This is a genomic window from Lysinibacillus sp. FSL W7-1291 (genome assembly GCF_038593415.1).
Taxonomy (GTDB): Bacteria; Bacillota; Bacilli; order Bacillales_A; family Planococcaceae; genus Lysinibacillus; species Lysinibacillus fusiformis_D.
The window spans coordinates 3,862,550-3,957,500 of the sequence record NZ_CP151994.1; the positions used below are offsets into that span (position 1 = coordinate 3,862,550).

The following is a 94,951-nucleotide window of genomic DNA, read 5'->3' on the forward strand; positions in this document are numbered from 1 at the left end:
CACTTCTATTTTAGAACAAACGTTCTATTAAATCAACCCCTTCTCACAAATACTATGAAAACAAGCTTTAATTTAGGGCTCTCAGATAAGGACTCTTTTTTTCATTAGTTGAAAAGAGTATAATGTAACGTGGAAATAATCAATTTTTCTATGGGGGGCAATACCAATGAATCTACAAACTTTGGAGAAAAGTCTTTATGATTTAATTACTGAAACATCTACGAATTTACCTAAGGATGTACGTCGTGCTATTAAAAAAGCAAAAGAAGCTGAGAATGCTGGTACACGTGCTGCAATGAGCTTAGACACAATTGCAAATAATATTATTATGGCAGAAGATAATGTGTCACCAATTTGTCAGGATACAGGGCTACCAACTTTCAAAATCTATACACCTGTTGGCGTAAACCAATTAGAAATTAAAGCTGCAATCAAAAAAGCAATCAATGATACAACAGCAGATGCTAAATTACGTCCAAACGCGGTAGATTCTTTAACTGGTGCAAACAGTGGGAATAACCTTGGTGATGGTTTACCAGTTATGAAATTCGAACAATGGGAAAAAGATTACATTACAATTAAATTAATTCTAAAAGGCGGCGGCTGTGAAAATAAAAACATTCAGTACAGCTTACCATGCGAATTAGAAGGTCTTGGTCGTGCAGGTCGTGACTTAGACGGTATTCGTAAATGTATTTTACACTCTGTGTACCAAGCACAAGGTCAGGGCTGTTCAGCTGGTTTCATCGGTGTAGGCATTGGTGGAGATCGTTCTTCTGGCTACGATTTAGCAAAAGAACAATTATTCCGCCATGTTGAAGATACAAACCCAAATTCAGATCTTGCAAAATTAGAAGAGTATGTTGTCAAAACAGCTAATACATTCGGTATTGGTACAATGGGCTTCGGTGGTGAAGCAACATTACTAGGCTGTAAAATTGGGGTGATGCACCGTATCCCTGCTTCCTTCTATGTATCAGTAGCTTATAACTGCTGGGCTTACCGTCGTATGGCTGTGGACATCGATCCACAAACAGGCGAAATTATGAATTGGCACTACCAAGAAGGTGAAAAAATCACGTTCAAAGAAGATGAAGTAGCTGCTACAACAGAAGATACAACTACAAATCTAGTAGAGCTTACTGCACCAATTACGGAAGAACAAATTCGCTCACTAAAAGTGGGAGATGTCGTTTCTATTACTGGTCGTATGTATACTGGCCGTGACGCTATCCACCACCATTTAATGAGCCACGATGCACCAGTGGACTTAAATGGACAAGTTATTTATCACTGCGGACCTGTAATGGCAAAAGATGAGGAAGGCCACTGGACAGTAAAAGCAGCTGGACCAACTACTTCTATTCGTGAGGAGCCTTACCAAGGTGATATCATGAAAAAATTCGGTATCCGTGCTGTGATTGGTAAAGGTGGAATGGGACCAAAAACATTAAAAGCTCTAAATGAACATGGTGGCGTTTACTTAAATGCAATCGGTGGAGCAGCCCAATACTATGCAGACTGCATTAAAGGTGTTGACGGCGTTGATTTAATGGAATTTGGTATTCCAGAAGCTATGTGGCACTTAAATGTAGAAAACTTTACAGCAGTTGTAACAATGGACTCACATGGTAACTCTCTACATGCAGATGTCGATAAATCATCATTAGATAAACTTGCTTTGCATGCAGAAAGAGTTTTCTAATTAAATAAACGGTGTAGTCATCCATTTGATTGCACCATTTTGTAAGGCACAGAATATTCCTAGTGAATAGACTGTGCTTTTTTTATTTAAAATCCCCTATCATCATCACCCTATGGTCAAAGTAAATATCCTTCAAACTTCCTACTTTATTTTTATAAATTCCTTTGTTATAATAATTCTAAATAAAAGAGATGGTAATTGAAATCCATTTTCAATTAAAAACTTTAATAAATATTAATTTATAAAGGTTTTGATATTGATTTTCATTATCAGGAGGGATATAGATGGAATACTCTAATCGAGAAAATATAAATTTAATTGAGAAAACAAAAGAACATGCTGAATTGATCGCTGCATTGATGGCGGGCATTTTCATCTTACTTGCATGGCGTTTAGATACGAGCGGACAAACAACTGCTTCAGTTCTACTATATTTAATTGCATTTTTTGTAGGTGGATTCGCAAAAGCAAAAGAGGGCATTGAAGAAACGATTGAAGATCGAAAATTAAATGTAGAGCTATTGATGGTATTAGCCGCCATTGGTTCTGCAGCAATCGGCTATTGGACAGAGGGAGCTATTCTTATTTTCATTTTCGCAGTAAGTGGTGCACTTGAAACATATGCAATGAATAAAAGTCATCGTGAAATATCAGCACTTATGAATTTACAGCCAGAAGAAGCTTGGTTAGTGCGTGGCGGATTTGAACCTATGAAAGTGTCCGTGTCCACGTTAAATATCGGCGATCATTTATTAATTAAACCAGGTGAACGCATTCCAGCAGATGGTATTATTTTCAAAGGACAGTCTTCTATTGATGAATCGGCTATTAGTGGAGAGCCGCTGCCTGTCTCAAAAATCGAAGGTGACGAAGTATTTGCAGGCACAGTAAATTTAAATGGTGCTATTACGATGGAAATGACCAAAGCAAATTCAGAAACACTTTTCCAAAAAATTATACAACTTGTCCAAAGTGCGCAAAGTGAAAAATCTCCCTCACAACAATTCATCGAAAAATTTGAGGGGTCTTATGTAAAATTTGTGTTATTAGGTGTTGCCTTAATGATGTTCCTTCCCCACTTTTTACTCGGCTGGGATTGGACAACGACATTTTACCGAGCAATGGTGTTATTGGTGGTTGCATCCCCTTGTGCACTCGTAGCATCAATTATGCCTGCAACACTAGCAGCCATCTCAAATGGTGCAAAAAATGGTGTGCTTTTTAAAGGCGGCTTACATTTAGAGCATCTCAGTGTTTTACGTGCTTTAGCTGTCGATAAAACAGGTACTTTAACACAGGGGAAACCAGTTGTTACAGATTTTATTGTCCGAGAAGGCGTAGATCGTAATCTAGCTTTAGCAAAGCTTGCAGGGATTGAATCGCAATCCAATCACCCACTAGCTCAAGCCATTACCACATACGCTAAAGCAGAAGGAATTAACACATTACCACAGGCAACAATCGAGGATATTCCTGGTTGGGGTATAAAAGGGACGATCCACAATGAGGAGTATCAAGTAGGGAAACCTGAGTTTGTTGGTACTCAGCTTGCCAATGACTTTGCAAATAGTGCAGCTACAAAACTTGCCGCAGAAGGGAAAACAGTTATTTTTATTCGGGATCAGCATGGTATTGTTGCCTTAACAGCTCTAAAAGATACTGTACGCAGCGAAGCTAAAAAGGCTGTAGCTCTATTAAAAGATCTCGGTATTCAAGTAGTAATGCTCACAGGTGACAATGAAAAAACAGCCAAAGTCATTGCAAAGGAAGCTGGCGTTACCGAATATGTAGCAGAATGTCTACCTGAAACAAAAGTTACTGAAATGAAACGCCTACTTACACAACATCAATTTGTTGGAATGGTCGGCGACGGTATTAACGATGCCCCTGCATTAGCTACGGCAACTACTGGCATTGCGATGGGTGAAGGAACAGACGTTGCATTAGAAACAGCGGATGTTGTGTTAATGAAAAATGATTTATCCAAAATTGCTTATGCTGTGCGCTTATCTCGTAAAATGCAGCGTATTGTAAAACAAAATATCTTCTTCTCTATCGGTGTTATTGTTTTATTAATCGCCTCTAACTTTTTACAAGTAGTCGACCTACCTTTAGGTGTAATCGGACATGAAGGTAGTACAATTCTAGTTATTTTAAACGGTTTACGCATGCTCAATAAAAATATCTAATGACAAAGCCTCGCCTTTCTCATAAAGAAAAGCGAGGCTCATTTTGTTTTATTGTTATTTCCTTACTCATGAAGTTCTTTTTGTAGTGCCCTTTTTTGCATGGTAGCATTTAATACCCCACCAAAGATGATAATAATCCCCGTAAAGTATAACCAGAGCATTAAAATAATGACACCACCGATACTACCATATGTAGCAGAATAATTTGCAAAATTATTAATATAGAAAGAGAAACCATATGTGACTGCTAACCAGGCAAGTGTCGCAAACATCGCCCCTGGCCATACACCCATTATTTTTAAACGCGGGCTTGTATTTGGAACGACCCAGTAGATTCCCATTAAAACGATAAAAATAAGTAAAGGTGGTATTGACCATCTTAATTTGTGCCAAATAGATTCAAATTGCTCCTCAATTCCAACGATTGAAAATAGGAAATGCCCTATTTGCTGACCAAAAACTGGTAGTAAGAGAGCGACAGCCATCACAATTACAAGAGCGATTGTAAAAACCAGTGACAACCCTCTATCCAATATGCCAGCTCTCCCCTCTGTATCATAGGCTTTATTTAAAGCTCGAATAAGCGCATTAATACCTTTCGATGCAGACCAAATTGTACCGAGAACCCCGATGGACAATAAACTACTATTTCGATTTGTTAAAATCTCATTCAGCGTATTTTCAATCAGCTTATACACTTCATCTGGTAAGATATTCACTAAAAATGAATAGACCTGTGTCGTTTCTAAATTTAGATACGGTAATAGCGTCACTAAGAAAATAAGTAAGGGGAAGAACGATAGTAAAAAGAAATAAGCCAATTGTGCAGCAAGCGCAGATATTTCAACTCGCTTTAGCCGACTTATTAAATCTTGAACAAAGCCTTTGGATGTCATCACGTCAATCGATTCCTCCTCAGGAGAGACAAACGACTTTACGAACCCAAAAGCATTTTGCATTGTTGCTTTTTTTCCTTCCATATAATTCCTCCTAAAGCTTCCTTTACTCTTTTTCAGGTAAAGTAAAGGCTGATTTCGTGTCCTCAATCATCCCTTGTATTGTGGAAGGTAATTCTTTAAATTCATCAACCTTCTCAGCAATCGTGTTAACATTATCAGACACGCTTTCACAAAGCACTTTTGCTGCCAGCACTTTTTCCTCCACTAGCACCTGTAGTTCTTCACGATTTGATGCATAATATGTGATGGCTTCCTTCATTTTTTTAGTTGTAGCAATTGTTGTTTCACGCGTTGTACGATCGAGCATACTTAATGCAGCACCAACTGCTGCTCCTGCTACGATTGAAGCTAATAATTTACTCTGACCCATATTTATAACCCCCTGCTTGTGTATTTGCATATTCCCTATTATTTCATAAATAAACAGCTTCCTGCACTTATTCTACCCAATAACAGTCTATTTTTAAAGCAATGCTCAAATACGGAGTTGACATTTTTTTTATTCAATGAAATGATATGTGCGAGGATTATGAAAGGTAGGGTAAAAAATGGATTTATCAGTTCCGTCTAAGGAAAACGTAGTGTATATGGTGGATCAAATGAAGGACAAGCTACGCATGGTGAATGTTGATGCAATGAAATCAGAACATTTCGATGAAGCTAATTATGAAGATTTAGTGTATTTATATGAGATGGTGATGAAAAGAGAAACATTTAGCCCAAGTGAAATGCAAGCGATTGTTGCTGAATTGGGGTCTTTACGTAAGTAAAGTAAATAAAAGCTATTAGCATATGACGATTGGTCAGCCGCTAATAGCTTTTTATTATTGTGTATTTTTTGCTTCTGAACCATCTTCGGTAACCAATGGCTGAATAAGCACTTCTACACGTCGGTTCTGTGCACGACCTTCTGCTGTATCGTTTGGAGCAATCGCTCGGTTTTCACCATAGCCTTTCGCACTAAAGTTCTCAGACTTTAATTGTGAATTACTATCTAATAATACCATGTAAAAATTAGACGCACGCATTAATGATAACTCCAAGTTTGATGAGAAGTTAGGGCCAGCTGGCACATTATCTGTATGACCTGTAATAACAATATTACGAGGTGGATTAGACACTAATACATCCGCAAGCTCTTTTGCAATTGGAATATATTCTGGTTTAATCGTTGCTTTACCAGGATCAAATAAAATACTATCACGGATAGTTACAAGCAATCCCTCATCTGTCATTTCAGTTGCAAATTGACCTTCCATCTCATTAACTGCAATAAAGTTGTCCACACTATCTTTAATAGCTGCTAGCTCTTGTTGATCCTTTAAATAGGCCGAATTTTGCTGTGGCGTTTGGTCGCTATCTGCATTCGGGCTTGGTACTGGTGCAGGCTGCTCTAGAAAGCTTGTTCCCCCGTCAAATACTTGACTAAATACCGCCGACATTCTCTCTAACTTTTCTTGATCAACTGAACTTGAGGCAAATAAAATAATAAACACAGCTAAGAGCAAAGTTAAAATATCTGCGTATGGAACTAACCAAGATTCATCAATATGTTCATCATGCTTTTTTTTCTTAGCTTTCTTTGCCAAGGCCACCCGCCCCGCTTTCACCAGAAATTTGACGACGTTCTTCCATCGTTAAGTATGATGATAGTTTCTGTTCAATTACACGTGGAGCCTCCCCTTCTAATACTGAAAGGATACCCTCAATCATCATTCTCTTTTGTTTTACTTCTAAAGCAGACTTACGCTTTAACTTGTTCGCAAATGGGTGCCATAAAACATAACCTGTAAAGATACCGAGTAATGTAGCCATGAAAGCAGCCGAAATAGCATGTCCAAGCTTTTCGATATCGTTCATATCAGCCAATGCGGCGATTAACCCTACTACTGCACCAAGAACCCCTAAAGTTGGTGCATATGTACCTGCTTGCGTAAAAATAGCAGACCCACTAGCATGACGCTCTTCCATTGCTTCCACTTCTTCCGTTAGTACATCACGGATGTAGTCAGCATTTTGACCATCAATTGCTAATGTAAGACCATTTTTTAAAAATGGATCTTCAATTTCAGAAGCCTTGCTTTCAAGTGCTAATAGTCCTTCACGACGAGCTAAGTCAGCCCATTGTGAAAACATTTTAATAATTTCTATATCATTCGCTAATTTCGTTTCTTTAAAAAGAATTTTAAATAGCTTCGGTACGCGCTTTAACTCTTGCATTGGAAAGGCAATTGTTACTGCTGAAATAGTACCAAAAATGATAATTAGAATGGCTGCAGGGTTATAAAATGCACTTAAGCTTACACCCTTCATCACCATCCCCGTTAATAGTGCTACTAAGGCAAGTATTAACCCTATAATCGACGATTTATCCATCCTAGAACCTCCAAATCTACTATTACTGTTATTTTCGTCTGTTTTTCCATATTTTAAATATATATATTCCTAGTATAAATGTATTTCACTTATTTTTCGATGTAATTAATGCTTTTTATTCACATTTCGACCATTTTTGATTATATTGAATTAAGAATATTACACTAAACTGTCTTATATCGAAAGGGGATATGAATTTGTTATTATCATTTAACACAAAATTACTAAAATATGCCGAATTAGCTGTGAAAGTAGGAGTAAATATCCAAAAAGGTCAGTATCTTTATATAAGCTGTTCGACTGATAACCTAAAATTGGCGCAAATAATTACCAAAATAGCTTATAAAAATGGTGCAAAACAGGTATTTGTCGATTTATCGGATGACGAGCTTGTACGTGCTCGTTATGAGGGAGCACCAAAAGACTCATTTGATTTCTTCCCGCCATGGAAAGTGCAAGAGCGTGAATGGTTGGTTGAACACGGAGCCGCTTTCTTAAGCATTAGCTCACAAAATCCAGATTTACTAAAAGGTATAGAGCGTGACAGAATCATGGCCTTCCAAAAAGCATCTGGTAAAGCATTAGCAAACTATTATCAATCGCTACAGTCTGATAAATTTAGTTGGTCAGTTATCGCTGCTCCATCTAAAGCCTGGGCAGCAAAAGTATTCCCTCACTTACAAGAGGAACAACAAATGGATGCATTATGGGAAGCCATCTTTGCAGCGACACGTATTGACGTTGAACATTCTATAGAAGCTTGGCATGCTCACGATCAGGAATTACATAGCAAAGCTGATTATTTAAATGGGAAGCAATATAAGTCGCTCCACTATACTGCTCCAGGCACTGACCTAACTATTGAGTTACCTACACATCATGTGTGGACAGGTGGCAGTAGTATTAATACACAGGGCCAAGCATTTATGGCCAATATGCCTACAGAAGAAATTTTTACAGCCCCTTTAAAAACAGGTGTTAATGGGTATGTTTCCAGTACTAAGCCATTAAGCTACGGAGGCAATATTATCGATCATTTCACTTTAACATTTAAGGATGGTCGTATCATTGACGTGAAGGCAGAGCAAGGACAAGAAATTTTAGCTTCCCTTATTGAAACAGATGAGGGTGCTCATTATCTTGGTGAAATAGCATTAGTTCCACATCAATCACCTATTTCACAATCTAATTTATTATTTTACAATACATTATTCGATGAAAATGCCTCGAATCATTTAGCCATTGGCAGTGCCTACGCATTTTGCATTGAGGGTGGTAAAGAAATGACTTCTGAGGAATTAAGTGCACATGGTCTTAACCAAAGCTTGACACATGTAGACTTTATGATTGGATCGGATAAGATGAATATAGATGGAATTACTCATGATGATCAAATAGACCCAATATTCCGCGATGGAAATTGGGCAATCTAAATAATCCATTCCTACTAATAGTATTCTAGGCTAAGTATGTTAAGGTTGTCATAAATTATCCTTAGATTTTCCTAGTAACCTATTGTATAATTGTTTTAGGGAAGTTTAGTAGATCATTTAAGTAGAGAGGAGCTCTAATAATGTTCATTACAACTGTTCTTGGCTTTTCAGCAGTTTTATTAATTTCAACGGGATTCTTCATCCACTACCTACAAGTTGGTTTAGATAGCAAGTCTTCAGTAACTGTAGATCCAAAGCCAAACGAAGAATATTAATGTATAAAAAAACAGCTACTGCAATGGTAGCTGTTTTTTTATCACTTACAAGTTATTTTCATCTATTAAAGCGTAGGAAACTGCTTCTTTATTGTAAAAATTATCTGAAAAAAGTCTTTATTGTTTGCATATTGAACGTTTTGCTCTAAAATATTTTTTGTAAGGAAGGGAGCAATATTCATGACAATGTTACAAGATATTTTAGAGTTTAATAAAGAGTTTGTACAAGAAAAGAAATATGAACCATTCATCACTACAAAATATCCTGATAAACGTATTGTTGTTTTATCTTGTATGGATACTCGTCTTGTAGAGCTTTTACCAAAAGCTATGAATTTGCGGAATGGCGATGTAAAAATAGTGAAAAGTGCTGGCGCATTAGTGAGCCATCCTTTCGGTGCAGTTATGCGTAGTTTATTAGTGGCTGTCTATGGCCTACAAGCTGATGAAGTGTATGTCGTTGGACATTATGACTGCGGAATGAGTGCAGTTGACCCTGATGCTATGCTTAGTGAAATGGTGACAAGGGGTATTGATCCAGAAACAATCAAAATGTTGGAATATTCTGGTTTTGATTTAAAAGAATTTTTACGTGGTTTCGGTGACGTAGCAACAAGTGTTAAGAAAAGTGTCGATACGATTCGTAATCACCCATTAATGGTGAAAGACGTTCCTGTTCATGGTTTAATCATTGATCCGAATACAGGTCATCTTGATTTAATTGAAGACGGTAGCAAATAATAGCTAATAAAAAACAAGTGCCCATCTCTCGTGAAGGATAGGCACTTGTTTTTCTATTCATCCTCTAAACGTGCATACATATAGTGATCTACCCATCGGCCATTAATATACAGTAGCCTCCTTAGCAGACCCTCTTGTTGAAATCCAGCCTTCTCTAATACGCGCATAGAGGGGTTATTTTGTGTAGAGACATATGCCTCTACACGGTGTAAACCAATTTGATCGAATGCGAATCTCACCACCATATTTACAGCCTCTGTGACGATTCCCTTGCCTACATAGATTTCATCCATCGCATAGCCAACAAATGCACTTGAGTACGGTAAGCGTTTTACAGCATAAAGTGCAATATGCCCTATTAGATTATTTGTTCCATGCTCAAAAATACCAAAAGTAAATTCTCGTTTTGACTCCATTAAATAGAGACTCTCTTGAATTTTTTTATATTGAGCATCAACTGTATAATATTCAGGTTTTTGTAGTGGCTCGTATACAGACCAAAAGTATTTATTGCGGCTTACGAGACCCGATAAACTTCGTGCATCTTTTTCTTGGAATGTGCGGATGTAGCATTTTTCCCCCTTTATCGTTACCACATTCCCACCCTTTTTTCTTAATAAATTCCAAATTTTAAGCACCATTTCTCCACACTAGCCTTCCAATAAATATCAGTACATTTCTCATTCTCTGTTCACATTGGCTACAATCTAATGATTGTAAACCCTAGTTTTATTTCATTGTATGTAAAAAAAGATGCTGCTACAACTAAAACAGCTCATGTCTTATTGTTACAGCAGCACCATTTTATTATTTTGTTTTTTGTTCTTGCTTTTTCTCATTTATTATTTCTAAACTGGATGAATCAGCATCCTCTAGCTGTCCATTAGCTAATACATTTGTTAGATGAAGACCACGTTTTTGAGCCTCACGTTCAATATGTGCAATTGTTTCTTGAAGCACCTGAACACGCGCATGTTTTTTATCGTCTCCAGCAACTAAAATCCATGGAGCATCCTTTTTATCTGTCTTGTCAAACATTGCATTCGCCGCTTCAATATATTGTGGTGATTTTTCTCGATTCCGCCAATCCTCGTCTGTTAGCTTCCAAGATTTATAAGGGTTTTCTTCACGTTCTTTAAAGCGTTTTAATTGCTCTTCATCTGAAACATGTAGCCAGAACTTAATAATTATGTAATCTCCCGCAGTTAAAATTTTCTCGAAATTATTAATTTCTTCATACGCACGAGACCATTCATCCTTTGTTGCAAAGCCTTCGATACGCTCTACTAGTACACGTCCATACCATGAGCGGTCGAAAATAGCGATTTGTCCATGCTGCGGTAATTTTCTCCAGAATCTTTGTAAATAGTTATAGCGTAATTCATGTGGCTGTGGAGCTGAGATAGGGTGTACCACATAACCGCGCGGATCTACACGTTCAATCAATCGTTTGATCGCGCCACCTTTACCAGCAGCATCCATTCCTTCAAATACTAAGATTAAACCTATTTTGTTTTTTAGTAAAAACTGCTGTGCATTTAACATTTCATATTGGAGTACTTTTAATTTCTTTTTATACATCTTTTTATCTAGTTCAATGGATAGGTCTAGGTTTTTCAAATTTTGTGCCATGAAACTTCACTCCTTTTGGTTGGATATTCTTATTGTACTAAAGAAATATATGGATGCCTATTGAGATGGTAAATTGTAGATATTACGAGCAAAACAACACGATACATTGTTGAAAGTTTCCGTTATAATAAAAATAGTGACAGCACTATACTTATTTGTCTTTTCCCTATAAAATCTAACACGAAGGGAGAGGAAAACATGCCTCGGTTTATCTTGATGACAATTTCTTATCTTGTCTCACTCATCCTAACCTTTTCATCCTTTTTCGTGAATATCAACGGTCAATCTATGCTAGAAATCGCTAATCGCTTTTCTGTAGTATTTGCACCAGTTAGTGTAAGTCATGTAATTTGGATTCTTATTTATTTTTTACTCGGTTATTGGTTAGTTATGAATATCAAAAAGACAACTATGAAACAGTCTGCGCTTTTTAGCTGCATAAATATATTGCAAGCATTGATGATATACGTATGGCATCATGAGTTATTTATTGTTTCACTTGGCATTACATTACTCTTAGTCTTGTATTTATTTATGTTGTATAATACGTACCCTCTTCATGACAAAGCAATGTCGGGTCGTATTCCTTTCTCCATTTATTTTGCATGGATGACATTTATTTTTATTACGAATATCAGTTTTACGTTAACGGCTTATGGTTGGAACGGCTTTGGTCTTAGTACGCCTCTTTGGGCAGTAATTTTGCTGACATTAGGTGGAGCACTTGCGCTACATATCCGTTTCCATCACTTTGATATTTTGTTTCCTAGTGTTTTTATTTGGGCTTATATAGGAATCGCCTTACATAATGGTTTTGATGAGCTACTTGTCACTACCGCCGCCTTCTTTTTATGTGGTGTTCTCTTTGTTGGTATTTTATTTATTAAAAAAAATCCTGCCTACCAAAAATAAATTGGTAAGCAGGATTTTTCATTTCATTGCATTCTATTCTTCGTCTAATGATGTTAGGATAATCGGTTTATCTTTTGTTACAATGACTGAATGTTCAATTTGAGCTACAAGTGATTTATCAGGTGTAATGAATGTCCAACCATCACCAGCTTCTACAATATGCTCTGCCTTCGCTGAGATAAACGGCTCAACCGCAAGCACCATACCTTCTTTCATAATTGTAGAATCCCATGCATCATAGTAATTTAAAATGTGATTCGGCTCATCATGTAAAGATTGACCTAAACCATGACCAGTTAAATTCATAATAACAGTTAAGCCATTAGCATTCGCCTCACGTTCAACTGCCTTACCAATTTGATTTAATTTAGACCCAGCCTTTACCTTTGTCATTGCTCGATCAAAGGCGCTTTTGGCAACGCGACATAGCTTTTCTTTGTCCTCATAGCCATCACCAACCACAAATGAAATACCAGTGTCAGCAAAGTAGCCATTTAATGAACCAGAAACATCGATATTTACAATATCCCCTTCTTGAATAACACGTTTTCCGGGGATACCATGCGCCACTTCTTCATTGACACTAATACATGTATACCCAGGGAAATCATATTCTCCCTTTGGACCAGATATCGCGCCAGCCTCTGCAAACATACGGCCAGCAATTTCATCTAGCTCCAATGTTGTAACACCTGGTTTTGTGGCAGCTTTCATCGCTTCACGAATTTCAGCACAAATGCGTCCTATTTTTTTAAAAGCTTCAATCTCTTCTTGCGTTTTTACAATCATGTATAACGTCCCTTTCATCTAATATCTATACTTTAATATAACATAACTTGTTATGCGTATAACGATAAACGCTTTAAATATTGTATGCTTCCTTACTTTGCGAAGTGCGCAAAGAGTTATTTGCGACAAAAAAGCCCCTTCACAAATGTGAGGGGCATGTTTTATGCTTTTCTTTGCATTAATTGTGGAGCAGCTGTGAATAAAAGAACGCCTACAATTGCCGTTAAAATAGTTGCTGGTAGCATATATGTACCATTATAGATGATGGAATAGATCCATGCATTTTGATCGCCAGCATATTCTGCAAAAAATACAGCGCCAGCCATCGTGTGGGCTGCATATCGTAAAAAGCCCGCAAGTACCGTACCTAATATAATGTAAAGTGCCATTTTTGTTTTGTTGGCATTTTTGGCAGCCGCCAACACGGGTCCACGCACAACCGCCGCTAATCCTACAACTGTGAAAGCAACACCATAATCAAGGAATCCTTGTAGCCAGTGCACAATCGTAGCACCAAACATGGTTTGCATTACACCCACGAGTAATCCAGTTGTTAGCCCTGCTACTAAGCCCCAGCGAAATGCTATTAACATAATAGGTACCATGACTAGACTAACAGAGCCACCTTGTGCCCATACTTTAAAGGAAACCTGATCAAGCACAAGACCGATTGCTGCAAATATCGCAATCTCCACAAGCATTAATAGTCTTTTTTTGTCCATATATATTCTCTCCTTTGTTCCGATGTAGGATACAAGAGCAGGAATAGAAATGCGCTGATATGTCTCTTTCTGACACCTTTTTATTCCCTCAAGAATGAAAAAACGATGCCAGGACAGAGCCTCACATCGTACTAGTGTCGGTTTCTATCCACATCCCTACGCAAGCGTTAACTTACAGGTTCAAAGAGTCAAGGCATTACGTGCCCAGTCTCAGCTGACATCATCAGCTCCCCTTGTGGTCGTTACATCTGAATTTATTTGAACATTCTCATTGTACGCAAAGGATAGAAGGATTACAACCTCTTCCATATATTATTTTTTTGAAACTTTGCTGTTTTTCATGCGTAAATATTACAAAAGGAGGTACAACTATGGAGAACCAAAAAATTTTATCTGCCTTTAGTTATTTAAGTATTTTCTTCGCCCCTTTTATCGTCCCATTAATTGTGTACATTATTACGAAAGATAGTGACGTAAAAAGACATTCAATTCGTGCACTTATCTCTCATTTAATTCCTTTTGTTTTCGGCATTCTGTTCTTTATTGTCTTTGTTTTTTCTACATTTAATTTGGATCCAACGTCCGGCAATAATACGATGTTGATTATTTGGTTCGTTTCGTTTGCCATTTATGCCATCGTCTCACTAGGAATTGTAATATGGAATATTATTCAAGCTGTTCGTGTTATTCGTTAATGTTTCATTTTTAAGCGAAACAGGTAGTAGTAATTGTAAAAGGAGCTGTTTTTGAATGAAAGTATCAAATGTTGTGAAAACCGCCGTAAAATTAGCACCTATTGTTATTCCTATCGTGAAAAAAGTAATGGCTGCAAAAAAAGGGACAACACCTACAGCCACCCCTCGAAAAAAATAAACAGCAGGCGTATTCCCTTGTTTTGGAAATACGCCTTTTATTTATTTCACTTCAAAGTGGGTTTGACTATGTCCATTCAATGTTTTTTCTACATGTAAGACCGCTGGCATCGCTGATTTTAATTCAGGCACATGAGAAATCACGCCAATCATACGACCAGAATCCTGTAAAGCAATTAATGTATCAATTGCTTTATTCAAAGATTCCTCATCAAGCGAGCCAAAGCCCTCATCAATAAACATGGTTTCAATATGAATATTCCCTTGGAAGCTTTGAATGACATCTGCCATTCCTAAAGCAAGACTTAAGGAAGCATTAAATTTTTCGCCACCGGATAATGTTTTCACATCACGTAATTGATCCGTATAGGCATCATATACATCAAGCCCAAGCCCACTTTGCTTCGCATGCTTTTCTAGTCTATCAGAACGTCTAAGCTCAAATTGACCATTTGATAAGTGATAAAGACGAATATTAGCGGCATCGGTAATTTGGTCTAAGTAATTAATTTGAATGTATCGCTCAAAGGACAGCTTTTTCGAATTTTGTCCGTTTAATAATCCATAGAGTTCCTTTACTCGACCAGCTTCTTGTTCAAGTAACTGAAGCTCTCTCGCTGTTTCTTCCACTTTTTTTATAAAGCCCTGGCATGCTTGTGCAAAACCATTCATCTGTTGCAAACGTTTAAATGCTTCCTCATACGCTGTACGAAGTTGTTCTACTTTTGCTTCCATCATCACTAAATCTTGCTTCTCTTTCCCTTGAAGATACATAGCCCCTTCAGTTATTTGGATTTTCAGGGTATGTACCTGTAAAGCATAGTCACTGCATACTTTGCGAAGTGCCTCCAATTGGCTCGCACTCCGTTTGGCAGCTGCGTATTCCTCATAGCTGTCAAAGCCGATTTCCTGCATGCTTGCTGAAAATTGCTGCCGCTTTTCATTCATTTTGAGCTGCAATTCCTCAAAAGATTGTTTGGCGATTTCTACAGTTAGTTTTGCATTACTTGTCGCTTCTTTTACGACATGCAAATTTTCTTGACTCTCTTGCCATGTTTTTTGCAAATCCATTTTCTGTTTACTAACATCCGTAAGTTGTTGCTTTAATTGCTGTAATGTTGGTAAATTGGCTGGCATCTGCTTGAGCTGTTCTTCTACAACCGCTTGTAATCTTGTCCATTCTTTCATGTGCTCAGCTAAATATTGCTCTAATTCCATCTGTTTATTTCTAAGCTGCTCTATTCTATCACGTTGATGCTTTAGCTTTAATCGCATATCTGCTAGTTGATGATGGACAACTTTTAAGCTCGCAATCTCTTGCTCCGTCTTGTGTAAAGTAGCGATGAGCTGTGCTTGGTCTTCTTGTTTAATATGCTGTGCTTCTAGCTGCTGATATGTATCTTGAAGAAGCTGTTGCGTAGATGACAAAAGTGCTGCCTTCTCTAGATACATACGCTCGTCTGAAGAAGCCTTCACTCTTAACGTTTCCACTTGAGCAAGTTCAATAACTTCCAGTTGCTCTTTATGTGTTTTCTCGTGAGTCATACTGCCACAAACAGGGCAAGGCTCCCCTTCCTTTAGCTGTTCCGCTAAAATACTAGCCTGACTTGTCAGCCACCGTTGCTGCAATAATAGAAGGGCCTTTTTACTTTCTTGATAGTGAATGTCTGAGGCAGCTACGTCCTGCTGTGCTAACTCTACGGCACTTTTATATTTCTCAGCTTGTTTGACTAAAGCTACCTGTTCACGTAGTTTCGGTAACTGTTCTAAGTAGCTTTCATATGGCTCAACCTGTTTTTCATAGCCTTCCATCGTTTGAGAAAATTGCTGCAATTGCTCTTGTTCTTTTTCCAATAACGTCAGGTTATCAGCCACCGCCATTTTTGCTGTTTCAACATACTGCTCAGCTATTTGCAGCTGCTGCACGTTGTTTTCATAGGCCTCGCATTTAGGCAATGACGCTAATAATTGCAATTCCTGCTGCAAAATTTGTTGACGCTCAGGCTCTTTCGCCTCTTCTACCCTATATTTTTCTTGGGCTCGCTGCAGTTGCTCTTCTGTTTGCTGATGCTTAACTTGTGCTTGCTGAAAAGCTTGTTCCTTTACATTAAGTTCAGCACGTAAATCAATGCATTGTTGTTCAAGTAGCACAAGTCGCTCTGCTTGTTCTGCTAAAACAATCTCCTGCTCCTTCGCGCTATATGCGTCCTGCTCTTGTAACAGCATTTGTAGTCGCTGCTGTCGATTCGCTTGCTCATCAAATTGCTCATTCAGTGTTTTAGCTAATCGATAATATTCTTGTTCTTTTTGATGAAGGCTATAAGCTTCTTCATATTGTAGCTGTTCATCCTCAATACATTTTGTATAGTAAATAATCTCCTCATCAAGTGCCTGCTTTAGTTGATGTAAATTTTCCGTTTTGTCAGCAATTAATGTGAATAACGCTGATGAACGTTGTGGTAAGACACCGTCAATTTGACCAAGTAAATGTTCTTTTAATTGTTTGGCACGTTGTAGATCACTCTCTGCCTCTTTTCGTTTAGCATCAAGCTTTTTCGTCATGACACCAAAGCGGTCTGTTTTAAAGATTTTCCGCAAAATAACTTCTTTGTTTGTAGAATCTGAGGTTAATAGCTTGCGAAATTCACCTTGAGGTAGCATCACAATTTGGCTAAATTGATCTTTTGTGAGACCTATTATTTCCTGCAATTTTTTATCGACTTCAAGCGTTTGCTGCTTCTCTACAATGCTATAATCAAGCTTTCCCTCTTTTACTTCAGCTAACTCTATTTTCTTCCCAGTAATCGTTTTATTTTTTTCTTTAATATGACCGGGCTGTCGTATTATTTGATAGACCCTTCCATGCATTTCAAACATGAGCTCTACAGCTGTATAAATATCATCATGAGCAAAGCCACTTCGCAGTAAAGCCGTATCCTGACGATCCTCACCACTGCCTGATCCGTAAAGGGCATAACAAATGGCATCAAAAATGGTTGTTTTTCCAGCACCGGTTTTACCAGAAATAGCAAACAATCGATGTTCCCCTAGTTCTTGAAAATCAATTACTTCAGTGTCTTTATAGGGACCAAATGCAGTAATCGTTAACTTTAATGGCTTCATTTTACTGTCTCTCGCTCCTCATCTAATAATTCCTGTAACATCTCTGTGAAAAGGCGTTCCGTATCTTCATCTGGCTGAATACCGATAATATCGGTAAAGAAAGAACGGAATAAATCAATATCCTCTAGTTTTTCCGTTTCTACAACTTGTAGCTCACGCGACACCTCTTGTCGTAATACCTTACGTTCCACATGCATAGCGTGCGGAAACACACTGCGAATGCGTTCCATCGGCGAAGACACCGAAGTTGTATCCGTCAATCTGACAAATACATAATCATCACTTGGTGTGAGCTTTAATAAATCCTCTAATTGACCTTCTACTACTCGTAAATCTCTTCTTGGCACAAGCTTTCTTTTGGTTACTGTGCTATTACCATGCTCATCTAAATCAATGATTAAAAAGCCTTTTTCATGTAAATGCTCAGATAACGAATATTTTAATGGAGAGCCTGCATAGCGAATGGTTTCATTTAAGACAAAATGTGCCTTATGTAGATGCCCAAGTGCTGTATAATGAAAGGGTTTAAATAAAGCTGCACTCACACAATCTGAGCCTCCTATGGAAAGCGGTCGCTCTGAATCACTTGTATTCGCTTCTTCCTCACCATACTTCGTTACAAAAGCATGTCCAACAAAAACATGACGTTTGCTTGAATCCATGTCTGGCGTGATATACTCAATTATTTTTTGCATGGCATCTTGATGAGAGCGGATTGCCTCTTCTTCAAAGATGCTGCGAATAGAAGCCGGCTCTGCATACGGTACAAGATGGAAATGCACTTCGCCATGCTCATCATTCAAAACAATAGGTGCATGATTTTTTGTAAATTGACCCTTGATATATAAACCGCTATCACTCATTAAACGACTACCGAAATTCAGTCGACCTGCACTATCATGATTTCCCGCCACCGCTAAAACAGGAATCTTCTTCTCTAATACAACTTTTGCTACTACATCATTTAGTAAATTGACTGCCTCTATAGGAGGCATCGAACGGTCATATAGATCACCTGCTATGACAATTACATCTGGTTTTTCCTCATCTATCGCTTGTATAAATTGTTCGAGAATATACTGTTGATCTTCTGTCATATAGACACCTTGAACAAGTTTTCCTAAGTGCCAATCTGCTGTATGAAATATTTTCATTGTTGTACCTCCTAGTCTTCTTTCTATTTTAGCATGACTATTGCCTCTCTAGTGCTCTCTAGCAGTTTAGTAGTTCTATCCAATATTGGCTTTCATAGAAAAAAAGCATCTTATTGGGTAAGATGCCTTTGCTAACGATTATTTAGATGTTTTTGATAAAAGCTTGATAACCTGGGAATCCCTGAATAACGTAAGCAACACGAGCAGGCTGTTGTTGTGTCACTTTCTCTTTCCGGGGCTTCGCTGATGATTGTTGCTTGACAATTTCCTCAAATGACAAAGGATTTGCCTTAGGTAATTCTGATGAAGAAATCTGTAAAGCATCACTACCACTATAAGCCTGTAAAAATGAGTTAGCCATTTGACGATAGCCTTCAGCATTCGGGTGGACGTCAGCACTATTTGGTAAATAGCTTGTTCCATTCAATCCAAAGGCATCATAGACATCTACATAAACTGCTCCTGCATGCTCTGCCTGTTGCTGTAAAATCGCATTTAATTTAACTAGCTGTGCATTGGTTCCTTCTTTTTGCGACGGATGGACAGTTGGATAGGCAAAATAATAGCCCATGACATATACCTTTGCTTTTGGTGCACGTTCTACTAACTCATCTAAAATCGTTGTCATATTTTTTCTCGCCAAGTTTAAAGCGTAATCTGTCTGCAACTGTGAAAAAGCTAAAGTTCCAGCACTTGGGTTCACCTGAACAAGACGCAATAAATCATTGGCACCTGCTGACACCGTAATCAGTGTGGCGTTTGCTAATAAATGTTGCGCTTCCTCCGATTGAATTCGGTCTAACACATTCGCTGTTGTAAAGCCTGGAAAAGCGAGCTCTTTTGTATAAAACGATAATTGTCCAATCGAACTTAATTTCATGGCAATTAAATCACTATACCCTACATCAATTTCTTGATAAGGTGTTTGACCTGCAGCTAATGAATCTCCAATCGCCACGTAGCTTTCCGTTTGAGCAAAAGCAGATGAAGTCCAATATGTCATGGATAATATCGTCACACCGATTAAGCTCCATAATCGTCTCATCTGCTCTCCTCCTTTTCTTTTTGACTAAAGATTAAAAAGCCCAGCTACCCTTACGGAAAATAGGCTCTACCGTACCATCTGGTAAAATACCATCAATGTCCATTTCTCCGCTGCCAATCATAAAATCTTCGTGTGTCACAGAAATATTAGCTCCTAATGCTTCAAGCTGACCATTTTCTAAGTCTCTACCACCTTCTAAGCAAGTCGGATATGCTTCACCAATAGCTAAATGGTTTGAAGCATTTTCATCGAATAATGTATTGAAATATAAAATCTCTGACGCTGAAATAGGTGATTCGTGAGGGACAAGTGCTACTTCACCTAAATAGCTTGAGCCTTCATCCACTTGAATTAGTTCTTGTAATAAATCATGACCAACTTCAGCCTCTGCCTTAATAATTTTGCCCTCTTCAAATGTTAATTTAAAGCCATCAATCATATTGCCTTGATAAACTAATGGCTTTGAATTACTGACATAACCGTTTACACCTTGCTTCATTGGAAGAGTATACACTTCTTCAGTTGGCATATTGGCAACAAAGACATTATCCTCTGGCGTTTTACTGCCACCCGTAACCCATTTATGTTGTGGTGCTAAAGCAATTGTTAAATCTGTACCCGGTGCTGTATAGTGAAGCTTTGCATACTTTTTATTATTTAGAAGCTGTGCACGCGATTCTAAATTGGCTATATGCTGACGCCAATTGTCCACTGCATTGCCTTCCCCAATATGCACTGTTTTAAAGATTGCCTCCCATAAGGCAGGTACTTGCTGCTCTTCTGTTAAATGGGGGAATACCTTTGCTGCCCATTTAGGTGAAGGGACCGCAACAATGGACCAAGCAATTAAATCCTTCATGACGGCATTACGATAATTTTTCAATGCTGCACCAGATACTTTTTGGTGGGTTGCTAATCTGTCTGCTGGAATGCCTGTCAAATTATCAGGATCTGCTGCATCAATCCATAATAGAGCCCCTTTACGTTCAATAAGCTCATCACGCATTTTTACGACCCATTCAGGGAAGCGACTAAACTCCTCGTCAGAAGCATGTTCAAAATAGGCACGATCCATTTCGTCATCTGAAAAATTCACATGTACACGTCCTGCGCCAGCCTTATAAGCCTCTTTAACAACTAAACGAACAAAATCCAAAGCATCTACCGATGTATTGACTAATAGGTACTGACCTGGTTGGATGTTGACACCCACTTTTACCGCAAGCTCTGCATATGCCTGTAATTTTTCTTCAAACGTCATATTAATTCCCTCGCTTTTGTCCAATTGTTTTAGAATTACCTTCCATCAGCTTGCCATCATGCCATATTTTTTGCACAGGCTTGCCTGGTACTTCCCTTGTCCACTTTTTATACGTTTTTTCATCATGATACGATAATAACGTTAATACTTCACCATCTGCGCCCGCACGACCTGTACGACCTGAACGATGTAAATACTGCTCAATTGTTCGTGGTACATCAACATGAATAACATGTGTTAAACCGGCAATATCTAAACCACGAGCCGCAATATCTGTGGCAATTAAAATACGGGCATCTCCTTTACGGAATGCATCTAACGCTTTTTTTCGTTCTTCTTTTTTCATGTCGGAATGAAGAGTGACAATTGGTGCTGAGCGGTACTGCAATTTTGTTTCCTTCATTAATAATTGATCGATATTATTGACAAAAGCCAGTGCCCTTAAGCCTTCTGTATGTGAGAGTCGACGTAGGAAATCTGTTTTATCACGTTCTTCTACTTTCACAAAAGAATGTACTACTTTACCGACCTTTAACATATCCTCGGGTTTAATTTTAAAACGTAAAGGTTCAAACATCATACGACTTGCTACTAATTCAATTTCCTCCGTTATCGTAGCCGAAACAACAACGACTTGTCGGCCAAAAGCCGAGCCTTCGATAAAGGATTTGACGACAACACGGTATTCACGACTCAGTAATTGATCGCACTCATCTAAAATAACCGTTTCAATTTCTTTTAGTTTTAATTTCCCTGCCCGTGCTAATTCATTTAAACGACCAGGTGTGCCAACGACAATCGTTGGTTTTTTCTTTAGCTTTTCAATTTGACGAGCAGAATTGGCACCACCAATCAGTTGTTGAACTGTAATATCTGTGCCTGCCGTCCATTCACGGATAACTTCTACAATCTGCATCGCAAGCTCTTGTGAAGGAGCTACAATCAGTCCTTGTGTTTGCTTTTTTGCCCCATTCACTTTATTCAATAATGGTAAAACATACGCTAATGTTTTACCTGATCCTGTTGGCGATTCCGCTACAATATCTTTGCCTTCAAGCATAGCTGGTATCATTTCATCTTGAATTTTCATGGGTGTTTCAAAATTCCATTTTGCTTGTATTTCTTCTTTTAATAAATTAATGACTGACATGTTATTTCCCACCTTCTATCTACTTGACACTAGTTTAACACACTCCGCCGTTTCCTACTTTATATGTACGAAGCTATTGTCCAATCGTTTCAGGAAACCATTGATTCCTTCCATAAAAAATCTGCCTAACCCAACACGGAAAAAAGTAAGCTTGACCACAACTCTTTAAAGACTTGTAGCTTACCCGTGAAAAGCAAGCAGATCCTTTTCAATTTATTTAACGACTAATCGACTAGCTCATAGCCACAAGCCAAAATGGCACATTCAGCTAAAACGATTAATGAATCAATATAAATTTCATTTAATTTCAAATCCCTATTAACAATAGATAGCTCTGTACAGCCTAAGACAATGCGGTCACAATTTAATGCTAGCATCGCCTCTTCTATTGGTTGCCAATCCTCCAACGTAACATCCTTGCCAGCCTTGACATAATTATAAATGATGGTCATCACATAGGCTCTCATCTCATTATCTGGAACAACTGGTGTAATGCCATATTCCTCTAAGGCTTCCTGGTACATACGTGATGTTAATGTTCCTGTTGTTGCCAAAATTCCAACACGCTCTGCTCCTAAATCAGCAGCACGCTTCGCCGTTTCACGAATCATATTCAATACAGGAATGGGAGAGCCCTCATCAATTTCATGATAGAACGTATGGGCTGTATTGCATGGGATTGCAATCATATTTGCCCCTACAGAAGCTAACTTTTTAGCATCCTCAATGATGACTGGAACTGGATTATCCTTTTTATTATCTAAAATAAAAGCCGTACGGTCAGGAATATTTGTATCATTATCAATGATCGTATGCAAATGCTCCTGATCCTTTTGTGCCTTCGTACGTCTTACAATCATTTCTCCAATAAACATTGTTGCAAGTGGCCCTACGCCACCGATAATACCTAAAGTTTGTTTTTTCATATATTTGACAGACCTTTGTTATTAAAATATTTCTTATATTTGCGATAAAAGCTTAAATTATCAAGCGTAACGTTCAACCAACGTTTCGCATTCATATCCTTATAACTAAAAATAGAATCTGTAGCCATCCCTTGGCGAATCAAACTTTTCGCTTCAATGACTAACTGTTCATTTTGTACGTATTTGAAAAGTACACCATTTGGTACAATGGTCCAAAGATGCTTGTTTTGCACGTATGTTAGCGACTGTTTACTACCTCGAACATAATCATCCGCCACATACTGCATGAAGTTATAGCCACTGGCTGTCACATAATAATTGGAAAGTTCATTATGTAATTCAATACTCAACAATTTATATTGACCATCACGATCATCATATTTCATATCAAATGTAGCATAGCCTTGGAATTGTATGGCTTCAAGGAACGTCTTTACATTGTCCATTAATTCCTGATGATAGGTTGTCATGATGGCTACATAACGACCAATCCCTTCTGGAGAATGCTCTTCTAAAATGGGATTACCCACCGCAAGAAGTTTTGCCTTGCCATCCTGCCCTATATAGGCATTAACAACAAGCATATTCGCATCTTCACCTGGAATATATTGTTGAATCATAAGATCATCTCGATAGGCCGATTCCTTATAAATAGCATGGAATATACTGTCCTTTTCATCCTTATCATACGCAATATATACTTTTTTCTTACCAGGAAAAATACATGTAGCATATTTTGTCATATTCATGGGCTTTATGACAATTGGATACTCAAATGGCATGTCGTAGTCCTCGTAATCATTCACCGTGCAGACATGCATGGCAGGAAATTGAAAACCATATTGTGCACAAAGCTCATACATCTTTTCACGAGTTAATAACTGCTGAGCAAGTGTGGCATCTACATAAGGAATAATGAAATCCTCTGCTAATTCCGCTTTATGTTCTATTATTTTTTTGACATAAAATTCATCACAGGCTAGTAGCAGTAATTTTTTATCAACGAATTCCTCCGCAATAGCCTGAAGTGCCGTAACAAATCGTTCGTCTATATGAAGTCTCGGTACCTCACGAAAAGTCAGTAAATCACTTTGATGAATTTTTTCCATATTCGTATGGTTTAATGCAAGTGGCTTCACACCATAGGCTTCGTAAAATGCTCTGGCCATGCCATAAGCATTCATCTCATCCCCAAGTAAAACCGGTAAAAAAGCGTGCTCAATGGCCATTCTACTCAACTCACTTCTGCTTTTTTATTAGTGTAACATACTAAAGATTTATGGCTAATTTATTTATGAATAGCTACGGCTTGCTGATCTAATTCCCGATAACTTTTGAAAAATTGATCGACATTGTATGTAACATAACCTTTTAATGGATCCATTACTACTACTTTATCCCCTAAATGCCCTGTCAAGACAACTGCATGTAAGTTCATATAGGCTTCATGTGATGTTGTCTCACCTTCAAAAATCCAGCCTCTATTTGCATTTCGTTTAGGTGACGATAAATCAAGCGTCACCCATGTTACAACAGGAACTCCCTCGCGAACAAGCTGTAAAATCTCGTCCTGTGAGGCATTACTCATATTTGACACGCGTAAATCAGCTTGTTTATCTGCAATGACTGCCTCTGCCGCCTTAACAATAGGTTCAGCAAAAACATACATACCATGAGCTTTATCACGCGGATTCCCTGCAAAAGCCTCATGTGGATTTGGCCCAAAACGTTGGTTGTTTACAGTACGTATATTTTGCTTTGGTAAATAGTTATCAGCCATTTCAAGCTTTGAAACATTCATTCCAAAATAATTTAAGACAGCTGTGAGTGATGTTATTTCACAGCCATGTGGAAGCTCTGGCTTTTGCATGACAACAGGTACATCTAATTCCTGCTCGTCTCTAGAGAAGTGTGTTTGCAATCGATAGTATGGCTTCGTTGTATCATACGTAAAATTCTCGATTGTTGTATATCCATCGTTTGTTGTACTATTTTCCAGTGTTGTTGCTGCAATGGTATATTCTCGCCCTGCCTTGAGCTTCGCGAATACGGCTTCTCCCTCTTCTGAACCAATCGCTTCCTCTACTACATCACCTGTTTGTACATCTGTTACTGTGACATAGAGATTGGGGATAGGTGCCCCGCTATTAAATTCTACCGTTAAAACAGTTAATGGATTTTTTTGTTCTGCTTCTTGCTGTGAAAATGGCTGACAGCTCGAAAGTAACATAATAATCAAAATGCCTATAAGTAAAAGGCGTTTATACCCCGTCCACAAGACAAATTCCGCTCCTATTCTAATTGGAAGAGTAATCCCTTCGCCATTCTATTTATTCAATTTGTCGTAGACTCTATTATACGATACTTTTATAATCGTTCCTATTTTATCTTATTTCAGGACATAATTTTTTGTATGGAAAGCGAAGCGGCAGGTACACAGAAACTTGCGAGTAAGCTTGAAAAAACTGGCTAACAATTATGCCTATGCATCGTGGATAGTACTTAAATCGTCGTCACTTTAGGTCGTAATGTATGCTTTAACACCTTACCTGAAGCATTGCGCGGCAGTTCTACTAAAAATGCAATTTCATACGGTACTTTATATTTGGCAAGTCTTGTTTGGCAGTAAGATAATATTGCCTTTTCATCGAGTGACTGCCCTTCCTTTAATACAATAAATGCTTTTGGCACCTCTCCATATACTTCATGTGGTAATCCTATCACTGCTGCCTCTAAAATTTCTGGCATTTGATATAGCACTTCTTCCACTTCAATCGGGTAAATATTTTCCCCTCCACGGATGATCATATCTTTTTTCCGATCTACAATATATAAATAACCTTCCTCATCAAAGCGTCCTAAATCTCCTGAATAGAGCCAGCCATCTCTTATCGTTCTAGCTGTTTCCTCTGGATTGCGCAAATAACCTTTCATTACTTGTGGCCCTTTAACACAAATTTCGCCAACCTCGCCAGCTGGTACTGACTTTCCTTCACTATCAACCACGCATACCTCCGTCTGAGCTAATGGCTTCCCAACAGAGCCAATTTTCGTTAATGCATCCCTATCTAATAAAGAGGTAGCTGCAGGTGAATTTTCGGTTTGACCATAGAGATTTTGAACCTTTACATTTGAAAATGCCTCTTTCACTTGCTTTACGAGCTCATAAGGCATTGGAGCAGCCCCGTAACATAATAAACGTAAATGATGAAAGCTATGTTCCTTAAATCCAGGCGTATTTAAAATGATGGTATACATGGATGGAACACCAAAGAAAATAGTCGCTTCAGTTGCGGCAATTTGCGCTAACGTTTTTGTTGGTGAAAATGCTTCTTCGATAACAACTGTTCCTCCTTGATAGAACATTGGCATAGCAAAGACGTGCAGGCCAGCACAATGGAATAAAGGTGTACAAATAAACATCTTGTCCTTGCTAGACATTTTCATTGAAGAAGACCAAATATCGGCAGTAGCCAAGATATTTTGATGTGTTAGCATGACGCCCTTTGGTTTACCTGTTGTCCCAGAAGTATACATGACCACTGCTGTATCATGGGCCTCTAATTGTACAAGCTTTCTTTCACATCCCTCATTTTCAAAAATGTTTCTCATTTCTTTAAATCCAATCGTATGTTGGAATGTATAGGCAACATCCTCCAATGCTTCTGCTAGCCTTTCATCATAAATGAGACCCTTTGCTTGTGAATGATTAAAAATAAAATCAACCTCAGGTGCTGCTAATTTAGTGTTAATAGGCATCACAATAAAACCTGCTAGTTGGACACCTAAATAAGCGATTAAAAACAAATCTGAATTGAGCGTATATAATGCAATCACATCATCTTTTTCAAAATCCTGTTCTTGTAGGTATGCTGCAAATCTTTCTACACGTTGATAAAAATCGCGATAGCTCAACTTTTTTCCATCATACAAGGTTGCAATTGCATTCGGTTGTTGCACAGCATAGTTTTCAAGAATATCTGTCATGTACATCGTCATTATAAACCCTCCAAAAATTCATTTTTTAATGCTGGATAGTGTCTGAAACTATGAAACTACTAAAAATTCAGAAAATTATGATTATATTTTAACAAGCAATGCGTTTCATGGCAATTTTTCTACACATTCAAAATATGAAGTAGAAGTAACGAAATATTCTTAGACGTTTTACTTTTCTATCAATTTCTATTGGGTGTATGATATTTGTACGATTATTTTTAGGAAAGGCCGGATTGACATGCTTTATGCACTTTTAGGAGATTTACATTCTAATATAGAAGATACTAAAGCTGTTCTAGCTCATATTCAACAAACAGCAGAGGAAGCAAAAATCATTGGTTTAGGTGATTTATATGAATGCACCGTCAGTAAGAAAAAAGCGCAAACCTTATCTGGCTTACCTTTACAAAAGGCAGCCATAGTAGAAAGCGAATTTGAAGAATTACTAACCTTCCCCTCTATAAGAGGTAATCAAGAGGAACGCATTACGCAGGTCACTGGCATCGAACGTTTTCAGGCTTTACCTGAGACGATAGAGATAGATGGTGCGACACTAATACACGGACATCAATTTAAATGGAGTGTAAGCTGGCAGCCAACATTCCTTCCTTTTCATAAGCCACTGTTTTTCTTTGGTCATAGTCATGAATCAGGCCTTTATCATCAGCAAAAGAAACTACCCATTCGTATTCGCTATGGCCAACCAATTGCCTTACAAAATAAACAGTATGGTGTCAATGTTGGTTCTGTTGTCGACCACCGTGAATGGTGTCTTTATGATAGCACACAGCGCACCGTAACATTTATGTGTGTCCCATCTATTGATTCGTCAATAGAAATATAAAAAAAGAGCAAGCTAATCCCAGCATTAGCTTGCTCTCAAATTTTTAGTGAATATATTGTTTTTTCCCGTTCAATAAAATTTCCTTTAAGGCCTTTAGTTTTTCAATTACAATATATGACTCTTCTGTAATTTCCTTCAGATATTTTTCAGCCTCCCTTTTATTGCCTATATTATATTCTCGTACCGCCTTTTTAGCTATATCATGGACATGAATAAATGGTTGTTCTAACTCTACATAGACACGCTCTTCACCTAGTAGCTTTTTCCCTGTACCATAATACCATTCACCAAGGCGCGACTCCTGTGGTGAGCCAACATCCTGCTCTGTCATTGTTTCAAAGCCAAGCAGTAGATTATAGATTTTCCAGCGCCATAATAAATGGTCTGTAATAGCTAATTCAATAATATCCTCCTGACTAATAATAAAATTTTTAGAAATTGTTGTTGATCGGTATCCGTCAATCATTTTACTTAACTTGTAGATAGCCGAGCCCATATCAAAAACGATGATCTTACTTTTTTGCATACTCTCCGTGATAGTATGGTTACGTTCAGAAATAGTTGTAGCAGATTGTGCTTGTACCTTTGTCGTTGTGGCAATTTCCTCAAAGCGAGCTCCTTGCTGCTGTAAACTTTTATTTATCTCTGCAAGCGTCTGTGAAATATGTAAGGTATCCGTGACGCCTTGATGTAAATCCTGTGAAAATTGAGTTGTTAGTGAACTAATATTATGCGTAATATGTAGTAGCTCCTGTATATCTGTATGTATAGATTTGACAGATGTACTTGTATCATCAGCAAGCTTTCGAACTTCCTCCGCAACAACTGCAAAGCCTTTACCCGCTTCTCCAGCACGAGCCGCCTCAATAGAAGCATTTAAAGCCAATAAATTTGTTTGATCTGCAATTCGCTTAATTAATTCCATCAGCTTCGCTACACTATTGACACGTTCCACTAAACGCTTTATATCCTCCTGCATGGATTTATGACCTTCATCGGTTGTTTGTAAAATGGATGATACTTGTTGTAACGATTCTAAATCCTGATTTAATTTTTTAAAGGCATGCTTTGTTTGGGCTGAAATATCACCAACAGATGCGGCGATTTCTTCAATACTCTCATCTAGCTCGTGCATCAATCGATCTGCTGCAACAATCTCCTGTTGCTGAATATCTTGAAATTCAATCAATTCCTTAATCGTATCTAACTGGGTATTATAAGTAATAATTTCACCTAAACCATTTACAACAGAGCCAGCCTGAATTTCAATATAGGTTTCTAAAATGATCTGTTGGTCGATCGTTACTAGACTATCATAAGACAATAGGACATCCAGCATTTTTTCTTGATCGCGTGATAGCTCTTTGACAATCAGCGGTATGATTAATTGGTTAATGAGCGTATAGGCAGAAATCATCCAGTTCGGCAGTACACCGATTCGGGCATGTACATAAGCGATTTTACGTCGTTTAAATACATAATCTAAATCTAATTCATCATCAAATAGGCTTATAAAATGTGAATCAAAAAGCCCTTTTAAACGCTCTACTGATGAATGCGTATTGATAACTTGGTTAAATTCTGGAATTTCCAATAAACGATCATAAAAATTGTCGAGTATTTGTTGGCGATTATTTTCATAGATTTTGCGTAAAAATCCAACAGATTCTCTTCTAATTCTAGATAAAGCAAGAAAATCTAGCTTTTCTTTAAAGCGTTCATTAGCCTCAATATCTGAATTTTTCGCAGCTGAGAAATAATCATAATTTTGATTTATTTTCTTCCTTTTGAACATTGTTACCACTCCTTTTGTAATAAAGTAAATAAAAATTACCAATATTTTAAAACGAATTATAGATCTTTCTTCATTACCTTCAACTAATAAAACATATATATTTTACCAACAACACTAATACAAAAATAGATTTTCAAAAAATTCTTTACACCGTCTTATTCTTTTGTCCACTTTATTGACAATTTCTCATTTTCCCTGTTAAACACTATTTTTACACAGAAAAAACGCTAAAATCATGTCTGACTTTAGCGTTTCACATAAAGTGTTAGCATTCGCAATCACAATTTTGTAAGCTATCCAGTAACTTTTCCATAACTTCTAGTTGCTCACAAAGTGTTTGAATCATACAACGTAAAATAGGGATTAATTCTTGGCAAATACAGAATCTCAGCACATTTTGTGCCAGACGGATACCACCCTGATGATGGACAATCATTTCTCGTAGATAATTGATATTAATGCTATTCGATACTGGTGGTGCACACATTGCATTGAACATAGCTTCTGTAATTTCTTTATAAGCACACATATACTCGTATAATTCATACTCTGAATTTTGCACGACACAACATCGATTTTGTATCGCTTCAAGACTCTCAACCATTTCTGTGTGAGTTCGAATAATTTCTAATGCAAGATTTTGTACAGGGATATTCGTTGTATAGCGTAAAACGTTTTCGGACATTTGAATTGCTGCAACTTGATGAGGGATAATTTGCTTAATAAAATTTTCAGAAATACTACAAGTAATCGTTACATAGGTCATGCCCTGCATCATTTTTTTGAGGATTCGCTGATATTCCTCTAAATATGCCTTTGTTACATTACTGAGTTCAATTGGTTTAGCCATAAGACACACTCCTTTCAGAGTAATGTATGCCCGCTAGGTTGTTGTGCGATAGACAATTGTACCAATGACTCCATATTTACAGCCTCATTCATCGTAAAAATTATCCTTGTTCTTTCCTATATGTATCTAAGCATATTGGACAAATACATGTCCTTTGCTCCGTTTGCACTGCATTTAATAGCTTTTCTGGAAAGTGCACCGTCATACACCAGCACCCTTTTTCACCTTTTGCTACTCCACAATGATTTTCTCCCCCACATAATGGACAGCTCTCTTCTCCAGTTGACATGTTCCTGCACCTCCTTTACCTACCATTGTAAAATAAAAAAAGGAAGAGCATTCAATACTTACTCCTCCCACTACGCTTATTGTTGGTGCTTGTGTATATCTTGCTTTACTTCTTCTATATCTGTGTCACTATAAATGGCCGTTCCCTGCCCTCCACTTTTAGCTAACAATGCCTTTACCTCATTATAGGATAATCCTGCATCTGCATTTTTTTGCTTTACTTCATTAATATTCGTGCCCGCAGATGTAAAATGGGCTTCTTTTTCATGATTCATAGCGTTTTACCTCCTACAATTCATCTGGCTGCATTTCAATTAATTCATCGCCTTCTCTTTTTACTCGTTTATTGAGCTCCTCTACTGGAATGGCGTCGACAGTTTGCATATCTTCATGCAAATCGAAAAGACTAATTGTATCTGATTCAACCATGTCAGGTTTGTCCTTGCTATTTAAATTCATAAACATTTTCTTTTCATGTGGTACTTTACTCATGTCCATTTCTGTCACACTCCTTTCTCTATAATGTGTGTAAAGCTGGACAGATTATGTGTCACTCCCTTTTGCACCTTTATCCATTCGATGATATTCAGCTATTTGAATCACTCGTACATGCTTTGTGTGCAATTCAAGGTAGATGCCCCTACTATCCGTAAAGGAGATATATTGATCGCGTTCACTTTTCACTAATTTCTCTGCTTCTTGTTGTGATTCAATATCAAATCTTTTGAAGCATATAGTAAAATCATAAACCTTTGCAGAGGAGGGAATAATGATTGATTCATACAGTTAAAGCTGGAGAAACACTGACTCAAATTGCTCAGGACTATCGTACTCCGTTGGCATCCATTATTGCTGCTAACCCAGGAATCCAGCCTGATCATCTTTTTATTGGTCAACAAATTGTCATCCCGGGCTTGCCAAATCCCGATACAATTCCTTACCGTATCGAAATATCTACCAATAATCGCTGGCTACGTTTATATAGAAATAATATCCTTCAAAAACAATACCCTATCGCAGTCGGACGCATGCTTCATGAAACACCAGTAGGCAGTTTTATTATCATCAATAAAGCTCCAAACCCTGGTGGTCCTTTTGGAACGATGTGGATGAGTCTCTCTAAAGAACATTATGGAATTCATGGCACAAATGATCCTAGCTCTATTGGGCATGCTGTTTCACATGGTTGTATACGAATGCAAAATCAAGATGTTGAAGAGCTTGCCAGCATCGTCCCTATTGGTACAGAAGTAGTGATTCATCCCTAACGAAAGAGACTATCTATAGTTGTAAACCAAAATAGATAGCCTCTTGTTATGTTTAATCCTGTTCGCTTGTCTGGGCAAATTGCATATCACCTTTTTTTGAGGGATAAAGTGCATCATGAATAAATTGAGCATGATTTCTAACCAATCCCTATGTATATGCCACAAAATTAGACAATGATTTACCCCATTTCGTGAAATACAATTAGTAGCATTATTGTTTTCGTATAGGATGAAATGCTAAAAGCTATACTACCTATAGTTAAAGGAGAGCTATAGGAGGGAATACGTTGTCCACAAGTAAACAGTTATTATCCATATTTGCCTTAGGAGGCATTAATGAAATTGGAAAAAATATGTATGTAGTACAATATGCAGATGACATCATCATTATTGATTGCGGAGCAAAATTTCCAGATGAAACCTTACTTGGTATTGATTTAATTATTCCTGATATTACTTATTTACTGGAAAATAAAGAAAAAGTGAAGGCTCTAATTGTTACGCATGGTCATGAAGATCACATCGGTGGTATCCCCTATTTATTAAAAAAATTGAATGTGCCTGTGTATGCTACTCGTTTTACTCTAGGGCTTATCGAATTAAAGCTCAAAGAACATAAGCTGTTAAGAGAAACCGATTTAATTGAAATTCACGCTGACTCCGCTCTACATTTAGGACAAATGGATATTAGTTTCTTTAGAACTAATCATAGTATACCTGATTGTTTAGGAATCGTAATGGGCACTCCTGAAGGGAACGTAGTCCATACTGGCGATTTTAAATTTGATTTAACACCCGTTAATAATCAATTTGCCGATATTCATAAAATGGCTGAAATTGGTTCAAAAGGAGTGCTCGTTCTTATCTCGGAAAGTACGAATGCAGAGAGGCCAGGTTTGACACCTTCTGAACAGCTTGTTGGTCACCATATTGAGGATGCTTTTTTACATGCTGAACGGAAAGTAATCATTTCGACCTTTGCTTCAAACGTTAATCGTATCCAACAAATCGTACATGCAGCTATTGCTACCAATAGAAAGTTAGCTTTATTGGGACGCAGCATGGTCAATGTTGTTGATGTAGCGATAGAACGGGGCTATTTATTTGTTCCAGAAGATATGTTAATTGATGCACGAGAAGTGAAATACCTTCCACCAGAGGAGGTCGTGGTACTTTGCACAGGTAGCCAAGGCGAGCCACTAGCTGCGCTTGCCCGTTTAGCAAATGGCAACCATCGTGAAGTGAAAATTCTACCAGATGATACGGTTATTTTAGCGGCCTCCCCAATTCCAGGCAATGAGAAGGGTGTATCGCGGATTGTGGATAATTTGTTTCAGCTTGGTGCAAAAGTTATTTATGGATCTTCCAGCCATACAGGCATGCATGTTTCAGGACATGGTCATCAAGAAGATCTGAAGCTTATGCTAACATTTATGAAGCCACAATTTTTCATACCTATTCATGGTGAATTCCGCATGCTACACCAGCATCGCTTATTAGCAGAAGCGGTTGGTGTCCAAAAAGGGAATACCTTTATTATGAAAAACGGCGATGTCGTTGATATTGAAAACTCGAAGGCACGACAAACTCGTAAAATTCCAGCAGGTGATACGTATGTTGATGGAATCGGCATAGGTGAAGTTGAAGGCATTGTCCTTCGTGATCGCAAGCAGCTTTCAGAAGACGGAATGCTTGTCATCGTCCTAACACTCAATAAAGTAGATGGTGCTTTTATTTCAGAACCTGATACCATATCCCGTGGTTTTGTTTATGCGAAGGATTTCGAGGAGCTGTTGAATAAGGTCAATGTGCTTACCAAAGAAATCGTTGTAGAACTACAAGAAGAAAACAGACAGCAAATCCATGTTCTACGACGTGAAATCAAAAGAGCAGTAGGACAATATTTATTTAACCAAACTAAACGAAAGCCTATGGTTTTACCAATTATTATTGAAATATAACTGATCGGTGCAAGGATTGAACAATCCATCTTGCACCGATTTCTGTTTTGTTCAATCACTTAACACTAAAAGGATCATTCAAAAAATCACCATTAAAAAATATATGTAACATATCAATATATTGCCGTTGGAGCTGTTCAAAGCCATAATGTATGTCATTTGAATGCTGTTTTACTTGCTTTGAAATATCATTAAAATACTGTGGGAGTCCCTCTATCGCCGTTACTAAAGAATCTTTATTAACTAATAAATATTGGATAGCGTTTAATAGCTGTGCTATGTGAAGCTGAATAGCAATCGGTGGTAATTCAATCATTAAATGATAGACATTACACACGTCATTATTTACTTGATACCATTTTAAAAAGTGCAATAAATAATCACTGACAATTATCGATTCATTAGGGATGATGGCAATAATATCCTGACCAATACATACAGCCTTTTTACACTGATAAATTGAGGATTCTTTCAAATTGATTTTGTTAAGAAGGATACTTTTAGCAGGCACTTGTGACATAGTCAGCGAATCCATTGTATGATCAACTCTCGGTACTTGACTAAAATCATCTTCTATTATTAATTTCATTAGCGTTTTTTCGGTTATGAAAGGAGTGCCTTCTCTCGCAAAACTTGTATCATTCATCATGCTATTACCCATTTGGATTTTTGCTACTTCTTCTATAAAAAACTGCTTCACCATGTTTGATCCTCCAATCCCCTGTCCCATTTTATACCCTTAAAGCAACCTTCACTAACGCCTTTTACCTAGTAACTTATTTAGGCTATTTGTCTAATAAAAGATTTCTCATTAAACATTGTACCATTTTAACGGTACATTTTCTCTATTATACCACTATAATAGTATAGTCATTTCCACTATTTTTCACTAGCTTTTAACATAGAGGTGAATCATATGTCAGATTTTTTAAAGCTAGTAGGTGAACAACTCCGTATTATTAGATTATCCAAAGGGCTAAGCCAAGAAGAAGTGGCTGAAAGAACAGGGAAGTTAGGTTTCAGTAAAGGACGCGTTTCCAATATCGAACATGGACAATCTAATATTACCCTTAGTACATTGGAAACAATTATGAAGGCATTGGATATTACCCCTGAGGAGCTTTTTAATTTTCAAAAATTATCTGGCGTTACTGATATTGAGGAAAAGAACCTCATGCTAGACATTCATCGATCATTATTAAGAGAACGTAACTTAGACGAGGTAAAATACGTAGTTCGTATTACGAAGGATTTTTTAGATACGATTGATTCCCAATCGAAGAAAAACAGCTCCAATGGTCAATGACACATCGGAGCTGCTTCTTTTCAATAATAGCTACATACCAAACTTTTGACGATAGCCACATTTTCTGCATAGTTCCTCAACAGCCTCTCTTCGTGAGAAGCCATCTACAATCTTATTGGCACGTTCTCCCTCCACAATTTCTGAGAAGGATTTCTCATGAACATTTCCTAAATTAATGACACCTTCACCATCTAAGCAGCAAGGTACAACTGTTCCATCCACAAGAATAGCTGCTTGACTACGCAATGCATGACAAAAACCTTTACCCTCGTCCTCTTGTTCAAGCAAGCTCGGCCATTTAAATTCATGATCCTGATTCAAATAAACATGAGGAGCAATTTTTACCCCTTTACCAGGCTCTACTCTTTCTTCAATGTGATAATCAAGATTATACTCGTTTTCTAATATTTCTAATGTCTCACGATTTCGACGTGCTGCAACATCCGAAACATGATCCTGTTGTAAATTCCATAAACGATAGGAAATGATGGTCTTATATTCTCTAGCATCCCGCACAAAATCCAAAATATCCCCCAAATACTTTTCACGGTTTTCAGAACCTTCATGCCCATCAAAACTATGCAATGAGAAATTAATTTGACGTAATGCCGGTTTTCCTAATATTTTTTCCCGATTCTTTTTGATAAGTGTCCCATTTGTTGTGATATTGACTTTAAATCCCTTTGCATGGGCGGCATCTAATAGCTGGTCGATCCTTGGGTGTAAAAGTGGCTCTCCTTTGACATGCAAATAAATATATTTGGTATGTGGGCGAATTTCGTCTAATATTTTATTAAATTGTTCGACTTTTATAAGTCCTTTTGCACGAGCTGTAGGAGGACAAAAACTACATGCTAAATTACAAACACTCGTTATTTCTATATAAACCTTTTTAAATGTTCTCAACGTTGCTTCTCCGTTCCCATTCACTAAATAATCAAATCTCATTCATTTTAACAAATTTATTGGATAGATAGCAAAAATCGTTGAGTTTACCTCTGGACACTCCTACCTTTTCTCTAGATAACATGGCTACACGTACAAGTGGGTTTACGAAGCGCTAATATGTTAATAGTATATTAAACGAAAGGAGGAGAAATAATGTCTGGTTTTAGTTCTAAAAATTTTTTTGGACCTGACGAACCTGAGCGGGAATCCTCTAATAAGCAAGGGAAAAATCATATAACTATTAATTTTACATTCAATATAGGAAATACAGACTTTCACTTTGAACAGCGAGCAGAAGGTGGAGGTCAAATCAATCATGATGTAGGTACAAATGCCAACCAAGGTGGACAAAATGCTAGTAACGGTAGTCATACACGCAATGTTCATTCTCAATTTGCTGATGGAAATGGCAGAAGTGGTATAGCTGGTAATCATAATGACGAGGCAGGTGGCCAGCAAGGAATAAAAGTACGGGATAGCTTAGTAATTGATAGCGATATCCATTCATCTTCAAATCATAGTGAAAGTAATGAAGAGGACATGGATGTGTTAACTGAAGATAGTGAGCAGTAGGATCTAAAAAACTTCTATCTGTTTGAGCAAGCTGTCAACAGATAGAAGTTTTTATTAGACATTACGTTTATAATTTTTTGTACCATCATATGAATAGAGCATTGGCTTATTATCCACGTATGTTTCTAAATGTACCGGGCGACCCCATAGTTGATAAATATAAGGTAATACATTTTCTAAATACTGCGGATCTAACTCCATCCCTTCGTAACCATGTACTAAGTAGAGCTCACCATTACGTAAATAATCGCCATTTTTCACCACAATATATGGGAAGCCGCCGTTTACACGCATCGATACAAGCTGATCTCGTACCATCTCATGATCTTTATCAGTGATACGATATTCATTCCCTTTCTTTTGGAACAAATATAAATCTTCTCGCTTTGCCAAATCTTTGGTTAGGTAGTTTCGAATAAAGGAAATATCTGATTCTATCTCTCTTACCTCAAAGATTTTTTCACGTCCGGTGTTTGGCTGCACGCCTAACCGCTTCATTTCCTCTGTAGGGTTATTATAGCGATTTTCAATATCCTCAAAAATCTTTATCCCAAGGTAATATGGATTAATTGATGTTTTGGACGGCTGGACAACCCCTGCATTTAACTTGGCGAATTCGATTGTCTCAGCGGTTGTTAATTTTAATTCTCGCATGATTCGTTGATGCCAGAAGGAAGCCCATCCCTCATTCATTATTTTCGTTTCCAATTGTGGCCAAAAATAAAGCATTTCCTCTCGCATCATTGTTAATATATCTCGTTGCCAGTCTTCCAACTCACGGCTATACTCCTCTAGGAATAACAGGATATCCTTTTCTGGCTTTGGTGGAAATTGCTTTAATCTTCGTCTAATAGGTTTATACACTTTTTCTTTTTCTTCGATGCTCCACAAATCATCGTATGGTGATTTTGCTGGTGTTTTTTCATCTTCAAGCTCCTCATCCTCACTCCAAGATAGCTTAGGACGTATAATGGAGGGATCAATATGCTCTTGAATAGCTAACACTGCATCTAAAAACTGCTCAACCTCATCCTTGCCATATTCTCTTTCATAGCCAGCTATTCGTTCAGCCGTTGCCGTCATGCTCTCTACCATGTCTTTTCTAGTGTTGGAAAAACGCACATTATTTTTAAAGAAATCACAGTGTGCTAATACGTGAGCGATAATCAATTTATTTTGAGTTAACGTATTGGTATCCAATAAAAATGCATAGCATGGATTAGAATTGATCACAAGCTCATAAATCTGACTAAGCCCTAAGTCATATTGAAGCTTCATTTTATGAAATTGTTTTCCAAAGCTCCAATGGGAAAAACGCGTAGGCATACCATAGGCGCCAAATGTATAAATAATATCTGCTGGACAAATTTCATAACGCATTGGATAGAAATCTAAGCCAAAGCTTGAGGCAATTTCGGTAATTTCATCTATTGCTCGGTGAAGCTCTTTCGTGTCCATTTTACGCCGCCTCCTTTGAACGTGGTGCTGAGCTCACTCTTCATTTTTTTTGAAAAAGCTCTTTAAGGCATCGTATACATCGCCCTTTTTTCTCAAAACATGGTATCTAAATTTGGGATCATCAATTTTCTTGTAAGTATACATAAGTGTTGAAAAACGGTTATGTTGGTTCACCTCACCATAGCCAAACATACTGGAGACATCCATTAACTCTCCCACCAGTTTCAAACACTTTTCATTATCCATTGAAATATTTTCACCATCTGAGAAATGTACAGGATAAATATTATAGCGAGAAGGATGATATTTACCTTCAATCAATTCCAGTGCCTTTTTATAAGCTGACGAACAAATAGTTCCTCCACTTTCTCCCTTTGTGAAAAATTCCTCCTCCGTGACCACCTTCGCCTCTGTATGATGGGCAATAAATTCTATTTCCACTGTTTCATACTTGGAGCGTAAAAACTTCGTCATCCAAAAGAAGAAGCTCCGTGCACAATATTTTTCAAAAGCTCCCATCGAACCACTCGTATCCATCATGGCAAGTACTACTGCTTTGGATTCGGGCTTTTCAATCTCATCCCACGTCTTGAAACGTAAATCATCATTATGGATTGGCGTAATTTCAGCTTTCCCTTTCATGGCATTGCGCTTTATTGCATTTAGAATCGTACGTTTTTTATCAACATTGCCCATTAGCCCTTTTTTTCGAATATCATTAAACTCTATTTTTTCGGTTTTAATATCTGCTTTTTCTTTTTGTTGTAAATTAGGTAACTCAAGTTCATGAAATAAGACGTTCTGAATTTCCTCAATACTGACTTCCGCTTCATAATAATCTTGGCCAGGCTTGTCACCCGCCTCTTTTCCTTTACCTTGAGCCTGATTTGCTTTACTGCCATCTCGAGCTACTACATCTCCAACACTACTATCCCCTTGTCCTTGCCCTACATGCTTAGAGTTATCATAGTTATATCGAATTTTATATTCATCAAGTGAACGAATCGGTATTTTAATAACCTCGCGACCATTAGACATCACAATACTCTCTTCACTAACTAAATCGGGTAAATTATTTTTAATCGCATCCTTCACTTTTTCCATATGGCGTTGCTGGTCCTGGTGCCCTTTACGATGGAGAGACCAATTTTCCTGAGAGATGACAAAGCGTTTATTTTCGTGTTCAGTCATTTTTATCCTCACCCATCTATCAAATTCGCTTTTTCTATACTATGCTTGTGAGCCAAATTCTTGAACTTTTTTCGTAAAATGAATTGTGCATCTATATTAATCCCTTGTCCTGATAGTAAAAGGAGTGCCCTAAAATTGGGACACTCCTATCTGACTTGTAACAATCCAAATCAAGGTGAAAATTAATTACCGATTGAGTAGACTTCCTACATATTGCAGCAGCTCATTTGCCGATGTTGTGTTATAGCCATGTTCATCAACTAGTCTTGCAACAACCTCATTAATTTTCTTCAGTTGAGATTCATCTGGCATTTTAGAAGAAGTAGTAATTTTCACAACATCTTTCAAGTCCGCAAATAATTTCTTTTGAATCGCTTCTCGCAATCTTTCATGAGAGTTGTAGTCAAATCGTTTACCTTTTCGTGCATAAGCAGAAATACGAATGAGAATTTCCTCACGAAATGCCTTTTTAGCATTTTCTGAAATACCAATTTGCTCCTCAATCGAGCGCATTAATTTTTCGTCAGGATTCATTTCCTCACCAGTTAGTCGATCGTATAGCTTATTTTTATTACAAAATGCCTCTACATTATCAAGGTAATTGTTCATCAATGATTTTGCCGATTCTTCATAGGAGTACACAAAAGCCTTTTGTACTTCATTTTTAGCAATTTCATCATATTCCTTACGTGCAACCGCAATGTAATTCATATATTTTTCGCGATCCTCTTGAGAAATAGAAGCATGCTGATCTAATCCATCCTTCAGTGCCCGTAAAACATCTAATGCATTAATCGATGGCACCTCTTTACGAATAATAGCAGAAGAAATACGGTTAATGATATAGCGTGGATCAATACCGTTCATCCCTTCGCTCGGAAACTCTTTTTTCAGCTCCTCCAAGTCAACGGAATTAAATCCCTCCACATTTTCTCCGTCGTACAAGCGCATTTTCTTAATCAGATCCACACCTTGTTTTTTCGGCACTTCTAATCTAGTGAGAACCGAAAAGATTGCTGCGGCCTTTAAAGCATGCGGTGCAATATGGACGTGGGACATATCACTCTCTTTTATCATCTTTTGATATATATGCTCTTCCTGACTAACTTTTAAGTTATACGGTATCGGCATAACGATAATTCGAGAATGTAAAGCCTCATTCTTCTTGTTCGAAATAAAGGATCGATACTCCGTTTCGTTTGTATGAGCAACGATTAATTCATCTGCACTAATTAAAGCGAATCTCCCCGCTTTGAAATTTCCTTCCTGTGTTAGAGATAATAAGTTCCACAAGAATTTCTCATCGAGTTTCAGCATCTCCTGGAATTCCATCATACCTCTATTGGCTTTATTGAGTTCCCCATCGAAGCGATATGCTCGTGGATCTGATTCTGAACCAAACTCACCAATAGTAGAAAAATCAATACTTCCTGTTAAATCAGCAATATCCTGTGATTTAGGATCTGATGGTGTAAATGTTCCGATGCCCACACGTTTATCTTCCGAAAAGGTAATACGTTCAATCATCACGTTTTCAATACGCCCATCGTATTCCTTTTCAAGACGCATCGTATTTAAAGGCGATAAACTTCCTTCAATTCTTATACCATACTCTTCAAAAAATTCATTACGCAAATGATGTGGAATTAAATGTAATGGATCTTCATGCATAGGACATCCCTTAATTGCGTAAACCGCACCCTCATCTGTGCGCGAATATTGTTCTAATCCACGCTTCAGTAAAGTAACGATTGTTGATTTACCACCACTAACAGGTCCCATTAATAATAAAATACGTTTTCTAACATCTAACCTGCGCGCTGCTGGATGGAAATATTCCTCCACCAGTCTTTCAATTGCTGTTTCAAGCCCAAAAATTTCTTGTCCGAAAAATTTGTACATTTTTTGCCCATCGCGTTCCTCTACACCAGAACTTTTTATCATATTGTAGACGCGTGAATGGGCTGTTTGAGCAACTTCAGGTCTTTCCCTAATGATGTTTAAATAATCTGCAAATGTCCCTTCCCACTTCAGCCTATTTTCTTCTTCGCGATAGTTTTTCACTTTATCTAAAATGTTAATAGCCTTCCCTCCATTCAGGGCTTGATTTATAACATAGTATGAAGTTAATGGCATGATGATACCCATTACTTTTTCTTTGACGACGTTTCTTCTTATTATTTCTTTTTTAGGGATAAAAAGATTGCGGATTTATTGGCTGTTTAAGCTTACTGAATGAAGATAAAAATTTCGGTTATTCTAACGTTAGAAAGGAGGTCCATCATTGCATCGCCATTTTATTTTTCTTTTCACATTTTTATTTTTAGGAATGATGCTGTACCCTACTGCCTCTTTTGCAAAAGAGGAGCTAACAGAAGAAGAAGCTTTACAACAGCGTATGTCCTATTATGTACAATTTGATGAATTACTCATTCCTTGGCATTTTTTAGCGGCTATCGATCAGTATGAAAGAAATCTCCAATCTGTTCGTAAAGATATCCCTAAACGAGAAGGCTATTTGGCTATCCAATTTTCTGATGAATATTGGTCAGGCGCATTAAATCCTGTAAAGGAAGATACCTCACCTGAGACGATTAGCTATTTCGGTGGTATGGGCCTTGATGGGAATCATGATGGAATCGCTAGTCCAAAGGATGATGAGGATGTCATTTTTTCAATGGCTAGTTATTTAGGAAAATTCGGCACGACTGATGAGGATTTTAAATTAGCATTATGGGAATATTATGGAAGTGAAGAAGCAGTCAATCAAATTTTTACGATTTCCACACTGTACAGACATTTTAAAACAATTGAACTGGATGCACATACCTTCCCTCTCAATATTCGCTCGAATTACAGTTACAGGGGTACTTGGGGTGCCAATAGAGGCTGGGGTGGACGTCGGATTCATGAAGGAACCGATATTTTTGCAAGTTATGGAACCCCTGTCTTATCTACCTCCTATGGAATTGTTGAGGTAAAAGGCTGGAATCAATTTGGTGGCTGGCGTATTGGTATTCGTGATAATCATAACTCCTATCACTATTATGCCCACCTTGGTAGCTATCATAAGGACATTGAGGTAGGCTCTGTTGTAGAGCCTGGCACGGTGCTTGGCTATGTGGGAAGCTCTGGATATGGGAAAGAAGGTACATCAGGAAAATTCCCTCCTCATCTTCATTATGGTATTTACAAATTTAATGGAAGAACCGAATGGGCTTTTGATCCATACCCTTCATTATTGCAATGGGAGCGGCAAGCAAAAAAACAAAAACAATAGATCTTTTATAATACATGGCACTTGAAGCATTTTGCTACAGGTGCTTTTTTCTTATTATATAGGAAAATTATACGCAAATATATTCATTAGTCGTTAGACATCTATATATATTTAACTACAGGCAACCCAGAACCCATTATACGGTTGTACTAAAAAACTATTTTTAACTATTTTTACCGAAAGCCTTATTAATCTACACAAATAGTTATAAAATAATAATTATGATTGAATAAAATTCTCAATGAGATAGTAAAGGGATGGGGAAATGAAAGGCATTTTACAGTTTAAAACACTTAAAGCTCGAATTTTAAGTGCATTTATTTTTTTGTTAGTTTTAGTAGTGAGCTTTACAACCTATACTTACAATTCCAATACAAATATGGAGAGACAGGCAAAAGGTTTAGTAAAGGAAGATCTAGTTGTTTTAAATGCCAGTAAAAATTTAGCATTATCTATGAGTGTGCGACTATCAGCAGCTTTAAACTATGTAATGACTGGTGATGAAAAATATAAGGAAACGTTTAATGAATATCGTCAAATGGCTGAGGAAAACAATGCTATTCTAGACGAATATGAAACATCAGATGAACGTACTCTGCTAGTAGAAATAGCACGTGATTGGAGTAATCTTGTCAACACTGAGGTGTTTGATATCTACGAAAAGGGCAATGAAGAGTTAGCTTTAGAAAATTTAATGGATACACATGCCCTCGTGACCAAAGTACGCAATGGTTATGAGGAACTTGCGGATGAACGTGCCGATGCGATTACGTCCGTTGGTAATGATGTTGTTTCAACAAGCTCTCAAAATCGAACAATCGGGATTGCTTTCAGTTTAATTTTAACTATAGCTGGTATTCTAATTGCTATTATTACAGCTAGTACCATTTCCAGACCGGTTAAAGTTGTAGCGAATCGTATGAAAGAATTAGCAGATGGTAATTTGCAACTGGAGCCATTAGCAGTGAAAACACGAGATGAAATCGGCACGTTAATGCTTGCTGCTAATGAAATGAACAATAAATTAAAACAAACGATTCATTCCATCTACAGCGTTTCAGAAACAGTGGCCGCAAGTAGTGAAGAGCTGGCTCAATCATCGAATGAAGTACAAGCAGGGACAGAGCAAATTACAGTAACCATGCAAGAGCTTGCTTCAGGTACAGAAACACAAGCGTCCACAACGGGTGATTTAGCAGAAACAATGACAGCCTTTAAGCGCAGTATTCACGACACAACACAAGAAGGCATTGAATTAAAAGAACATTCTAGCCATGTCCAAAATTTAACGGTTTCTGGTAAAGGCTTAATGGTTCAATCGACTAAACAAATGGCTGCGATTAATGACATTATGCTAGAATCCGTGAAAAAGGTTGAAAGTTTGAATGAACAGTCCGCCGAAATTTCCAAGCTTGTGTCAGTTATAGACGAGATTTCAAATCAAACAAATTTACTCGCACTCAATGCAGCGATTGAAGCAGCACGAGCAGGTGAACACGGAAAAGGCTTTGCCGTTGTCGCAGATGAAGTCCGCAAGCTCGCTGAACAAGTGCAATTCTCTGTCACGGATATTTCAACAATCGTCCATCGTATTCAAGGTGAGACAGGCAATGTCACTTCTGCCCTACAATCAGGCTATGAAGAAGTTAAAAGAGGAACCGCACAGCTTGATCAAACAAACGAAACATTTGATCAAATATCAAATGCAGTAGAGGATATGATCGAGAATATTACGACCATTTCTACTAATTTACATCATCTTACTCAAAATTCAGAAACCATTAATGTCTCTATAGATGACATGGCTTCTATTTCACAGGAATCCGCCGCCGGTGTTGAACAAACAACAGCAACTGTAGAGGAAACCGCCGCTACAATGGATGAAATCGCTAGAAGTGCAAATCAACTCGCAGGAATGGCTGAAGAACTAAACACCCAACTACAGCAATTTAAAATTTAACGAACTACACAACAAAAGCTATCTCAAATTTTTCTAATTCGAGATAGCTTTTTCGATTATTGCCAATGATTGATCGGAATTCTTTCCAATTCATGACGTTTGATAATTACGCTTATCTTTTGAAACCATTTCTCACAAAGCTCCATAGCTTCCTTGTAGTCCTCTTCCTCTTTTGAAATTGGCTCTTCACCATTATCCATAAACATATATTCTTGAATTGGCTCTGATAAATGATCCACCACTAATTTTAAAGAAAGCTGTGAAATTGTATCTTCCTCCACCTCCACTTCCTCTATTTCATCCGCTTCCCCAAGTAAAGACCCACTCATAAGGTGATTCTTTGTTCTAATCATAAACTCTTCGTCTTCCATGATGGCCACTTCATATATTTTGTTAAATGGAATCTCTATTATTGTCAACTCTTCATCTAGCGATTCTCTTCGTGCAAAAATAAGCGTATTTGTCTGTTCATTTAACAATAAAGCATTTAAAGCATCATTGGATAATGTACATTGGGTATGAGGAATAGCCATTATCTCTTCTTCACTAGCTTCCGTCATTTGTACCAAAGTTTGTGCAGCAATATAACGTTCTTTTATATATCGAATGCTACCAATACTGACTAAAGCAAGTCCTATTAAAAAAAATAATGGCTTAATGATGGCTAATTCAATTGCATTTGCTAGAAAAAGATAGACAATCCCTAATAAAATGAAGAAAATATTTTTCATTCAGACCCCGCCTTTATCAAGATAATTGCTAGAAAAAATAGGTTGATGTACTAGCAATTTTATTCTCGACTCTAGCTTTTCATTCTAATAAAAAACACGAATCCATTGAAATTCAATGACCTCGTGCTCTCCATAGTTTAATTTTTCTTTACTGCTTGCACCAAGGACATGTTGTGATGGTAGTACAAGTAAGCTCACCACGACAATCGTGATACCCGTTATAAATTGACTTGAAAGCTTCCCCTAACATTCCCGGAATCCGGCTAATCCCAATAACAATAATACCAGCAATAATCATACTGCGTATTTTAGACTATTGAATGCATCTTTAATTAGTGTTTATTTACTTGAGAATATATCATTGTGAAGTTTTCATTCACCATGTCATTTATTGAACCTTTCCATTTCGGTATAAAATCATTTTGTCATATCAACATAAAAAAACAGCTACAACCTCAATGCGAGTTGTAGCTGCCTATTTCATTCCACTTACCCCTAAGTGTTTGATTGCATTATACGTTTTGTGTGACAAGTAAAACGGATGGTATAAACGATAGTGCAAACATAGCGATATACCATAATGAAGTACGACGTAATGAAAAACGAACTTTTTTTCGTTCTGCATAAAAAATATCTAGCATAACTGCAACAATAAAAGGCATTGTAACGCATGCAATAGCTACTAATAAGATGTCAAAATAAATCATACAAGCACCCCTTTGTTTGTGAACATTTTTCATCTTTTTTGTGAACAATTTGTGATAAATTTATTGTACACAATTTCGTCACAAATTGTCAACGAATTTTAAAGAAAAAAATGGTACTTTATGATTTAAAACATCTGTCTGTTACCCTCTATATTTATATGTTAAGCCCCTTAAAAAATTACGTACGAACGAATCACCGCACTCTTTATAATTACGGTGACTTGGATTTCTTAAAATGGCACCTAATTCACCTTTTGTCACCTTAATTCCACCATCATATAAAATTTCAACCATCTCCTCAGTTGTTAAGGATAAGGCAATTTTCACTTTCTTTAATAGCATATTGTTCGGACTTTCTTTTCCAGACACAGGTAGTGGTCCCTCAGCCTGTCCTTCCTTTGGCTTCTGTGGCCCACGTTTAAAGGTAATGAGTCCATTTAAAAAAGCTTCCAACATTTTATTATTACAACTAATGTATGTTTCTGGTGCTTCTTCCTCATCATTAATCTTAATGAGCATATTTAATACTTCTTCTTTCGTATAGTTCATACCACCTAGCTTAAAAATTTCCACCATATCTACATTTTTTATATCGAATGCATAGCGTAAACGAATTAAAATATCATTATTCGTCATTCTGTTGTTCCTCCTTTAATCAACCTTCTATAGTAAAGAGCCAGGCTTAATTATAACAGAGAGTTTGCTGATTATTGCTGGCTTTCCACAAGTTGTTGTTATTAGCATTTAGCGTGTGCGTTTCCTTCTTTTTAAATGTATGAAAAGTTGGTAAGCAACCATTCTAAGCTCAAGGAGGTGAGAACAATGGCTAACAATAACCGTAGTTCAAATAAGCTTCTAGTACCTGGCGTACACGAAGCTGTCAATCAAATGAAATATGAAATTGCACAAGAATTTGGCGTTCAGCTTGGGCCAGAAGCATCTTCTCGCGCAAATGGTTCCGTTGGAGGAGAAATTACAAAACGCCTTGTTGAAATCGCTGAGAAACGTTCAAAAGGTTTATTATAATTAAATAAAAACTAATAAGAAAAGAACGAATCCCATTTGAAGAAGTGGAATTCGTTCTTTCGTGATGTATAGGATTAAGCCGTTTGCAAACCCTTGCCTGTTCCCTGAAGTGTCAGCATGACGATAAAGGAAATGCAATACAATGCTGCTAAGTAAATCATAACGACTGTCATATCATAACTTTGTAAAATATAGCCGACAAAGATTGGTGAAAATCCTCCTATTGCTCGACCAAAGTTAAAAATAGTATTTGTTGCTGTACTGCGAATTTGGACTGGATAGAAGCTACTAATTAATGCACCATACCCTGCAAACATTCCGTTAGAGAAAAATCCTACAACTGCACCGCCTAATAATATGGCTACTGCACCTGTTGCAAAGGAATAAAGGAATACTGCACAGGCTGAGGCTAATAAAAAGATACCGAATGTACGCTTTGCACCAAAACGATCCATAAATCTACCAAATGTCAGCATTCCAATAATCATGCCGACAGCGGTACTAATTGTCCACAAGGCTGAGCTGGAAACTGATAATCCTTGCGATTTTTGTAGCATAGATGGTAGCCAGATCATGAGGCCATTATAGCCTGCGATTTGAACAGTAGCCATTAAAATCAGCGAAAGAGTCGTCATCGTGATTCGTGGTGAAGCAAATAACTGGGCCAGTTTCCCTTTCTCTTGCTTATTGTTTTGTTTATTCTGTGACGCCACCCATTCTGGTGATTCATCAAGATTTTTACGTACGATAAAGGCAAAAATGACTGGTAATAAACCGACGAAGAATAAAGCTCTCCATCCTAAAGTTGGTAAAATGATGGCACTTAGTAATGCCGCTAAGATCACCCCATACTGTGCCCCTACACTTACATACGAAGAAGCTCTTCCTTGTTTATTCTTCGGCCAAGCCTCCGCCACAAGTGCCATACCAATACCATATTCCCCACCAGCTCCTAAGCCAGCGATAAATCTATAAACATAAACTTGCTCAATACTTGTTGCTACGCCTGTTAAGGCTGTTCCGATGGCAAATAATATGACGGTATACGTAAACACTTTTACGCGACCATATTTGTCGGCCAACACACCAAAAATAATACCACCCATTAGCATTCCAATATTTGTGATGGATGAAATCAATCCACCAGTTGCAAGATCAATATTAAATTCTGCAATAATCATTGTCATAGCAAAAGAAATAAACATAATGTCCATTCCCTCTAGCGTTAACCCTGCCACTGAAGCGACCACGGTTTTTTTACGATAATCCATTCTTTGTAGCCTCCAATTTTCTAGTTGTCGATCTCTTTTAGTGAATGGATTATAGCTGTCTTGTCCATTCTCTTTTGAAGCCTCACGGGACTTCCTTTAAAAGAGGAGTATGGAACAATAATAAAAGCCCTTCCGTCACAGAGGACAAAAGGGCATGACAAAGCAAAGATATTAGCTTAAAAATATCACATAGCCCTTTTCAGCCTCTCTGGACCGTATTAAAGGATTTATATATCGTTCATTTATACCGTTCTACATTCTATAAGATTACGAATGAAAAAGCAATGGTTGAATAGTGGAAATTAGCCTGATACTTCAATAAAGTTTTGGGCAAATTGATAAATCAAATGAGCTGGTACAGCTAAGTTCAGATTCTGACCATCATCAAAGCCTGCTGTTATCAAACCGACCAATCGTCCATGCATATCCAATAAAGCACCACCAGAACTGCCATTGGAAATAGCAGCCGTAAATTGAATCATAGACATTTTTCGAAGATCTCGAAAGCCTGAAACAATTCCATCAGAAACCGAATTAAATAATCCTAAAGGACTGCCAATCGCCACAATTTTTTGCCCGCGAACTAATTGACCCTCTATTTTAACGGGCAAAGGTAGACTTGTTCTGTCTACCTTCAAAATAGCCAAATCATGCATGTCATGATATTTCACAAATTGATGGGTAATATACTCGTTTGGATCATTTTCATATAGCACTGAATAATAGTTCCCACCACCTACAACATGCAAGTTCGTCAAAATATAGCCATCGCGATGGAGAACAACTCCAGAACCAAAACATAACACCTTACCATCTGCACCAAATGTCTTTATCATCACAACAGACGTCGCTAAAGAAGCCAACTGTTCATAACTACACTCTTCTGTAGTAACCATACTAGTACTAAGGGCTGGGAGAATCGTCGGTTGTTGTGGTGGTATGCTTTTCATCGAGAGCATTTTAGGGATTATGAATTCTTTTTCATAGCAATTACGACAACTCTGCAAAGTAGATGATGCTGCTATGATAGGATACAAATTAGGGATATCCCCTTTAGGGTTCATATAGCATATATCGCAGCCAAGTGTCGATAAAAAATATAAGAATAATGATTCATGCTGCGTAATGTCTCCTATAAAAACAATTTTAAAGGATGCTTGATTTTCCTTAGAAAAAATTTGTGGTAAATAATAATCCATCCAATATAAAAATTTAACTGCAAAGTTTTTTAGTAACGTGTCATTAGCATGCGGCTGATGTTCTTTAAAAAGATGGAGAATTTTTTTAAAGCTAAGCTTTTTTGTCCATTCAAGTTGATCATTCGCTAATTTACCGCATAAAGATGTCTCATACAGTAACTGCATACTATCAGCAGCAGCCTGCCAATCTCCCCAAAGCTCCGACAGTCTATCTGCATCTTTCTTATTATTGATGACCTCAAGCCTATGTAGTCGTAAATAAAATACGCTTTGCTTTGTGAAATACTCATCCATTTTTAAAATATTTTCTTTATAAAGATCTACAGAATCAGGTATACCAATATAACGTAGAAAGACCACTTCCTTCGTAAGGGCATTATTGTGAGGATTGATCTGCATAAACTCCTGAAAAGGATTAGCTAACTTTTTATACTTAATTTTTAACGGTCTCGTTGTCACAACCATCTTCATACAACTCCTATAAAACGTCATTACATATAATGGTACTTATATACAATTCTCTGATTTCTCTCTAAATCCTCTATTCCTTACGAACAAAAAAGCCCAACTCTATAAAGAATTGGACGTTTTCTTCACCTTTCTTAAATAAAAACAGACAAAAATACTTATCAGAAGTAATAGCTAATGCAAATGGCAAAACAGCTATACGAAGAGCTGCTTGAAAAAGAAATCATACCAGAAGAAAATGAAAAGGAATTAGCATTGAAAGTCCTCGCTCAAATGATCGAAAATTTGAGGACTCATTGGACATTCGTTACGAGCTATCTGGAGACAACATAAAAAATAGAGAAATCCGAATTCGGATTTCTCATTAATTGAAGCTAGTTATACCCCAGCCTCTCAAATGGTTTGCTTACTTAAATACTTGCGCTGCGGCAACAGCCTTTTTCCAGCCTGCATAAATATTGTCACGATACTCGTCACTCATATTTGGTGTAAATTGACGATCTAAATTCCAATACTTACCGATCTCCTCTGTTGAATGCCAATAGCCAACTGCTAAGCCTGCTAAATAGGCAGCACCTAAAGCTGTTGTTTCATTGATAACTGGGCGATCAACAGGGACATTTAATAAATCTGCTTGGAATTGCATTAAGAAATTATTTGCCACAGCTCCGCCATCTACACGCAATTTTGCTAACGGAATATTAGCATCTGCTTCCATCGCTGCTAATACATCCTTTGTTTGATAAGCTAATGATTCTAGTGTCGCACGTACAAAATGTTCCTTCGATGTCCCACGTGTTAAGCCAAAGACAGCTCCTCGTACATCAGAATCCCAATACGGTGTGCCTAAACCAACAAATGCTGGGACAACATAAACTCCATCTGTTGACTCCACACGCGTCGCATATTGCTCTGATTCACTCGCATTACGGAACATACGCAAACCATCACGTAGCCATTGAATTGCTGAGCCTGCTACAAAAATACTTCCCTCTAAAGCATACGTTACTTTACCATCTAAGCCCCAAGCTAATGTTGTCAATAATCCATTATTTGACTTCACTGCCTTTTCGCCTGTGTTCATTAACATAAAGCAGCCTGTGCCATATGTGTTCTTGACCATTCCTTCTTCAAAACATGCCTGACCGAATAATGCTGCTTGTTGGTCACCAGCAGCACCCGCAATTGGGACAGCAGAGCCAAAGAATAAAGCCTCCTCTGTATAGCCATAAATTTCAGAAGAAGGACGTACTTCTGGCAGCATAGAGGCAGGAACAGTTAAAATTTCTAAAAGTTCTTCATCCCACTGTAACTCATGGATATTATACATCAATGTACGAGAAGCATTTGAATAATCTGTTACATGTACTTTCCCACCCGATAACTTCCAAATGAGCCATGTATCAATTGTACCGAATAGCAATTCTCCTGCCTCAGCTTTTTCACGTGCTCCCTCAACATGATCTAAAATCCACTTCACTTTTGTGCCAGAGAAGTAAGCATCGATTAATAAGCCTGTTTTATCACGGAATAAATCATTGTAACCGCTTTCCTTTAACTGCTCACAAATTTCATTCGTTTGACGTGATTGCCAAACAATTGCGTTATAAACAGGTTTGCCAGTATGTTTATCCCACACTACGGTTGTTTCGCGTTGGTTTGTAATCCCAATCCCTGCAATTTGGCTTGAATCCACACCTTTTTCTGATAACACGGTTGCAATACAAGATAGGATAGATGACCAAATTTCCTCTGCATGATGCTCTACCCAGCCTGCTTGTGGAAAATGTTGTTGGAATTCTTGTTGGGCAGTGTGTACAATTTTACCCTTTTCATCAAATAGAATAGCTCTTGAACTTGTTGTACCTTGGTCTAACGCTAAAATATATTTTTTTTCTGACATAGAAATCCCTCCAAATAAATTAGTCTTCAACTTGAACATTCTTGACAGTTAATTGTGCCCCTATGAAAATAGTAACAACAATCACTGCAACAATCCAAAATGCTATACTATTTTTCCCTTCAAATATTTGTTGGAAAAACAATGCACCAAATGTACCACCAATAATTGGACCTACAACTGGTATCCATGCATATCCCCAACCAGAATCACCTTTTCCTGAAATCGGCAAAATAAAATGGGCAATACGTGGACCCAAATCGCGGGCAGGGTTAATTGCATAGCCTGTTGGGCCACCTAAAGCCATCCCAATCACAATAATTAACAGACCAACTAAAAATGGATTTAAACCATCTGTAATCGTATTTGTACCTAACGCTAAAATGCCTAATACTAAAATAAATGTTCCTATCATTTCAGATAGTAGATTTGATAAAGGATGCTTAATAGCTGGCATTGTGGAAAATGGCGCTAATTTTGTATCTGCATCTGCTGTTGCCTGCCAATGTGGTAAATACATAAAGTAAACAAGCGTTGCTCCTAAAAATGCACCAATCATTTGTGCTGCAATATAAGCTGGTACATCTCCCCATGGGAAATTGCCAATCGTGGCAAGAGCAATGGTTAGTGCAGGATTTAGATGAGCACCGCTAATTCCCCCTACTGCATAGGCTGCCATTGCAACAGCAAGTCCCCAAGCAAAGGTAATAACAATCCATCCACCACCAAAGCCTTTCGATTTGTTTAGCACAGTACCAGCTACAACGCCGCCACCAAATAAAATAAGAATCATTGTGCCGACCATCTCAGCTGTAAACGTAGACATAGTGAAGTCCCCCTTTGTGATAATAGCCCACGGAAAACAAAAAGGAACCCACATTTAATCAAACTACATTAAAACATGTAGATGAACAAATGTGGGTTCCTTTTCCTAACCACGCGCTTATGAACTTAAGTTCATTTTAGAGAAAAAAACATACAGAGTCAACTATTTATTGAAATTTTCCCATAATTTCTTATTAGATGTTGTAACGGCGATAGCGCCCCCAGTTAACGCTTCTTCAATATTGTCCACTGTACGCACTAAGCCACCTGTAATAACAGGGATTTGTGTCCGCTCATAGATTTCTTGAATCATAGACGGAATAATGCCTGGTAATAGTTCAATATAATCAGGCTGTGCTGTTTCAATCATCGAATAACTTTTTTCAAGAGCAATCGTATCAATCAAAAACACACGTTGAATAGCCATAATTCCACGAGCTTTGGCTTTCATTAGCATATTGGAACGAGTTGAAATAATACCAGCGGGACGAACATCATTACATAAAAAGTCCGCTGCAAAATTATCCGTTTTTAAGCCATGAATTAAATCAGCATGAATAATTAATTTTTTTCCATGCCGATGTGCCTCACGCTTTAAAGACATCAATAAGCTAATATGCACCTCCAAGAGGACAATATAATTGAATGGACTTGCTATTATTTCGTCAAACTGCTTAACAGTACGCGCTGCAGGAATTACCTGTTGATTATCAAAATGCATACCATTCTCTCCTTCCCTTATAATACAGGGTAAATGCTCACCTTATATTATGAGAGTAACTACCTCATTATAGCGCAGTTGTCGCTCGTTTTATTTCTTTCTTAACATCTTCTTCATATTGTGTACGTTGCTGTGCTGTCCAGTTGAGTTGCTTAGCCATTTCATCTAAAATAGCCTCTTTATATTGTTTAACAATGGCCATTTGGAAGAACATATATCCTGTACGGCGAACCATAAAGTCATTCGGATGAACGACCATTTCATGATGAATACCATACATTAATTGTGCATACAGCCATGATGGTAAAACTGGATGTCCTTCCTTAACATAGTTAAAGACAATATCTACATTGCTACCATAATGCTGTGTTAAAAATTTAGCCTCTTCTTCGGATAAGCCTAATTTTTTGCCTAATCTTGTATGGTCATGTAAGAAGGCATATAATTTCTTTGAACCGCCAATATCACCACCAGAAATTGGTATTTTCTTTGTTGTACATGGAGAAGATTGAATGCCAAATTGTTGCTCTAGTTCCTGTGCAATCGTATTTAATACCGTTTCAGCCATTTTACGGTAGCCTGTTAATTTCCCACCTGCAATTGTTACAAGTCCTGATGGTGATACCCACACTTCATCCTTACGAGAAATTTCAGACGGATTTTTTCCGTCCTCATGAATCAACGGACGCACACCTGCCCAGCTTGATTCAATATCCGCATCTGTCACCTTTACATTTGGGAACATATAACGAATCGCGTTCATTATATAATCGCGATCCTCTTGATAAATATCCATATTACGAGCATCGCCCTCATAAAATGTATCTGTTGTTCCTACATAGGTCTTACCCTGACGAGGAATGGCAAATACCATGCGACCATCAGGTGTATCAAAATAAACAGCTTGTTTTAATGGGAACTTTGATTCATCAAAAACAATATGCACACCTTTTGATAAAATTAAATGCTTACCTGCCTGCTTCCCTTCAATTGTGCGCACATCATCCACCCATGGACCAGCAGCATTAACCACTGCCTTTGCACGAATATCGATTGTACGGTCTGTTATTAAATCCTTTGCTACAATGCCATTGATTTTTCGCTGTTCATTATATAAGAAGTTTTCGGCTTTCATATAATTAATTAATGTTGCACCTTTTTCAATCGCTGCCTTCGCTACCTCAATCGTTAAACGAGCATCATCCGTACGGTATTCCACATACATACCACCGCCAAGCAATCCCTTTGTTTTCACTAATGGCTCCTTCTCAACGGTTTCAACTGCATTTAACATATAACGACGCTCAGCACGTCTGACTCCTGCTAAAAAATCATAGACACGCAAGCCAAGATTTGTAGAGTATTTTCCAAATGTCCCGCCCTTATGAAAAGGTAACAGCATCCAAACAGGTGTTGTCACATGTGGACCATTTTCATAAACAATGGCACGTTCCTTTCCTAACTCTGCTACCTCTTTTATTTCAAATTGCTTTAAATAGCGTAAACCACCATGTACTAATTTTGTCGAACGGCTAGAGGTACCTGCTGCAAAATCCTGCATTTCCACTAATGCTACAGAAAGACCGCGAGCAATAGCATCTAGTGCAATACCACATCCTGTAATGCCCCCACCAATTACTAATAAATCATACTCCCTGCCTTGTAGTTCCTCCATTGTTTGTTGTCGTTGTATCGCAGAAGCTGTACTCATATTTTATTTCCTCCCTCATCATTTTAAAGATAAAAAAAGACCATCAAAAGCATATGTACGCTAGGTACATACGTTTTCAATGGTCTCTCAGTTACTCAAACCTGCTATTAACTTACTTTTTATTGTAATATGCACATTCGAAAAAGGCAAGTTTATGTTTTAGCAGTATACTGTTATGTGAAGAAATATGCGCTACGAAAGTAGCTACACATGCCTAAACAAAAACGTTTTTTAGCAAAAGATGATAGCCTCTACTGTTCATTTGAAACTTAATAAACATTTGATCGTAAATATATTAAAAAATTGTAACGGTTAAAAAGGATTGAGAATTTATGAAGGATTGGTGGCAAAGAAGAAAAGGCAAGAAGTACCACAGCGGTTATACATTTTTAGATTTCATTTTTGATATACTCGTTTGGATACCTGAACTCATTCTCTTGCCTTTTAGAGTCCTTTTCTGGTTACTTAGAGGCATAGGGAGATTGATTGGTGATATATTTGATTTTGTCTAAAAATGCTGTTTGCTTATAAAGGTTAAAATAAATAGGAAGATTCATTTGTAGCCTTTATACCAGAAAAAAAGCAAGAGTAAGGAGTGGATATTGCTTACTCCTGCCCTTGCTTTTTATGAATTATGCTCCATTCTTACCAGCTAACAGGTCACTCCATATTATTTGCTTCAAAGTTATCTAACAATGCACGCACTTCATCTGTTGATTTCGTGTTCATCAATTGGCTTCTTAATTCACCAGCTCCACGGAATCCTTTGACATAAATTTTGAAAAAGCGGTGAAGCCCTGTGATGGAACGTGGTAGTACTTCCGCATATTGATCTTGCAGATCGAGCTGCAGTCTTAAAAGATCAAGATACTCTTTACTGCTATGCTCTTTTGGCTCTTTTTCAAAAGCAAACGGATTTTTAAAAATACCTCGCCCAATCATCACGCCATCAATACCATATTGTTCAGCTAGCTGCAGTCCCGTTTGACGGTCAGGAATATCTCCATTGATTGTTAGTAGCGTATTTGGTGCAATACGGTCACGTAATTTTTTGATTTCCGGAATAAGCTCCCAATGCGCATCTACTAAGCTCATTTCCTTTCTTGTTCGTAGATGAATCGAAAGGTTCGCTATATCTTGTTGTAAAATATGTGTTAGCCACTCCTCCCACTCATTTATCTCCTTGTAGCCAAGACGGGTTTTCACACTGACAGGCAATCCACCCGCTTTTGCTGCTTGAATCAATTCTGCCGCGACATCTGGACGGAGAATAAGGCCACTCCCTTTTCCTCTTGATGCCACATTCGGTACAGGGCAACCCATATTAATATCAATGCCTTTAAAACCGAGCTCTGCCATACCAATACTCATTTGACGGAAATAGTCGGGATTATCCCCCCAAATATGTGCCACCATTGGCTGCTCATCTTCTGTAAAAGTCAAACGGCCACGTACACTTTTCTGTCCCTCTGGATGACAATAGCTATCCGAATTTGTAAACTCTGTAAAAAATACATCCGGCCGACCCGCTTCATTTACTACATGTCGAAAAACAACATCTGTCACATCTTCCATTGGTGCCAGCACAAAAAATGGTCGTGGTAAATCACGCCAAAAATTATCTATCATGTTAAACCCAAATCCTCTCACTATGAATAAAACTCTATACTTTCAGTCCAAAATATAAAGCTCAATTTTACATTTATATCATGCCCAATAACTTTTTGAAAATCAGTCACGTTTATTATATCGAAAATCGTTCTTAAATGGTAATTGTCTAAATAGAAAGCAGATAGTATAGATTTCTCTACACCATCTGCTTTTCTACTCTACTAACGTTAGCCAAGCAACTGCTTCACAATGCGTCGAATGCGGGAACATGTCTACTGGCTGAATTTCCTGTGTTTGATAGCCGCCATCCTCCAAAATACGAAGGTCGCGTGCTAGTGTAGCTGGGTTGCAGGAGACATAGACCACTCGCTTTGGTTGTTGCTCTAAAATGGTAGTTAGAAGTGCTTCGTCGCAGCCTTTGCGTGGTGGATCGACTACTAGTACGTCTGCTTCCTTGCCCTCCTTATACCATCTCGGTATAACTTCCTCTGCTGGGCCAGCCTCAAAATAAGTATTGGTAAAACCATTGAGTACTGCGTTGCGTTTAGCATCTTCAATTGCTTGTGGGACAATCTCCACGCCCATGACTGCCTTTGCTTTTTGTGCCAGGAATAAAGAGATGGTACCAATGCCACAATACGCATCAATGACGCGTTCATCCCCCTGCAAGTCAGCATAATCCAATGCTTGTTTATAGAGGACCTCTGTTTGCTCTGGGTTGACTTGATAGAAGGAACGAGCTGAAATCTCAAAACGTACATTGCCAATTGTATCAATAATGATGTCCTTGCCCCAAAGATTGATGGTATCATCACCAAAAATCACATTGGTTTTTTCATTATTCACATTTTGCATAATCGACGTAACGTTCGGAACTAATCTTTGAATCACTGCAACGGCTGCCTCTTTTTGTGGGAACTTTTTCTTTTTTGTTACAAGGACAACCATGACCTCACCTGTTGCTCGTGCTTTACGAATGACAACGTGTCGCAGCATTCCTTCGTGTGTATGCTCATTGTAAGGGCGAATTCCTATCGCCGTTAATTCCTTTTTCAAGCCTGCAAGAATGGCGTCCGCTTCTCCTGTTTGAATTAAGCAACGATCCATATCTACAATGCTATGCGTTTTTGTTTTATAAAAACCTGCAATCGCTTGTCCTTCTTCATTTACAGAGAAGGGGATTTGCGCTTTATTACGGTAATGCCAAGGCTCTTCCATTCCTTTTACAGGAAGAACAGGTGCATTAATTTTACCAATGCGCTGCATCACATTGCGCACCATATTTTCTTTCCACTTTAACTGCCCCTCATAGGATAAATGCTGTAGTTGACAGCCGCCACATTGCTTGAAATAATCACAGGGTGCTACTACTCGATCTGAAGATGGCTTAATAATATCTACAACTTTTGCAAAGCCATAATTTTTCAAGGTTTTCATCACATGTATTTCAGCTGTTTCGTTCGGAAGTGCGCCTTGTATAAATAGTGGGTAGCCATCAACCTTTGCGACGCCATTGCCATCATGTGTTAAATCTTCTATATAAACTGAAAGTCGATCATTTTTTTTCACGGGTGCTGACATTCGTACATCCTCCATTTCAATCTCCTTATTGTAGCATGTGTTGGCGAATGAAAAAAGAACAAGACTTGCCCGTTATATTGTTCTCCTCACTAACTTGAAAAAAGAGCCGCTATTCGCGACTCTTTTCTTGCTCTTTTGTAATATGATAATCCCTTGGTGCCCACCAAAATGCACACAAGATCCCAAGAATGACGACAATAAAAGGTGCATAAAAAATTAAGAAACTTTGCATACCTTGATTTCCTCCTATGCGTGATTGTCTTCTTTTCCTGTCACATAGTTTTTATTGAACAAGAATAGTTTCATCAATAAATAGAGTGAAGGAAGAAGAAGGCACAGCCCTAAAATAAATGCGATGACTAAAGCAACCGCCATTTGTGTGCTTGTAAAACTATCATAAATTGTTAAATACGGATACAGTAAGTATGGATATTGTGCTATCCCATATGCAAAGAAGGCTACAGCAAATTGAGCAATAAGAAGCCCAACTGCAAGTCCGTACTTTTTACGCATGGCAATGAGCATGACTGTAATAATAAATAAGACAGCTGAAATCGCAAACATCCACCATAAATTCACCATGTGACTATAACTTTCTGGGTTAATGGATTTCATTTCATACATAATGCCCAGTGCACTAATCATTAACGGTGCTGCCCAAACAAGTGCATATTTTCGCATCAGTTTAGTCGCTTCTACGTCATTTGCTTTATGAGCATACCACGTTAAAAATACGGCTGAAATATACAGCACAGCAGCGATGCTCAGTACCACAATGCTCCAAGCAAATGGACTTGTATATAAAGTCCAGTAGTTTAGCACAGGTTGCCCATCAATCAGATCAACATAGCCTCCACCAGCAATGGCAAAAACAACAGATAAGGAAGCGGGAATTAATAAACCTGCCACACCGTATGTCAGCGTATACCCTATATGTCCTCGCGTGCCGTACGATTCAAAGGCATAGTAGGAGCCACGAATTGCTAACAGTACAAGCGAAATACTGACTGGCACAAGTAAAATCGTTCCGTAATAAAAAGCAGTTTGTGGGAAAAATCCAACGATCCCTACGAAGAAGAATACTAAAAAGACATTGGTTACTTCCCAGACAGGCGATAAATAACGTTTGATAATATTTGTTAAAATATGATTTTTACCAATTAGTAGGCTATAAGCGTTGAAGAAGCCTGCACCAAAATCAATGGATGCGACAATGACATAGCCAAATAGAAAAATCCATAATACGGAAATACCTAATACCTCTAACGTCATAGGATGTCACCGCCTTTTTCAGAGTGGCGATCTTCAATTTCACGCTCGATTGGATTCTTTTTAAACATTCGAACCAAGACGACAATACTTCCTACTGCTAAAACTGCATAAACACCTGCGAACAATAGCATCATTAAATCCACATGGTCACTCGTAGTAGCTCCCTCCGGTGTGCGCATTAGACCATACAGTATCCATGGTTGACGTCCAACTTCCGCAAGCCACCAACCTGCTTCGATGGCAATGATTGACAGAGGTCCTCCCGCAACAATAATCCATCTATACCATCGCGAATGAATAAATTGCCAGCCCCGTGCTTTCCCTACAACATAAAGTAATGAAACTAGCACCATAAACATACCAATGGACACCATAATATCAAAGAGATAATGAATATAGAGTGGTGGTAAATCCTCCTCCGCAAATTGATCTAAGCCAATTACCTCTGCGTTAGGATTAAAATGTGCAAGAATGCTCAAAGCATACGGAATTTTAATGGCGTATTTTACTTCTTCTCCATCTAATACACCAAATAATACAAGCGATGCTTTACCCTCTGTTTCAAAATGCCATTCTGCAGCGGCTAGTTTTTCGGGTTGATATTCAGCTAAGTATTTTCCTGAAAAATCTCCAATTACAGCAGCAGCTATGGAGAAAATTAAGCCAATTTTCATAAGTAAAAGCAAGGATTTTTTATGGTATACATGCTTAGAGCCTTTTAACATTCTGTATCCCGCAATAGCTGCTAGTACAAATGCTGATGTCATATACGCTGTCACAAGTACATGCGCTACCTTTGTCGGCATGGCTGGGTTAAACATCGCTAAAAAAGGTTGAATATTGACAAGTTCTCCGTCTACAATATCAAATCCTTGTGGTGCATTCATAAAAGCATTAACAATTGTAATGAAGACCGCTGACATCGACGCTCCAACAGCGACAGGAATTAATAGTAGCATATGTTTTTTCTGACTATCAAAGCGGTCCCATGTATATAAATAGATCCCTAAAAATATAGCTTCAAAGAAAAATGCAAACGTTTCCATAAACAATGGTAATGCAATCGTTTGACCAGCAAGTTGCATAAAGTTAGGCCACAATAATGAAAGCTGTAAGCCAATGGCAGTTCCTGTTACAACACCTACGGCCACAGTAATAACAAAACCACGCGCCCAACGTCTCGCCATTAAGATATAATGCTCATCATTCTTTTTATACCCAGTCCATTGAGCAATCATAATCATCAACGGGACACCTACACCAATCGTTGCATAAATAATATGGAACGATAATGTTAACTCCGTTAATGCTCGACTCCAAAAGACTGCTGATTCATTAATCATCTCATTGCCCCCCTAACTTCCAAATATTCTTCCAAGAATGGAAAGTAGCATAATAATTGCAACACCAAAACTTATCCATATAAGTTTCTTTTCTTGTGACTTATACAAAGGCAACACTTCCTTTCCCTTATCCATACCCCCATTTTCCACTATTACAACGAATAAAACCTTAATAACGGACCGAAATTTCAGGCTATTATTAAGGTTTCAAATTTTGTTCAACTAATATACGCACATTTGCCAAACATTTTTCTAAATTCATTCACAATCTAAGTTCTAAAGATGAAATTGTATAATTTAGTCCATTCCAATTTAATAAAGGAAGCAATCGGATTAAGTAGGTTTTCAGAGATTCTTATGTGGCACAGTTCTGGTTTTCGGCTTCTATTGGGAAGGTTAACTTTGGGAGTGTGGGGGGTAGATATTTTTGGGAGTGGTGAAGCTTTTCTCTTTAGGGGACTTCCTAATATGCAGATCCCTTTCTTTTATAAGTACGATCAGATAGAATCCAAAAAGCTCATCCAACTAAAATAGGATGAGCTTTTTGGATTGATTAAATACGGTCTTCTTCTCGAATATCTGCAAGTGGGACAAAGATTTCAATGTGACGCTTCAGATTTTCAAATGTAGCTGGTGCGTCTCCGCCATATTCGCCATCTAGGTTAAGATGGACTTCGTTTTCAGTCGTGACTTTGACAACGCTGGCTTTTTTATAAATGACACGATCGTCATTTAAATGTTCGCCTCGTAATGCCATAGCAGCTAGTTGAATAAACTCTGGAAGGCTTACTTTTTTCAGTACTATTACTGTAAAGTAACCATCATTAATACTCGCATCAGGGGCAAGTTTTTCAAAGCCACCTACTGAATTCGTTAAACCACATAGGAACATCATGGCGTCCCCATCAAATACTTCGCCATCATATTCAATACGCATATGGGAAGCTTTGATGGATGGAATCATTTCTACTGCCTTTACATAATAGGCTAACTGACCAAGCATTGTTTTCATTTTACTTGGTACTTCATAAGTGAGTTCTGTAATGCGTCCCCCAGCAGCAATATTAATGAAATAGCGTTCGCCATTTAAGAGACCCACGTCCACTGGTAATGTGTCGCCTTGAATTATAATGTCTACAGCCTCATCAATATTTCGAGGAATATGCACAGCACGGGCAAAATCATTTGTAGTACCCATCGGAATTAGACCAACTTTCGGACGGTTTTCAAATGGACTTACACCTGAAACAACTTCATTTAATGTGCCATCTCCACCAACTGCGATGATGATATCAAAACCACGCTCTACCGCATTTTTTGCTGCAAGCGTTGCATCTCCCTCACATGTTGTTGCATGACAGGATGTCTCATAGCCTGCTACCTCTAGTTTTTCCAACACCTCTGGTAGATGTTTCTTAAATACTTCGCGTCCAGATGTAGGATTATAAATGATTCTTGCTCGTTTCATAACATACCTTCCTGCTTCATAAGATTCTATTTCATTCAACGAAATTCTACGTTGAAATGTTGCAATGCTCTTGTTATTTTTGTAATGCGTTTGTTACCTGTTTTTTAAAGTCCTCATAGACATACGTCCAGTAAGTTGAGTTCGAGATATTTTCCTCTCGAATTTCTGCATAAAGAGCTTTTTGAGCTTCTTCAAATGTTGGATCTTCTTTATCTGGTAAACTCGCTCGTTTCGTTACGACTAACTCTTGTAATTCAGGCGCACGTGGTCCCCATTTTCCTACAACCTCACCTGCATCATCTAACAACAGATAAATCGGGATAGCACGACCACCGTTTGTTAAATAACGATCAATTAACTCTGTATCAGCATCGCGAAAAACGGTACGCATTTCTAACCCTGCCGCTTCAGCAACACGACGAATAATAGGGTTGTTTAACATAGCGTCTCCGCACCAATCTTCTGTAATAGTTAAAATTTTTGGCTGCTTATCTTTTAGTAATTCGATGAAGCCATCGTTTGTTGGCACTTCAAAACCATCATAAATACGGAAGCTCTCTTCTTTCAACGTCGTCATGTTCTCCATATATTGTTGTATCGAAATAGCTTCTTGAAAATATTGTTGTTCAGTTTTCATTGGCTCGTCCCCCTTATTATTGTCTATTCTATATTTTGCTATGAATACTCTTTTTAAACAACTATTAAGTGTTATAAATTGCAAATTAGTTACATTTTTGAAAATTAATAGCCGAGGGAGCAATAAAGCTCTCTCGGCTATTATGTTACAACGAGTATTATCGTTTGGCAATTTCTTGTTGTAATAATTTATTAACCATTGGAGGGTTGGCTTGACCTTTTGTTGCCTTCATAATTTGACCAACTAAGAAGCCAATCGCACGATCTTTACCATTTTTAAAGTCTTCGATAGATTGTGCATTGTTATCTAAAACTTCTGTTACGATGGCTAGTAGTGCACCTTCATCGGAAATTTGAACTAAACCTTTCGCCTTCACAATATCCTGTGCAGAACCACCGTTTTCTACTAATTCAGCAAATACTTTTTTACCGATCTTAGAAGAAATTGTTCCGTCAGTGATTAATTTCACCATCTCAGCAAGGTTTTCTGGTGTTAGTGCAGTATCTTTAAGGTCTTTTTGTTCCGCATTTAAGTAAGCTGAAACATCACCCATTAGCCAGTTAGCAGAAAGTTTCGCATCTGCACCGTTCACAATCATTGCCTCGAAGAAGTCTGAGATTTCTTTAGAAATAACAAGAACTCCTGCATCATATGGTGTTAAGCCTAATTCTTCTACATAACGTTTTTTACGAGCATCTGGAAGCTCAGGAATTTCTGATTTCACTCTCTCTAGCCATGCATCATCAATCGAAAGACGAACTAAGTCTGGCTCTGGGAAGTAACGGTAATCATCTGTTCCCTCTTTCACACGCATTAAAATTGTTTTACCTGTTTTTTCATCGAAACGACGTGTTTCTTGCTCAATAATACCGCCTGATAATAATACATCTGCTTGACGTAATTCCTCATGCTCTAAACCACGACGAACATAGTTGAAGGAGTTCAGGTTTTTAAGCTCCGTTTTTGTGCCAAATTCTTCTTGACCATACGGACGAAGAGAAATGTTGGCATCACAACGTAGTGAGCCTTCTTCCATCTTACAATCAGATACGTCTGTATATTGAATAATTGATTTTAATTTTTCTAGGTAAGCATATGCTTCGTTTGGTGTACGAATGTCTGGCTCAGAAACAATCTCAACAAGTGGTGTACCTTGACGGTTAAAGTCAACTAATGAGTGATCCCCAGCATGTGAAAGTTTACCAGCATCTTCTTCCATATGAAGACGTGTAATACCGATACGTTTTGTATAGCCGTCTACTTCAATATCGATCCAGCCGTTTTTACCGATTGGTTTATCAAATTGTGAAATTTGATAAGCTTTCGGATTATCTGGATAGAAGTAGTTTTTACGGTCAAATTTTGTTTCTTGTTCGATTTCCATATTAAGTGCAAGTGCAGCACGCATTGCGAAATCTACTACATTTTTGTTAAGGACTGGTAGGACACCAGGGTACCCTAAATCAATTACTGTTGTATTTGTATTTGGTTCAGCACCAAAATGAGCTGGTGCTGGTGAGAAGATTTTTGAGTTTGTTTTCAACTCAACGTGTACTTCTAAACCAATGACTGTTTCAAAGTTCATGTTATTTTCCCTCCCACATTTGAGGAACTTGTTTATGGAACTCTGTTGCTTGTTCAAAAGCATGAGCTACACGGTAAATAGTTGCTTCATCGAAGTATTTACCAATAATTTGTAAACCAAGTGGTAGTCCGTTTTCAAAGCCACATGGAATTGAAATAGCAGGTACTCCAGCTAAGTTCATCGGGATTGTTAAAATATCGTTCGCATACATTGTCATCGGATCATCGACGTTTTCACCAATTTTAAATGCTGGTGTTGGGGATGTAGGCCCAATGATAACATCAAAGTCTTCAAATACTTTGTCGTAGTCTGCTTTGATAAGTGTACGTGCTTGTTGCGCTTTTTTATAATACGCATCATACGTGCCGGCACTTAGTGAGTAAGTTCCAAGCATGATGCGGCGTTTTACTTCATCACCAAAACCTTGTGCACGTGTTTCTTTATAAAGGTCCATCAAATTTGTAACATTTTCTGCACGGAAACCATAACGGATACCATCGAAACGAGATAAGTTAGAAGACGCTTCAGATGAAGAAAGGATATAGTATGCAGCAAGTGCATATTTTGAATGAGGAAGTGATACTTCTTCTACAGTAGCACCTAGGCCTTTTAATACCTCTAATGCAGTAAGCACTGATTGACGTGCTGCCTCGCCAACACCTTCACCAAGGAATTCCTTTGGTACAGCAATACGTAAGCCTTTTACATCACCAGTAAGCGCTGCAGCGTAATTTGGTACCTCTACGTTTGCCGATGTAGAATCATTTGGATCTAAGCCTGCGATGGCTTCTAATAATAGCGCATTATCTTCAACGTTGCGTGTAATTGGTCCAATTTGATCTAAAGAAGAGGCAAATGCAACTAGACCAAAACGAGATACACGACCATATGTAGGCTTCATCCCTACAACACCACAGTAAGCTGCTGGTTGACGGATTGAACCACCTGTATCTGAACCAAGAGAGAATGGTACTTCACCTGCTGCTACTGCTGCTGCAGATGCACCTGAAGATCCCCCTGGTACGTGGTTTAAGTTCCATGGATTTTTTGTTGTTTTATAGTATGAGTTTTCGTTAGAAGAACCCATTGCAAACTCGTCCATGTTTAATTTACCAACTGTAATCATGCCAGCTTCACGTAACTTATTGACAACAGTGGCATCATAAATTGGCATAAAGCCTTCTAGAATTTTAGAGGCACAAGTTGTTTCTAAACCTTCTGTTACGATGTTGTCTTTCACACCGATTGGAAGACCAAACAGTGGTCCACGCTCTTCAAATGGGACTTTATCCATTTCAGCAGCTTGTGCAGTTGCTTTTTCTTCGTTTGAAGCAAGGAATGCTTGTACATCGCTGTCAAGCTTTGCAATACGCTCGTATGCTTCTTTCGTTAAGTCAGCGATTGATAAGTTACCTGCTTTCATTTCCGCTTGTAACTCCTTAGCTGAACGTTCAAATAACGTCATGAGGAATCCTCCTATGTTTTAGTATTACATGATAGCTGGTACTTTTACTTGACCATCTTCTTGTTCTTTTACGTTTAACATCATTACTTCACGGTCTAAACCTTTTACAGCTACGTCTTCACGCATTACATTCACTAGTGGTAAAACGTGAGTTGTTGGTTCAACATTCGTTGTATCTAGCTCATTTAACTGCTCCGCAAAGTCTGTAATTTTTCCAAGCTGTTCAGCAAATTTCTCTGCTTCTTCTTCTGTAATAGCAAGACGTGCTAAATTTGCCACGTGCTTTACTTCTTCTTTTGTTAATTTAGCCATTTTTCACACCTCCGAATACTGGTTCAATTCATTGTTTTTATTGATAACAATAGGGTTGAATAAAGTTAACCATGCCAATAATCATAACATTTTTCATATTAAAAATCACAACTTTCACTAAAAATATAGAAACTTTCACTACTATAACAAAGTGTTGTCTCTATCTACCTATTGTGTCCCTCTAATTCTAGCCATCTACATAAAAATATAGCCAGCACAAAGGCTGACTATATTAATCATAGACATGCACGTAAGGGTCCTTATCATTGGCCTTCTTAATGATTAATGCCTCTGGGCCATTTATAGAAGTAACGCTCACCTCAACATGAATATTATCAAATTGATTGATTAGAATACCCGTCAAATATTGCGTAAAGCCTATTATTTCTGCTTTACCGAAAAATTGGATTGGAATTTCAATCGAAAGATTTTGTATTTGCTTATTACGATAGAAGCCTGTTCCGATCACACTTGTATAATTCGAGAAATATTTATCAACGTCTTGCTTAAAAATTTTGAAGTTATTGCTGACATCTCGGTAAACATCCTGTGAATCATCAGTTGGGAACAAGACATAATTTTCATCGATACCTTCCCACTCTGCAATACTGTTCTGTCCAGCTTTTGCTATACCATAGCTAAAATATGACCCTGGAATAATTTGATTGCGAGCTTGCTGCTTAAACAAACCAACAACAATTGGTACATCTTTTAACTCTTCACGTGTACGTAAACGGGAAACAATTTCAGCGGCCATTTTTTTGCCTTGCTCAACAAGTTCAGCTTCTGAAATTGGTTTTTCGTAATATTCGCCATACTGTTCTTTTTGGTAATAATAAATAGAGTTTAAGGCAAGACCTATTGAAATTCCGCCTAATTTCACTTTATTATCATTCGTTTTTGTTAAGTAATTTTGCTCTACAATGTGGGATAAATAAACGGGAGCCTTCGTTGCCCGTTCTTCTGGTGTCATTGTGTCTGTGGTCGGCGGATTTAAACCATCTTCTGTTTGTGAACTACGGGCAAGCCAAGAGCTCACCGTACTTTCAGCTAAATATTGACCTTCTTGGAAGTAATAGTTTTCCGTGTCAAACTCATTTTGAGATAGACGCATTAAACCAGATTCAACTTCCTTCATATCATATTTCGTATAAATATTAGACACAACAAGACCTCTGCTTGCACTCTCTTTATAAGGAATAAGCGTCTTATAATAGGATTCATCAATTTGTATGCTTGGGATAATTGTTGTTTCAGCTTTTTCTTTCTGTTGCGTTTCCTGTGTAAGCTCTGTTTCCTTCTTGTCAGAAGGTACACAGCCGACTAGCATTGCAGCAGCTACAATTGCTGGAATGAGTCGAAAAGACTTCATTATTTAGTGCTCCTTTACTAATAGTCAGTTTTAGGTCGAAGAATCACTCAACGCCATGATGTAATCGTTTCGCATTCTCCCTGTGAGAAAGATATGCTGTCATGCACTTATTAGATGAGGTTAAGTTGTTCAATTAAGTTGTCTTCATTCCAAACTTCGATACCTAATTGCTCAGCCTTTGTCAGTTTAGAGCCTGCATCTGCTCCTGCGATCACAAGGTCTGTTTTTTTGCTGACACTGCCTGTGACAGTACCACCTAACTCTTCTATTTTCGCCTTTGCTTCGTTGCGTGTCAATTGCTCAAGTTTACCAGTTAAAACAATTGTTTTACCTGCAAAGGGACTATCACCTATAGCCACTTCTACTTTTTTACCTTTATACGTCATATTCACGCCTGCCTCAGCAAGACGCTCAATGACTGCACGTGCATCTTCATTGGAGAAATACTCTACTAACGAAGAAGCCATTTTATCGCCAATTTCATAAATCGCTACTAGCTGTTCCTCTGTTGCTGCCATTACTGCTTCCATCGAACCAAATTGCTCTGATACGATTTTAGCTGCCTTTTCACCAACATGACGTATACCTAAACCTATTAATAAACGTTCCATTGAGTTTTCCTTTGAGGCTTGAATGGCATTCACTAAATTGGTTGCAGATTTTTCGCCCATACGTTCTAGTTCTACAAGTTGCTCAACTGTTAAATGATATAAATCAGATACATCATGTATTAAATCTGCACGCAATAATTGCTCTACTACTTTATCTCCAAGTCCATCAATATTCATCGCATTGCGCGAAACAAAGTATTTTATGCTTTCCGCAATTTGAGCAAAGCAGGCAGGATTTACACAGCGTAGAGCTACTTCACCTTCAATACGAATCAATTCACTATCACAAACAGGGCAATTTTTTGGCATGACAAAAGGGACTGAGTCCTCTGGACGTTGCTCTATTAGCACACCTACCACTTGAGGAATGATATCACCAGCTTTTCGAATAATGACTGTATCTCCAAGGCGAATATCCTTCTCTCGAATTAAATCTTCATTGTGCAACGATGCACGTTGTACCGTCGTCCCTGCTACTTGTACTGGCGTTAAAATAGCCGTTGGTGTTACTACACCTGTACGTCCTACTGTTAAATCAATAGTAAGTAATGTTGTGACAACTTCCTCTGCTGGAAATTTGTAGGCAATGGCCCAGCGTGGACTTTTGGCAGTGTAGCCTAGCTCATCTTGTTGAGCATACCGATCTACTTTGATAACGATACCATCAATTTCGTAAGCTAAATTCGGACGGTTTTCTGTCCAATGCTCTATAAAGGCCATGACCTCTTCAATTGTCGAGCAACGCTGACGCTCTTTGTTCGAAGGGAAACCAAGACCCTCTAAATAATCAAGCATTTCCGCATGCCCATCAATACCATATAACTCACCATCTCCACCAATAGCATAGATAAAAGTTGATAATTGACGACTTGCCGCAATTTTTGGGTCTAACTGACGTAGTGAGCCAGCAGCCGCATTACGCGGGTTAGCAAATAATTCTTCTCCATTGTCAGCACGGTGCGTATTTAATTTTTCAAATGATTTTTTTGGCATGTACGCCTCACCACGTACTTCGATTGTCACAGGATCTTTTAAACGTAGTGGGATCGCTCGGATTGTCTTTAAATTGGCTGTAATATCTTCGCCTACAACACCATCTCCTCTTGTTGCCCCTTGTACAAACACGCCATTTTCATATTTCAATGAAATAGCCAAACCATCTATTTTCAGCTCACATACATAAGAAAATTGGTCTCCAATTGCCTGACGTACTTTACGATCGAACTCTCGTAAATCTGCTTCATTAAAAGCATTTGAAAGACTAAGCATTGGATAATCATGTGTTACTTTTTTAAAGCCCTCAACCACTGCTCCACCAACACGCTGTGTAGGAGAATCGGGATAAATGAGTGATGGATTCGCTTCCTCTAATGCGATCAGTTCATGTAATAATTGATCGTATACACTATCAGCTACAACAGGATTATCTAACACATAATAGGCGTGACCATATTCATGCAATATTTTATTTAACTCCGCTACACGCTGTTCTATTTCGTTCATTTATGTTCCTCCGCTTACGCTTTTTCAATCGGTGCAAATTGAGCTAGTAATCGTTTTATGCCAATTGGTTGTGGAAAGGCGATATCAAGCTCTGTACTATCACCTTCACCTTTTACACTGACTACCATACCCGTTCCCCATTTTTTATGAATCGCCTTATCTCCAGCCTTCCAGCCAAATTGATCTCCACCCGTTGCTTGTAAACGAGCTGTAGCAGGCTGTGTTTGTTGAATAGCACCAAGCGTGCGCTTTTGATAGCCAGCTGTTGAACGATTATTAGAGGCAAACGGTAGCTTTGATTCTGCACCTGCCTTAGAAATGGACTCTGTAATGTCTTCTGAAATTTCACCTAAGAATCGGGAGGCGTTATTAAAGCTTGAACGACCAAAAATTGTTCGGCTTTGTGCACATGTTAAATAGAGACGTTCCTCAGCTCGTGTCACGCCAACATACATAAGACGGCGTTCCTCTTCCATCTCATCTTGATCGTCTAAAGAGCGTGAATGTGGGAATATATTTTCCTCCATACCGATAATAAAGACAATAGGGAATTCTAAGCCTTTAGCGGCATGCATCGTCATTAAAATAATATTGCCCTTAGAAGCATCTTCTTTATCTAGTGCATCAATATCAGCAATAAGAGCTAAATCTGTTAAAAAAGCAATTAAGCTTTTATCATCACTGCGCTCCTCAAAAGCCTTTGTGACAGATAAAAACTCTTCAATATTCTCTAGACGACTTTCTGCTTCAATTGTTTTTTCATTTTGCAGCATTGTACGGTAGCCTGATTTATCGATGACTTGCTCCACAATTTCAGTAACAGATAAATAATCCTGCATCTCTGTAAAGCCTTTAATCATTGCATAAAATTGCTCAGCTGAATTTGCTGCTTTCCCAGTTAGACCCATAAATACAAGATCATTCATCGCATCAAAAATGGAACGATCCTGATCAATCGCATAGCGTGCCATTTTTTCAAAGGATGTAGCTCCAATACTACGCTTCGGCTCATTAATAATACGTGCCAGTGATAAATCATCATCATTATTGGCAATCAGTCGTAAATAAGCTAGTAAGTCTTTAATCTCTTTTCGATCATAGAACTTTGTTCCGCCCACTATTTGATAGGCCATATTGGATTTAACAAGTACTTCCTCCATCACACGTGATTGAGCATTCGTACGATATAAAATAGCAAAGTCATCAAATGAACGATTTTCTTTTTCAATTAATTGCTGAATCGTTTGTACAACAAATTGCGCTTCTTCTTGCTCATTATAAGCTTTATATAAGGCAATTTTTTCACCCTCTGCATTTTCTGTGCGCAGTTCTTTTGGGTAACGTGTTGTATTATTTTGAATGACGTCATTTGCCGCCTGTAGGATGCGTTTAGTAGAACGATAATTCTGCTCAAGCATTATGACCTTGGCGTTAGGATAATCCTTTTCAAAAGATAGGATATTGCCAATGTCAGCACCACGCCATCGATAGATGGACTGATCGGAGTCCCCTACAACACAAATATTTTTAAATTTCTTTGCCAGTAACTGTACAAGTAAATATTGAGATTTATTCGTATCTTGGTACTCATCTACATGAATATATTGAAATTTATTTTGATAGTATTCGAGCACTTCAGGCACACGTTTAAACAATGTAATCGTCGTCATAATCAAATCATCAAAATCGAGCGATTGATTGCGGCGTAGTCTTTTTTCATAGCCTTTATAGACACGTGCAACGGTTTGTTCATAAGGGTTTTTATCGTTCATTTGTCCAGCGTAATCGTCAGCAGTAATACATTCATTTTTCGCTGCACTAATCGCATTTAAAATCGCTCGTGGCTCAAAACGTTTAGGGTCAATATTCTCATCCTTCATCACATTTTTGATGACTGATAGCTGATCAGTGGAATCTAAAATGGAGAAATTACGAGATATGCCTAGTTGATCGATATTACGACGTAAAATTCTTACACACATTGAGTGGAAAGTAGAAACCCACATACTATCGCCGGTACCATTCCCTAGAACGCCATCAATACGCTCGCGCATTTCTCGTGCTGCTTTATTCGTAAACGTAATCGCCAAAATCTTTGATGGATATACTTCCTTTTCTATCACTAAATAAGCAATACGATGTGTTAAAACACGTGTTTTTCCTGACCCAGCACCTGCCATAATGAGTAACGGTCCATCAGTTGTTTTGACCGCTCTTTCCTGTTCAGGATTCATTCCTGCTAGTAAATTTTTTGTTAACTGTTCCATTTTGCACCGCCTTACAAACATTTGTTCTAAAATTATAACGTATTTTTAACAGCCTTAACAGTCGCAAGTGCAGCTTTTAAATCATCATATATAATATTTCCAACTACTACCGTATCTGCAAACTGTGCCATTTCCTCCGCTTGCTTTGCAGATGTTATGCCTCCACCATAAAAGAGCTTCGTATGTTTCAGCTCGTTTTTCACTGCGCGAACTACCTCTAGATCCCCATACATCCCGCTGTACTCGACATAAAATACAGGCAATTTAAAGAAATTTTCCGCCATGCGTGCATAGGCCACTACATCGTCAATCGTTAAATCCGTTTTCGCACCTGTTACTTGTGCTACTTTACAATCAGGATTTAAAATACAATATCCTTCTGCTACCAACTCTTCCCACACCATGATATCTCCGTACTCTTTTATGGCCTCATGATGTAAATTTTTAATCCATTTTGGATCATCACTATTTAATACCGTTGGAATAAAATAATAATCATATCCTGGAGTTACCGCATCAATTGTAGAAATTTCAAGCGCTATTGGTACCTCAAAACGACGTACACGAACAAGCAAATCTAATACGCCATCTAATGTCACATCATCCGTACCACCTACTAAAATGACATCTGTGCCTGACTCACAAATTTTTTCTAGTGCCTCATCTGAAATGTCCTTAGCTGGATCTAGCTTGAACACATGTCTCCATTCTAAATAATCCATTTAATTGACCACCTATCATTTTCTATCTATTCGTTTACAAGTATAGCTTATGATTCACGACAAAAAAATGAAAAAGACTGAGCAGAACTTCTACCCAGCCTCTTTCCCTACTATTCTTTTGGTGCTTGAAACGGTTTTTCATCAGGATACAAACGACCTAACATTTCATCATATGTATCATTCCCATAATCGAAGCAGCGACGCACACGTGAAATAGTTGCTGTACTTGCTCCTGTTTCCTTTTTAATGGATTCATAGGTTTTCTTCAAACGCAATAAATGTGCAACCTCAAAGCGTTGTGCCAACGATTGAATTTCACTAATCGTACATAAATCATCAAAAAACTTATAGCATTCTTCGATGTCTTTCAACTCTAACACGGCTTTAAATAATTGATCTGTTTGATGCCCCCGAATTTTTTCGATTTGCATGCAATTTTCCTCCCTTTAAGGCTGCGTTTTCACCATTGCTTGTAACCCTGGTGAAGATGGTACGAAATGAACCCACGACTTTCCTGGTACAAGCTTTACAGGCTCCCCTGATTGCTCTACAGCCATTGGTATTCCATTAACGTTCGTCCATTCGACTTCCCTCAAATAGCCATTTTGAAATACATACGCATTTCCACCAGACGTTAAATCAATTGCTTGGCGACCAACATCATCAATGGTTTGATGGTCCATTTCAAAAAATAGTACATTTGCCAATGATACTGTTTCGCCTGTTAACATATCCTTTGTGTCCACGCCAGCCGATTGTCGTTCATAGTGATTACTTTGATAATCATACACATACGAGTTGTGGAAATCTTCATTCTTTCCATAGTAAATATCAACTTGACTTGTTTCAATGCCTATTTTACCACGTTCATCGGGTTCATAAAAAGTCTGAAGTACTTTTTCACTGTAATTCATTGAAGCGCCTACCATTTCAGCACCTTTTAGGATGTTTTCGGATGTAATATATGAATTATGCGGAGCCACACGGTCCCTGGAACGACTAAAAAGTATACCATCATAAGCCATTCCATTGATATGATCGACGATACGATGATCGAGCATCGTTTTTGCCTCTGGACTATAGCCATGTGCTACATAAAAAGCATCAAATCCCTTTGCCATATCAATGAAATAGGAGCGTGCACTTCGAACTGGACCAATATTTTCAGGTAGCTCACTTTGGTATATTGCTAAAAAGCGTGTCACATTGCCTTCCGCAAGCATTTCATAAATGACATCTGCATCAGCCAATCCAGATTGTGGACGTGCTGCTGGATGATTATTAATTGTGACCATAATAGGCCGCTGTGTAATTTCTTCTAGCACAGCCTCCCCAGTGAGTGGAGCCACGAATTTGGGTTGTTGAACAGGCTCCTCCCCAACCGTTTCCTCCTCCACTATAGAGTCATCGTCTTCTTTTACTTTTGGTGTATCCTTTGAACATCCACCGATCAACAAAGCACTAAATGCCATTGCAATCCATAATTTCTTTGATTTGAACACAAGCATACCTCTCCTTTGAACACTTACACATGACGGCAATTGTTTAAACAGCTGAAACACTTTCATTAATTAGCGCATAACAGCAGGTAATAATAACTTATTCTTCATCACATCGAAAATCCCTTTTGGTGTGATACGAATATATGGTAAATGAGTGGATTGTAAAAATAATAACGTGTAAATAGCATCTCCTAATTGATAACCTCGATCTGCTAAAGCTTGTTTTAAAGCATTTTCTTTCTCCGTTAATGCAAGTACGTCTCCATCATATAAAAGTCCACCGATTGTTAATGGGATGTCCGCTATCACTTCTCCTTTTTCGACTAGGACAATTCCACCATTTCTAGCCTTCATTTCTTCGAAAGCTTTGATCATATCTTCTTTGTTTTTTCCAATTAGCAAAATATCGCCTGTGTTTGAATAGGAGGATGCAAAGCCTTGAACATCTGTTGCAAATCCTTTAATCATCGTATTCACATGCCAGTTACCTTCCCGGTTAAGGAGCATTAAATAGCACTCGTCATGATTCGCCAGTTGCCCTTCTCTAGTTATGAAAGAGTTATAAGGCTTTGTAATAACATCATTGACTAACTGAATACCAAAGGGCATTGAAAACTGAAAATCTTGTGAATCTAATGAAAAATCTAAATCTAATGCTGGGATTGCAGAATAATCAACTGATGCAAATTTATGCACACGTTCTCCATCACGCTTCAACCAAACACCCTTCGATAAGACACTTTCAGGAACAGGATGATATTCATCTTGTAAAATATTCAGGGAAGCGAAGCGACCTGTCGCGATAAACCCATGTAAATTAGACATATTATAATAGCGTGCCACATTATAAGAAGCCATTTGATAGGCATCGATTGGAGATACTCCTGCATCTAAGGCTGCCTGAATACATTTATCCATCACACCATCCTCATGGAATGAAGGTGGTGAGCCATCTGTTGTCATCATTAAATGATCAAAAATAGGAAGTTCTTTTTCTACTATTCCTTTTAGCAGATGTGGTAAATCCGGACGAATGGAAGAATAACGTAATGTTACTGCATAGCCCTGCATAATGCGACGCTCTACTTCCTCCACTGTCATTGCCTCATGGTCTCCATCAGCACCAAGCAGTTTCATGCGTGCTAAAGTTCTTTCTGAAGCTCCAGGGAAATGTCCTTCAATTTTTTTCCCTAGCCCCTTTGCCATTTGCATACGATAAAGCATTTGATCGTCGCCATGCAGCAGCTTAGGCCAGCCTGTCAACTCTCCACCAAGCAAGACATCACTTCGCTCTAACCATTCCAATATGGACGTATTAGAGAAAACTTCTTCCTCTTGCTCCAGTTCAGTTTGTGAATCAAAGCGAGTCCACCAATAAAAAGAAAACGGTAGCTTTTTCAAGTTATCCAAAATTGAAAACGCTTTCTTATTTTCTAAATTTAAAACAAAACTTAAATTATCGGAAATAAAAGCTGTTGTTCCAAGCTGACCACAAAAATCTGCAAATGACTGTGGATGATAAAGCTGGAACGGATGGACGTGTGGTTCAATATAGCCTGGTACAATTGTTTTCCCTGTACAATCCACCACTTCTGTTCCTTCTAATAAAGGAGGCATTCTGTCACCAGCATAGACAATGCGATCTCCTAAAATCCAAATGTTTCCTACTACAAATTGTTTCAGCATACTATGCAAATAACGTGCATTTTTCAACACGATATCTGGTGCCTTTTTCCCATCGATTACTGCTAATTGCTGTCGTAACTTTGTTATTTTCCATACTGGATCCATGCTATTCGCTCCTTCCTAATTTACGTAATTTTTCATTGTGTAAATCCAACTTGAAATCACATACTACTACTGCATAATCGCATACTTTCATAAAAATTATGCTTTATGCAATCATCTTGTTTCAATCGTAACACAGCACTTTCATAAAGCAAAGTGCACCTCGCTTAATTTTTCCACAATGACTAAAGGAGGAAGTATGATGATGCAGCAAGCAAATTTAAGCGAAAAAAATGCATTTTGTCGTTTTGCAATGGGTACAAGTTTGACAGCATTTGGTATCGCTAAAGTTTCTAGAGATCCTAATTGTACAAAAGGTCGATTAATGATTGCATTAGGTGCCATGAAAATGGCTGAGGGACTCTTTAAATATTGTCCAACAAAGGCGCTCTTAAGCTCCAATATGCAAAATGCCATGAACACCTCTATGCAAAGTATGTTCAGCGGGCAAAATTCTATGTCTTCTGAACAAATCGATAAACTCATGAAGGATTTTTCCTCTGCTATATCTGGTAATTCTTCAGGTTCACAAGCTACCGCTTCAAAACAATCTGACACCAGCACTTCAACTCAAAATTCCTCAAATAGTAGCGATTCTTCAACGAATAAAGCTCAAAATCCTTCTTAGTCAAAGGAGCCGTCCCAATCTATTATTGAGACGGCTCTTACCTCTTACGTTTGAAACAACAAGAGGTTTCAAAAGATGATTAAAAATATTTTAAAATTTAGTGAAAATAACAATTACTTAAATGTACGCCAGCCAATATCTTGACGGAAGAAAAAGTGATCCCATGTTTCTGTAGCAATTCCAGCGTATACCTTTTCCTGTGCTTCCTGCAAAGTAGGAGCTTTGGCAGCAACTAACAGGACACGGCCACCATTACCAACAAATTGGCCATCCACTAATTTTGTACCTGCATGGAATACTGCATGGGATGTGGAAAGTGCCTCTAAATTCGGTAATGCTTTGCCTTTTTCAACGTCACCAGGATAGCCTTCTGCTGCAATGACAACACCAAGCATCGCTTCTTCTGACCATTGTAAATCAAATGGCTGTTCATCCATTAAAGCCATCATAAATGCCCCAAAATCAGAAACCATACGCGGTAACACTACTTGCGTTTCTGGATCACCAAAACGAGCATTAAATTCTATAACCTGAGGACCTTTCTTTGTTAAAATTAACCCAGCATATAAAATACCTGTAAAGGAAGCACCATCAGCATCCATCCCTCTAACAGTAGGTTCTACAATTGTATGATATGCAAGATCAACTACTTCTTGAGAGATTTGTGGTACAGGCGAGTATGCACCCATGCCTCCAGTGTTTGGTCCTTTATCACCGTCATAGGCACGTTTATGGTCTTGTGCAATAACCATTGGATAAATTTGTCCTTTATGTACAAAGGACATAAAGGAGAACTCTTCTCCGTCTAAAAATTCTTCAATGACAACACGTGAAGAGGAATCACCAAAGCGTTGATTGCCAATCATATCCTCGACAGCTTCAATTGCTTCTTCCTCTGTCATGGCCACAACAACACCCTTACCAGCCGCTAAACCATCTGCTTTAATGACAATAGGCGCCCCTTGTTCTTGAATATAAGCGATCGCTTTTTCTGCTTCAGTAAACGTTTCATGTGAGGCTGTAGGAATATTATATTTATTCATCATTTCTTTCGCATAGGATTTGCTACTTTCGATTTGAGCTGCAACCTTTGAAGGGCCAAAAATACGTAAACCTCTAGCTGTAAAGAAATCAACAATGCCTTCAGCAAGTGGCTGTTCTGGGCCAACAAATGTTAACGCAATATCATTTTCCTTGGCAAATTGAGCAAGACCTGCGAAATCCATTGTATCAATAGCTACAACTTCTATTTCGCCTCCCATTCCATCATTGCCTGGCGCTACAAATACTTTGTGAACCGATGGAGAAATGCTAAATTGTTTAGCGATTGCATGCTCACGACCGCCGCTTCCGATTACTAATACATTCATTTTAGAGAATCCTCCTATTTGTAAGTAAGACCGAGATGAACCAGCATCTCGGTCTGTTTTGTTTCTTATATGTTTTATTAATTAGTGTTTAAAATGGCGTACGCCTGTGAATACCATAGCAATTCCATATTCATTTGCTTTATCAATGGAATCTTGATCTTTAATCGAGCCACCTGGTTGAATAATAGCAGTAATTCCTGCCGCTGCTGCTGCTTCAACAGTATCACTCATTGGGAAAAATGCGTCTGATGCTAGTGCAGCACCTTTTGCTTTTTCTCCAGCTTGCTCAAAGGCAATTTTAGCAGCACCTACGCGGTTCATTTGACCTGCACCAACACCAAGTGTCATTTGGGAATCTGTTACAACAATCGCATTCGATTTAACATGTTTGACAACTGACCAACCAAGCTGTAATGCTTCCCATTCCTGTTTTGTTGGTTCACGATCTGTCACTACTTTAATATCTGCATTGCCAAAACCATAGCGATCCGGCTCTTGTACAAGAAGGCCACCTTCAACAGATACTACGTTGAATTGATCTTGTTTTGCTTGCTCAAATGGAATAGTTAGTAAGCGAATATTTTTCTTTTGCGTTAAAATGTCTAACGCTTCTTGTGAGAATGCAGGTGCAATAATGATTTCTAAGAAAATGTGACTTAACTTTTCAGCAGTTGCTGCATCTACTTCCATATTTAACGCGATAATACCACCAAAAATAGATGTTGAATCTGCTTCATAAGCTTTATCGAATGCTGCCTCTAATGTAATACCTGTACCAACGCCACATGGATTCATATGCTTTACTGCTACAGCAGCTGGCATTTCAAATTCTTTGACGATTTGTAGTGCTGCATTACCATCTTGAATATTGTTGTAGGATAACTCTTTCCCATGTAATTGTGTAGCATAGGCCAATGAGAAGTCTGAGCCAAGACGTTTTTGGTAGAAAGCCGCTTTTTGGTGCGGGTTTTCTCCATAGCGTAAATTTTGCTTTAACTCATATGTCATCGTTAAGCTCTCTGGGAATTCTTCTTCTGTCAGGTAGTTCGAAATATAAGAATCATAAGCGGCTGTGTGACGGAAAACTTTCGCAGCTAATTGACGACGTGTTTCAATTGTAGTTGCGCCGTTTGCTTTTAGTTCTTCTAATACTGTTGCATAGTCATTGCTATCCACGATTACTGTTACATATTGATGGTTTTTTGCAGCAGAGCGTAACATTGTTGGGCCACCGATATCAATGTTTTCAATTGCATCATCCCATGTTACATTAGGCTTTGAAATTGTTTCAACAAATGGATATAGATTAACACAAACAATCTCAATTGGCTCAATTCCATGCTCGTTCATTTGTGCTTGATGAGAAGCATCGTCAAACTTTCCTAATAGACCACCGTGGATCATTGGATTTAATGTTTTCACACGACCATCTAAAATTTCTGGGAACTTCGTTACTTCATCTACTGCCGTTACAGCCACCGCATTATCCTGTAACATTTTTTTCGTACCGCCAGTTGATAAAATTTCATAACCTAATGCTACTAATTCCTTTGCAAATTCTAAAATACCATCTTTATTGGAAACACTGATTAATGCACGTTTTGTCACAACAATATCCTCCTAATTTTTATCGTGCTTACCACGAACTGACTTGCTTCTATAAGATTAATAGAGTTAGGTCTTACTTGTTGAGTAAGGTTCTCGACCTAACTCCTCTTCAGTTATTGTAATAATTGCCGTAAAGCCTTTGTATATAATAGATGCTCTTGCTTATGAATTTCAGCTTCTGTTGCCTCTCGATTTCCTTCAATGACAGGTACAGCAGCCTGTGCGATAATCGGACCAGTATCCATTCCTTCATCAACAAAATGCACTGTTACCCCTGTAATCTTTACACCATGATTGATTGCCTGACCAATGGCGTCCTTCCCGGGGAATGCTGGCAATAAGGAAGGATGGATATTAACAATTCGTTGCGGAAAGGCTGCTAATAATACGTCACTAATTAAACGCATATACCCTGCAAGCACAATCCATTTCACATCGCATTCATGTAAAGCATCGATAATGGCTGTCTCATAAGCTGCTTTTGATGCAAACTCTTTTGGATTTAATGCTAACACTGGAATCCCCAAATTTTCAGCACGTGTCACTACAAACGCACCGGGCTTATCTGTCACCACTAGTTCAATCTTTGCATGCAGTTCTCCACTTCCGATCGCCTCTTGAATGGCTTGAAAATTACTCCCGCTGCCTGATGCGAACACGGCGATTTTTGTTGGTGCAGTCATTACACTAAACTCCCATCATGTGAGCCATTAAACACTACTCCGTCGCCTTTGATAACACGTCCGATTGGATAAGCCTTTTCACCATTTGCTTCTACTGCTGCCATTACTTTCTCAGCTTCAGCTACTGGCACAGCTATTACAAAACCAATCCCCATGTTAAAGACATTATATAGATCTTTATCTTCTAACTGGCCTTTATCTTTTAGGAATTCAAAGATACGTAATACTGGCCAAGAACCTAAGTCGATTTCCGTTGCTAATCCTTCTGGCATCATACGCGGTAGATTTTCATAGAAACCTCCACCAGTAACATGAGCACAACCATGTACATCTGCTGCCTTTAAAGCTGCTAATACTGGCTTAGCATATAGCTTTGTTGGCACGAGAAGAGCCTCCCCGATCGGTCCTAAATCTTCATAGCCTTCAACAATGGCATCCACCGTATATTGCTGATCTGCAAAAACAATTTTTCGCACTAAAGAATAACCGTTTGAATGTACACCACTTGATGCAATCCCAATAAGCACATCGCCTTCAACGATTTTTTCACCTGTCACAATGGCAGACTTTTCACAAGCACCTACTGCAAACCCTGCTAAATCATATTCGTCTTCTTCATAAAGACCAGGCATTTCTGCAGTTTCGCCACCAATTAGTGCTGCACCAGATTGCACACAGCCATCTGCAACACCTTTAACAATTTGTTCGATTTTTGCAGGCTCTGCTTTTCCAAGCGCTACGTAATCTAAAAAGTACAGTGGCTCTGCTCCTTGAGCAACAATATCATTGACACACATTGCTACACAATCCACACCAATTGTATCGTGCTTATCTACCATGAACGCTAGTTTTAGCTTTGTTCCAACACCATCTGTCCCTGAAATAAGAACAGGTTCTTTAAGATTTAGTTTTGACAAGTCAAACATGCCACCAAAGCCACCGAACGTTCCCATTACACCTAAACGGTTCGTACGTTCAACATGAGACTTCATTCGTTTTACAGCTTCATAACCCGCTTCAATATTTACACCTGCTTGTTCATATGCCTTTGACACGCAGAGTTCCTCCTTATCATCCAAATCGCCTCAGTACCCTAGAAGTCTTTGTATAGCCTTCTACCGATCACCAATCCGTTGCGATGTTTTTCTTAACGTAATAGTTCTTTTTCATGTGGTAAGATGGTATCCGGGAAAATCTCTGTTGGATATTTGCCTGTAAAGCATGCTAAGCATAGCCCACGATTGTCATCTTCATATGGTCGTGCAATTGTCTCTACCATGCCCTCAACAGAAAGGAACGTAAGAGAATCTGCACCGATTGCATCACGAATTTCATCTACTTTATGACTAGAGGCAATCAGCTCTTCATGTGTGGAAGTATCAATGCCATAATAACAAGGATTTGTCATTGGCGGTGAAGAGATCACAACATGAACTTCTGCTGCACCAGCATCTTTTAACATTTTGACAATACGACGTGATGTTGTACCACGCACAATTGAATCGTCCACCATTACTACACGTTTACCCTTTACAACTTGAACAACTGGTGACAGTTTCATTTTTACACCACGTTCACGTAATTCCTGTGTTGGCTGAATAAACGTACGACCAACATAGCGGTTTTTAATAAGACCTAATTCATAAGGGATGCCACTTTCTTCTGCAAAACCAATCGCTGCTGAAATACTTGAATCAGGTACACCCGTTACAACATCAGCCTCAATATGCGCACATTCACGGGCAAGTTGTTTCCCCATACGCTTACGCGCCATATGAACATTAATGCCATCAATATCTGAATCAGGACGAGCTAAATAAACATATTCCATCGCACACATCGAACGCTTTTCCATATCAGCAAAGCGATCCGATTTTACACCCTCATCATTAATAATGATGAGCTCTCCTGGCTCCACAGAACGAACGAATTCTGCACCAATTAAATCAAATGCACAAGTTTCAGAAGCTACCACCCAGCCATCTCCAAGCTTTCCAAGAGATAATGGACGTAAACCATGTGGATCACGTGCAACAAGCATTTCATCCTTTGTCATAATTAAGAAAGAATACGCACCCTTTAATAGAGAAAGGGCATTTTTCACCTTTGCACGGAATGGTGAATGCGAGCTTTTCTTAATAAGATGCGCCAGCACTTCTGTATCAGAGCTAGAATGGAAAATACTTCCTTGTCGTTCTAGATACTGTTTTAAATGTGTCGCATTGACTAAGTTACCGTTATGGGCAATTGAAAGGCTACCAGTTGAGGAGTGGAATAATAGTGGCTGTACGTTTTCAATACCGCCGCCACCAGCAGTCGTGTAACGAACATGAGCAATAGCCGCTTTGCCGTTGACTGCTTTTAATTTATCTTCGTTGAAAACATCATTAACTAGTCCTTCGCCTTTCACCGCGCGAAGATGCTGTCCATCTGAAACGACAATTCCAGCCCCTTCTTGTCCACGGTGTTGAAGAGCATGTAGCCCGTAATAGCTAAGGTGTGCTGGACTTGGGTTACCCCAAATACCAAACACCCCACATTCTTCGTTTAAGCCTCTGAGTTCAGCAAGCATGGGATTGCTCCTTTCCAATTAGAACGGAATTCCTCCACTGTACCTTCTACAAGCACACCTTTGTCCCCGTTGATTTTAACAAGTGCATCATTTGTTACGACACCAATTTGGTGAGCATCTTTGATGATTTCTACAAATGCAGCAGCATTTTCTTCTTTGACAGTTACAACAAAACGAGATTGACTTTCGCTGAATAATGCAGTTGTAGCAGATCCTGCTAATGTTACTTCAACACCAAGACCGTTTGCACCGAATGTTGTCTCAGTAATAGCGACTGCAAGACCACCCTCTGCAACGTCATGGGCAGATTGTACAAGACCAGCTTTAATCGCCTTTAATAAAGCTTGCTGACGTACCGCTTCCACTTCTAAATCTATAGCTGGCGCTTTTCCTGAAATAACGCCATTATTTAATAGTTTTTGTAGCTCTGAACCACCAAATTCAGTTTTTGTCTCACCAATGACAAAGACAAGATCTCCTGCAGCTTTTACATCCTGTGTAGTTACATGAGCTAAATCTTCGATAAGACCAACCATACCAATTGTTGGTGTTGGATAAACAGCTTCACCTGAACGCTCATTATAAAGAGAAACGTTACCACCGATTACTGGAGCATTTAATGCCGTACAAGCAGCAGAAATACCATCCGCAGATTTTTCAATTTGCCAGAAGATTTCTGGTTTCTCTGGATTACCAAAGTTTAAGCAGTCTGTAATCGCAAGTGGCGTACCACCCGTTGCCACGATATTACGTGCTGCTTCAGCTACTGCGATAGCTCCACCCACTTCTGGATCTAAATAGATATAGCGAGAGTTACAGTCCGTTGTCATCGCTAAACCTTTATTTGTCCCACGTACACGAATAACAGCAGCGTCAGACCCAGGCTTCACAACTGTCGATGTACGTACTTGATAATCGTATTGATCGTATACCCACTCTTTAGAAGCTATTGTTGGAGCTTGTAATAAAGCATTTAAAGTTTCTTTATAATCCGTCACAACTGGTTCTGCGTTCTCGATTGCTTGGAACTCAGCATAGTATGCAGGTTCAGCAGATGGTTTATGATAAACAGGAGCATCTTCTGCTAACGCATCAGCAGGTACTTCTGCCACTACTTGTCCTTTGTGTAAAAGGCGAAGCATTTTATCATCCGTTACTCGACCGATTGCTACAGCATCTAAATCATATTTATCAAAAATCGCTTTAATTTCATCTTCACGACCTTTTTTCACCACTAATAACATACGTTCTTGAGACTCAGATAACATCATTTCGTACGCTGTCATACCTGTCTCACGTTGAGGCACTAAGTCTAAATTCATTTCTACACCAGAGCCTGCTTTTGAAGCCATTTCTGCTGATGAAGAAGTAAGACCAGCTGCACCCATATCTTGAATACCAACTAGAGCATCAGATTTTACAACTTCTAAACATGCTTCAAGTAAAAGTTTCTCCATGAATGGGTCCCCTACTTGTACTGCTGGACGTTGGTTATCTGATTCCTCTGTTAATTCCTCAGAGGCAAATGTTGCACCATGAATTCCGTCACGACCTGTTTTCGCACCTACATACATAACTGTATTGCCGACACCCGCAGCAATACCACGTTGAATATCTTGATGGTCAATTAAACCGACACACATTGCATTAACAAGTGGATTACCTTCATAGCAAGGATCAAATTGAATCTCGCCACCAACGGTCGGAATTCCGATGCAGTTACCATAACCTGCGATACCCGCAACAACTTCTTCAAAAAGATATTTACCACGTGCTGATTTTAATTCACCAAAACGTAATGAATTTAGCATGGCAATTGGACGTGCACCCATGGAGAAAACGTCACGGATAATACCGCCAACACCTGTTGCAGCTCCTTGATAAGGTTCGATTGCAGATGGATGGTTATGTGATTCCATTTTAAATACTACTGCCTGTTCATCACCAATATCGACAATACCCGCACCTTCACCTGGACCTTGTAATACTTGTGGCCCTTTTGTCGGGAACTTACGTAGTACTGGCTTTGAATTTTTGTAAGAGCAGTGCTCAGACCACATTACTGAGAAAAGACCTGTCTCTGTCCAGTTAGGTAGACGTCCTAAAATACCTTCTACCATTGCAAATTCTTCGTCTGACATCCCCATACCAGCGTATAGCTTTTCATCCTTAATTTGCTGTGCTGTTGGCTCAAACTTAGTTGTTGACATGATTTTCCCTCCACTGCTTCACAATTGATTTGAATACTGCTAGACCGTCTGCGCCGCCCACCAATGCATCAACAGCTCGCTCTGGGTGTGGCATCATCCCTAGTACATTGCCGCGCTCGTTTATAATCCCTGCGATATCTTCTAAAGAACCGTTTGGATTGTCACCTGAGTATGTGAATACGATTTGATTATTATCTTTTAGTGATTGTAAAGTTTCCTCGTCACAGTAGTAATTACCTTCACCATGTGCGATTGGAATATTGATGATTTGACCTTGCTCATATTGATTTGTGAATAATGTATTGTTGTTTTCCACTTTTAGCTGTACTGTACGGCACATAAATTTTAAGTTTTTATTGCGTAGTAAAGCCCCTGGTAATAAACCAGCTTCCGTCAGAATTTGGAAGCCATTACATACACCTAATACAGGTTTACCAGCATCTGCTGCTTTCTTAACCTCTGCCATAATGTTAGATTGATTAGCCATTGCACCACAACGAAGGTAGTCCCCATAGGAGAATCCTCCAGGTACTAATACGCCATCAAAGCCACTTAGATCTGTTGCTGTATGCCATACATATTCTACTTCTTCACCTAGCTCGTCTTTAATCGCATGATACATATCGATGTCACAGTTTGACCCAGGGAATACGAGTACTGCGAATTTCATGATTAGTTAGCCTCCTCGACTTCAAAACGGTAGTCTTCAATTACAACGTTCGTTAAAACCTTTTCACACATTTCTTTTACTAGAGTATCAATGTCACGTTCTGAGTCTTTAAGAGTTAGCTCAAGATATTTACCGATACGTAAATCTTCTACCTCACCGTAGCCCATTTTAGCTAAAGAACCTTGTACTGCAGAGCCTTGTGGATCAAGAATGCTCTCACGTAATGTTACATAGATTTTTACTTTTTTCATTGTTATTTGCCTCCGAGTCTAGAAAGTATAATAGTATAAACTTCAGTTAAATTACCAAGGTCTCGACGAAAAACATCTTTGTCTAACTTTTGCTTTGTAGTTGCATCCCAAAGTCTGCATGTGTCTGGTGAGATTTCATCTGCCAATAATACATTGCCATCCATATCACGGCCAAACTCTAATTTAAAATCAATTAATGTTACATTGATATCTGCAAAGATTGGCTGTAGAACTTTGTTAACAGCTAGTGCTCCATCATAAATGGCTGTTACTTCAGTAGGTGTCGCAAGATCCAGAACGTCAATATGTTCTGTCGTAATGAGTGGGTCGCCTAACGCATCGTCTTTATAGTAAAATTCTACGATTGGTCGTTTTAAGGCTGTTCCCTCTTCAAGACCAAGACGTTTTGCTAAACTTCCTGCGGCAATATTACGAACAACAACTTCAATCGGAATAATTTCTACTTTTTTTACAAGTTGTTGTGTATCTGATAATTGTTTTACGAAATGTGACGCAATTCCGTTTGCTTGTAATTTTTCGAAAATTAATGAAGTAATGCGATTATTTAAAATGCCCTTGCCGTCAATTTCTTCTTTTTTTTCGCCATTGAATGCTGTTGCACTATCCTTGTACTCAACTAGTAGCACATGTGGCTCCTCTGTTGTGAACAATTTTTTTGCTTTACCTTCATACAAAAGTTGACCTTTAGTCATGTCGTTTTTCCCCCTGATATTATGAGATACGCTTGTTATGAATGATCAGAATTGAATCGTGTCTCCACGATTCAACTCTGAAACATTTACTGGTGGCTCTAACATTTACTTTTAGATGGCTAAATAAATATTAGTTAAGTCCTAGTCGTTCAAAAATCATATCAACATGCTGTAAGTGGTAGTTATAATCAAAGCACTCATCCAGCTCTTCTTGTGTTAAATAAGATGTGATTTTTTCACTTGCATCGACCAATGTACGGAACTGAACTTGCTCGTCCCATGCCTGCATTGCTAAAGGTTGTACTGTATCATAAGCTTCCTCACGTACTAATCCCTTATCGATTAATGCTAATAAGATGCGTTGAGAATAAATAAGACCATATGTGCGTTCCATGTTACGTTTCATGTTCTCAGGGAATACTGTTAAGTTTTTCACAATATTACCGAAGCGATTAAGCATATAGTTAAGAGTAATTGTTGCATCCGGTAAAATAACGCGCTCTGCAGATGAATGAGAAATATCACGTTCATGCCATAAAGCTACATTTTCATAAGCTGTCACCATATATCCACGCATTAAACGAGACATCCCAACCATGTTTTCAGAACCGATTGGATTACGTTTATGTGGCATTGCGGATGAGCCCTTTTGCCCTTTTGCAAAAGCTTCTTCTACTTCACGCGTTTCAGATTTCTGTAAGCCGCGAATTTCTGTTGCGAATTTTTCAATTGATGTAGCAACTAAAGCTAATGCACCTAAATACTGCGCATGGCGATCACGCTGTAAAGTTTGTGTTGAAATCGGTGATGCAGCAAGACCTAGTTGATCACAAACATATTGCTCAACACGAGGATCGATATTGGCATATGTTCCAACAGCTCCAGACATTTTTCCTGTTTCAATTACTTTGGCTGCTGCTTCAAAACGTTCAAGGTTACGCTTCATTTCCTCATACCATAAACCAAGTTTTAAACCAAAAGTTGTTGGTTCTGCATGAACACCATGTGTACGTCCCATCATCACCGTATGTTTATGCTCTTTTGCCTTAGCCGCAATAATATCAATGAAATTCACGATGTCCTTGCGCAAAATATCATTTGCTTGTTTGATTAAATAAGAAAGTGCTGTGTCTACTACGTCTGTAGAAGTTAAACCATAATGTACCCATTTACGCTCTTCCCCAAGTGTTTCCGAAACGGCACGCGTAAAGGCTACAACGTCATGACGTGTTTCTTGTTCAATTTCTAAAATGCGATTCACATCAAATGAAGCATTTTCACGAATTTTAGCAACATCCTCTTTTGGAATATCGCCTATCTCTGCCCAAGCCTCACATGCTAAAATTTCAACCTCTAGCCAAGCTTGGTACTTATTTTGTTCTGTCCAAATTGCGCCCATTTCGGGTCTTGTGTAACGTTCAATCATCGCGTTTCTCCTTCTATTCTGACCAAATGCCAGAACTCTCGATTTGTTGTAGTGTTTCCTCTAAGCTTTTTGTCATAATCGTTACATGGCCCATTTTACGGTTTACCTTAGCTTCAGCTTTCCCATAAAGATGGATGGACCATTCAGGATATTTAGCAATTGAGTTACTGAGTGGCACGACATGCTGCCCTAATACATTGACCATAATGGATGGCGCCCAAAGTTCTGGCTTACGTAATGGCCAACCACAAACAGCACGAATATGCTGATGGAATTGTGAAACATTACACGCTTCTATTGAATAATGACCAGAATTATGAGGTCTTGGTGCTAATTCATTAATAACAATGCTACCATCTTCTAACACAAACATTTCTACTGCTAGCGTTCCTACTAAATGTAAGTAATCTGCAATTTTTAAAGCTTCTCGTTCCGCAGCTTGAGCTGTGCTTTCAGATATGCGAGCAGGCACAATTGTTTCATGCAGAATATGATGAACATGAATGTTCTCTCCAACTGGCTGACAATACGATTCACCATGACCATTTCTTTGAACAATGACCGATACTTCCTTTAGGAAAGGAACAAAACCTTCTGCAATACATTGAGAATGTGTGAATAGTTCTTTCGCTAAAGGTAAATCTTCAGTTGACTTTAAAAGCTGCTGTCCCTTGCCATCATAACCACCTCTTGCTGTTTTGACTATACAAGGATAACCAATCGAATCAATATTGGCTACTAATTCTTCATAAGTTTTTGCAACAATATATGGTGCTACTGGGCAACTAGCCTTCACAATAGCGTCTTTCTCTGTTATACGGTTTTGTGTAATACGTACCAACTCTGCTCCTTGAGGAACATAAGCCATTTGTGATAAGCGCTTTAAGCCTTCATAATCAATATTTTCAAATTCATAAGTGATAACATCACTTACTTCTGCAAGTTCTTCTAAAGCAGCTTCATCATCATATGGAGCTACAATACGAATATCAGCTACCTGCCCACACGGCGAGTCCATTGCAGGCTCAAGAACAGCCACTTTAAAACCTGACTCCTTTGCAGCAAGCGCCATCATTCGACCAAGTTGTCCTCCGCCTATAATACCTATCGTTTGTCCAGGATAAATAATCTTCGTCACACTAAGTCACCTGTGCTTTCTAATACTTGCTGCTTCGTTGCTTCACGTCTAGCATCTAATTTATTAGCAAGTACAGCATCTGTTGTTGACAAAATTTGAGCTGCTAGTAATCCTGCGTTTGTTGCTCCCGCTTTGCCAATCGCTACAGTTGCTACAGGTACACCACCAGGCATTTGAACGATAGATAATAATGAATCGAGTCCGTTAAGTGCACGTGATTGAACTGGTACACCAATGACAGGTAATGTTGTTTTAGCTGCTACCATTCCAGGTAAATGTGCAGCTCCACCTGCCCCAGCGATAATTACTTGTAGTCCTCGCTCACGAGCTGTCTCTGCATAGTCAAACATTAAATCAGGTGTACGATGTGCAGATACAACCTTTTTTTCATACGGTACTTGTAATTCATCTAAAATATCACATGCATGTTTCATTGTTTCCCAGTCACTTGAACTACCCATAATGACACCGATTTTCGGATTCATAAATTGTCGCTCCTTTTAAACGATAGAAAAATGATCAATTATTGTGCAAGCCTCTATTATTAATAGCTACTGCAATTTTTATCTATTTACAAAGAAAATCCCCAAATAAACTACTCTCTACTATTACACGTGAAAGCAGTTTACTTGAGGACTTAGTAAGACAAGAATATCTCCATGTACATAACTGCACAAGGATCTTCTCGTAATATGCCAAAAGTGCTTTCCCGCATAGTCCAGCATTTACGGTGCCGGGTAGAGACACTAGAGCCAATCCTCTAGCATATATGTGGGATTTATTTGTTTTTCCTTATCACATTTTAACAAGGGATTGCCTTATCGTCAATGCAAAAATGCGAACGTTTTTTATAAGTGCAAAAAAAATGTTCGGTTTTTGGTCAAATTTATTCAGTATCTTGAGTAGGTATAGCTTTAAATTGAATTTTTTGACGCAAAAAGGCTGGTTCACCATCTACTATATGAAAAAGCGGCTCTTCTTTTCGCCCTATGGCCATGAAACCATCCTGCTGCATTCTTGCTAAACAATCCTCGATCGACTCATTTTCTTGTACCTCATACCAAATTTGCTTTTTCCCCAACTTTTTCTTCCTTTCCACTTCACATTTTACATATTTACTACTTGTATTACATTATACCTTTTGTTGCTTAAAGAAGTATGTAAGAACATATAATGAGGTTCTTTCAATAGAAAAAACTGCAGATTCATATCCGCAGTTTTAATTAAGGTTCATTAAATCCATAAAAAGCTTTAAAATAGATACCTAAAAATAATAATAGTAGGAATGAATGAAGGACAACAAGAACCATGCGATAGCCTTTAATGCCTAAGAGAGCACTAACAATGCCTAAACCACCTAAAATAAAGGGCATAAACATATTGACTTGATAGAGAAATGTAAAAAAGCCTCCATACCATTTCGTTGAATCATAACCAAACAGAAAGAATATAAGTAGTAGACTCAAGATCGAAATAGCCGTAAAAAGGTTACGCCTCATTTTGATTCCTCCTATGAATCAAGATCAATCAATATGTATATAATTTAATTTATTATAGCATTTTATGAATATTTCATAAAACAAAAAAAGCCATGGAATATATCCATGACTTTTTAAATTGCCTAGCGACGTCCTACTCTCACAGGGGGAAGCCCCCAACTACCATCGGCGCTAAAGAGCTTAACTTCCGTGTTCGGTATGGGAACGGGTGTGACCTCTTTGCCATCATCACTAGACTATGGTCGGCTTTCAATATACATCGCATTTCTTCGTCAGCTTCTGTCCTTCAGTCAGTCACGTACTTGAGTACGCTCCTTTCCTCTCTCCATTGCTTCCTCGAACTACTCGTATTTTGAAACCCTTCATAAAAGAAATTATTCTTTCAAAACTGGATAAACGGTTCATTGAATGGTTCAAACGTTTTTGGTTAAGTCCTCGATCGATTAGTATTCGTCAGCTCCATGTGTCACCACACTTCCACCTCGAACCTATCTACCTCATCGTCTTTGAGGGATCTTACTTACTTGCGTAATGGGAAATCTCATCTTGAGGGGGGCTTCATGCTTAGATGCTTTCAGCACTTATCCCGTCCACACATAGCTACCCAGCGATGCCTTTGGCAAGACAACTGGTACACCAGCGGTGTGTCCATCCCGGTCCTCTCGTACTAAGGACAGCTCCTCTCAAATTTCCTACGCCCACGACGGATAGGGACCGAACTGTCTCACGACGTTCTGAACCCAGCTCGCGTACCGCTTTAATGGGCGAACAGCCCAACCCTTGGGACCGACTACAGCCCCAGGATGCGATGAGCCGACATCGAGGTGCCAAACCTCCCCGTCGATGTGGACTCTTGGGGGAGATAAGCCTGTTATCCCCGGGGTAGCTTTTATCCGTTGAGCGATGGCCCTTCCATGCGGAACCACCGGATCACTAAGCCCGTCTTTCGACCCTGCTCGACTTGTAGGTCTCGCAGTCAAGCTCCCTTGTGCCTTTACACTCTACGAATGATTTCCAACCATTCTGAGGGAACCTTTGGGCGCCTCCGTTACCTTTTAGGAGGCGACCGCCCCAGTCAAACTGTCCGCCTGACACTGTCTCCTGCCCCGCTAAGGGGCATGGGTTAGAATTTCAATACAACCAGGGTAGTATCCCACCGACGCCTCCTTCGAAGCTGGCGCTCCGAGATCTCTGGCTCCTACCTATCCTGTACAAGTTGTACCAAAATTCAATATCAGGCTACAGTAAAGCTCCACGGGGTCTTTCCGTCCTGTCGCGGGTAACCTGCATCTTCACAGGTACTATAATTTCACCGAGTCTCTCGTTGAGACAGTGCCCAGATCGTTACGCCTTTCGTGCGGGTCGGAACTTACCCGACAAGGAATTTCGCTACCTTAGGACCGTTATAGTTACGGCCGCCGTTTACTGGGGCTTCAATTCGCAGCTTCGCTTGCGCTAACCACTCCTCTTAACCTTCCAGCACCGGGCAGGCGTCAGCCCCTATACGTCACCTTACGGTTTTGCAGAGACCTGTGTTTTTGCTAAACAGTCGCCTGGGCCTATTCACTGCGGCTCTCATGCGCTTGCACGCTCAAGAGCACCCCTTCTCCCGAAGTTACGGGGTCATTTTGCCGAGTTCCTTAACGAGAGTTCTCTCGCACACCTTAGGATTCTCTCCTCGACTACCTGTGTCGGTTTGCGGTACGGGCACCTCTCACCTCGATAGAGGCTTTTCTTGGCAGTGTGAAATCAGGAACTTCGTCCATACGGACTCGCCATCACAGCTCAACGTTACAGTGTGCGGATTTGCCTACACACACGCCTTACTGCTTGGACGCGCATAACCAACAGCGCGCTTACCCTATCCTACTGCGTCCCCCCATTTCTCAAACGGTGAGGAGGTGGTACAGGAATATCAACCTGTTGTCCATCGCCTACGCCTATCGGCCTCGGCTTAGGTCCCGACTAACCCTGAGCGGACGAGCCTTCCTCAGGAAACCTTAGTCATACGGTGGACGGGATTCTCACCCGTCTTTCGCTACTCATACCGGCATTCTCACTTCTAAGCGCTCCACCAGTCCTTCCGGTCTGACTTCAACGCACTTAGAACGCTCTCCTACCACTGACATCGTAGATGTCAATCCACAGCTTCGGTGAATCGTTTAGCCCCGATACATTTTCGGCGCAGCGTCACTCGACCAGTGAGCTATTACGCACTCTTTAAATGATGGCTGCTTCTAAGCCAACATCCTGGTTGTCTGTGCAACGCCACATCCTTTTCCACTTAACGATTACTTTGGGACCTTAGCTGGTGGTCTGGGCTGTTTCCCTTTTGACTACGGATCTTATCACTCGCAGTCTGACTCCCGTGTATAAATATCTGGCATTCGGAGTTTGTCTGAATTCGGTAAACCGGGATGGCCCCCTAGTCCAAACAGTGCTCTACCTCCAGTATTCTCATCACGAGGCTAGCCCTAAAGCTATTTCGGAGAGAACCAGCTATCTCCAAGTTCGATTGGAATTTCTCCGCTACCCACACCTCATCCCCGCACTTTTCAACGTGCGTGGGTTCGGGCCTCCAGTAAGTGTTACCTTACCTTCACCCTGGACATGGGTAGATCACCTGGTTTCGGGTCTACGACCACGTACTATTTCGCCCTATTCAGACTCGCTTTCGCTGCGGCTCCGCCTTCTAAAGCTTAACCTCGCACGTAATCGTAACTCGCCGGTTCATTCTACAAAAGGCACGCTATCACCCATTAACGGGCTCTAACTACTTGTAGGCACACGGTTTCAGGATCTCTTTCACTCCCCTTCCGGGGTGCTTTTCACCTTTCCCTCACGGTACTGGTTCACTATCGGTCACTAGGTAGTATTTAGCCTTGGGAGATGGTCCTCCCGGATTCCGACGGAATTTCACGTGTTCCGCCGTACTCAGGATCCACTCAGGAGAGAACGAACTTTCGACTACAGGGCTTTTACCTGCTCTGGCGGACCTTTCCAAGTCGCTTCATCTAACTCGCTCTTTTGTAACTCCGTATTGAGTGTCCTACAACCCCAAGAGGCAAGCCTCTTGGTTTGGGCTCTTCCCGTTTCGCTCGCCGCTACTCAGGGAATCGATTTTTCTTTCTCTTCCTCCAGGTACTTAGATGTTTCAGTTCCCTGGGTCTGCCTTCAAGACGCTATGTATTCACGTCAAGATACTACGCGATTAAACGTAGTGGGTTCCCCCATTCGGAAATCTCCGGATCAAAGCTCACTTACAGCTCCCCGAAGCATATCGGTGTTAGTGCCGTCCTTCTTCGGCTCCTAGTGCCAAGGCATTCGCCGTGCGCCCTTAATAACTTAACCTAACGGCTTTCAATACACATCACATTTCGTTGTCAGCTTCACTCGTTCAATCAGTCACGTACTCAAGTACGCTCCTTCATTCACTCGATTGCTTCCTAGAACTGCTCGTGTCTTGAAACCTTCTAATGTTATTAAGCCTATAAAAAAACTTAAAAAATAAATGTGTTTGTTACAATTTCAATGTCGTTTTATCCAGTTTTCAAAGAACAAAGATTGGTGGAGCCTAGCGGGATCGAACCGCTGACCTCC

At 38.7% G+C, this 94,951-nt stretch carries 88 protein-coding genes, 1 tRNA gene, 2 rRNA genes and 2 riboswitches (1 of these 93 only partly in view); of the genes, 20 read left to right on the forward strand and 71 right to left on the reverse strand.

Annotation, left to right across the window (positions count from 1 at the left end):
- Positions 1-166 precede the first annotated feature (166 nt).
- A complete protein-coding gene (locus NST76_RS18805) occupies positions 167-1,705 on the forward strand; it encodes a fumarate hydratase (RefSeq protein WP_036123075.1) in 1,539 nt (512 codons plus the stop codon).
- A 284-nt stretch (positions 1,706-1,989) separates the two neighbouring features.
- Positions 1,990-3,894 carry a heavy metal translocating P-type ATPase gene (locus tag NST76_RS18810; RefSeq protein ID WP_089934593.1) on the forward strand — a complete coding sequence of 635 codons (1,905 nt, stop codon included), beginning with the start codon at positions 1,990-1,992 and terminating at the stop codon, positions 3,892-3,894.
- Positions 3,895-3,956: 62 nt separating this feature from the next.
- Here NST76_RS18810 and NST76_RS18815 read toward each other — a convergent pair whose 3' ends face one another.
- Together NST76_RS18815 and NST76_RS18820 are read right to left on the reverse strand one after the other, a co-directional pair.
- Positions 3,957-4,874, reverse strand: a complete 918-nt coding sequence (locus NST76_RS18815; RefSeq protein WP_036123312.1) for a YihY/virulence factor BrkB family protein — start codon at positions 4,872-4,874, stop codon at positions 3,957-3,959.
- A 22-nt stretch (positions 4,875-4,896) separates the two neighbouring features.
- On the reverse strand, positions 4,897-5,223 hold the full coding sequence (locus NST76_RS18820) for a hypothetical protein (protein ID WP_058843701.1): 327 nt from the start codon (positions 5,221-5,223) through the stop codon (positions 4,897-4,899).
- A 178-nt stretch (positions 5,224-5,401) separates the two neighbouring features.
- On the opposite strand from NST76_RS18820, the gene NST76_RS18825 reads away from it, so the two are divergent.
- Positions 5,402-5,623 (forward strand): DUF1128 domain-containing protein, encoded by a 222-nt coding sequence (locus NST76_RS18825; RefSeq protein ID WP_036123318.1) that lies wholly within the window; start codon positions 5,402-5,404, stop codon positions 5,621-5,623.
- Between the two features lie 54 nt (positions 5,624-5,677).
- On the opposite strand, the gene motB is transcribed toward NST76_RS18825, so the two are convergent.
- Positions 5,678-6,442, reverse strand: a complete 765-nt coding sequence (gene motB / locus NST76_RS18830; RefSeq protein ID WP_036123321.1) for a flagellar motor protein MotB — start codon at positions 6,440-6,442, stop codon at positions 5,678-5,680.
- The gene (motA, locus tag NST76_RS18835; protein WP_036123322.1) at positions 6,426-7,229 is read right to left on the reverse strand and encodes a flagellar motor stator protein MotA; all 804 of its coding nucleotides are present in this window, start codon (positions 7,227-7,229) and stop codon (positions 6,426-6,428) included. Before motA ends, motB begins: the two co-directional genes overlap by 17 nt.
- 191 nt (positions 7,230-7,420) lie before the next feature.
- Between motA and NST76_RS18840 the strand changes: the two genes are divergently transcribed.
- The 3 genes from NST76_RS18840 (at position 7,421) to NST76_RS18850 (ending at position 9,678) form a co-directional block, all read left to right on the forward strand.
- Complete coding sequence (locus tag NST76_RS18840; RefSeq protein ID WP_139149537.1) at positions 7,421-8,662, forward strand: aminopeptidase; 1,242 nt, start codon at positions 7,421-7,423, stop codon at positions 8,660-8,662.
- Positions 8,663-8,802: 140 nt separating this feature from the next.
- Positions 8,803-8,937 carry a hypothetical protein gene (locus tag NST76_RS18845; RefSeq protein ID WP_255358791.1) on the forward strand — a complete coding sequence of 45 codons (135 nt, stop codon included), beginning with the start codon at positions 8,803-8,805 and terminating at the stop codon, positions 8,935-8,937.
- A gap of 180 nt (positions 8,938-9,117) precedes the next feature.
- On the forward strand, positions 9,118-9,678 hold the full coding sequence (locus NST76_RS18850; protein WP_036123327.1) for a carbonic anhydrase: 561 nt from the start codon (positions 9,118-9,120) through the stop codon (positions 9,676-9,678).
- 53 nt (positions 9,679-9,731) lie between these two features.
- Here the strand turns inward: NST76_RS18850 and NST76_RS18855 are convergent, their stop codons facing one another.
- Together NST76_RS18855 and NST76_RS18860 are read right to left on the reverse strand one after the other, a co-directional pair.
- On the reverse strand, positions 9,732-10,319 hold the full coding sequence (locus tag NST76_RS18855) for a GNAT family protein (RefSeq protein WP_051891670.1): 588 nt from the start codon (positions 10,317-10,319) through the stop codon (positions 9,732-9,734).
- A 166-nt stretch (positions 10,320-10,485) separates the two neighbouring features.
- Entirely contained in the window at positions 10,486-11,310 is an 825-nt protein-coding gene (locus tag NST76_RS18860) for a polyphosphate kinase (protein ID WP_036123330.1), read from the reverse strand.
- Positions 11,311-11,508: 198 nt separating this feature from the next.
- Here NST76_RS18860 and NST76_RS18865 point away from each other — a divergent pair, with 198 nt between their 5' ends.
- Positions 11,509-12,222: a hypothetical protein gene (locus NST76_RS18865; protein ID WP_036123333.1), complete on the forward strand. Its 714-nt coding sequence runs from the start codon at positions 11,509-11,511 to the stop codon at positions 12,220-12,222.
- A 33-nt stretch (positions 12,223-12,255) separates the two neighbouring features.
- Here the strand turns inward: NST76_RS18865 and map are convergent, their stop codons facing one another.
- Both map and thiT read right to left on the reverse strand, forming a co-directional pair.
- Positions 12,256-13,011 carry a type I methionyl aminopeptidase gene (gene map / locus NST76_RS18870; protein WP_036123336.1) on the reverse strand — a complete coding sequence of 252 codons (756 nt, stop codon included), beginning with the start codon at positions 13,009-13,011 and terminating at the stop codon, positions 12,256-12,258.
- Between the two features lie 161 nt (positions 13,012-13,172).
- Positions 13,173-13,733 (reverse strand): energy-coupled thiamine transporter ThiT, encoded by a 561-nt coding sequence (gene thiT, locus NST76_RS18875; RefSeq protein WP_141905437.1) that lies wholly within the window; start codon positions 13,731-13,733, stop codon positions 13,173-13,175.
- 136 nt (positions 13,734-13,869) lie between these two features.
- Positions 13,870-13,977, reverse strand: a riboswitch (TPP riboswitch).
- Between the two features lie 127 nt (positions 13,978-14,104).
- Between thiT and NST76_RS18880 the strand changes: the two genes are divergently transcribed.
- Both NST76_RS18880 and NST76_RS18885 read left to right on the forward strand, forming a co-directional pair.
- Positions 14,105-14,428, forward strand: a complete 324-nt coding sequence (locus NST76_RS18880) for a DUF4870 domain-containing protein (RefSeq protein ID WP_036123342.1) — start codon at positions 14,105-14,107, stop codon at positions 14,426-14,428.
- 55 nt (positions 14,429-14,483) lie between these two features.
- Entirely contained in the window at positions 14,484-14,606 is a 123-nt protein-coding gene (locus NST76_RS18885) for a hypothetical protein (RefSeq protein ID WP_255358792.1), read from the forward strand.
- 41 nt (positions 14,607-14,647) lie between these two features.
- On the opposite strand, the gene NST76_RS18890 is transcribed toward NST76_RS18885, so the two are convergent.
- The 9 genes from NST76_RS18890 to NST76_RS18930 all read right to left on the reverse strand — a co-directional run bounded on the left by NST76_RS18890 (position 14,648) and on the right by NST76_RS18930 (position 27,263).
- Positions 14,648-17,728, reverse strand: coding sequence for an SMC family ATPase (locus NST76_RS18890; protein WP_342544316.1), 3,081 nt, complete (start codon positions 17,726-17,728; stop codon positions 14,648-14,650).
- Entirely contained in the window at positions 17,725-18,882 is a 1,158-nt protein-coding gene (locus NST76_RS18895) for an exonuclease SbcCD subunit D (RefSeq protein WP_342544317.1), read from the reverse strand. Before NST76_RS18895 ends, NST76_RS18890 begins: the two co-directional genes overlap by 4 nt.
- A 142-nt stretch (positions 18,883-19,024) precedes the next feature.
- A complete protein-coding gene (locus NST76_RS18900) occupies positions 19,025-19,927 on the reverse strand; it encodes an SGNH/GDSL hydrolase family protein (RefSeq protein ID WP_101966926.1) in 903 nt (300 codons plus the stop codon).
- Between the two features lie 31 nt (positions 19,928-19,958).
- Positions 19,959-21,188 carry an aminopeptidase gene (locus NST76_RS18905; protein ID WP_036123355.1) on the reverse strand — a complete coding sequence of 410 codons (1,230 nt, stop codon included), beginning with the start codon at positions 21,186-21,188 and terminating at the stop codon, positions 19,959-19,961.
- A gap of 1 nt (position 21,189) precedes the next feature.
- Positions 21,190-22,338 (reverse strand): DEAD/DEAH box helicase, encoded by a 1,149-nt coding sequence (locus NST76_RS18910; RefSeq protein WP_036123358.1) that lies wholly within the window; start codon positions 22,336-22,338, stop codon positions 21,190-21,192.
- 224 nt (positions 22,339-22,562) lie between these two features.
- Complete coding sequence (locus tag NST76_RS18915) at positions 22,563-23,264, reverse strand: amino acid racemase (protein ID WP_342544320.1); 702 nt, start codon at positions 23,262-23,264, stop codon at positions 22,563-22,565.
- The gene (locus NST76_RS18920) at positions 23,261-24,493 is read right to left on the reverse strand and encodes an ATP-grasp domain-containing protein (RefSeq protein ID WP_342544321.1); all 1,233 of its coding nucleotides are present in this window, start codon (positions 24,491-24,493) and stop codon (positions 23,261-23,263) included. Before NST76_RS18920 ends, NST76_RS18915 begins: the two co-directional genes overlap by 4 nt.
- Positions 24,494-24,552: 59 nt before the next feature.
- Positions 24,553-25,542, reverse strand: coding sequence for a C39 family peptidase (locus NST76_RS18925; protein ID WP_036123368.1), 990 nt, complete (start codon positions 25,540-25,542; stop codon positions 24,553-24,555).
- Positions 25,543-25,766: 224 nt separating this feature from the next.
- Complete coding sequence (locus NST76_RS18930) at positions 25,767-27,263, reverse strand: long-chain fatty acid--CoA ligase (RefSeq protein WP_089934608.1); 1,497 nt, start codon at positions 27,261-27,263, stop codon at positions 25,767-25,769.
- A 238-nt stretch (positions 27,264-27,501) separates the two neighbouring features.
- On the opposite strand from NST76_RS18930, the gene NST76_RS18935 reads away from it, so the two are divergent.
- Positions 27,502-28,107, forward strand: coding sequence for a metallophosphoesterase family protein (locus NST76_RS18935; RefSeq protein ID WP_058843707.1), 606 nt, complete (start codon positions 27,502-27,504; stop codon positions 28,105-28,107).
- A 43-nt stretch (positions 28,108-28,150) separates the two neighbouring features.
- Here the strand turns inward: NST76_RS18935 and NST76_RS18940 are convergent, their stop codons facing one another.
- The 6 genes from NST76_RS18940 to NST76_RS18965 all read right to left on the reverse strand — a co-directional run bounded on the left by NST76_RS18940 (position 28,151) and on the right by NST76_RS18965 (position 31,724).
- Positions 28,151-29,902 (reverse strand): methyl-accepting chemotaxis protein, encoded by a 1,752-nt coding sequence (locus tag NST76_RS18940; protein ID WP_340812154.1) that lies wholly within the window; start codon positions 29,900-29,902, stop codon positions 28,151-28,153.
- Between the two features lie 265 nt (positions 29,903-30,167).
- Positions 30,168-30,752: a DUF305 domain-containing protein gene (locus NST76_RS18945; RefSeq protein ID WP_036123376.1), complete on the reverse strand. Its 585-nt coding sequence runs from the start codon at positions 30,750-30,752 to the stop codon at positions 30,168-30,170.
- A gap of 100 nt (positions 30,753-30,852) precedes the next feature.
- Positions 30,853-31,041 carry a cysteine-rich CWC family protein gene (locus NST76_RS18950; RefSeq protein ID WP_342544323.1) on the reverse strand — a complete coding sequence of 63 codons (189 nt, stop codon included), beginning with the start codon at positions 31,039-31,041 and terminating at the stop codon, positions 30,853-30,855.
- Positions 31,042-31,117: 76 nt separating this feature from the next.
- On the reverse strand, positions 31,118-31,315 hold the full coding sequence (locus NST76_RS18955) for a hypothetical protein (RefSeq protein ID WP_036123382.1): 198 nt from the start codon (positions 31,313-31,315) through the stop codon (positions 31,118-31,120).
- Between the two features lie 13 nt (positions 31,316-31,328).
- A complete protein-coding gene (locus tag NST76_RS18960) occupies positions 31,329-31,538 on the reverse strand; it encodes a hypothetical protein (RefSeq protein ID WP_058843711.1) in 210 nt (69 codons plus the stop codon).
- A gap of 45 nt (positions 31,539-31,583) precedes the next feature.
- Positions 31,584-31,724: a hypothetical protein gene (locus tag NST76_RS18965; protein WP_340809524.1), complete on the reverse strand. Its 141-nt coding sequence runs from the start codon at positions 31,722-31,724 to the stop codon at positions 31,584-31,586.
- 89 nt (positions 31,725-31,813) lie between these two features.
- Between NST76_RS18965 and NST76_RS18970 the strand changes: the two genes are divergently transcribed.
- Both NST76_RS18970 and NST76_RS18975 read left to right on the forward strand, forming a co-directional pair.
- Positions 31,814-32,308: a L,D-transpeptidase family protein gene (locus NST76_RS18970; protein ID WP_141905447.1), complete on the forward strand. Its 495-nt coding sequence runs from the start codon at positions 31,814-31,816 to the stop codon at positions 32,306-32,308.
- 287 nt (positions 32,309-32,595) lie between these two features.
- Complete coding sequence (locus NST76_RS18975) at positions 32,596-34,269, forward strand: ribonuclease J (protein ID WP_101966923.1); 1,674 nt, start codon at positions 32,596-32,598, stop codon at positions 34,267-34,269.
- 55 nt (positions 34,270-34,324) lie between these two features.
- Here the strand turns inward: NST76_RS18975 and NST76_RS18980 are convergent, their stop codons facing one another.
- Entirely contained in the window at positions 34,325-34,972 is a 648-nt protein-coding gene (locus NST76_RS18980; RefSeq protein WP_342544325.1) for a hypothetical protein, read from the reverse strand.
- 213 nt (positions 34,973-35,185) lie between these two features.
- On the opposite strand from NST76_RS18980, the gene NST76_RS18985 reads away from it, so the two are divergent.
- Positions 35,186-35,575 (forward strand): helix-turn-helix transcriptional regulator, encoded by a 390-nt coding sequence (locus tag NST76_RS18985; protein ID WP_004225641.1) that lies wholly within the window; start codon positions 35,186-35,188, stop codon positions 35,573-35,575.
- Positions 35,576-35,605: 30 nt separating this feature from the next.
- On the opposite strand, the gene NST76_RS18990 is transcribed toward NST76_RS18985, so the two are convergent.
- Positions 35,606-36,481 carry a radical SAM/SPASM domain-containing protein gene (locus NST76_RS18990; RefSeq protein WP_058844185.1) on the reverse strand — a complete coding sequence of 292 codons (876 nt, stop codon included), beginning with the start codon at positions 36,479-36,481 and terminating at the stop codon, positions 35,606-35,608.
- 195 nt (positions 36,482-36,676) lie between these two features.
- Here NST76_RS18990 and NST76_RS18995 point away from each other — a divergent pair, with 195 nt between their 5' ends.
- Positions 36,677-37,096, forward strand: a complete 420-nt coding sequence (locus NST76_RS18995) for a hypothetical protein (protein ID WP_036123400.1) — start codon at positions 36,677-36,679, stop codon at positions 37,094-37,096.
- A 54-nt stretch (positions 37,097-37,150) separates the two neighbouring features.
- Here the strand turns inward: NST76_RS18995 and NST76_RS19000 are convergent, their stop codons facing one another.
- The 3 genes from NST76_RS19000 to NST76_RS19010 form a co-directional block, all read right to left on the reverse strand.
- Positions 37,151-38,554 carry a SpoVR family protein gene (locus tag NST76_RS19000; protein ID WP_036123402.1) on the reverse strand — a complete coding sequence of 468 codons (1,404 nt, stop codon included), beginning with the start codon at positions 38,552-38,554 and terminating at the stop codon, positions 37,151-37,153.
- 33 nt (positions 38,555-38,587) lie between these two features.
- Positions 38,588-39,745, reverse strand: a complete 1,158-nt coding sequence (gene yhbH / locus NST76_RS19005; protein ID WP_036123405.1) for a sporulation protein YhbH — start codon at positions 39,743-39,745, stop codon at positions 38,588-38,590.
- Between the two features lie 186 nt (positions 39,746-39,931).
- Positions 39,932-41,881, reverse strand: coding sequence for a PrkA family serine protein kinase (locus tag NST76_RS19010; RefSeq protein WP_342544326.1), 1,950 nt, complete (start codon positions 41,879-41,881; stop codon positions 39,932-39,934).
- A gap of 148 nt (positions 41,882-42,029) precedes the next feature.
- Here NST76_RS19010 and NST76_RS19015 point away from each other — a divergent pair, with 148 nt between their 5' ends.
- Together NST76_RS19015 and NST76_RS19020 are read left to right on the forward strand one after the other, a co-directional pair.
- Complete coding sequence (locus NST76_RS19015) at positions 42,030-43,025, forward strand: M23 family metallopeptidase (RefSeq protein ID WP_036123406.1); 996 nt, start codon at positions 42,030-42,032, stop codon at positions 43,023-43,025.
- Positions 43,026-43,290: 265 nt separating this feature from the next.
- Positions 43,291-44,985, forward strand: coding sequence for a methyl-accepting chemotaxis protein (locus NST76_RS19020; protein WP_342544327.1), 1,695 nt, complete (start codon positions 43,291-43,293; stop codon positions 44,983-44,985).
- A 56-nt stretch (positions 44,986-45,041) separates the two neighbouring features.
- Here the strand turns inward: NST76_RS19020 and NST76_RS19025 are convergent, their stop codons facing one another.
- From NST76_RS19025 to NST76_RS19035, 3 genes are all read right to left on the reverse strand, one after another.
- On the reverse strand, positions 45,042-45,716 hold the full coding sequence (locus tag NST76_RS19025; protein WP_342544328.1) for a hypothetical protein: 675 nt from the start codon (positions 45,714-45,716) through the stop codon (positions 45,042-45,044).
- A gap of 512 nt (positions 45,717-46,228) precedes the next feature.
- On the reverse strand, positions 46,229-46,423 hold the full coding sequence (locus NST76_RS19030) for a hypothetical protein (protein WP_036123412.1): 195 nt from the start codon (positions 46,421-46,423) through the stop codon (positions 46,229-46,231).
- Positions 46,424-46,564: 141 nt separating this feature from the next.
- Positions 46,565-47,059, reverse strand: coding sequence for a DUF1456 family protein (locus NST76_RS19035; RefSeq protein ID WP_342504411.1), 495 nt, complete (start codon positions 47,057-47,059; stop codon positions 46,565-46,567).
- 186 nt (positions 47,060-47,245) lie between these two features.
- Here NST76_RS19035 and NST76_RS19040 point away from each other — a divergent pair, with 186 nt between their 5' ends.
- The gene (locus tag NST76_RS19040) at positions 47,246-47,449 is read left to right on the forward strand and encodes an alpha/beta-type small acid-soluble spore protein (protein WP_004225662.1); all 204 of its coding nucleotides are present in this window, start codon (positions 47,246-47,248) and stop codon (positions 47,447-47,449) included.
- Positions 47,450-47,523: 74 nt separating this feature from the next.
- Here NST76_RS19040 and NST76_RS19045 read toward each other — a convergent pair whose 3' ends face one another.
- Together NST76_RS19045 and NST76_RS19050 are read right to left on the reverse strand one after the other, a co-directional pair.
- A complete protein-coding gene (locus NST76_RS19045; protein WP_141905453.1) occupies positions 47,524-48,720 on the reverse strand; it encodes an MFS transporter in 1,197 nt (398 codons plus the stop codon).
- Between the two features lie 302 nt (positions 48,721-49,022).
- Positions 49,023-50,384 (reverse strand): trypsin-like peptidase domain-containing protein, encoded by a 1,362-nt coding sequence (locus NST76_RS19050; RefSeq protein ID WP_342544329.1) that lies wholly within the window; start codon positions 50,382-50,384, stop codon positions 49,023-49,025.
- A 180-nt stretch (positions 50,385-50,564) separates the two neighbouring features.
- Here NST76_RS19050 and NST76_RS19055 point away from each other — a divergent pair, with 180 nt between their 5' ends.
- The gene (locus NST76_RS19055; RefSeq protein ID WP_157492969.1) at positions 50,565-50,720 is read left to right on the forward strand and encodes a hypothetical protein; all 156 of its coding nucleotides are present in this window, start codon (positions 50,565-50,567) and stop codon (positions 50,718-50,720) included.
- Between the two features lie 73 nt (positions 50,721-50,793).
- On the opposite strand, the gene glpK is transcribed toward NST76_RS19055, so the two are convergent.
- The 4 genes from glpK to NST76_RS19075 form a co-directional block, all read right to left on the reverse strand.
- Positions 50,794-52,290, reverse strand: coding sequence for a glycerol kinase GlpK (gene glpK / locus NST76_RS19060; protein WP_058844190.1), 1,497 nt, complete (start codon positions 52,288-52,290; stop codon positions 50,794-50,796).
- A 19-nt stretch (positions 52,291-52,309) separates the two neighbouring features.
- On the reverse strand, positions 52,310-53,113 hold the full coding sequence (locus NST76_RS19065) for an MIP/aquaporin family protein (protein WP_342544330.1): 804 nt from the start codon (positions 53,111-53,113) through the stop codon (positions 52,310-52,312).
- A 162-nt stretch (positions 53,114-53,275) separates the two neighbouring features.
- Entirely contained in the window at positions 53,276-53,833 is a 558-nt protein-coding gene (locus tag NST76_RS19070) for a glycerol-3-phosphate responsive antiterminator (RefSeq protein ID WP_330493937.1), read from the reverse strand.
- Positions 53,834-53,900: 67 nt separating this feature from the next.
- Complete coding sequence (locus NST76_RS19075; RefSeq protein WP_141905457.1) at positions 53,901-55,544, reverse strand: glycerol-3-phosphate dehydrogenase/oxidase; 1,644 nt, start codon at positions 55,542-55,544, stop codon at positions 53,901-53,903.
- 332 nt (positions 55,545-55,876) lie between these two features.
- On the opposite strand from NST76_RS19075, the gene NST76_RS19080 reads away from it, so the two are divergent.
- Complete coding sequence (locus tag NST76_RS19080; protein WP_342544333.1) at positions 55,877-56,056, forward strand: hypothetical protein; 180 nt, start codon at positions 55,877-55,879, stop codon at positions 56,054-56,056.
- A gap of 148 nt (positions 56,057-56,204) precedes the next feature.
- Here the strand turns inward: NST76_RS19080 and NST76_RS19085 are convergent, their stop codons facing one another.
- The 17 genes from NST76_RS19085 to NST76_RS19165 form a co-directional block, all read right to left on the reverse strand.
- Complete coding sequence (locus NST76_RS19085; RefSeq protein ID WP_101966914.1) at positions 56,205-57,173, reverse strand: tRNA-dihydrouridine synthase; 969 nt, start codon at positions 57,171-57,173, stop codon at positions 56,205-56,207.
- Positions 57,174-57,368: 195 nt separating this feature from the next.
- Complete coding sequence (gene rlmD, locus NST76_RS19090) at positions 57,369-58,736, reverse strand: 23S rRNA (uracil(1939)-C(5))-methyltransferase RlmD (protein WP_340812716.1); 1,368 nt, start codon at positions 58,734-58,736, stop codon at positions 57,369-57,371.
- 109 nt (positions 58,737-58,845) lie between these two features.
- A complete protein-coding gene (locus tag NST76_RS19095) occupies positions 58,846-58,968 on the reverse strand; it encodes a hypothetical protein (protein WP_004225690.1) in 123 nt (40 codons plus the stop codon).
- Positions 58,969-58,982: 14 nt separating this feature from the next.
- Positions 58,983-60,008, reverse strand: coding sequence for a cytochrome d ubiquinol oxidase subunit II (locus tag NST76_RS19100; RefSeq protein ID WP_036123446.1), 1,026 nt, complete (start codon positions 60,006-60,008; stop codon positions 58,983-58,985).
- Positions 60,005-61,351: a cytochrome ubiquinol oxidase subunit I gene (locus NST76_RS19105; protein WP_101966913.1), complete on the reverse strand. Its 1,347-nt coding sequence runs from the start codon at positions 61,349-61,351 to the stop codon at positions 60,005-60,007. The genes NST76_RS19100 and NST76_RS19105 overlap by 4 nt, the downstream gene beginning before the upstream one ends.
- A 553-nt stretch (positions 61,352-61,904) precedes the next feature.
- Entirely contained in the window at positions 61,905-62,819 is a 915-nt protein-coding gene (locus NST76_RS19110) for a diacylglycerol kinase (RefSeq protein ID WP_036123451.1), read from the reverse strand.
- A 73-nt stretch (positions 62,820-62,892) separates the two neighbouring features.
- Entirely contained in the window at positions 62,893-63,456 is a 564-nt protein-coding gene (locus NST76_RS19115) for a thioredoxin family protein (RefSeq protein WP_036123452.1), read from the reverse strand.
- A 157-nt stretch (positions 63,457-63,613) separates the two neighbouring features.
- On the reverse strand, positions 63,614-65,041 hold the full coding sequence (gene gatB, locus NST76_RS19120) for an Asp-tRNA(Asn)/Glu-tRNA(Gln) amidotransferase subunit GatB (protein ID WP_036123454.1): 1,428 nt from the start codon (positions 65,039-65,041) through the stop codon (positions 63,614-63,616).
- A gap of 1 nt (position 65,042) precedes the next feature.
- Complete coding sequence (gene gatA, locus NST76_RS19125) at positions 65,043-66,506, reverse strand: Asp-tRNA(Asn)/Glu-tRNA(Gln) amidotransferase subunit GatA (protein ID WP_058844195.1); 1,464 nt, start codon at positions 66,504-66,506, stop codon at positions 65,043-65,045.
- A 24-nt stretch (positions 66,507-66,530) separates the two neighbouring features.
- Positions 66,531-66,818, reverse strand: a complete 288-nt coding sequence (gatC, locus tag NST76_RS19130) for an Asp-tRNA(Asn)/Glu-tRNA(Gln) amidotransferase subunit GatC (protein ID WP_004225708.1) — start codon at positions 66,816-66,818, stop codon at positions 66,531-66,533.
- Between the two features lie 232 nt (positions 66,819-67,050).
- Positions 67,051-68,190, reverse strand: a complete 1,140-nt coding sequence (locus tag NST76_RS19135; RefSeq protein ID WP_036123459.1) for a CamS family sex pheromone protein — start codon at positions 68,188-68,190, stop codon at positions 67,051-67,053.
- 110 nt (positions 68,191-68,300) lie between these two features.
- Positions 68,301-70,304: an NAD-dependent DNA ligase LigA gene (gene ligA / locus NST76_RS19140; protein WP_058844197.1), complete on the reverse strand. Its 2,004-nt coding sequence runs from the start codon at positions 70,302-70,304 to the stop codon at positions 68,301-68,303.
- Between the two features lie 14 nt (positions 70,305-70,318).
- Positions 70,319-72,571 carry a DNA helicase PcrA gene (gene pcrA, locus NST76_RS19145; protein ID WP_089934640.1) on the reverse strand — a complete coding sequence of 751 codons (2,253 nt, stop codon included), beginning with the start codon at positions 72,569-72,571 and terminating at the stop codon, positions 70,319-70,321.
- A gap of 32 nt (positions 72,572-72,603) precedes the next feature.
- On the reverse strand, positions 72,604-73,293 hold the full coding sequence (locus tag NST76_RS19150) for a heptaprenylglyceryl phosphate synthase (RefSeq protein WP_101966911.1): 690 nt from the start codon (positions 73,291-73,293) through the stop codon (positions 72,604-72,606).
- A 110-nt stretch (positions 73,294-73,403) separates the two neighbouring features.
- A complete protein-coding gene (locus NST76_RS19155; protein WP_004225717.1) occupies positions 73,404-73,724 on the reverse strand; it encodes a YerC/YecD family TrpR-related protein in 321 nt (106 codons plus the stop codon).
- A 15-nt stretch (positions 73,725-73,739) separates the two neighbouring features.
- Entirely contained in the window at positions 73,740-74,801 is a 1,062-nt protein-coding gene (locus NST76_RS19160; protein ID WP_342544336.1) for a DUF3048 domain-containing protein, read from the reverse strand.
- 63 nt (positions 74,802-74,864) lie between these two features.
- Positions 74,865-76,586, reverse strand: a complete 1,722-nt coding sequence (locus NST76_RS19165) for an adenine deaminase C-terminal domain-containing protein (protein ID WP_036123472.1) — start codon at positions 76,584-76,586, stop codon at positions 74,865-74,867.
- Between the two features lie 196 nt (positions 76,587-76,782).
- Between NST76_RS19165 and NST76_RS19170 the strand changes: the two genes are divergently transcribed.
- Positions 76,783-77,211 (forward strand): YgaP-like transmembrane domain, encoded by a 429-nt coding sequence (locus NST76_RS19170; protein WP_249663929.1) that lies wholly within the window; start codon positions 76,783-76,785, stop codon positions 77,209-77,211.
- A 113-nt stretch (positions 77,212-77,324) separates the two neighbouring features.
- Here NST76_RS19170 and purD read toward each other — a convergent pair whose 3' ends face one another.
- The 17 genes from purD to NST76_RS19255 form a co-directional block, all read right to left on the reverse strand.
- Complete coding sequence (gene purD, locus NST76_RS19175; RefSeq protein WP_036123475.1) at positions 77,325-78,581, reverse strand: phosphoribosylamine--glycine ligase; 1,257 nt, start codon at positions 78,579-78,581, stop codon at positions 77,325-77,327.
- Positions 78,582-78,662: 81 nt separating this feature from the next.
- Complete coding sequence (gene purH, locus NST76_RS19180) at positions 78,663-80,189, reverse strand: bifunctional phosphoribosylaminoimidazolecarboxamide formyltransferase/IMP cyclohydrolase (protein ID WP_036123476.1); 1,527 nt, start codon at positions 80,187-80,189, stop codon at positions 78,663-78,665.
- 113 nt (positions 80,190-80,302) lie between these two features.
- Positions 80,303-80,872 (reverse strand): phosphoribosylglycinamide formyltransferase, encoded by a 570-nt coding sequence (purN, locus tag NST76_RS19185; RefSeq protein WP_036123479.1) that lies wholly within the window; start codon positions 80,870-80,872, stop codon positions 80,303-80,305.
- A complete protein-coding gene (gene purM / locus NST76_RS19190) occupies positions 80,872-81,927 on the reverse strand; it encodes a phosphoribosylformylglycinamidine cyclo-ligase (protein WP_330493942.1) in 1,056 nt (351 codons plus the stop codon). Before purM ends, purN begins: the two co-directional genes overlap by 1 nt.
- A gap of 92 nt (positions 81,928-82,019) precedes the next feature.
- Complete coding sequence (gene purF / locus NST76_RS19195; RefSeq protein WP_058844201.1) at positions 82,020-83,444, reverse strand: amidophosphoribosyltransferase; 1,425 nt, start codon at positions 83,442-83,444, stop codon at positions 82,020-82,022.
- A complete protein-coding gene (purL, locus tag NST76_RS19200) occupies positions 83,420-85,654 on the reverse strand; it encodes a phosphoribosylformylglycinamidine synthase subunit PurL (RefSeq protein WP_101966908.1) in 2,235 nt (744 codons plus the stop codon). Before purL ends, purF begins: the two co-directional genes overlap by 25 nt.
- The gene (purQ, locus tag NST76_RS19205; protein ID WP_054611985.1) at positions 85,641-86,324 is read right to left on the reverse strand and encodes a phosphoribosylformylglycinamidine synthase subunit PurQ; all 684 of its coding nucleotides are present in this window, start codon (positions 86,322-86,324) and stop codon (positions 85,641-85,643) included. The genes purL and purQ overlap by 14 nt, the downstream gene beginning before the upstream one ends.
- A 2-nt stretch (positions 86,325-86,326) precedes the next feature.
- Entirely contained in the window at positions 86,327-86,575 is a 249-nt protein-coding gene (purS, locus tag NST76_RS19210; RefSeq protein WP_036124064.1) for a phosphoribosylformylglycinamidine synthase subunit PurS, read from the reverse strand.
- Between the two features lie 2 nt (positions 86,576-86,577).
- Positions 86,578-87,288 (reverse strand): phosphoribosylaminoimidazolesuccinocarboxamide synthase, encoded by a 711-nt coding sequence (gene purC, locus NST76_RS19215; protein WP_342544340.1) that lies wholly within the window; start codon positions 87,286-87,288, stop codon positions 86,578-86,580.
- 130 nt (positions 87,289-87,418) lie between these two features.
- Complete coding sequence (gene purB, locus NST76_RS19220; RefSeq protein WP_036124073.1) at positions 87,419-88,714, reverse strand: adenylosuccinate lyase; 1,296 nt, start codon at positions 88,712-88,714, stop codon at positions 87,419-87,421.
- A gap of 13 nt (positions 88,715-88,727) precedes the next feature.
- Positions 88,728-89,852 (reverse strand): 5-(carboxyamino)imidazole ribonucleotide synthase, encoded by a 1,125-nt coding sequence (purK, locus tag NST76_RS19225; protein WP_036124076.1) that lies wholly within the window; start codon positions 89,850-89,852, stop codon positions 88,728-88,730.
- Positions 89,849-90,337 carry a 5-(carboxyamino)imidazole ribonucleotide mutase gene (gene purE / locus NST76_RS19230; protein WP_089934991.1) on the reverse strand — a complete coding sequence of 163 codons (489 nt, stop codon included), beginning with the start codon at positions 90,335-90,337 and terminating at the stop codon, positions 89,849-89,851. The genes purK and purE overlap by 4 nt, the downstream gene beginning before the upstream one ends.
- 209 nt (positions 90,338-90,546) lie before the next feature.
- Positions 90,547-90,645: riboswitch (purine riboswitch) on the reverse strand.
- Between the two features lie 93 nt (positions 90,646-90,738).
- Complete coding sequence (locus tag NST76_RS19235) at positions 90,739-90,933, reverse strand: NETI motif-containing protein (RefSeq protein ID WP_089934989.1); 195 nt, start codon at positions 90,931-90,933, stop codon at positions 90,739-90,741.
- Between the two features lie 142 nt (positions 90,934-91,075).
- The gene (locus NST76_RS19240) at positions 91,076-91,351 is read right to left on the reverse strand and encodes a hypothetical protein (RefSeq protein WP_036124085.1); all 276 of its coding nucleotides are present in this window, start codon (positions 91,349-91,351) and stop codon (positions 91,076-91,078) included.
- 120 nt (positions 91,352-91,471) lie between these two features.
- Positions 91,472-91,587, reverse strand: a 5S ribosomal RNA gene (gene rrf / locus NST76_RS19245).
- 187 nt (positions 91,588-91,774) lie between these two features.
- Positions 91,775-94,702: ribosomal RNA gene (locus tag NST76_RS19250) — 23S ribosomal RNA — on the reverse strand.
- A 214-nt stretch (positions 94,703-94,916) separates the two neighbouring features.
- Positions 94,917-94,951: transfer RNA gene (locus NST76_RS19255), tRNA-Ala, on the reverse strand (it continues 41 nt past the right edge of the window).

Bases quoted from the DNA above. Each gene is read 5' to 3' on its own strand.
- NST76_RS18905 (WP_036123355.1), bottom strand. From the start codon at position 21,188: ATGACGTTTGAAGAAAAATTACAGGCATATGCAGAGCTTGCGGTAAAA.
- NST76_RS19150 (WP_101966911.1), bottom strand. From the start codon at position 73,293: ATGGATTATTTAGAATGGAGACATGTGTTCAAGCTAGATCCAGCTAAG.
- purL (WP_101966908.1), bottom strand. From the start codon at position 85,654: ATGTCAACAACTAAGTTTGAGCCAACAGCACAGCAAATTAAGGATGAA.
- purQ (WP_054611985.1), bottom strand. From the start codon at position 86,324: ATGAAATTCGCAGTACTCGTATTCCCTGGGTCAAACTGTGACATCGAT.
- NST76_RS18890 (WP_342544316.1), bottom strand. From the start codon at position 17,728: ATGAAGCCATTAAAGTTAACGATTACTGCATTTGGTCCCTATAAAGAC.
- gatB (WP_036123454.1), bottom strand. From the start codon at position 65,041: ATGAACTTTGAAACAGTCATTGGTTTAGAAGTACACGTTGAGTTGAAA.
- purB (WP_036124073.1), bottom strand. From the start codon at position 88,714: ATGATTGAACGTTACACAAGACCCGAAATGGGCGCAATTTGGACAGAA.
- NST76_RS18840 (WP_139149537.1), top strand. From the start codon at position 7,421: ATGAATTTGTTATTATCATTTAACACAAAATTACTAAAATATGCCGAA.
- NST76_RS18810 (WP_089934593.1), top strand. From the start codon at position 1,990: ATGGAATACTCTAATCGAGAAAATATAAATTTAATTGAGAAAACAAAA.
- NST76_RS18900 (WP_101966926.1), bottom strand. From the start codon at position 19,927: ATGAGACGATTATGGAGCTTAATCGGTGTGACGATATTATCCATGACA.
- NST76_RS19050 (WP_342544329.1), bottom strand. From the start codon at position 50,384: ATGGTTGTGACAACGAGACCGTTAAAAATTAAGTATAAAAAGTTAGCT.
- NST76_RS19110 (WP_036123451.1), bottom strand. From the start codon at position 62,819: ATGAAACGAGCAAGAATCATTTATAATCCTACATCTGGACGCGAAGTA.
- purE (WP_089934991.1), bottom strand. From the start codon at position 90,337: ATGAATCCGAAAATCGGTGTCATTATGGGTAGTTCAAGTGACTGGGAA.
- NST76_RS19065 (WP_342544330.1), bottom strand. From the start codon at position 53,113: ATGTCTACGTTTACAGCTGAGATGGTCGGCACAATGATTCTTATTTTA.
- NST76_RS19160 (WP_342544336.1), bottom strand. From the start codon at position 74,801: ATGCTTGTGTTCAAATCAAAGAAATTATGGATTGCAATGGCATTTAGT.
- NST76_RS18805 (WP_036123075.1), top strand. From the start codon at position 167: ATGAATCTACAAACTTTGGAGAAAAGTCTTTATGATTTAATTACTGAA.
- NST76_RS19100 (WP_036123446.1), bottom strand. From the start codon at position 60,008: ATGACGTTAGAGGTATTAGGTATTTCCGTATTATGGATTTTTCTATTT.
- NST76_RS19020 (WP_342544327.1), top strand. From the start codon at position 43,291: ATGAAAGGCATTTTACAGTTTAAAACACTTAAAGCTCGAATTTTAAGT.
- NST76_RS19095 (WP_004225690.1), bottom strand. From the start codon at position 58,968: ATGCAAAGTTTCTTAATTTTTTATGCACCTTTTATTGTCGTCATTCTT.
- NST76_RS18820 (WP_058843701.1), bottom strand. From the start codon at position 5,223: ATGGGTCAGAGTAAATTATTAGCTTCAATCGTAGCAGGAGCAGCAGTT.
- NST76_RS19170 (WP_249663929.1), top strand. From the start codon at position 76,783: ATGATGATGCAGCAAGCAAATTTAAGCGAAAAAAATGCATTTTGTCGT.
- NST76_RS19105 (WP_101966913.1), bottom strand. From the start codon at position 61,351: ATGATTAATGAATCAGCAGTCTTTTGGAGTCGAGCATTAACGGAGTTA.
- NST76_RS19085 (WP_101966914.1), bottom strand. From the start codon at position 57,173: ATGATAGATAATTTTTGGCGTGATTTACCACGACCATTTTTTGTGCTG.
- pcrA (WP_089934640.1), bottom strand. From the start codon at position 72,571: ATGGAACAGTTAACAAAAAATTTACTAGCAGGAATGAATCCTGAACAG.
- rlmD (WP_340812716.1), bottom strand. From the start codon at position 58,736: ATGTCAGCACCCGTGAAAAAAAATGATCGACTTTCAGTTTATATAGAA.
- map (WP_036123336.1), bottom strand. From the start codon at position 13,011: ATGATTGTAAAAACGCAAGAAGAGATTGAAGCTTTTAAAAAAATAGGA.
- NST76_RS18845 (WP_255358791.1), top strand. From the start codon at position 8,803: ATGTTCATTACAACTGTTCTTGGCTTTTCAGCAGTTTTATTAATTTCA.
- gatA (WP_058844195.1), bottom strand. From the start codon at position 66,506: ATGACGTTATTTGAACGTTCAGCTAAGGAGTTACAAGCGGAAATGAAA.
- NST76_RS18885 (WP_255358792.1), top strand. From the start codon at position 14,484: ATGAAAGTATCAAATGTTGTGAAAACCGCCGTAAAATTAGCACCTATT.
- NST76_RS18980 (WP_342544325.1), bottom strand. From the start codon at position 34,972: ATGGTGAAGCAGTTTTTTATAGAAGAAGTAGCAAAAATCCAAATGGGT.
- purN (WP_036123479.1), bottom strand. From the start codon at position 80,872: ATGACTGCACCAACAAAAATCGCCGTGTTCGCATCAGGCAGCGGGAGT.
- NST76_RS19040 (WP_004225662.1), top strand. From the start codon at position 47,246: ATGGCTAACAATAACCGTAGTTCAAATAAGCTTCTAGTACCTGGCGTA.
- purD (WP_036123475.1), bottom strand. From the start codon at position 78,581: ATGAATGTATTAGTAATCGGAAGCGGCGGTCGTGAGCATGCAATCGCT.
- NST76_RS19045 (WP_141905453.1), bottom strand. From the start codon at position 48,720: ATGGATTATCGTAAAAAAACCGTGGTCGCTTCAGTGGCAGGGTTAACG.
- ligA (WP_058844197.1), bottom strand. From the start codon at position 70,304: ATGAACGAAATAGAACAGCGTGTAGCGGAGTTAAATAAAATATTGCAT.
- thiT (WP_141905437.1), bottom strand. From the start codon at position 13,733: ATGGACAAAAAAAGACTATTAATGCTTGTGGAGATTGCGATATTTGCA.
- NST76_RS19025 (WP_342544328.1), bottom strand. From the start codon at position 45,716: ATGAAAAATATTTTCTTCATTTTATTAGGGATTGTCTATCTTTTTCTA.
- NST76_RS18910 (WP_036123358.1), bottom strand. From the start codon at position 22,338: ATGTCAGTCATTAATTTATTAAAAGAAGAAATACAAGCAAAATGGAAT.
- glpK (WP_058844190.1), bottom strand. From the start codon at position 52,290: ATGTCAGAAAAAAAATATATTTTAGCGTTAGACCAAGGTACAACAAGT.
- NST76_RS19075 (WP_141905457.1), bottom strand. From the start codon at position 55,544: ATGAGTACAGCTTCTGCGATACAACGACAACAAACAATGGAGGAACTA.
- NST76_RS18945 (WP_036123376.1), bottom strand. From the start codon at position 30,752: ATGGCTAAACCAATTGAACTCAGTAATGTAACAAAGGCATATTTAGAG.
- NST76_RS18815 (WP_036123312.1), bottom strand. From the start codon at position 4,874: ATGGAAGGAAAAAAAGCAACAATGCAAAATGCTTTTGGGTTCGTAAAG.
- NST76_RS18960 (WP_058843711.1), bottom strand. From the start codon at position 31,538: ATGGACATGAGTAAAGTACCACATGAAAAGAAAATGTTTATGAATTTA.
- NST76_RS18985 (WP_004225641.1), top strand. From the start codon at position 35,186: ATGTCAGATTTTTTAAAGCTAGTAGGTGAACAACTCCGTATTATTAGA.
- NST76_RS18995 (WP_036123400.1), top strand. From the start codon at position 36,677: ATGTCTGGTTTTAGTTCTAAAAATTTTTTTGGACCTGACGAACCTGAG.
- NST76_RS18825 (WP_036123318.1), top strand. From the start codon at position 5,402: ATGGATTTATCAGTTCCGTCTAAGGAAAACGTAGTGTATATGGTGGAT.
- NST76_RS18950 (WP_342544323.1), bottom strand. From the start codon at position 31,041: ATGTCAACTGGAGAAGAGAGCTGTCCATTATGTGGGGGAGAAAATCAT.
- NST76_RS18850 (WP_036123327.1), top strand. From the start codon at position 9,118: ATGACAATGTTACAAGATATTTTAGAGTTTAATAAAGAGTTTGTACAA.
- NST76_RS19240 (WP_036124085.1), bottom strand. From the start codon at position 91,351: ATGAGGCGTAACCTTTTTACGGCTATTTCGATCTTGAGTCTACTACTT.
- NST76_RS19155 (WP_004225717.1), bottom strand. From the start codon at position 73,724: ATGCAAATCGAAAAAATTCGGGGGCATCAAACAGATCAATTATTTAAA.
- NST76_RS19035 (WP_342504411.1), bottom strand. From the start codon at position 47,059: ATGACGAATAATGATATTTTAATTCGTTTACGCTATGCATTCGATATA.
- purC (WP_342544340.1), bottom strand. From the start codon at position 87,288: ATGACTAAAGGTCAACTTTTGTATGAAGGTAAAGCAAAAAAATTGTTC.
- purS (WP_036124064.1), bottom strand. From the start codon at position 86,575: ATGAAAAAAGTAAAAATCTATGTAACATTACGTGAGAGCATTCTTGAT.
- yhbH (WP_036123405.1), bottom strand. From the start codon at position 39,745: ATGACTGAACACGAAAATAAACGCTTTGTCATCTCTCAGGAAAATTGG.
- NST76_RS18920 (WP_342544321.1), bottom strand. From the start codon at position 24,493: ATGGCCATTGAGCACGCTTTTTTACCGGTTTTACTTGGGGATGAGATG.
- NST76_RS19055 (WP_157492969.1), top strand. From the start codon at position 50,565: ATGCAAATGGCAAAACAGCTATACGAAGAGCTGCTTGAAAAAGAAATC.
- purF (WP_058844201.1), bottom strand. From the start codon at position 83,444: ATGCTTGCTGAACTCAGAGGCTTAAACGAAGAATGTGGGGTGTTTGGT.
- NST76_RS18930 (WP_089934608.1), bottom strand. From the start codon at position 27,263: ATGACGATGTACATGACAGATATTCTTGAAAACTATGCTGTGCAACAA.
- NST76_RS19135 (WP_036123459.1), bottom strand. From the start codon at position 68,190: ATGAAGTCTTTTCGACTCATTCCAGCAATTGTAGCTGCTGCAATGCTA.
- NST76_RS18860 (WP_036123330.1), bottom strand. From the start codon at position 11,310: ATGGCACAAAATTTGAAAAACCTAGACCTATCCATTGAACTAGATAAA.
- NST76_RS19030 (WP_036123412.1), bottom strand. From the start codon at position 46,423: ATGATTTATTTTGACATCTTATTAGTAGCTATTGCATGCGTTACAATG.
- NST76_RS18855 (WP_051891670.1), bottom strand. From the start codon at position 10,319: ATGGTGCTTAAAATTTGGAATTTATTAAGAAAAAAGGGTGGGAATGTG.
- NST76_RS19010 (WP_342544326.1), bottom strand. From the start codon at position 41,881: ATGCCATTAACTTCATACTATGTTATAAATCAAGCCCTGAATGGAGGG.
- NST76_RS19115 (WP_036123452.1), bottom strand. From the start codon at position 63,456: ATGAAAACTGAACAACAATATTTTCAAGAAGCTATTTCGATACAACAA.
- NST76_RS18915 (WP_342544320.1), bottom strand. From the start codon at position 23,264: ATGAAAAAACAAACTTTAGGTATTATCGGTGGCGTAGGGCCACTTGCA.
- NST76_RS18955 (WP_036123382.1), bottom strand. From the start codon at position 31,315: ATGAATCATGAAAAAGAAGCCCATTTTACATCTGCGGGCACGAATATT.
- NST76_RS19165 (WP_036123472.1), bottom strand. From the start codon at position 76,586: ATGGATCCAGTATGGAAAATAACAAAGTTACGACAGCAATTAGCAGTA.
- NST76_RS19000 (WP_036123402.1), bottom strand. From the start codon at position 38,554: ATGGACACGAAAGAGCTTCACCGAGCAATAGATGAAATTACCGAAATT.
- NST76_RS18940 (WP_340812154.1), bottom strand. From the start codon at position 29,902: ATGTTCAAAAGGAAGAAAATAAATCAAAATTATGATTATTTCTCAGCT.
- motA (WP_036123322.1), bottom strand. From the start codon at position 7,229: ATGGATAAATCGTCGATTATAGGGTTAATACTTGCCTTAGTAGCACTA.
- NST76_RS19080 (WP_342544333.1), top strand. From the start codon at position 55,877: ATGAAGGATTGGTGGCAAAGAAGAAAAGGCAAGAAGTACCACAGCGGT.
- NST76_RS18895 (WP_342544317.1), bottom strand. From the start codon at position 18,882: ATGAAAATATTTCATACAGCAGATTGGCACTTAGGAAAACTTGTTCAA.
- NST76_RS18935 (WP_058843707.1), top strand. From the start codon at position 27,502: ATGCTTTATGCACTTTTAGGAGATTTACATTCTAATATAGAAGATACT.
- NST76_RS18880 (WP_036123342.1), top strand. From the start codon at position 14,105: ATGGAGAACCAAAAAATTTTATCTGCCTTTAGTTATTTAAGTATTTTC.
- gatC (WP_004225708.1), bottom strand. From the start codon at position 66,818: ATGGCTAAATTAACAAAAGAAGAAGTAAAGCACGTGGCAAATTTAGCA.
- NST76_RS19070 (WP_330493937.1), bottom strand. From the start codon at position 53,833: ATGCATTTTGATAATCAACAGGTAATTCCTGCAGCGCGTACTGTTAAG.
- NST76_RS18865 (WP_036123333.1), top strand. From the start codon at position 11,509: ATGCCTCGGTTTATCTTGATGACAATTTCTTATCTTGTCTCACTCATC.